Genomic DNA, 102,119 nt, shown 5'->3' on the forward strand with positions numbered 1-102,119 from the left:
AGTCCTTCGGCTCCCCCCACCCCATGGCGTCGGCGATGCGGTCGCCGAAGGTGTTGGCGACCCAGACTCCGCCGGCGGCGATGCCGCCGAGGATCACCAGGACGATGATCAGGGCGACGAGGCAGCCCTTGCGGCGCTTCTTCTTGGTCGGCGCACCGTGATCGCGGCCGTCGTCCTGGGCGGCGAAGATCTCGTCGAGCCCGCCGCCCAGCGCGGGTGCGAAGTCTTCGGTGCCGGTCGACCGGCGCGGCCCCGGAGCGGGGGTCTCATCCGCGCTCGTCGCGGCGAGGGGCATCGCGCGTGTCGCGACCGGTTCGGCATCCGCGCCGGGCACCGCCGACCGGTGGTCGTTCCCCGGTGTCTCCGCAGTGGTCGCCGCCGACGCCGAGACCGGGCGGGCGGGCACATCGGCAGCGGGTGCGACACCGGCGTCCGGAGCGGGCGGGGCCTCCTGCTCGCGCGCCGCGGCCTCCCTGGCCGCACGGCGGGATCCGGGCGCCGGCGTGTCGTCTCCGGCGGTCGGGACCTGCGGGGACGGAGCGGGGAGGTTCTCGAACAGATCCCCCAACCGGGTGCTCTGCTCGTGCTCGGGCGCACGGCTCTCGCGTTCGGACATGTTCAGGCGGGCTCCTCGTCAACGGGGACCGGGGCACCGGCCGGGTTTCCGGTGCTCTTCTCCGTGTCGATCGCCTGCTGCAGCAGCACCACGGCGGCGACCTGATCCACAATGCTACGAGAGTTCTTCTGTGATCGCCCAGAACTCCGCAACGCCGCATGCGCGGAGACGGTGCTCAGACGCTCGTCGACGAGGCGTACCGGCACACCGCTCCGCGCCTGGAGAGCCGCCGCGAACTCGCGCGCATCCACCGTCGACGGCGTGTCCGCACCCTGCATGTTCACGGGCAGGCCGACGACGATCTCCAGCGGCTCGTACTCCGCAGCCAGCTCCGCGATGCGCGCGAGCGAGCGCTCGTCGCGGGGCACGGTCTCGACGGGGACGGCCAGCATGCCGTCCGGATCGGACCGGGCCACGCCCACGCGGGCCCGGCCGACGTCGATGCCGAGCCGGACCCCGCGGCGATAACCGCTCACGCGCGGCGCAGCTCCTGGGAGACGGCCTCGAGCGCGGCGGGCAGCGCCGCCGCGTCGGTGCCGCCGCCCTGGGCGACGTCGTCACGCCCACCGCCGCCTCCGCCGAGCACACCGGCGGCGCGCTTCGCGAGCGCACCCGCCTTCGCACCGGCACTGCGCGCAGCCTCGTTCGTGGCGACGACGACGACGGGGCGACCGTTGACGACCGCACCGAGCGCGACGACCGCGGGATCGGAACCCAGCCGGTCGCGCACGCCGTTGACGAGCTCGCGGACATCGTCCGCGGAGGCCACATCGCCCAGCGTCTGCGCCGCCACGCGGAAGTCTCCGACGCGCGTCGCGGCCTCGGCGATGGCGGGAATGCGCCCCGCCCGCTCCTTCGCCTCGAACTGCGCGATGCGCTTCTCCGCGGCCTTGAGGCTCGCGGCGAGATCGGCGATCCGCTCGGGGAGCTGCTCGCGCGGGGTCTTCAGGGAGGCGGTGAGCTGCGACACGAGAGCCCGCTCCGCCGCGAGCTCACGGAACGCATCCGCGCCGACGAGAGCCTCGATCCGGCGGTTGGAGGCGCCGACCGACGACTCCCCCACCACGCTGACCAGGCCGATCTCCGCACTGGTCGACACGTGCGTGCCGGCGCAGAGCTCGCGCGACCACGGGCCGCCGATGTCGACCATCCGCACGACGTCGCCGTACTTCTCGCCGAAGAGCGCCATGGCGCCGGCTTCCTTGGCCTCGTCGAGCGTCACGATGCGGGTGGTCACCTCGAGGGCGTCCTGCACGGCGCGGTTCGTGATCTCTTCGATCTCCGCGCGGGTGTCCGTCGACAGCGCCTGCGACCAGGCGAAGTCGAATCGCATGTACCCGGCGCGGTTGAGCGACCCGGACTGCGTGGCCGTCGGACCGAGCGTGTCGCGGAGGGCGGCGTGCACGAGGTGGGTGGCGGAATGCGCCTGGCGGGCGGCGCGGCGGTTGGCGGCGTCGACGATCGTCGTCGCGATGTCGTCGACCGCGACCGTGCCGCGGGAGACCTCGACCGTGTGGCTGATCAGCCCGGGGACCGGACGCTGCACGTCGAGCACCTCGAGCTCGTAGCCCGGGCCCACGATGGTGCCCTTGTCGGCGACCTGGCCGCCGGACTCGGCGTACAGCGTCGTCTCGGCGAGCACCACCTCGGCGATCTGGCCCTCGGCGGCGCTGCGCACCGGCGCGCCGTCGACGAGCAGGCCGAGCACACGGGACTCCACCTCGAGGGCCGTGTAGCCGTCGAAGCCCGTCTCGCCCAGCGCGCGCAGGTCGCGGTACACCGAGACATCCGCGAGCTGGCGCTTGCGGTTGCGGGCGTCGTCCTTCGCGCGCTGACGCTGCTCCTGCATGAGGGAGTCGAACGCGGCGCGGTCCACGTCCAGTCCGGCCTCTTCGGCGACCTCCAGAGTGAGGTCGATCGGGAAGCCGTAGGTGTCGTGCAGCAGGAACGCCTCGGAACCGCTGAGGGTCTTCCCGCCGCCCTTCTTCGTCTCGTCGAGCGCGAGGTCGAGGATGGTCGATCCCTGCGCCAGGGTGCGCCGGAAGGTCTCCTCCTCGGCGAAGGCCGCCGAGGAGAGCACGGACCAGTCGCGCTCCAGCTCCGGGTAGGCCGACTTCATCGCGTCGCGGGAGGCGGCGAACAGCTCGGGGAACGCGGGGTCGTCGACACCGAGGAGGCGCATGGCCCGCACGGTGCGGCGCATGAGGCGCCGCAGGATGTAGCCGCGGCCCTCGTTCGACGGACGGACACCGTCCGAGAGGAGCATGAGCGAGGAGCGCACGTGGTCCGCGATCACGCGGAAACGGACGTCGTCCTCGTGCACGGCGCCGTAGCGACGGCCCGAGAGCTCGACGGCGCGGTCGAGCACCGGACGCACCTGGTCGGTCTCGTACATGTTCTCGACGCCCTGCTTGAGGAACGCGACGCGCTCCAGGCCCATGCCGGTGTCGATGTTCTTCATCGGCAGTTCGCCCACGATGTCGAACTCGGTCTTGCCGCGGATGTTCTCGATGAAGTCCTGCATGAACACGAGGTTCCAGATCTCGAGGAACCGCGAGTCGTCGACAGCGGGGCCGCCGTCTTTGCCGTAGGCCGGGCCGCGGTCGAAGAAGATCTCGGAGTCAGGGCCACCGGGACCGGGCTGCCCGGTGTTCCAGTAGTTGTCCGCGCGGCCGAGGCGCTGGATGCGCTCCGGCTTGAGTCCGATGATGTCGCGCCAGATCGCCTCGGCCTCGTCGTCGGTCTCGTAGACGGTGACCCAGAGATCCTTCTCGTCGAAGCCGAGGCCGCCGTCGGCCTCCGAGCTCGTGAGCAGCTCCCAGGCGTAGCGGATCGCGCCTTCCTTGAAGTAGTCGCCGAACGACCAGTTGCCGAGCATCTGGAAGAACGTGCCGTGACGCGCGGTGCGCCCGACCTCCTCGATGTCGTTGGTCCGGATGCACTTCTGCAGGTCGGCGATGCGCGGATGCGGCGCCGGGACCACGCCCGTGAGGTACGGGATCATCGGGACCATGCCGGCGACCGTGAACAGCAGCGAGGGGTCGTCGCTGACCAGGGATGCCGAGGGGACGATGAGGTGGTCGTTCTTCTCGAAGTAGGAGAGGTAGCGCTGCGCGATTTCCGCAGTTTTCATAGGAGTGCCGGATGTCCTTGCGTGAGGGGGCGCGCCGAGGCGCAGATGCGGGGGGTCAGTTCTCGCCCGGCTCGGTCAGCCGAGCCTGCTGCGCGCGATACGCGTCGCTGAGGATCGCGGCGAGGCCGTTGAGGCGGGCGTCGACGTCGGCCAGGATGTCGTGGCCCCGCGGGTCCTTGTTCATGAAGTGAGCCGCGACGAAGCCGCCGATCACGCCGATCAGGAACCACAGCACATTCTTCATGTCGTCATCCTTGCCCTAGAGCCGCGAAGGCGCGGTCTCTCCATCGTAGGCGGAAACGACAGGAGGCGTCGGGAACCCCGACGCCTCCTGCCTGATGCTCTTCCGCTGGATCAGCGGGCCGCGTAGTACTCGACGACGAGCTGCACTTCACAGGTCACGGGGACCTCGGCGCGCTTCGGACGACGAACCAGACGGGCCTGGAGCTTGTCGAGCTCGACCTCGAGGTAACCCGGAACGGCCGGCAGGACCTCGGCGTGACCGCCGGCGGCCGCCACCTGGAAGGGCTCGAGGCCCTCGCTCTTGGGCTTGACGTGGATGAGCTGACCCGGCTTCACGCGGAACGACGGGCGGTCGACGAGCTGGCCGTCGACGAGGATGTGACGGTGCACGACGAGCTGGCGCGCCTGTGCCGTGGTGCGGGCGAAGCCCGAACGCAGGACGAGGGCGTCGAGACGCATCTCGAGGAGCTCGACGAGGTTCTCACCGGTCAGGCCGTCCTGACGACGGGCCTCGTTGAACGCGATGCGCAGCTGCTTCTCGCGGATGCCGTACTGCTCGCGCAGACGCTGCTTCTCACGCAGACGGACGGCGTAGTCGCTGTCGGCCTTGCGCTTGGTGCGGCCGTGCTCACCCGGAGCGTAGGGACGCTTCTCGAGGTAGCGGGCGGCCTTGGGGGTGAGGGCCACGCCGAGGGCGCGGCTGAGACGCACCTTGCGGCGGTCCTGGGACTTCGTGACCACGAAGTTATCCTTCCGATGACGTGGACGTGGATTTCACGTCCGACGGACGTATCACCGCGTTCTGCCTCGGGGCGCACGCCGGGGTGCCGTCGAGGTGGGGTGTGAACGAGGAGATGCCCGAAAACTCGGTTTCGAGCCGCTCAAGTCTAACAGACGGCGGCAGACGCCCGAGGTCGTCGGCTCACCGGTCGCCGAGGATGCGCCGGATGCGCTCCAGCCGTGCGCTGATGTCGCGCTCCGCGCCGAGGTTCTTCGGCTCGTAGTAGTGCCGCCCGTCGAGCTCGTCCGGCAGGTACTGCTGCGGCACGATCCCGAACTCGCTGTCGTGCGCGTAGCGGTAGCCGCGGCCGTGCCCGAGGCGCTTCGCCCCGGGGTAGTGCGCGTCGCGGAGGTGAAGGGGCACGCGCCCGAATCCCCCCGCGCGGATGTCGGCGATGGCGGCGTCGATGCCGACGTAGGCCGCGTTCGACTTCGCGGTCGTCGCCAGATACACGGTGGCCTCGGCGAGCGGGATGCGCCCCTCCGGCATCCCGATGAAGGCCACCGCGTCGGCCGCGGCCACGGCGATGCCGAGGGCCTGGGGGTCGGCGAGCCCCACGTCTTCGGAGGCGGAGATGACGAGCCGACGGGCGATGAACCGCGGGTCCTCCCCTGCCTCGATCATGCGGGCGAGGTAGTGCAGCGCGGCGTCCGGGTCGGAACCGCGGATCGACTTGATGAAGGCGCTGATGACGTCGTAGTGCTCGTCGCCCTGGCGGTCGTAACGGAGCAGGGCCTTGTCGACGGCCTGTGCCACGTCGTCGGCGGTGACCTCCGGGACGGCCGTCTCCCGGTCTTCGCCGTCGTCATCGGCCTCGGAGGCGGCGGCGTGCGAGAGCGCCACGGCAGCGGCGGCCTCCAGTCCGGTGAGGGCACGACGGGCGTCCCCCGACGCGAGGCGGATGAGCGCCGACCGCGCCTCATCGCTGAGCGCGACCGTACCGGAGAGTCCGCGGGCATCCGACACCGCGCGGTCCACGAGCACCCCGATGTCGTCATCGGTGAGCGGCTGCAGCGTGAGCAGCAGCGACCGGGACAGCAGCGGCGAGATCACCGAGAACGAGGGGTTCTCCGTAGTCGCGGCGATGAGGATGACCCACCCGTTCTCCACGCCGGGCAGCAGCGCGTCCTGCTGGGCCTTGGTGAAGCGGTGGATCTCATCGAGGAAGAGGATCGTCGTCTGCCCGTAGAGATCGCGCTGGGTGATCGCCTCCTGCATGACCTCCCGCACATCCTTGACGCCGGCGGTGATGGCCGAGAGCTCGACGAACCGGCGGCCGGACGAGCGGGCGATGGCCTGCGCGAGCGTGGTCTTCCCGGTGCCCGGCGGACCCCAGAGGATGATCGACACCGCGCCGGGCGAGCTGGCCTCCGGGTCGGCGAGAGCCACGATGGGCGACCCGGCCCGCAGCAGGTGGCGCTGCCCCGCGACCTCGTCCAGCGACACCGGGCGCATGCGCACGGCGAGCGGTGTCTGCCCGGAGAGCAGGGCGGAGGGAGAGGACATTCCTCCAGGCTAACGGCGGCCGGGGACACGAGGCGAGGCCGGGCCCCCGGTAGGCTCTCAGGCGACGTCGTGGACCGGCGTCGGACGGGAGAGACAGGGCATGGCCGCACGCGGTTCCAAGAAGGCGCAGGCACGCACCGAGGCGGAGCGCGCTCGGCTGCACACCGCCCGCACCCGCTGGCACCAGGATCAGATCCGCCGTCGCACCCGCGACAACGCCATCGCGATCACGGTCGGCGCCCTCATCGTCGTGGGCGCGATCGTCAGCCAGGTCGTGCATGCGCAGGTGACCGCTCCGGAACCGACGCCCACGCCGTCGCCGACCTCGTCGATCGCTCCCTCCCCGACCCCGAGCGATGCGCCCAGCCCGGTGCCGACGGCTTCCGAGACACCGACGGAGTGAGGCCCTCCGGCGTGGTCAGTCCTCGTCGAGGACGGCGAGCCGGTACCCGCGCTTGACCACGGTCTGCACGAGGTCCCCGTCGCCGAGGGCGTCCCGCAGCCGCGCCACCGCCACCTCGACCGCACGGGCGCTGCGTCGACCGCCGGGCAGCACCTGGCCGATCTCCGCCCTGGTGAGCACGCGCCCGTCGGCGATGAACAGGGCCTCGAGGATGCTGACCGCGCCGCGGGAGAGCGGGACGAAACCTCCGTCGATCAGCGCGCCTCCGCTGCGCACCGCCAGGCGCCCCACCGCCGTCCGTCGCTCGAGGACCCCATACGTGAGCGGGGCGAGAGCGCTCCGGGCGAGGTCGTCCGCGGTGGGCCCGCACGACGTCGATGCGGGCAGGCCGCTCTCCGCCAATCGCGCGGTCGCGGCGGCGTCGGTCGTGGCGAGCAGCAGGCGGGACGTGCGCGACCGTTCGCGGATGGCGTCGAGCATGCCCAGTCGTTCCACGGTGGCGAGCCACCCGGGCAGGGCCTCCGCCACGGGGAACAGCACCGCGTCCACCTGACCGGACGCGATCCGGTACAGCGTCCGCTTGGTGCCGGCCGGGATCGCGTGGTCCGCCCGGGGCGGGGTGATCCGGACGACATCCGAGCCGGTCGCAGCGAGGATCCGCAGAAGAGTGTCGACGTCGACCGGCTCCGGGCGCACCGGCCGCGGCACCTCGACCACCACGACGCGGCAGCCGACGAGCGCCGGAGCAGGACGCGGGGGCGCACTCATGCGGAGCCCTCCGCCGACCTCGCAGTACCGACGCGTCGCCGTGTCCGTGGCGGGTGCCGGACGACGCCGATCGGGCCTCCGGGCCGCGCGAGGTCCGCCCCGCCGATCAGGGTCTCCGGAACGACGGCGCCGGCGCTCCGCAGGTCCGCGAGTGCGTCCGGTATGTCCTCCGCCGGGAGCCCGCTGACGGCGAGGAGCCCTCGATCGATCCGTACCGTCGCCTCGCGTCGTGCCGCGAGATGGCCCACGACGAGGAGCAGCGTCCCGTCGGACTCGTCGCCGACGCGCACCTCCAGGACGGGAGCGGCCGTCGTCCCGCGGAGACGCACCTCGGAGCGAAGGCTTCCGCGGTCGCCGGGCCGTACGCCGACGTTCACCTCGGCGCGCCCCTGCAGCGCGAGCGCGAGACGGCGGAGGCAGGGGCCGCAGCCGCGGCTCTCGACCGCACCGTCCAGAGCCTCCGCGACGGTTCGGATCCCGCGGTCCGCGAGCTCCGCTGTCAGCACCTCCAGCGGCGAGGACCGCAGCCCATGTGCGCAGGCCTCCTCACCGTCCGCGGCCACGGCGGCGGCCAGGAGCGCCCGCGCCGCCCTCTGACCGTCGAGCGCCCCGGGCGCGAGACCGGCGAGCGAGTCATCCGCCGACGCGCCGATGACCGTCACGCGATGCACCACGCGGGCATCCTCGGAGAGCACGACCTCCCCGAACACGCGGTCTCCCCCGCTCGGAAGAGGGATGTCGACCGTCGGCCCGTCACCGTCCGGGAGACGCAGGGTCACGACCTCGATACCGCCGGGACTCCCGCGCCATCCGTGTCCCGCGGGGCTCGCGATCCGAGCGCCGAGCAGGGCGGCCGCCGCTCGATCCGCGGACGCCAGGGCCACCTCCGTGCCGCCGGATGCCGGGTCCGCGGCGACGTCGCCGATCGCGAGGACGCGCGGGTCGGACGTCCGCCCGTCCGCGTCCACGAGGACACCGCCGCCCGGCCGCGTGGGGAGCCCGGCGTTCCGTGCCAGCTCATCCCGTGCCCGCGCACCCGTCGTCAGGATGAGGTCGGTCCGCGCGAACGTGCCGTCCTGGAACTCCACGGCCGTCACCGCGCCCGTCGCGTCGGGGTCGACGCGGGTCACCCGCGTCCGCGTCCGGACCGCGATACCGCGCGCCTCGACGATCCCGCGGAGTGCGCTCGCCCCGGGAACCGTGAGCTGTGCGGGCAGCAGGCGATCCGCGGTGTCCACGATCGTCGTCTGCACCCCGGCGTCGTGCAGCGCGCATGCGGCGTCCACTCCGCCCTCGTCGCCGCCGACGACGACCGCGCGCAGCGCCCGCGGCATCTCCGTCGCACGGACGGCGAGGAACGCACGCAGCTTGTGCGCGTCCTCCATCGTGCGGAGGACGAACGACCCCCGGGCACGGATCCCCGGCACGTCGAGCCGCTGGGCGTGGGTGCCGGTCGCGAGGACGAGCGCGTCGTAGTCGTACCACCGGTGCGACCGCGTCCGCACGCGGTGCCCTCCCCTGTCGATCCGCAGGACCCGGTCGTCGTCGATGAGGCGGACGCGGTCGTCGCGGAACGGCGCGCGATCGAGCTCGCCCGCCGACGCCGGAGTGCCGCCGACGATGCGCGCCACGACGGAGCGGTCGTAGGGCAGGCGCCCCTCGTCTCCGAACACGGTGATCCGCACGGCACGGTCCGGGTCCTCCAGCATCCGTGCGACGAACCGGTGCGCCGCCGCCCCCGCCCCCACGACGACGATCTCCGCTGTGCGCGCTGCGTTGTCGTCCATGGAACTCCTGTCGACCTGGGGACTGTCGTGGTCGCGACGATAGGAGCGCCGTGTTACCCGCAGATGACGCGCAGTGTGTCCTGCATCGAACGTTCTGCTCACGAAACGGTAACGTCCCTCCCCGCGAGACCCCGCCTCGTCGCCGAGACCCCGCCTCGTTCGCGCACGAATCGCGGGGTCTCGGCGGGAAGACGGGGTCTCGCGGATCAGAGAGGGCGTACTAGGCTGAGCCTCGTCCTTTCCGCCTCCCGCGGCGTGACCGCGCAAGGAGAATCACCGTGTCTGCCAACGAGCCCGCGAAGCCGACCCCGCCCGTTCCCACCCCGCCCGCCGTGCCGATGCCGCGGAAGACGCCGACTCCGGCCGCCGTCGCCCCGGCCGCCGCGAAGCCGACTCCGGTCTCGTCCGCCGGCGAATGGGGCCGTGTCTCCGAAGACGGCACCGTCGAGGTGCGCGAGGGTGAGTCCTGGCGCGTCGTCGGTCAGTACCCGGACGGCACCCCCGACGAGGCCCTGGCCTACTTCGTCCGCAAGTACGACGACATCGCCTTCAAGGTCGCCGCCCTGGAGCAGCGCCACCAGGCCGGCGGCGCCTCCGCGAGCGACCTGTCGAAGCAGGCCGCGCACCTCATCGACGAGGCCACGGACGCCGCGGCCGTCGGCGACCTCGCCGGTCTCCGTGATCGTCTCACCGCGCTGACCGCGTCGCTGTCCGAGGCCACGGCCCAGGAGGCACAGCAGGCGAAGGAGCTCGTCGAGCAGGCCGTCGCCGAGCGCACCGCCCTCGTCGAGCGTGCCGAGGCCATCGCCGCCCGCGACCTGAGCAAGGTGCAGTGGAAGCAGGTCACCGCCGAGCTCAACGAGCTGTTCGAGGCCTGGCAGGCGCAGCAGCAGAACGGTCCGCGCCTGTCCAAGGGCGTCTCGCAGCAGCTCTGGAAGCGGTTCCGCGACGCCAGGGCCGTCGTCGACAAGCACCGCCGGGCGTTCTACTCCGAGCTCGACGATGCGCACAAGGCCGCGCGCGACGCGAAGTCCCGACTGGTCGAACGGGCCGAGGCCCTGGCGCCGCGCGGCGTCGACGGCATCCCCGCCTACCGCTCCCTCCTCGACGAGTGGAAGACGGCCGGACGCGCCGGACGCAAGGCCGACGACGCCCTCTGGGCACGGTTCAAGGCCGCCGGCGACGCGCTCTACGCCGCCCGCGCCGAGCAGGCCGCCGCCGAGGAGGCCGACTCCGCTCCCAAGATCGAGGCCCGGCAGGCGCTGCTCGAGCAGGCGAAGGCGGTCGCCGACGAGCCGAACATCAAGCGCGCCCGCGCCCTGCTCACGCGCATCCAGCGGGAGTGGGACGAGGTCGGCCGCATCTTCCCGCGCGACAAGGAGCGTGCGCTCGACGACAAGCTCCGCGTCATCGAGCAGGCGCTCAAGGCCCGCGAGGACGTCGACTGGAAGAAGAACAACCCGGAGACCAAGGCGCGAGCGAACGACATGAGCTCGCAGCTGCACGAAGCCATTGAGAAGCTGGAGGCCGAACTGGCCGCCGCCGAGAAGGCCGGTGACAGCAAGGCCGCCAAGGAGGCCGCGGACGCCCTCGAGGCCCGTCGCGCCTGGCTCAACGCCCTCGGCGGCTGAGCTCTCCACAGGTCCGGCCATCTCCGTCTGAGCGGGGTGCGCGACGCCACACTGGCGTCATGCACCCCGCTCTGCTCTATCTCCCCGGTTCGCGCCTCAGCAGGCCGGAACTCTGCGCCGCCCGCCTGGACGGTCATGTCGTCGAGATCGGCGACGCCTACATCCCCGCGGACCTGCCGGAGTCCGCCGACGTGCGGGCGAGCAGCATCGCCACGCTCATCCAGGAGGGCGCCGCCGCCTGCGGGCCCAGTGCCGCCTGGATCCACGGCGCCCGCGACGAGCCGCCGGCCGTCCATCACGCGCGGCGCTGCGTCGAGCGGCGGGTGCGTCCGCGCGTGCACGCCAGAGTCGTCTTCCACGACACCAGGCTTCCTCGGACGGACGTGCAGCTGCTCGGGGGGATCGCCGTGTCCACGCCCGTCCGGACGATGTGCGACCTGGCCACGAGTCTGCACCGGGACCCGCGCGTCCTCCCCTGGATGCAGGCGCTCGCTCAGACCCACCCGGAAGCGCTCGACGACGCCATCGGCAGCCTGCGGACCCGGTCGCGCGTTCCGGGCAGCGTCGGCGGCCTCGCGGCACTGGAGCGGCTGGTCAGGAGGAGGTGACACGGTACACGTCGTAGACCGCGTCGATCCGGCGCACCGCGTTCAGGACGCGGTCCAGGTGCACGGCGTCACCCATCTCGAACACGAAGCGGCTCAGCGCCAGGCGCTCGTCGGTGGTCGACACGGTCGCCGAGAGGATGTTCACGTGATGCTCGCTGAGCACCCGCGTGACGTCGGAGAGGAGGCCCGAGCGGTCCAGCGCCTCCACCTGGATCTGCACCCGGAACACGCTCTTCTTCGTCGGCGCCCAGGAGACCTCGACGAAGCGGTCCTGCTCGCCGCTGAGGGCCTTCACGTTCACGCAGTCCGCCCGGTGCACGGAGACGCCGCTCCCCCGGGTGACGAACCCGACGATGGGGTCGCCGGGGACGGGCGTGCAGCACTTCGCCAGCTTCACCAGGATGTCGTTCGCGCCGCGCACGAGCACGCCGGAATCGCCACCGCGGGTCTCGCGAGTCTGGACGCTTCCCGGCAGGTCGATCGCCCCGGTCGTGGGCTCGTCGGTGGCGACGAGCGCGGTGACCTTCTCGAGCACCGACTGGGTCGAGACGTGCCCCTCGCCGACGGCGGCGTAGAGACCCGAGACGTCCTCGTAGTGCATCTGGTGGGCGACCTCGGTGAACGAGTCCTGGCTCATCAGCCGCTGCAGCGGCAGGTTCTGCCGGCGCATCGCGCGCGCGATGGCCTCCTTGCCCTGCTCGATGGCCTCCTCGCGGCGCTCCTTCGTGAACCAGCCGCGGATCTTGTTCCTGGCTCGCGTGCTCTTGACGAAGCCGAGCCAGTCCTGGCTGGGCCCCGCGTCCGGGTTCTTCGAGGTGAAGACCTCGACGACGTCGCCGCTCTTCAGCTCCGACTCCAGCGGCACCAGGCGTCCGTTGACCTTGGCGCCCATGGTGCGGTGCCCGATCTCGGTGTGGACGGCATAGGCGAAGTCGACCGGGGTGGCGCCGGCCGGGAGACCGATCACACGCCCCTTCGGCGTGAAGACGTAGACCTCCTTGGCGCCGATCTCGAACCGCAGGGAGTCGAGGAACTCCCCGGGGTCCGCGGTCTCGGCCTGCCAGTCGGAGATGTGCGCCAGCCACGCCATGTCGGTGTCGGAGGCGCGGACCTCGGCCTTGCCGCCGCCGTTCATCCGCTCCTTGTACATCCAGTGCGCGGCGACGCCGTACTCCGCCTGGTGATGCATCTCGTGCGTGCGGATCTGGATCTCGACCGTCCGTCCGGCCGGGCCGATCACGGTCGTGTGCAGCGACTGGTAGAGGTTGAACTTCGGGGTGGCGATGTAATCCTTGAACCGGCCGGGCAGCGGCGTCCAGCGGGCGTGGATGGCGCCGAGCACGGCGTAGCAGTCACGCACGGAGGAGACGAGGACCCGGATGCCGATCAGGTCGTAGATGTCGTCGAACTCGCGGCCGCGGATGACCATCTTCTGGTACACCGAGTAGAGCTGCTTGGGCCGGCCGACGACCTTGCCGCGGATGCGCAGGTCACGGAGGTCCTCGTCGATCTCCTCGATGACCTGGCTCAGGTACTTCTCCCGCTGCGGGGTGCGCTGGGCGATGAGGCTGTGGATCTCGTTGTAGATCTTCGGGTGGAGGACGGCGAAGGAGAGGTCTTCGAGCTCCGACTTGATCGCCTGGATACCGAGGCGATTGGCCAGCGGCGCGTAGATCTCGAGCGTCTCCTTGGCCTTCTTCGCCGCCTTCTCCGGCGGGACGAAGCCCCAGGTGCGGGCGTTGTGCAGCCGGTCGGCGAGCTTGATGAGCAGCACGCGGATGTCCTTCGACATCGCGACGATCATCTTGCGCACGGTCTCGGCCTGTGCGCTCTCGCCGTACTTGACCTTGTCGAGCTTGGTCACGCCGTCCACGAGCATCGCGACCTCGTCGCCGAACTCGGCGGTGAGATCGGTGAGCGCGTAGCCCGTGTCCTCGACGGTGTCGTGCAGCAGGGCGGCCGCGATCGCCCGCGGGCCGAGCCCGAGCTCCGCGAGGATCTGGGCGACGGCGAGCGGATGCGTGATGTACGGCTCGCCGCTCTGACGCTTCTGTCCCTCGTGCTTCTCCTTCGCCACGGCATAGGCGCGGGAGATGACCGCGAAGTCGCCCTTGGGGTGGTTCGCCCTGACGGTGCGGATCAGGTTGTCGAGATCGTTGATCCGGGACGCACGCGAGAAGATGCGGGGCACCAGCCGTCGCAGACTCGAACCCTGCGATGCCGTCTGCGGCTCCGCCATCCACTCACCTCCGAATCAGACAATCCTACGCGCGCTGAGCGGGGGTCGGCCCCGCGGCGGGGGCGTCAGGCGTCGACAGCCGCTTTGCTCCGTGCCGCGCGGATACGCGCGTCGCGCTCCTTGATCTGCGGCTCGTTCTCGCGGAAGAGCGAGTACAGCGGCGCGGCCACGAAGAGCGTCGAGTACGTCGCCACGAGGATGCCCACGAAGATCGACAGCGAGATGTCGGTCAGCGTCTCCGCCCCGAGCCAGAAGGCGCCGATGAAGAGGATCGCACCGACCGGCAGCGCGGCCACCACGGACGTGTTGATCGAGCGGATGAGGGTCTGGTTCACCGCGAGGTTGACCGATTCCCCGAACAGCCGCGACGTCTTCTCCCCGTCCTCCGTCGTGTTCTCCCTGATCTTGTCGAACACCACGGTGGTGTCGTACAGGGAGTACGCGAGGATCGTAAGGAAGCCGATGACGGCCGCCGGCGAGATCTCGAATCCGGCGAGGGCGTACACGCCGACGGTGATCACGAGCACGTCGAGCAGACCGATGATCGCGGCCGCCGACATCTTCCACGTGCGGAAGTAGATCGCGAGGATCAGGAAGGTCAGTGCGAGGAAGATCGCCAGGCCCCACAGCGACTGCCGGGTCACGCTCTCGCCCCAGGCCGGGCCGATGAACGAGGAGGCGACGGCGTCCGGCTCGACACCGTAGGCGTCGGCGAGGGCGCGCGCCACCTGCTGCGTCTCACCCTCGGTCATCTGGTCGGTCTGCACGCGGACGTCCTGGTCGTTGACGATGACCACCTTGGTCGCCGCGCCGGGGACGACCGACTGCACCGCTTCTGTCGCGGTGTCCTGATCCGTGGTGTCCGGTGCGGTCACCGTGAACTGCGAGCCGCCGGTGAACTCGATCGAGAACTGGATCGGACGGAACAGCGGAACGAGCGCGGAGCCGACGACCAGGGCGATCGCGATGATGAACCAGAGGCGGCGGCGCCCCACGAACGGGAAGGAGGTCTTGCCCGTGTAGAGATTGTTGCCGAACTCATTCATGGAAGGCATCAGTTGTCTCCCTCCCTTCCGGCCGTGGTCTGTCTCTCGGCGGCGAGGGCCTCCGCCCGCTTGCGCTCGGCGATGGTCTGCCGGCGATCCGCCTCTCCGCGCGAACGCGCGTTCTTCGCCCCGCGCCCCGCGGACGCCGTGGCGACCTCGCGGTATTGCGAGCGGCTCCGGTACACGGCGCCCAGGGCCTCCGGATCCAGACCGGAGAGCTTGTGCCCGCCGCCGAAGAACCGCGTACGAGCGAGCAGCTGCATCACCGGGTGGGTGAAGATCACGAAGATCAGCACGTCGATCACGGTGGTGAGGCCGAGCGTGAACGCGAAGCCCTTCACCGTCGAGTCGGCGAGGATGTACAGCACCACCGCGGCCAGGACGTTGATCGACTTGGAGATGTAGATCGTCCGCTTCGCCCGACCCCAGCCGTCCTCGACGGCACCCGTGATCGACTTGCCGTCGCGCAGCTCATCGCGGATGCGCTCGAAGTAGACGATGAAGGAGTCGGCGGTGAAGCCGATGGACACGATCAGGCCCGCGACGCCGGCGAGCGACAGGCGGAAGCCGATCCGCCACGCCAGGATGCAGATGACGATGTAGGTCAGCACCGCCATCACCGCGATGGACGCGATGATCACCGTCCCGAGCGCCCGGTACGACAGCAGCGAGTACACCGCCACGAGCGCGAGGCCGATGAGGCCCGCGATGAGACCGATCTGGAGCTGCTGGGTGCCGAGTGTCGCGGAGATCGTGTCCGAGCTCTGCACCTCGAAGCTGAGCGGGAGTGCTCCGAACTTGAGCTGATCGGCCAGGGTCGTCGCGCTCTCCTGCGTGAAGCTGCCGGAGATGCTGGGGCGGCCGTCGAGGATGACGCCGTTCATGCGCGGCGCGCTGATGACCTCGCCGTCAAGCACGAAGGCGAACTGGTCGCGCGGCGACAGCCCGTCGATGCGGTTCTGGTTGAGCCGGGTGCTCACCTGGCCGAAGGCGTCCGCGCCGTCGCCGTTCATGGTGAGCTGCACGATCCAGGCGCCCGAGCGCGGGTCGCGTCCCGCCGTCGCGTCGGTGATCGCACGGCCGTCGAGCTCCGCCGGGCCGAGGATGAACTTCGCGGTGTCGTCGGGCGAGCAGGCGATCACCGGCTCGTCCTTCGGCGCCTTCGACGGGTCGTTGGACGGGTTGGCGCAGTCGTACGCCTGGAACTCCGCCGCGAGCTTGTCCGTGACCCACGACAGGTCGCTGGCGTCGGTGGGCTCGGCCGTGGGCTCGGCGTTCAGCGAGGGGTCAGGGCTCGGGTACGGCGTGGAGTTGCCGTCCTCTCCGACGAACTCCGTGCTCGCGGCCGTGGTGTAGAGCACCGGACGGAACTCGAGCTGGGCGCTGGACTGGATCCGCTGCCGCGTCTGCTCGTCCGCCTCACCGGGGATCTGGACGACGATGTTGCGTCCGCCCTCCGTGGTGATGTCGGCCTCGGCCACACCGGAGGCGTCGACGCGCTGGCGGATGATCGCCGCGGCCTGGTCGAGCTGCTCCTGCGTCGGCGCTGCTCCGTCCTCCGTCTCGGCACTCAGGATGATCTGCGTGCCGCCCTGCAGGTCGAGCGCGAGCTCGGGTGTCCACGAGCTCTGCTTGAAGACGTACACACCCAGCGCGTTGATGCCGAAGAGCACGCCCGTCACGAGGAGCAGGCCGAGGAGGACCCGCCAGGCGTGACGGACAGGAGAGGATGAAGCCACGTGTGTTCAGCTTTCTGGAAGGACGGTGATCCGGGAGGCCGCGACGGCCTTCGTCTTACTTGTCGTCGGGGTCCCGCTCGAGGCGGGCGCGGGTCTCCTCGGGCGTCTCGACCGCGGGGGCGGCGGTCTCGTCGACGCTGTGATCGTCCACGCCGTCGACGGGCGCGTCGACGATGGCGTCCTTGGGCTCCACGATGCGGAGGATCGCCTGGCTGTGCACCTCGATCACGGTGCCGGGCGCGATCTCCACCAGGGCCGGGGAGTCGAGGTCTTCGGCGTCGTACGCGACGATGGTGCCGTAGATGCCGCCCTGCAGCAGGACCTTGGCGCCGGGAACCGTCTTGGTCGCCTTCTCCTCCTGCTCGGCCTTCATCTGCCGGGTGCGCTTGCGCGTGTTGAAGATCATGAAGATCAGCAGGACGGCGAGGAGTCCGAAGAGGACAAATTCCATGGGCATGGGGATGGCGCCTTTCTCAGGTGCACGCACCAGCCTTTGGGCGCACAGCGGTATCGGGGAAGTCTTCAGCGATTATAGGTCATCCAACTTCAGCATCCCGTCCGGGTGCGCCACGCCGAGGTGGGCATACGCCTCCGGCGTCGCGACCCGCCCGCGGGGGGTGCGACCGAGGAAGCCGATCCGCACGAGATAGGGCTCGACCACGCTCTCCACCGTCTCCGGCTCCTCTCCCACCGCCACCGCGAGGGTGCTGAGGCCGACCGGTCCGCCGCGGAAGCGTCGCACCAGGGCGTCCAGCACCGCGCGGTCCAGTCGGTCCAGGCCGATCGCGTCGACGTCGTAGAGGTCCAGCGCGGCCTGGACGCCGCGCAGGGTCGCCGCACCCCCGCCGTGGACGAGCGCGTAGTCGCGGACGCGACGCAGCAGGCGGTTGGCGATGCGCGGGGTCCCGCGGGAGCGTCGCGCGATCTCGGAGAGCGAGTCCGTCGGGAGGTCGACGCCGAGCACGGAGGCGGAGCGTCCGATGACCTGCTCGAGCTCGCCCTCGTCGTAGAACTCGAGGTGACCGGTGAAGCCGAAGCGGTCGCGGAGCGGATTGGGCAGCAGCCCGGAACGCGTGGTGGCGCCGACGAGCGTGAACGGGGAGAGCTCCAGCGGGATGCTGGTCGCCCCCGCGCCCTTGCCGACCATGATGTCGATCCGGTAGTCCTCCATCGCGAGGTACAGCATCTCCTCCGCCGACCGGGCCATGCGGTGGATCTCGTCGATGAAGAGCACCTCGCCGGGCACGAGGCTCGACAGCAGCGCCGCGAGGTCGCCGGCGTGCTGGATGGCGGGACCGCTGGACATACGCAGCGGGCGGTCGCTCTCGTGCGCGACGATCATCGCCAGCGTGGTCTTGCCGAGTCCCGGGGGCCCCGCGAGCAGGATGTGGTCCGCAGGACGGGACTGGATGCGGGCCGCCTCCAGGAGCAGCTGCAGCTGTCCGCGCACCTTCTGCTGTCCCACGAACTCGCCGAGGCTCGACGGCCGGAGAGCGCCCTCGATGGCGAGCTCGGACTCATCGGTCGGCTCGGTCGGATCGAGGGCGTCAGCCACGGCTCTGGCCTGCCTGCGCCGGACCGAGCAGCGCGAGCGTGCGCCGCAGCAGCAGGGCCACGGAGGCTCGCTCGGCATCCGTGGCGTCCGTCGCCGTCTGGGTCGCCGCCTCCGCCGCGACCTTCTCGGACCAGCCGAGGCCGACCAGAGCCACCGTCACCTGGGCGACGACATCGTCCCCTCCCGAGGCGGCGGGCGCCGACGGGGCGGCCACGGCCTGGACCTTGCCGGCGAGCTGCACGACGATGAGCTTCGCGGTCTTCGGTCCGATGCCGGAGACCCGCCGGAACGGTGCATCGTCCTCTGCGGTCACGGCCTCCGCGATCTGGTCGGCGGTGAGGTGCGACAGCACCCCGAGCGCCGACTTCGGGCCGACGCCGGTGACGCTGAGCAGCAGGGTGAAGATCTCCAGCTCGCCGCGGTCGCCGAAGCCGAACAGCGAGAGCGAGTCCTCCCGCACGATGAGGCTCGTGTGCAGGAGGAGCTTCTCCCCCACCGTCGCGGTGTGGGCGACATCGGCGGGGACGGCGACCGCGAAGCCCACGCCCCCGACGTCGATGATGACCTGGTCCGGCGTCGTGTGCAGCACGGTGCCGTGCAGAGAGGAGATCATTCCGTCAGTCTAGGAGCCGGCTCGTAGATATGTTCGAGCGACACGCTCCGCGTCGGCCCAGGCACGCTGCGCGGGAGTGAGGCCGCCACCCGTGCGGCTCGTCAACGGAGCGCCGCGTCGCCAGGCGTGACACAGCGCGATCGCCAGGGCGTCCGCCGCGTCCGCGGGCTGCGGAGGCGCGTCCAGCCGCAGGATCCGGGCGATCATCGCCTGGACCTGACGCTTGTCGGCGGACCCGTACCCGGTCACCGCGGCCTTCACCTCGCTGGGAGTGTGGGTCGCCGCCGGCAGGCCGGCCTCTGCGGCGATCAGCAGCGCGACCCCGCTCGCCTGCGCGGTGCCCATGACCGTGTGCGTGTTCTGCTGGGCGAACACCCGCTCGACCGCGACGGCATCGGGCCGGTGCTCGGCGATCGCCGCGCGGATCCCCGCAGCGACGATCGCGAGCCGGTCGCCGATCTCCGCATCCGGGGCGGAGCGGATGACTCCGACATGGACGAGCGTGCCACGACGAGCGCGATCGACGTCGACGATGCCCACACCGCACCGGGTGAGTCCGGGGTCGATGCCGAGCACGCGCAACGAAGTGGTCACCTGACCAGGCTAGGCCGCGCGCCGCGTCGCCGGCTCGCGCCGCGCCTACGCGTCGTCGTTCTCGAGCTCTGCCTGGACCTCGGGCGACAGATCGAAGTTGCTGAAGACGTTCTGCACGTCCTCGCTGTCCTCGAGCGCATCGATGAGGCGGAACACCTTGCGGGCGGTCTCGGCGTCGATCTCGACCTTGAGGTTCGGCACGAACTCGACGTCGGCCGACTCGTACTCGATCCCCGCGTCCTGCAGCGCGGAACGGACGGCCACGAGGTCGCTCGCCTCGGTGATGACCTCGAAGCCCTCGGCGTGCGGCTCGATCTCCTCGGCCCCGGCCTCCAGCGCCGCCATCATGACGTCGTCCTCGGTCGTGCCCTCGGAACCGACGACGATGACGCCCTTGCGGCTGAAGTTGTACGCCACGCTGCCCGGGTCGGCGAGGGTGCCGCCGTTGCGGCTGAGGGCGGTGCGCACCTCGGCCGCGGCGCGGTTCTTGTTGTCGGTCAGACACTCGATCATGAGGGCGACACCGTTGGGCCCGTAGCCCTCGTACATGATCGAGGTGTACTCGACGGCCTCACCGCCGATGCCGGCGCCGCGCTTGATGGCGCGGTCGATGTTGTCCTTGGGGACCGAGGTCTTCTTCGCCTTGAGCACCGCGTCGAAGAGCGTCGGGTTGCCCTGCAGGTCGGCGCCGCCCAGCTTGGCCGCGACCTCGATGTTCTTGATGAGCTTGGCCCAGGACTTCGCACGGCGCGCGTCGATGACGGCCTTCTTGTGCTTGGTCGTGGCCCACTTGGAATGCCCGGACATAAGTCTCCGCTCGTCGTCTGCGCCCCGGAACGCCGCCCAGGGCGTCGTCCAGTCTATCGAACCGTGCCGCGCCGCCGCTGTTGTCCCGCTCGCGCAGGCGTTCGCGCGAGTTCAGGCACCTGCGCGCGGACGCGCCTGAACTCGCGCGCAGGCCTGAACCCACGACACCGTCAGCGGCGGGAGACCCGGTCGAGGAAGCGTCGGTGGAACCGCGTCTCGTTCGTGATCTCGGGGTGAAAGCTCAGCCCCAGCAGTCCGTCCTGCTCCACGGCGACCACACGGCCGTCCGGCAATGTCGCGAGCACCGAGGCCCGCGGCCCGACCGCTTCCACGACGGGTCCGCGGATGAAGGCCGCTGTCACCGGCTCGTCGAACGCGGGCACCGTCAGCTCCGCTTCGAAAGACTCGGCCTGCCGCCCGAACGCATTGCGCCGCACGACGGCATCGAGTCCACCGAAGCTCTCCTGCCCGTCGATCGCGTCGACGACCTCGTCGGCCAGCAGGATCAGCCCCGCGCAGGTGCCGAGAACCGGCATCCCGTCAGCGATCGCCTCGCGGATCGGCTGCTGCAACCCGAACAGTCGGGCGAGCTTGTCGATCACGGTTGATTCGCCACCGGGGATCACGAGACCGTCGACGCGCGCGAGCTCCTCGGGCCGACGGACCAGGGTGACGTCGGCGCCGAGCACTTCCAGGAGCGCGGCGTGCTCCCGCACATCCCCCTGCAGGGCGAGGACGCCGACGCGCGGGCTACCAGCCACGCTCGGCGAGGCGATGCGGCGCAGGCAGGTCGCTCACGTTGATGCCGACCATCGCCTCGCCCAGCCCGCGGGAGACCTCGGCGATCACCTTCGGGTCGTCGAAGAACGTGGTGGCCTTGACGATGGCCTTCGCCCGCTCCGCGGGGTTGCCGGACTTGAAGATGCCGGAGCCGACGAAGACGCCGTCGGCGCCGAGCTGCATCATCATCGCCGCGTCGGCCGGGGTCGCGACGCCACCGGCGACGAAGAGCACCACGGGGAGCTTCCCGGTCTCGGCGATCTCCGCGACGAGCTCGTACGGTGCCTGCAGCTCCTTCGCGGCGACGAACAGCTCATCCTTCGGCAGCGCGGTCAGCGCCGCGATCTCTCCCCGGATCTTCCGGATGTGCTTCATCGCCTCGGAGACGTCACCCGTGCCGGCCTCACCCTTGGAGCGGATCATCGCGGCGCCCTCGTTGATGCGGCGCAGCGCCTCCCCCAGGTTCGTGGCGCCGCAGACGAACGGCACGGTGAAGCCGAACTTGTCGATGTGGTTCACGTAGTCGGCGGGCGAGAGCACCTCGGACTCGTCGATGTAGTCGACGCCGAGCTCCTGCAGCACCTGCGCCTCGACGAAGTGCCCGATCCGCGCCTTCGCCATGACGGGGATGGACACCGCGTCGATGATGCTGTCGATCATGTCCGGGTCACTCATCCGCGAGACCCCGCCCTGCGCACGGATATCCGCGGGGACGCGCTCCAGCGCCATCACGGCGACGGCACCGGCGTCTTCGGCGATCTTCGCCTGCTCGGCGGTGACGACGTCCATGATGACGCCGCCCTTGAGCATCTCGGCGAGACCGCGCTTCACGCGTGCGGATCCGGTGGTGGGCTGCTCGGTCATGGGGGTCTCCTGTCGGATGATCCGAAATCGGTTTTGATCTAGATCAAAGGTAGCACTGTCCGATCCACCTAGAATCTCGGAGGAGGATCATGAGCGAGCAGATCAGGGGAACCACCGCGGCGGAGATCGCGGACAGCGTGCGCGCCCTCCGGGATCGCGGCACGCTCCGTCCCGGCGAGGTCCTCCCTCCCGTGCGCGAGCTCGCGGCGACGCTCGGCGTCAACCGCAACACCGCCGTCGCCGCCTATCGCCAGCTCGCCCAAGCGGGACTCGTGCACTCGCGCGGGCGCGCGGGCACGGTCGTCGCCGGCGTCGACGTCGTGCCGCAGGAGGGCTACGCGCCGGACACCGTGCTCCGCGACATCGGCACCGGCAACCCTGACCCGGCGCGCATCCCCGACCCGTCGCAGGCGCTCGGCACGATCGGTCGTCGTCCCGTGCTCTACGGGGAGCCGGTGATCGACCGCGGTCTCGAAGCGTGGGCGCGGGAGTGGATGGGCGCCGACCTCCCCGGTCACGACTTCCGGGTCACCGTGACCAGCGGTGCGGTGGATGCCGTGGAACGTCTGCTCGCGCAGGCGCTCATGCGTGACGACGCCGTGGCGCTCGAGGACCCCTGCTTCCTCGCGAGCATCCACACCGTGCGGCTGGGCGGATACCGGGCCATCACGGTGCCGGTGGACGAGGAGGGGATGACCGTCGACGGTCTCCGCGCCGCTCTGGACGCGGGCGTCCGCGCCGTCATCTGCACCCCGCGCGCGCAGAATCCGACGGGGGTGAGCCTCTCCCCCGCCCGCGCCGAGGCGCTGCGGGGCGTGCTCGCCGACCACCCCTATGTGCTCGTCATCGAGGACGACCACTTCTCTCTGCTCTCCCAGCGTCCCTACGAATCGCTGATCGGACCCGAGCACCGGCGATTCGCCCTGGTCCGCTCGGTGTCGAAGTTCCTCGGCCCTGACATGTGCCTCGCGCTCGCGGCGACCGACCCGGAGACGGCGGAGCGCCTCGCGATGCGGCTCAGCCCCGGTACCACGTGGGTCAGTCACCTGCTGCAGCGCCTCACACTCGCCCAGCTCACCGACCCCGACGTCCTCGAGGAGATCGCGGAGGCGGGCCGGCATTACGCCGCGCGGAACGCCGCGTTCGCGGGACGCCTGCGCGCGGAGGGGATCGACGCGCCCGACCCGGACGGCCTGAGCCTGTGGGTCGGATTCGAGAAGCCCGCGCGCACCGTCGCCGACCACCTCATGCGGCGCGGCTGGCTCGCGCGCACCGGTGACGACTTCGCGCTCGACGAGCGCGCCGAGCCCTCGCATCACCTCCGACTCACCGTGCACGACCTCTCCGAGGACGACACGGAGACCCTCATCGCCGACCTCGTCGCCGCCGGACGATGACCACCCGACGCGGGCACCGCCCCGCCCAGAATGAAAGGGACCGGGTATGAAGATCCTGTCCATCCAGTCCGCCGTCGCGTACGGTCACGTCGGCAACTCCGCCGCCGTCTTCCCGCTGCAGCGCATCGGCGTCGAGGTGCTGCCGGTCTACACCGTGACGTTCTCGAACCACACCGGCTACGGCGCCTGGCGCGGCCCGCTGATCGACCCGGCCGACGTCGGCGAGGTCATCACCGGCATCGAGGAACGCGGCGTGTTCGGTTCCATCGACGCCGTGCTCAGCGGCTACCAGGGCAGCGAGGGCATCGGCGACGTCATCATCGACGCGGTCTCCCGGGTGAAGGCGGCCAACCCGGAGGCGTTGTACGCATGCGACCCGGTCATGGGCAACGCCAAGTCCGGCTGCTTCGTGGCTCCGGCCATCCCGATCCTGCTCCGCGAACGCGTGGTTCCCGTGGCCGACATCATCACGCCGAACCAGTTCGAGCTCGGCTTCCTCACCGAGACCGAGCCGGACACGCTCGAGTCCACCCTCGCCTCGGTCGACCTCGCGCGGGCGATGGGGCCGCGCACGGTGCTCGTCACGAGCGTCGAGCGGCCCGACCGCGAAGAGGGCACGATCGAGATGCTCGCCGTCGACGACGCGGGCGCCTGGCTCGTGCAGACCCCGCACCTGCCGATGAAGGCCAACGGCTCCGGAGACGTGACGGCCGCGCTGTTCACCGCGCACTACGTCGCCACCGGCAGCGCGCAGACCGCTCTGGAGCGCACCGCCTCGAGCGTCTACGACCTGCTCCAGGCCACGCTCGACTCGGGCGAGCGCGAGCTGCAGCTCGTCGAGGCGCAGGAGTTCTACGCGAACCCGCGGATGCAGTTCACCGCCCGCCAGGTGCGCTGACTCCTCCCCGACGCTGGGTCCCTGAGCGGGCCCGCCCTGGGTCCCTGAGCCTGTCGAAGGGCCTGAGCCTGTCGAAGGTGGGTCCCTGAGCCTGTCGAAGGTGGGTCCCTGAGCCTGTCGAAGGTGGGTCCCTGAGCCGGTCGAAGGGCCGGGTCACGACGCTTCGACAGGCTCAGCGACCCAGAGGCGGCTCAGCGGCCCAGAGGCGGCTCAACGATCGGCGGCGGGCCAGGCCTCCGCGACGGCCTCCCGCACCTCACCGAGGAGCTGCGGGAGCGCCTTCGTCTTGGCGATGATCGGGAAGAAGTTCGCATCCGAGCGCCACCGCGGCACGATGTGCTGATGCAGATGCGCGTCCACGCCCGCTCCGGCCACCGCTCCCTGATTCATCCCGAGGTTGAAGCCGTCGCAGCCGGAGACCTCGCGGAGCACGCGCATCGCCGTCTGCGTGAGCGCTCCGATCTCCGCGACCTCCTCGGGCGTCGCCTGGTCGTAGGTGGCGATGTGCCGGTACGGGCACACGAGCAGGTGTCCCGAGTTGTACGGGAACAGGTTCAGCAGCACGTAGGCGGTCTCCCCACGCGCCACGATGAGCCGCTCCGCATCCGGGTACTTCGGCGCCTCGCAGAACGGGCATTCCTCGCGCAGTGGTTCCGGCCCGGCCTGGATGTACGCCATCCGATGCGGGGTCCACAGCCGCTGGAACTCGTCGGGCACCCCGACGAGACGGGAGGCGTCCTCGAGGTCCGCCTCACCGCCCGTCATGCGAGGTCACCCGCCTTCAACACCAGCGCGTGCGAGGCGATGGCGGCGCTGATACGGCGCACCGCGTCGGCCACCGGCACGCCGTTCTCCTGCGTGCCGTCGCGGAAGCGGAACGACACCGTGCCGGCGGCGCGGTCCTGCTCCCCCACGATGAGGATGACCGGGACCTTCGCCGTGGTGTGATTCCGGATCTTCTTCTGCATGCGGTCGTCGGAGTGGTCGACGTCGGCCCGCACGCCCGCCGCGCGCAGCTGCGCGATGACGTCGTCCAGGTAGTCGCCGTACTGCTCGGCCACCGGCACACCCACCACCTGGCTCGGCGCGAGCCAGAGCGGGAAGTCGCCGGCGTAGTGCTCGAGGAGGATCGCGAAGAAGCGCTCGACGGAGCCGAGGAGCGCCCGGTGGATCATCACAGGCCGGTGCTTCTGCCCGTCGGGACCGGTGTACTCCAGCTCGAAGCGGTCGGGCTGGTTGAAGTCGAGCTGGATCGTCGACATCTGCCACGTGCGGCCGATGGCGTCGCGGGCCTGCACCGAGATCTTCGGGCCGTAGAAGGCGGCGCCGCCCGGGTCGGCCACGAGCTCGAGACCGGACTCGATCGCGACCTCGCGCAGCGTGTCGATCGCCGTCGACCACTGCTCGGGCTCGCCGAGGAACTTCGGGTTGCCCTCCTCGTTCGTCGAGAGCTCGAGGTAGAAGTCGTTGAGGCCGTAGTCGCGGAGCAGGTCGAGGACGAGGTTCAGGTTGGTGGTGAGCTCCTCCTTGACCTGGCCCTGGGCGACGTAGATGTGCGCGTCGTCCTGGGTCAGACCGCGCACGCGGGTCAGCCCTGACAGCGTTCCGCTCTTCTCATAGCGGTAGACCGTGCCGAACTCGGCCAGACGCAGCGGCAGCTCCCGGTAGGAGCGCCCGCGCGAACGGAAGATGAGGTTGTGGAACGGGCAGTTCATCGGCTTGAGGTAGTAGTCCTGGCCCTGGCGGGTGACGTTGCCCTCGTCGTCGACGACCTCGTCGAGGTGCATCGGGGGGAACATGCCGTCCGCGTAGGTCTGCAGGTGCCCCGACGTCATGAAGAGATCCTTCTTCGTGATGTGCGGGCTGTTGACGAGGTCGTAGCCGTTGCGCAGCAGGTGCTTGCGCAGGTTCTCCTCGATCTCGTAGCGGATGATGCCGCCCTTGGGATGGAAGACCGCCAGCCCCGAGCCGATCTCGTCCGGGAAGGAGAAGAGGTCCATCTCGGCGCCGAGCTTGCGGTGGTCGCGACGCTCGGCCTCGGCGATGCGCTCCTGGTAGGCGCGCAGCTCGTCCTTCGTCGGCCATGCGGTGCCGTAGATGCGCTGGAGCTGCGGGTTCTTCTCGCTCCCCCGCCAGTACGCGGCGGCGATGCGGGTGAGGTCCCAGCCGTTGCCGATCATGCGCGTGTTGGGCAGGTGCGGACCGCGGCAGAGGTCCTTCCAGACGACCTCGCCGTCACGGGTGGTGTTGTCGTAGATCGTGAGCTCGCCCTCGCCCACCTCGACGGAGGCCCCCTCGGCGATCTCGGCAGCACCCTGGGTCCCTGAGCCTGTCGAAGGACCCTTGAGTCCGATGAGCTCGAGCTTGAACGGCTCGTCCGCGAGCTCCGCACGAGCCTCCTCGTCCGTCACGACACGACGGACGAAGCGCTGGCCCTCGCGGACGATGCGCTGCATCTCCTTGGAGATCGCCTTGATGTCCTCCGGCGTGAACGGGGTGTCGACGCCGAAGTCGTAGTAGAAGCCGTCCGTGATGGGCGGACCGATGCCGAGGTTCGCCTGCGGGTTGATCCGCTGCACCGCCTGGGCCAGCACGTGCGCGGTCGAGTGACGCAGGATGTTCAGGCCGTCGGGGCTGTCGATCGTGACGGGCTCGACGTCGTCGGTCTCGGTGACCGTCGCGGCGAGGTCCTTGAGGACGCCGCCGACGCGCATGGCGACGACGTTTCGGTCAGAGAACAGGGCGAAGCCGTCGGTCGGCTGGGCGTTTTCAGGCACTGATCACTCCATCTGGGTCTGGATCTAGGCTACTCGTCCGCTCGCGGGTCGCCGACCGTCACGCGGCGGTCTCGGACAGCGGATCCGCGACCGTCGGCGCGAAGATGATGATCGCCGCCCCGGCCAGCGCCACCACGGAGCCGATCACGTCCCACGACGTGGGGCGGAATCCGTCGACGATGACGCCCCAGGCGAGGGAGCCGGCGATGAAGATCCCGCCGTACGCGGCCAGGACGCGGCCGAAGTTCGCATCCGGCTGGAGAGCCGCGATGAATCCGTAGGCGCCGAGCGCCATGACCCCGAGGACCGCGAACAACCAGCCCCTCTCCTCCTTCACCGCCTGCCAGATGAGCCAGGCGCCGCCGATCTCGGCGATGGCGGCGAGGAGGAAGAGGACGGTGATGCGCAGCACGGTCATCGCCTCAGTGTGGCAGGCACGGCGTCCGACGGGGACGGTAGCGTGGGCGCATGACACGGACGATCGCCCGCTGGCTCCTCGCTCTCGCCCTCGGCGCGATGGGCGTGCTGCACTTCACGCAGACACGCGGGTTCCGGGTCGTCGTGCCCGACTGGGCGACCCGCCTCACCCGGATGGACAAGGACGCGATCGTCCTGGCGTCCGGTGCGGCCGAGGTCGCGCTCGCGGCGGGGCTGGTGGCGCTGCCCCGCGAGCGCCGTCGGATGGGAGTGGCGACGGCCGGTTTCTTCGCCGCGGTCTTCCCCGGCAACTGGCATCAGTGGCGCACCGGGCGATCGACGCCGGGGCTCGACACGGACCGGCGGCGGTTCGGCCGCCTGTTCCTGCAGCCGCTGCTGGTCGCCTGGGCGCTGTGGGCGACCCGATGACGTCGCCCTCGATCGTCTGGTTCCGCGACGATCTCCGCCTGGCGGACAACCCCGCGCTGCGTGCCGCCGTCGAGCGCGACGAACCGATCATCGCGCTCTTCGTCCTCGACGAGGAGTCCCCCGGCATCCGTCCGCTGGGCGGCGCGGCGCGCTGGTGGCTGCACCATTCGCTGGCCTCGCTCGCCGAGCGGCTGCAGGAGAAGGGGGCGACGCTGGTGCTGCGGCACGGGCCCGCCGACCGGATCGTGCGGGAGCTGGTCGCCGAGTCGGGCGCCGGAGCGGTCTTCTGGAACCGCCGCTACGGGGCGGCCGGGCGCGAGATCGACGCGGGGCTGAAGGCGACGCTGCGCGACGACGGCCTCCAGGTCGCGTCTTTCGCGGGGTCGCTCCTGCACGAGCCGTGGACGGTCACCACCGGGAGCGGCACGCACTATTCCGTCTTCACGCCGTTCTGGCGGGCCTGTCTGGCCCTTCCGGCCCCGCGCGCTCCGCTCCCCGAGCCCCGCGAGCTTCGCGGCGCCGGCCGGCGGCTCCGCTCCGATCCGCTCGACGACTGGGGCCTGCTGCCGACCGCCCCGGACTGGGCGGGCGGACTCCGCGAGACGTGGGAGCCCGGCGAGCCCGCCGCACGCCGCCGGCTGCGGCACTTTCTCGGCGAGGACCTCCGCACGTACGATCGCGCTCGCGACGCCCCGGCCGCCGGTGCCACCTCCCGGCTGTCTCCGCGACTGCGCTGGGGCGAGCTCAGCCCCTTCACCGTGTGGCACGAGGCGATCGACGTCGACGGGGCCGGCGGATTCCTCTCGGAGATCGGCTGGCGCGAGTTCGCCTGGCACACGCTGTTCCACTTCCCGGATCTCGCGACGAAGAACCTGCGGCGCGAGTTCGACGCGTTCCCGTGGCCTCCTCTGGACCCCGCACGCCTGGAGCGGTGGCAGCACGGCGAAACCGGAGTCCCCCTCGTCGACGCGGGCATGCGCGAGCTCTGGCACACCGGGCACATGCACAACCGGGTGCGGATGGTCACGGCATCGTTCCTCGTCAAGAACCTCCTCATCGACTGGCGCCTCGGCGAGGAGTGGTTCTGGGACACGCTGGTGGACGCCGACGACGCGAGCAACCCGTTCAACTGGCAGTGGGTCGCGGGTTCCGGCGCCGACGCCGCCCCGTACTTCCGCGTGTTCAACCCGGAGTTGCAGGCCAAGAAGTTCGACGGCGAGGGGCAGTACGTGGGGCGCTGGGCCGCAGACGCCCCCACCGAGCCGATCGTCGACCTCGGCGAGACCCGCAAGGCAGCGCTCGCGGCCTACGACGTCGTGAAGCGCTCCGGAGCACCGCGGAGCTGACGCCCGGCTCACGCCCGGCTCATGCCCGCGGCGACCGCCGCCGCATGGCAGACTGGTGCCCGTGAGCCCGTCCCGCAAGCCCGCCGTCGTGCGGGGCTTCGCGACCTCGTCGCTCGCGATCTTCGTCGCTCTCGCCGGTCACGTGAGCGGCGGCGGAGAGATGCCGGGCCCTCTGGGCATCCTCGTGCCCTGGCTGTTCGCCTTCATGGTCAGCGTGCTCCTCGCCGGACGGACGCTCTCCCTCACCCGTCTCACCCTCTCGGTGGCTGTGAGCCAGTTCCTCTTCCACGTGCTCTTCGTGCTCGGCACGGTCAGCGCGTCCGGCGTGGCTCTCCGTCACGTGCACGGCGCTCCGCTCGTGCTCCCCGCGGCCGAGGGCACGGCCGTCGTCGCGACCGCCGACGCCTCGATGTGGCTCGGGCACGCCCTCGCCGCCCTCCTCACCGTGACGGCGCTCCACCGCGGGGAGCGGCTGCTCCTCACCCTGCGCGCTCTCGCCGTCCGACTGGTCCGCTGGGTGCGTCGGCGTGCGGACGCGACGCTCGCCCCGCGCGCCGCTGCTTCTCCGTTCCGCCTCGCCGGGCTCTTCCTCGTGCCGGCGGGCCGCGGTCTGCGCCTCCTCACTCCGCTTCACGGGCGCGCCCCGCCCTCTCTCCCCGCGCTCTGATCCGCGCCCGCGGCCTCCCGCCGTGCGGTGCGTCCTCGCGCCGTCCCCGGTGACGCGCGCGTCCGAACGCAGGTACCCGCGTCGCTCGGCGACGTCTGAAGAGAGGCTCTTCCATGTCCCCTGTCCGCAGATTCGCGGCCGGGGCGGTGCTGGCGGCTGTCGCGATCCTCGCGACGGCAGCGCCGGCGACCGCCCATGACCAACTCATCGAGAGCAGCCCCGCCGACGGGGAACGGCTCGACACCGCGCCCGTCAGCATCACGATGACGTTCTCGGGCGAGCTCCTCGTCCTCGACGAGTCGACCGCCGGGGCCGTCATCCTCGTCGTCGACGCGGAGGGCGAGGACTGGGCGACGGGCGAGGTGGAGGTGCGCGGACGGAACGTCACCGCCGCCCTCCTGCCCGACATGCCCGACGGCGGGTACCAGGTGCGCTGGCAGGTCGTCTCCGAGGACGGGCACCCGATCGCGGGGGTCATCCCCTTCGCCGTCGGAGACGCCGTTCCGCTGGAGTCGACAGGGAACCCGGAGCCGACCGCGTCCGCCACGGGCGGGTCGTCGACCGCATCGGATCAGAACGCAGACGAGACGGGCGGCCCGGTCCGGGTCCTGCTCGTCGGCGGGGCGGGAGCGGCACTCGCCGTCGCCGCCTTCGCCGTCCTCCTCATCCTCCGTCGCCGTCGCGCGGCCGCTGTGGCGCCGGAATCCGGCGAAGACACGGCAGAGAACTCCTGAAAGGCATCATCATGAACACTCGCACCTCCCTCCCCCGCCTCGGCGCGGCGATCGTCCTCTCGCTCGTCGCGCTCACCGGGTGCACCGCGCCCATAGCCGAGACACCGACCAGCGCCCCCGCCGGTGACGATCTCCGGATCGACGACGCCTGGGTCAAGGCCGCCGACGACGGCATGTCCGCGGCTTTCGGCGTGCTCGTCAACGAGGGCGAGGAGGACGTGACGGTGACATCGGTCACCTCCGCCGCCTCGCCGATGATCGAGCTGCACGAGACCGTGGAGAACGAGGCCGGGGAGATGGTCATGCGGGAGATCGCCGGGGGCTTCGTCGTCCCCGCCGGCGGCAGCCTCGCCCTCGAGCCCGGGGGGAATCACATCATGATGATGGACCTCTCCGAGCCTCTGGAAGCCGGTGACGAGGTCGCTTTCACCGTCACCCTGTCGGACGACTCCACGTTCGAGTTCGCCGCGCCGGTGAAGGACTACTCCGGCGCGAACGAGAACTACGACGGCGCCGACGACCACGAGGGCATGGACCACTGATGGCCGCGCGCGTCTCGGGCGCGCGCGTCTCGGGCGCGCGCACCGGCCGCACCGGCTCGACCCGGCGGCAGTTCCTCCTCGGAGGGGCTGTCGCCGGTGTCGGCGCCGCCGTCGCGGTCGGGGCCGACCTCGCCCTCACGCGAGCGGACCCGGAGGCTCCCGCGGCCCACGCACCGCTCAACGGCTCCCTCACCGTTCCGTTCCACGGTGTCCATCAGGCCGGGATCGACACCCCTGCCCAGGCGCACGGCTCGTTCGTGGCGCTCGACCTCCGGCCGGAGGTCGACCGCGACGGACTCCGCCGGCTCCTGCGTATCCTCACGGACGACGCGGCGCGGCTCACCCAGGGACGATCGGCGCTCGCGGACTCGGAGCCGGAGCTCGCACTCGCCCCGGCCCGGTTGACCGTCACGTTCGGCTTCGGCCCGACTCTCGTGGCACGGGCCGGCAACAGCAGTCCGTCCTGGCTCGCTCCGCTGCCCGCCTTCCGCGTGGACCGCCTGCAGCCGGAGTTCTCGGATGGGGACCTGCTCCTCCAGCTCGCCGCCGACGACCCTCTGACCATCGCGCACGCGCAGCGCATGCTCCTGAAGGACGCGCGCGGCTTCGCGACCGTGCGATGGATCCAGCAGGGCTTCCGCCGGGCACACGGCACAGAGCGACCGGGCACGACCATGCGCAATCTCTTCGGCCAGGTCGACGGCACGAGCAATCCGCAGCCGGGGACGGACGACTTCGACCGGGTGGTCTGGAGTGAGGACGGCTGGCTGGCCGGCGGCACGGGCATGGTCCTCCGCCGCATCCGCATGGACCTCGACGCCTGGGACCGCCTGGATCGCGGAGGCCGCGAGGCCTCGGTGGGGCGGACGCTCCGCGACGGTGCGCCGCTCACGGGGACGTCGGAGTTCGACGAGCCGGACTTCGACGCGACCACGGCCATCGGGTTCCCCGTCATCCCGGCGTTCGCGCACATCCGGCGCGCTCGCGGGGACGGGACGGAGCGCATCTTCCGACGGGCGTACAACTACGACGAGCGCCCGGCCGGAGGCGGCGTCTCCGAATCCGGGCTGCTCTTCGCCGCGTTCCAGGCCGACGTCGCGCGGCAGTTCGTCCCGATGCAGCAACGGCTCGACGAGCTCGACCTGCTCAACGAGTGGACGGTCCCGATCGGATCCGCCGTGTTCGCGGTGCCCCCGGGGTGCGCGGAGGGCGGCTACATCGGGGAGACGCTGCTCGACTGAGGTGCGGGGTCAGTGGGGTCCGCGTCGCCGGGCGGCGGCGACCGCGGGCCCCACACCGTCCAGGAGGGGCTCTCCGTGGCCCGTCAGGACGACCCGCGCGCTCGTGCGCGCCAGGGTGTCCAGCGACTCCATCGCCTCCGTGGTGTCGGCCGTGGCCGCCCTGGCGACGATCTGAGGCCCCGTTTCGCCGGTGTACGGGTCGAGCGTCACGAGGGCGTCGCCGGCGATGAGCACCCCGGACTCCTCGAACAGGTATGCGCAGTGCCCTTCCGTGTGCCCGGGAGTCCACAGCGCGATCGGGGTCCCAGGGGCGTCGATCGGATGCTCGTGCCTCACGCGCGGCTGCGCCTCGACGCCGCGGACGTTCAGGGCTCCGGCGAGTGCCATCCGGGTGATCGTCGGGATCCCCCGCGGATGGGTGAGCACGTAGGGGACGCGCGGTGAGGCCGGACGGTAGCTGTACGGGTGACGGGCCAGCTGTGCGTCGCGAGGGTGGACGAACACGGAGACCCCCTCCTCGTGCAGCCGGCACGCGACACCGACGTGGTCGAAGTGCCCGTGCGTCAGGACGACCGCATCGATGTCGGACTCCGTCGCCCCGAGGTGGCCGAGCAGGTCGCGCAGCACGCCCCGGCTGCGCGGCAGTCCCGCATCGAACAGCGTCAGCCCGTCCGCGGTCTGCACGAGGTAGCAGTTGACGTCCGCCACGCTGATGCCGAAGAAGCCGGGAACGACCTCCGTCCACCGCCGCCCTCTGCTCATCCCCGGTCCTCCTCGTCGTCGGCGGGCCCGCGCCCCGCATCGAAGTTGCGCTCGTACCGCTCCCTGGCCTCGAGCAGCACGTGTGCGCCGATCACGGCGATCGGCTCCACGTCCGTCAGCAGCGGCTCGCAGTCCGGGCCGCGGCCGCAGTGCTCGCCCCGGAGGACCCAGGCGATGCGCTGCGGATCCTGCTCGGCGAGGTGCCGGTACTGGCAGAGTTGGCGCGCCAGCCAGTCCTCCAGGGGACGCGTCCACCACCGCTCGGCGTCGAGAGGATTGACGGAGAGCCCGGGGAGCTCCAGTCCGCTCTCGGTGTCGACGCTGGAGCGGCGGGCATCCGCGTCCGGTCCCTCGGAGTAGCGGACATGCAGACCGGGGCATGCGCGGACGACCGCGGCCAGCTGCGCCAGGTGGTCGATGCGTCGCAGCCCGGTCGCAGCGTCGCGATCGGTCGAGGTGCCGCAGGTGCGGTCGAGAGCGGCGTCGGTCATGGGCTGAGCGTAAGAAGCGGCCGTGACGACGCCGAGGGGGATTGACAATCCGGGCTTCGAGCGCATCATCGCCGGAGCGCTCGCGGACGCGCGAGAAATTAGCGCGCCGCTTCCGCCGCGTCAATGCCCTCTCAGCCCGCACCCAGGGGTTCTACCTTCGGGCAACCGCACCCACCTTGGAGGGGATCATGAGCGACACCACCCGCACCACCCGCTACGCCGAGACACCGATCCAGAAGACGGCGCTGATCGTCGGCATCGTCTTCCTCATCGTCGGCATCGCCGGCTTCATCCCGGGCCTGACCCACTCGGCCGAACACCTGCACGGTGCCGGAGCAGCATCGGAGGCCTTGCTCCTCGGCCTCTTCCAGGTCTCGGTCCTGCACAACGTCGTGCACCTCCTGTTCGCCGTCGCGGGCATCGCGCTCGCCGCCTCGCCGCGCGCCTCCCGCCTCTACCTCATCATCGGCGGGCTCGCATACCTCGTCGTCTGGCTGTACGGCCTGATCGCGGTCGGCAACGAGCAGCTGAACTTCCTGCCGGTGAACAACGCCGACAACTGGCTCCACCTCGGTCTCGCGATCGGCATGGTGCTGCTGGGCATCTTCGTCAGTCGAGAGCCGCGCGTCCCGCGGAACGGCGCAGGCGCCGCGCGCGTCTGACGCTCGGTGCACCACGTCGGGACGCCTCCTCCTCGCCTCGCGGAGGGGGCGTCCCGGCTGTCATCGTCCCGTGCCCTACGACAGGTCCAGGTTGCCTGTGACGGCGCTCCCGGCGGGCTCCGGCACGAGATACAGACCACCGGGCGAGTTCGCCGTGTACGCCAGCGCGTCGACCCAGGCGCGGTTGATCTCCGGCTGGCGGCTGCCGACGTACTTGAACACCATAGAACTCCCGGCGTGGAGCCAGACGGTGATCCGTCCGCCCCCGACGCTGGCGTCCTCCTTCCAGGTGTACGGGAAGGGCTCGCCCCGCCGCAGCTTCGCGGTCATCACCAGCTGCAGATGCCGCAGCGCGCGGTCCTCGACCTCGACCTTGGTGCTTCCGTCGTAGATGAATCTGCCCATGTCCGCCCTTCCTGAGATGATCGCCACGAGGTCTCGTCCCACGGAGGTGCGATCGTCGATCGCCGGTGGTGATGTCCGTCCACCCTGTCACCGGCACCGCACCCGGGAAGACGAAGACACCGTTGTGCGGACAGGAAACGAACAGTTCGTGCGAGCGGTGTCCATTCCCCGGTCACCCCTCCGCCGGCTGCACGGCATTCCCCCAGACCCAGCAGCGGTAGGTGCGCTCGCCGGCACGGAACTCTATGCCCGCCGCGAGCGGAGTGGAGCGGACGACCTTGGCCTCCACGCGGATCGCCTCCGGGCCGAACCGCACCCACGCCCGCACCCGCCGCTGGAGCGCGTGCGGATAGACGGTGACGGCGGACTCGCGCAAGGCGAGCTCGCGATCGGACAGGGACTGCAGGGGGCCGCGGCGTGCGGCGGCCTCGATGGCCTGATGCTGCGACCGCATGTCGTTGTACGCGGAGAGCGCGCGACCCGAGTTCCCCACACCGGCTCCTTCCTCCGGCCTCTTCCAGGATACCGATATTCGAACACATCTTCGAACTTGATCCCGAGGGCGCAGACACGCAGATTCGCACCGAGGTCGCAGGGCTCCGCCGTGAGGCTGCGACCTCGCGCGGATCTGCGACGCCGCGAGAGGGGAGGATGCCCCGCGGGCAAGAAAAAACCCCCGGCAGAACCGGGGGTTTCAGGTGGTGCGCGATACTGGGATCGAAACAGTATCCGCGATACTGGGCACAACCGCATGATGACGTGAGTATCGCCCGATCTGATGCGGATTTCCGCGAACGGTGTTAAGGTCACTGGAAGACAGTAAGGGACACGACGGGACACAAGATATTGCCCGTTGTTGCCCGGAAAGGCAGCCATGGTTCCCAAGAAGCGCAAGCGTCGCGAGTCGTTCGGCGCGATCAGGCAGCGCCCCTCCGGTCGGTATCAGGCCTCGTACGTGGGACCCGACGGCCAGCGTCACAACGCTCCGCAGACGTTCGATGGCATCACGGACGCCCGGGGGTGGCTAGCCGTTCAGCAGGCTCGGATACTCGACGGAACATGGTCTGAGTTTGAGACGGTGCGCGCAGAGCAGGCGGGCAAGGGCCGCGGCACCACATTTGCTGAGTACGCCGAGGATTGGGTTGCGACCCGCACCAACAGGAACGGTGAACACCTGCGCCCGCGGACTGCAGCCGAATACCGGCGGCTCCTAACCGGTGCCCTCTCCCCCTTCGCAGGTTCCCGCCTGTCCGCGATCACGCCCGACCAGGTGCGCGCCTGGTACTCCTCGCTCATCGCGTCGGGAACGAAAACACAAGCCGCGCGAGCGTACGAGCTCCTCAAGGCGATCCTCACCACCGCTGTCGCCGATGGCCGGATCAAGACGAATCCGTGTCAGATTCGCGGCGCTGCGTCTGCCTCGACAGGGAAGAAAGTCGAGCCGCCTAGTGCCTCCGAACTACAAACCATCGTGGACGCGATCACCCCAAAATTCCGTGCAGCTGTCATCCTGGCGGCGTGGGCTGGCCTGCGCTACGGCGAACTCACGGAGCTTAGGCGGCGTGACATCGATCTACTCGATGGAGACGAGGGTGCCAGATCAATCGTCGTCAACGTGTCGCGTGCAGTTGCCCACGTACCCGGCCAAGGATTCGTGGTTGGGCGCACCAAATCGGAAGCCGGCGTGCGGACCATCGTCCTTCCACCACACGTCAACGAGATCGTCGAAACCCATCTGGAAGAACACGTTGGACGGTCCGCCGACAGCCTGCTGTTCCCATCCGCGGACGGCAGCGGGCACCTCGCCCAGTCAGCCTTCTATAAGCACTGGGACCCGGCGCGCAAAGCAGCCGGCCGAGGCGACATGCCCTGGCATGCACTGCGGCACTACGGGGCGACCAGAGCCGCCCTCGCAGGCGCCACCCTCAAGGAGCTGCAAGCGCGTCTGGGGCACTCGACCGTGGCGGCCGCGATGCGCTACCAGCACACCGCAGGCAGGGACGAAGAACTCGCGAGGCGCATGAGCGAACTCGCATAATTCGTGGCGGCACCCGTCGCCATACGAAAAGCCCCCGTCGAGCTGCAACTCGACGAGGGCAAGGTCAAACAACAGGAGTCGCAATGACCAATGCAACTGTATCCGCAATTACCGACACCTCCCAGTGCCCCGTATACCGCTGGTGCGAACTCGACCACACCGACCCGGACATCATCGAGCACGCAGCCAACACCCACGAGAAGCACATGACCATCGCCGCCGGCGACGTGAGCGAGACCTTCCTGCTGGAAGTCGTGGACGGACGACCACGGATCGAGTGCGTATTCGACGGCGGAGAGATCTGGATCGAACCCGGCGAAGCCACCAACACGTTCGAGAACATCGCCAAGGTATTCACCCAGGCAGCCGCCGAGTATGAGCGGTTCACCAAGGCCCTGTCGACACGCCTCACGCGACCCCACAGCGTCACCGCAGAACTCGCAGATCGGGACGTTTGATGGCCGTTCACGAGCGGTTCCACGCTCTCGAACGAGAAGGACTATCAGCTCGAGCAATCGCAGACATCTGCGGCGTATCCAGCCGAACAGTCGTCCGGTGGCGCCACTCAACAGGCCAGACTCACTGCCCACCAGCCTCTCCCCTGCCCCAACACAAGTTGGCGGCGGCGCTACGGCTCCTTGAAGACGGAGCCTCTATCAGCGAGGCTGCACGATCCATAGGCTGCTCCAACAAGACGCTCTCGAGGCGTTGGCCGCAGTACGCATGGAACCAGAGGCAGGCTGGACAGTTCGCGGCCATGATTCGACGCGTCGAGCGTGGATGGCGAGAGGAATCGACTGATGCCAACTAAAAGGCCGCGTTCCCGGGTCGATGACCATATCGTCACCATCATCCGGGACTCAATGCGAGAGAAGCGCATGTCTCAGAAAGACCTTGCGGCCGAAGCCGGGATGTCTCAAGCACAAGTCAGCGCTCGTTTGAGCACAACAGGGCCGTCCATCCCGGTCGGGCAGGTGGTTCGTATGTGTGCCGCACTTGGAATCGACGTCGGGAGAGTTTTCGATGGGGCGGAGCAGCACACCAAAGATCCCGTCCTCATCCCGGTTTACAAGGCGTCGACCTCCTACGATCCGTGGGAGCACGCAGACCGACTGGGGATTCCGGTAACGATCCGCCGCCTCCGACGCGTTCATGGACTATGGCTTCCCGACTACGGGGAGATCATCCTCGGAGAGCACTTGAAGCCATGGGCACAACGATGCGTGCTCGCCCACGAGATCGGGCACGCCGTTCTCGGCCACGTCGACGACCCTCCCGAGAACGAGTGGGCAGCGGACCGGTTCGCAGGACTCCATCTCATCTCCCCCGCCATGCTGATCGCCGCGGTCGCCAAGCACGGACCGAACACTGCTGCGATCGGGAGGGAACTTGACGTCACCTCAAGGATCCTGACCGCCACGTTCACTCCTATCGCGCCGTATGGCATCTCCGCCCAAGCTTCCGTGTAGAATGAGAGGGCAGGGAACAAGTGTGTCCCGAGAAAGCCACCGCTCTTCGTGACGGTGGCTTTCTTAGTTCCCACTCGGTGCGAGCATGCGGTAGACTGTTGATTACCGGAGATTAGTGTCTCCAAATCCAAGCCGTCCAACCATTCTGGTGGGCGGCTTTAGTACTCCGCTCCCGCAATTTCTGCTAGAGTGGAAAACGCCTAGGTGACGTGTCTCTACAGACAGGTCACCTTTTTGTTTCCCCACGCGGTGCCGATTCGATGATAGACTGATCTCGCTTCGGTGACGTGTGCCTACACGCAGTCCCTCGAATCTCAAGCCCCAGCCAACCGGCCGGGGCTTTTCTATTTGGCCGATCATGTCCGCTATGGCTGACCGAGCCCCCCACAACTGAACACAACCCAGCCCCTGACGGGGCGTTCCTAGAAAGAGGAGCTTCCCCGTCGCTGGGGAGGACTCTGCCATCACAAGGCGCGACTTCGGTCGCGCCTTTCGTCGTTAAGGAGCGACCGATGCACGAATCCAACTGGGGCACCATGGAAGAAGCTGCCCGCTACCTCGGCGTAAGCGCCAAAACCATCCGCCGAATGATCACCCGGGGAGAAATCCGAGCGAAGAAGTTCGGACCACGCACCATCCGCGTCGACATGGACAGCCTCGAACAGTCCGGCCGGCCCCTCGCCTGGAACGCCGCATGAGCATCCTCCCTGTAGGGAATGCTGACCGGTTTACACCGCGACGGATAAGCGAGAAAGCCTCACAGACAATCGACGCGTGGGTGACGGCGCTCGCGTTGGACGAGATCTCACTCGCCGCGCTCCCCGCTCCCCTGTTCTCGCTGTACAACCTCGGAGTTCTCGACGGGCGAGCTCAACTGCAGGACGACCTCAGAGCCGCGCGTCTCGAGGCCGACCGGCTCTGGCTACGTGCGTTCGGAGACCAAGAGCGCCAGGAGTACCTCCTCGCGCGTCTAGACGATGCCGCCAGCCTCGCCAACCGTCCCGACGTCGACGACGTTCTAGACGAAGCCTGGCGCATCTACCTCTCAAATCTCGACACCATCCGCGAGCCCGTACGACTCGCAACAACTGAAGACCTGGGGGCCGCCCGTGACCACGCTGCTTGACAACTCCTTCACCGCCGACTGGCTCATGGACCAGTACTTCCCACCAGTCCGCTACGTCGTGGACGGCGTGATCCCCGAGGGGTTCTGCCTCCTCGTTGCGCCGCCGAAGTTCGGCAAGTCCTGGCTGGTCCTCGGCCTCGGCCTGGCGGTTTCCTCTGGCACACCGGCACTCGGATGCATCCCGACTGGGAAGGCACGGCCCGTGCTCTACGCGGCACTCGAGGATGGCCCCAGACGGTTGCAGTCTCGGATCAGGGCGCTCGTACCGGAACAGATCGCCGACACGCTCACCTTCATTACGAAGATCGGCCGCAACGACATCTTCGAAACACTGCAGGCGTTCGTGGACCAGTGGAGCGGCCACGAACCGGTCGTGATCCTCGACACGCTCGGCAAGGCGATGCCCCCCGCGGTAAGTGGAGAGTCCTCGTACGAGCGCGACTACCGAGTCGGCGGCATGCTCAAAGCCATCGCCGACTCGGCACCAGGCGCCGCGATCGTCGTCGTTCACCACACGCGCAAGGCCGACAGCGTTGACTTCCTCGACGCTGTCTCCGGAACACAGGGGCTTGCCGGCTCGGCTGACACCATCGTCGTCCTCTCCCGTGAACGCCTTTCAAAGGACGCCACACTGCGGGTCACATCACGCGACGCCGCGGAGGGCGAGTACCGGATCTCCCTCGAGGGTGTCGGAACCTGGGTGCTCAGCGGCGGAAGCCTCAAGGACGCGGCTGAAGCCGCACAGACCGCACGAGCAACCACAGGTGTAGGTGACCGCATGGGCGAGATCATCGAAGCCCTAGCGCGCTTCCCAGACGGAGTGAAACCCAAGGACATCGCAACCATCACTCACGTCGATCCTGACGACGTGGGGAGGTATCTGAGGCGGGCTGTGGAAGCGGGAAGAGCCGAGCGATTGTCCCGCGGCCTCTACGGACCTGTCCGAAGTGTCCGTGTGTCCGAATCAAACGAACTCCCAATCGGACACACGGACACTTCGGACACAGATCGGGAGCTGTGATGAAACGACTCTGCCCCGACTGCCTAGCGACCTCACGCGTAATCGAGGTCTCCCCCGGCGTCACCATCCTGCAGATCCAACACGACGCCACATGTCCGTGGCTCAACGAGAGGAGCGACTGATGGGCGCAGCAGCCCCGAAGCCACTCAACTTTCGAGCACTGAGCGAGGCGTGGGACGACCCCATTGCTTTCGCTCGTGAACTCTCTCAGTACTACCGCCAGCTCGAGGCTTCCGGGCATCGACAGCCAGCGCGCGACTGGACCACCGCGCTTCGAAAGGAGAAACCAATGAACACCAATGAGGACACCCCCACAACCGGGCTCAGAGATCCAGCCGGCCTCAACAAGACCGAACCGGGACTGTACACACCCGAGGACATGCGGAAGGTCGCACCAGGCCTCTACGCCCCAAAAGAGACGCAGTGACCATCCGGGCAGCAGTCCTCTGCGACGAAACCGGATGCGACGCCGTATTTGCCAGCACCGAACGGCTCGCACACTACGAACTCATCAGCGAAGCCCACCAAGACGGATGGGCCTCGACCCTCTCAAGCGGACGGTGGCGCAACCACTGCCCCGACCACGACAACAACTAACCAAAAGGAGAATCATGAACATCACACTGCGCGACGGCGAAGGCGTCACCATCCGTGAGACCGACAGCGAGCACCTCGTCGAAGTTGCCACCCGCATCAAGGAACTCCGCGACTCCAGCAAGGCCTCAAGCAAGGAGCACAGCCGAGCCATCCAGAGCATCAACAACGACCCCGGCCTCAGCGACCAGGGCAAGAAGGAACGCATCGACTCCCTCGAGAGCGACCGTGCAGCACAGCGCAAGACCGCTATCGCGACCGAGAAGGAGATCATCAAGAACAAGATCTCTGAGATCGAACGGCGACTGGACGGATACGTCGGCTACACGAGCGACAACATCATGGCTTTCCGTGACGCGCAGGACCGAGCCGAGAACATCACGAGCCCCGAGAAGGCAGCAACCGTCATGGCACGCGCGCTCCGCACCAACGACAAGACACTCGCGCACGCAGTCTTCCGTCGAGCGGTCGAGGAGCGGTGGGAGGACGCACGCCGCGCCTTCGCCAACGAGAATCCAACCGTCGCGCAGCTCGTCGGCGACATCCAGAAGCTCACTGCGCTGCACGAGAACAGCTTCAACTGCGCCGTCGCATACATGTAAGCACGCGAACGAAGAGGGCTCTACGCACACGCGTGGAGCCCTCTCGCGTACCCAGGGGAAGGCCACCCCTTGCGCCACCCCTGGCGGGTCTCCGGGGCTTGCCGTCTTCCCTCCCCGACTTTTTTTCCACGAATCCTCTTTGAAGGAGATTGATGTGACTAATGAACTGGATCAGAACGAGGCGGCCATGGCGCCGACTCCAGCGGATGTGGCGTCGCGGATTGCGCCTCGGAAGCTGAATCAGGAGCAGGTCGACCGGGAGGTGACGCGCGCTTTGCGTGACGCGGGACCCCGCCTTAAGCCGGCGGATTACGACGAGGTGAAGGCGTCGGCTGAACGGGCTGATCTCCTCAGTCGGAGGATCGCCGAGATGGAGAAGGAGGTTGCGGATACCCGGCTTGAGTCGTTGCGCGTGTCCGTTGCCGCTCGTTTCGGGCTTTCGGATGAGGACCGCGAGGTCCTATTGACGGCTACTGATGAGGCGACGTTGGTGTTGCAGGCCGAACGGTTGGCGCGTTCGGTGAAGCCGGCAGGGCCACGTGCGCCGCGGGAGGGCAGAACGGTTGAGAAGTACAACAATCGGGCGGATCGCGAGATGCGCGAGTTCGTCAATGACTTGTTCGGCAATGACCCGTACGGGGCTTGAAGGAGGGCACAGATCGTGACTGCAACTACGTACAACGAGCGGATCGCCCGCGACTTTGGAGGTGCTTCGTGTCCGAACGCGTTGTGAAGGTGCGCCTGGCCGCGCAGGTGTCTGACTACGAGAAGGGAATGCTGGAAGCTGCACGCGCTACCCGCACTGTCGGCACTGAGGCGGAGAAGCTGGCGCAGAAGAAGGAAGCGTTTGAGCGCGTCGGTCAGGGCCTCGTTCTCACCGGTACGGCGCTGACTGCAATCGCCGCGCTCTCTGTGAAGGCTGCTATCGACTGGGAGACGGCCTGGGCTGGTGTCACCAAGACGGTCGATGGCAACGAGCAGCAGATGGCGGAGCTCGAGGACGGGCTTCGCTCTCTGGCGCAGACGCTTCCGGCGACGCACCAGGAGATCGCGGCCGTGGCTGAGGCGGCCGGTCAGCTCGGTGTGGCTCGTGAGGATGTTGTCGACTTCACGAAGACGATGATCGACCTGTCGGAGACGACGAACCTGACGGCCGATGAGGCTGCCACGTCGATCGCGCAGCTCATGAACGTGATGCAGACCACCCCTGAAGATGTCGACAACCTCGGTGCGGCGCTCGTCGCGCTCGGCAATGACGGCGCTTCGACGGAGCGCGACATCATCCAGATGGCTCAGCGTATTGCTGGCGCGGGAAGGGTTGTTGGGCTGACCGAGGCTCAGGTTCTCGGGTTCGCGAATGCTCTCGCGTCTGTGGGTATCGAGGCTGAGGCCGGTGGTTCGGCGATCTCGCGGATCATGACCGACATCGCCCTGTCGGTGTCGAACGGTGGGGAGAAGCTGGACGAGTTCGCGAAGGTCGCGGGCATGTCCTCTTCGGAATTCCAGGCGGCGTTCAAGGAAGCCCCAGCCGAGGCTATCGCGACGTTCGTCGAGGGACTGGGCCGGATCAACGCCGAGGGTGGCGACGTCTTTCAGACGCTCTCCAACCTTGGCCAGACCGACATCCGCGTATCTCAGGCTCTGCTTGGTATGGCCAACTCCGGTGACCTTCTCCGCAACTCACTCCAATTGGGGTCGGCGGCGTGGGAGGAGAACACCGCTCTCGCCGACGAGGCGGCAAAGAGGTATGAGACCACTGAGGCGAAGATCACCGTCGCTGGTAACGCTGTGCGGGATGTGGCTATCGAGTTCGGCGAGGTCTTCCTTCCCGCCATCTCGGATGCTGCGGATGCTGTGGCGGGCTTCTCGGGGTTCTTGTCCGATCTTCCTGATCCTGTGCAGGGCGTCATTGCTGCTCTGACTGGGACGGTGGGTGTGGTGGCTCTTCTCGGGGGTGGCGCGCTACTCGCCGTTCCGAAGATCGCAGAAATGAAGGTTGCTCTGGAGACGCTCAAGATCACTGGGGCATCGTCGAAGGCTGCCCTGCTGTCGATGTGGCAGTTCCTGACTGGCCCCTATGGCATCGCGATGGTCGCAGCTACGGCGGCGGTCGTGGGGTTGTCGGTCGCTCAGGAGAAGCTTCGTACTTCCACGGAGGTGTTCCAGAACGTTCTCAAGAACGCGAAGTCGTCGGCGGAGTTGTTCGAGGCGGGGGACTCGGCGGTGCCGTTTCTGTCTCGGCTCGATGAGGCCGTGTCTTCGGCTGAGAAATTCCGCGAGAACCTGGACATCATCGCCCACAACGACTTCCTCCGGGGTCTGCGTGGGGAGACGAGTCAGCTCTCCGCAGTGCTCACCACGATGGGTGAGGAGATGGCGAAGCTTGCGGAAACCGATGCGCCCGCTGCGGCCCGCTCATTCCGGATGCTCTCGGAGGAGATGGGCCTGTCGAAGTCGGAGCAGGTCGATCTCCTCAACGCGATGAAGCCGTACCGCGATGAGCTCGTGAAGCTCGCTGATGCTCAGGGTAGGGATGTCACCACCAAAGACGGCCAGATCGACATGACTGAACTCCTCGCTTTCGCGACGGAGGAGGGCGTGAAGGTCACGCAGACCGCCGCGGAAGCCTACTTGGCCGAGTCGGACGCGGTTGGCGCTCTGAATGACGAGTTCTCTGCGCTCATCTCGTCCATCGATGAGGCCAACGGCAAGAACCGTGACGCGGTGACCGCGAACATCGACTATCAGAACACGTTGCGTGATGTGGACGAGCAGATCCGCAACATCAACGATGGGGTGGAAGGATTCGGTCGCGGGCTGGACATCACGACCGCCGCGGGCGCTGCCAACAAAGAGATGCTCGTGAGCTTGTCGCAGGATGCGTCGGACGCGGCTGCCGCACAACTCGAGCTTGATGGTGACACGGCAGCCTTCACGGAGACTCTGGAAGCGCAGAGACAGAAGCTGTACGAGGCGGCGATCCAGATGGGGGCAAGCGAGGAGGAGGCCGCGCATCTGCGGGACACGTTTCTCGGAATGCCACCAGACCGGACGATCCGGGTGCTCCTTCAGACCGCCGATGCGAACGCGCGGCTGGATTCGCTGCTGGGCCGTCTCAACGAGGCTGTCAGGACACACTTCAACATCCCTGTTTCGACCGTCGGGGTGGGCACCGTTCTCAAGCCTCCGGGTCAGGCGACGGGTGGTCCCGTGGTCGGCCGCGGGCCGAAGGGAGTCGATTCGGAGCTGCGCATGCTCGCCCCCGGTGAGCATGTCATCACAGCAGCCGAGGTAGATGCTGCTGGTGGTCACGCAGGGATCGAGGCTTACCGCGCCTCGCTGCGCACCGGCTCGTGGCAGGCCCCTGGCGACCGGATTGGTTACCAGCAGCCGCAAGCGCAGGTAGCACCGGCTCCGTTCAACAACACCCAGAACATCTACGCACTGCCAGGGATGAATGAGTCGCATCTGGCTCGCAAGTCGGCGGCGGCGATCAATGAAGCGCTGAAGGGCTGACCCCCGACTTACGAATGTGCGGTACGCGCGAAAGGAACACACACTATGGCTAATGACCTCTCGGACGTCTATGCGGAGATCCGTGCCCTGAAAGAAATGGTGAGGATTCTGGCTTCCGCGAACCCTCTTGAGGCGTCGTCGGTTACGAACGGTCGCGTCCGTTTCATCGGCGGACTACTACTGATCGACTCCGACGGGACGCTGCAAATCGTGGGCCAGTTGATCGGCAATGGGCAGTATCGATGGACGGGTCCGTGGCGGCTTGAAGGGCCAGGGACGATCACCGGGAATGTGAATCAGACCGGCAACACGACGCAACAGGGAAACGTGAATCTCACCGGTGGCGGGAAGGTCACCGCAGGCAACGTCACGGTCGAGCCCAACCGGGTGACGGTGGGATCTGCGTGGTTGGAGGATGGCGAACTGGTCTTGTCGAACGGCGCGAAGGTCGCGGTCGGTCTGACGGGTGGCACCTCGAGTATCGGCCTGCTGCCCGGTGGGTCCGCCGACATCTCTGTGAACACCCTCACCGCATGGCTGCGGGCGACGGGAGCGGCAGTGTCAGTCACGACAGCTCAGGCGCGCATCTCGGCACCAACGATCATCCTGGACACGTTGCCGACCGGCGCACCATCTGGGGCGAAAGCGGTTCTCGTCGATCCGGCAAACGGGAAGCTGTACCGAGCGGCGTGACCGGCCGGAACGAACCATCCGAAAGAAAGAGAAACCAATGCAACGAGTGAAGATCTTCTACTGGCGTACAGGGCTCCAGGTGCCCGATTCCCCTCAGAGTTTCACCTACAGCGAACTCGCGTGGATCCACGACGAGAACTTCATCAGAAACGAGGGCGACGGCTGGACCGTAGTCGGCAACTCCGTGGTTACGGTCCTCGGTGAGAACGAGATCCTGATGGCTACCACGATGGTGCGTGAAGTGGACGATTCGGTTCCTGACACGCTCTGAAAAACCTGACCCACACACCCCCCCTTGGCCCCGTATTGCTTCACGCAGTACGGGGCCAACTGCGTTAACACCGCTCCCCTACTCGAAGGAATGACCCCTATGACCAATCGTCTTGTTTCTGTTGATACTGCGGACTACCGTCTTCCGCACCCTGTGTTGGATGCGGCGGTCCTCTCTGATGAGAACGACCAGGCGGTCGCCGGGTTCCTGTCCTCCACCACCCCATCTGCCTCGCAGGCGGCGGCGGATGACCGGTACGCGACAACGCTTCATGCCTCGGCGCACGGCATTGTCGGAGACGGTGCAGCAGATGACGCCCCGACGCTCCAAGCACTACTCAACAAGGCCGCCACGTTCGGGGCTTCCGTGACGCTCGAGGCAGGAACCACGCTTCTGCTTGGCGCCGCAATCACGGTGCCGACTGGCACCCGCGTGTACGGCAACCGTGCGACGGTACGGAAGTCGGCCGCGCTGGCTTCGAGCGCCTTCGTGCTCGCCGGTGTCGCAGATGTGACGATCGATGGGCTGCGCGTCGACGGGCAACGCGCATTGTTTGCTTCGTCGGAACACCAGCATGGCTTCTACATCGCACCGAACGCTCAGCGCATCACCCTGCGCGACGTCGAGGTGTTCAACTGCAACGGCGACGGCATCTACATCGGCCACCAAGGCGGGGCGTCGAAGAACATCACGCTCATCAACGTGCACTCCTACGGCAACAACAGGCAGGGCATGTCGGTGAGCCACGTTTCGGGGCTGACCGCGATCGGATGCACGTTCCGCACGACGTCGGGAACCAACCCGCGAGCTGGCGTCGACATCGAACCTAACACCGGCAGCGTGGTGTGCGAGAACATCAAGTTCGTCTCGTGCACCTTCTCCGGCAACGGGCACTTCGGTTTCCTCGTCGCGTTCGCATACACGCCCACGGTGAATCAGGGCGGGATCGATCTGATGGGCTGCACCATCGAGGGGAACGGGGTGGACAGCGTCAACTTCGGCGGCGGGCTCAACCTCCGCGCGGCGCGAGACTTCACCATGACCGGCGGAGTCATCCGAAACAACATAGGCCCCGGCGTCTTCATTGACTGGACCGCGATCTCACGAGGCATCAAGTTCCAGGGCGTGACGATCGAGGGCAACAGTCAGCACGGTTTCCATGTGCGCTCTGGCGTCGATGACCTCGCCATCATCGGCTGCACGATCCGCGACAACGGGACGGGCAACGCGGGAAGCTACGCCGGCTGCATCATCAACCCGCAGCTAGCTTCAACGAACATCCGTTATCTCGGGAACACGTCGGAGGGCGTGAGCCAGAGGTACGGTTTCCAGACGACTAGTTCGGCTGCCATCACCCGAGTCATGCTCGTCGGGAACACCTACCGAGAAAACTCTCTGGGCGCCCGCAGCTTGGCCGATACGGCCTCCTCCCGCCTCGACCTAGATACGGTCGCAACGCCGACCGTCGCCGGATCGCGCGGTGGAAACGCAGCCCTGGCGTCGCTAATTACTGCGCTCACCGCGCGCGGCATCATCGTCGACGGCACTACCGCCTGAGGTGACGTCTCTCCGTGTGGCTCTATCAATTGGATAGCCGCACGGAGAGACGTCCTGCCATTAGAGAACTACTAACGAGCGGCCTAGACCACACCCGGCAAGTGCTCGACCGCTCCTGTGTTTGCGGGCTCCGGTACGAGGTACAAGCCGGTGGGAGCGTTGGCGGTGAAGGCAAGAGCGTCAACCCATGCGCGGTTGATTGCAGGCTGACGGCTGCCCGCGTACTTGAAAACAAGAGACGAACCAGCGTGAACCCACACGGTCGTGCGGCCGCCCCCGATGCTCGAATCGTCCTTCCAGGTGAACGCAAACGGCTCACCACGTCGGAGTTTCGCGGTGATGACGAGCTGGAGGTGTGTGAGCGCACGGTCCTCGATCTCAGTCTTCGGTCCGCCGTCGTAGATGAACTTGCCCATCACGGGTTCCTATCGCTCGTGGTCATACCCACAATCCCACCTAACAGCACGGACGGTCACCCCACTTTCGTCTACCTCCCCCCGCAGAATGGCAAGAGATAACGGCGAGATCAGACCCAGTTGTCTCCCGGATAGTCGTCGTACCAGTCCTGAGCGGCACCGGTCTCAGAACCAGGCGCCTCCCCAACAGAGTGCTCGACACTGACCACGACTCTCGTATAACGGGTGACGAGCACGCTCAGCGTCTCGAACCGTGAAGCGAAAGTCACGAACCCGGACTCCCCGTGCGAGGCCGACTCGATGCGGCCCATCAGATCACCGACGTCGCAGTCTTCCGCCAAGATGAACGTCTCTCCGTCGATGCTGATTCGTGTGGTGGGGGTCATGACAATCTTGTGCATCGTTTGTAGCCGGCTCATCGGGACACGCACGCGTGTGCTCCGCTCAGACTACGCACGACTCGCCCCGCGTTATGCGGCATTGCGCATCTGCCTCATGTGTGAGACCAACATGCGTAGACCGTTGCCCCGTAGGGTGAACCCATGGGAACGATCCAGTACGGCGACAGCAGCGAGATCCACATCGAAGACCGAGCTCTTGCGCACCTCAAGGTTGCGATCGCGACCAAGCTGCGCCGCAACGAGAGCTTCACCCTTTCCTGGAAGCACCCAGAGGGCGATGCTCCCGGTCGCTCCACGATCTGGCTTCACCCGTCCATCCCCCTGCGTTTCACGTTCGATACGCCGGAGAACCCGCAGCTCAACGCGAAGTGGGTTCAGGCGCTCATGATGGAAGCTAGCTCCTCCGGCGGTATCACCCTCGTGGACGAGGTCGTTGACGCCCCCGTGGAGATCGATGCTTCCGCCCTGGCCGACCTCGGGGCAGAATAGGCGGCACCGGGGAGGGGAGCGCGCGCCCATCTTGCGGCGCAGCTCGCTCGGTTGATCCCCTTCCCGCCCGCCGCGGGGGGGGGGATCATCTCTTCTCACTCGACGCTGATGTATAGCGGTAGCGCAGCAGCCTGACCGTTCCCCAACAATTCGGGCGTGGACGGGTCTGGGAGTGACCGACGATGCTTCCCCAACGCGATCCACGGGTCGAGCCCTGGGAGTGTTCTCAGGGCCGTGCAGAGCGTGACTGTATACCTTCCCTCGAAGTATCCAACCCATGTGCCCACAGCCTCAGCGAGCACATCCGTACGGTCACCCGCGGTCGCCCTGAGCTCATCCAACACGGGTGCCGGGTCAGTCGTGTACCTGTTGCGTGAACAGATCGCATCCAACTCGATACTGAGCTTGGTTGTGGGGGACAGACCTCGTGATTGCATGCCGGATCATCCTTCCTCCGGCCGAGATGAATCAGGCTAGCAACACTCGAACAAGTGTTCTACAGTCTTAACCCATGAGCACGCCAACGATCGAACATGTAGTCACCCTATGGATGGTCAACGACATCCCCGCTCGGATGATCTACGCAGGCCGTCGATGGCGCGTCACCGACAACCCCACACGCCTACGACACTCGAGCTGGACCGTTCCCCTAGACGAACCACATCACGGCCTCTACGGATGGCGGTTCCAAGGAACAGACGAAGATGGCAGGTCGTTCGTGTTCGACGTCTACAAGGGCGAGGACGGATGGCACGTCCACCGCTGCTACGAGTGAATGCTCTTCACGGGACCGTTTACCGGCTATGATCAGCGCCATGCCGAGTCGAGACAATCGGATCGAGAACGATCGCATGGCTCGACGTGCCGCAAAGGAGGCTCTCGAGAAACGAGAGTTGTTCGAGCCGCCCCCTGATGACCTCTGTGACATAGACGTGTCCGAGATCTACCTCGGCGAGGAGCATCAGATCATCGTAAAGCTCGGATTTCATGAGGGCCGCTTGGTGCTCTTCTTCATCGCATGGATGGCTCGAGACCGCGATGGGGAATGGTCCGAGAGGTACTCGGTCTGCACGAAGCACGGTCACCTACATGAGCATCCAACGGGACACCATCGGCCGAACGACCGCGTGGATCTTCAGCCGTTGAGGTCCCAGGTAGATGTTCAAGAGAGCTACGACAAAGCCTATGAGCGTGTGCATAGCAGGTATATCTACGCTACCGGGGGAGGATGACAGGGTGAACGAACTTGAAGCGCGGGATCTGGCCATCATGCGTGTGATGAAGACGCTCGCACGACAGCGTGCACAGGGCGACATCCTGCCAGTGCGAGACAGCCGAGGGGTTGCTCCGATCGTCGTGACGCTTCCGGAGGATCTGGTTGGCGGTGTTGAAGCAAAAGTCCGCGCAGTGGGGGGCGCTGCCAACGTCGTCTTGGCGATGCCGGATAGTTTTGCGATTTGGACTTGGAATCAAGGTGCGACCGCAAGTGCGGCCTCGGTGGACGTGCATGAGTCGTCGACAATGGCCATGTTGCTCTTGTGGCTCGAAAGGTGCGAGGGGTCAGCGAGCATAAATGTTGTCAGCAGCGAGCTATCCGGCGTGCGTGAAATGAACTACCAGTTCTAGGAGTTCCCTTGTGGTGAGCTCGGGTGCTTGCCTGGCCGCGCAGCGTTCCACGCGTCGATCGTCTCGGCTGTCCACCCGCGCGTGCTCCCGATCATGGCGTCTGGTTTGGGGAGCTTGTAGCGGGAGAGGGTGCCGGTGAGCACCCCGATGCGTTCGGCGAACTCGGCGCGTGACAGGTACCGCTCCATCAGTCTTCCCGTTCGCGAATGATCGAGATGACAACGAGTCCGGCCGCGATGACCGCGAGCAGTCCGGGCCAGAAGTTGCCGCTGGCGAATGACCAGGTGGCGGAGGCGAGGGCGAAGACGCCGGCCCCGTATTTGAGTGTGCTGTTGTTCATGGTGATCCATGGATACTGGAAGGTGGGGATCGGAGCTACTTGGTCTAGTTCCGATCCCCGTTCCCTGGAAGCAGGGTGACCTCGAGGTCGAACGAGTCAGCGGGAATAGCCAGCGTTACGGCGATGTAGTCCCGTGCCATCAACGAGATCTCTGCGTCGGTGCGGGCCTGTGTCACCCCGTCCAGCTCGGGGATGCGGACGAACCAAAACTTTCCCTCGCGCTCCGCAGTGACTTCGTACGTCTTCACGATCACTCTCTTCTGTAGTCGATGCTGAGCGAGCAAGCGTGCCGCCATGAACGTTCCCAGTTCACTTTGGCACCGGGATCGGCGTGAAGCCAGCTTGGGGCGAACCTATCTGTAGCTTCACGAGCGATTCCCCCTCCCGGAAGGCGTTCCAAGTGCGGAAGAGGTAGAAGAGCGCTTGACCCGGGACGATACGACGCGACGCACCAGCTTGCAGATCGTTGGAAACCCGCCGCGAGAGTGTCAGGAACGGGTCTCCAGGGCCGTTCTGGATACCGTCTCGGATGCGGTTAAAGAACTCAGCCGTGTCGTCGACGTCGAGCTTGGAGAACTCGAGGAACGCGACTCCGAGGGCGCTGACGGGCAAGCGGAGGTAGCGGTACATGCCGCGTGCGTGACGGGCGGCGAACTCGATATCCGGGATCGCGAGCACGGCTTCCGCGAGCTCCGACTTGGTGATGCCCGTACTGCCTCCCAGATTGGATGCTGCGTGCTTCACGTCGCCGGCCTGATAGGCCGAGTAGAGACGAGCAATCGCCCCCACATCCTTCGCATCCGCTCGATCTGCAAGGCCCGTGATGACGAGCATATCCCCCGCGTTCCGCGACGAACCAGAGTCCAGCACGACGAGGGCATCCTCGCTGATACCCCGCACCACGAGCACCCATGCCCCCTTACCCGCTGCGACGATCGCCTGACACCGGTTCTGGCCGTCCACCAGCCGCCCTGAGGCGTCAAACTTGATCGCTTCCCCGGTGATAACCCATCGGTCACTCTGGATGTCCCGTACGTAGCCGTTGATGCGGCTCTTGCGAACGTTGCGGTTGTTGTCGATGTTCAACGCGAGCCAGCTCACCGCAAGCTCCGGTGTCACGAACACGTACTCGGCTGTCTCACCGCTCGGACCGTGAGCAACGGTCGGTGCTTCGTTCTTCATGGTCTGCCCCTGTCTCGGCGGAGCATCGTCTGTCTCCGCCGTCGAGACACAGTTGTAACCAAGAAGTTTTCGGGCCGCACTATTGCCGGATCATGTTGCCCAGATGTTGCCCGCGGGTGCCAGGGCAACAAAAAACCCCCGGAAAACCGGGGGTTTCGTGGTGCGCGATACTGGGATCGAACCAGTGACCTCTTCCGTGTCAGGGAAGCGCGCTACCGCTGCGCCAATCGCGCCCGTTGGGGCTATTCAGTTTTCCCGTGAGGTGGCGACGGGATTCGAACCCGTGTAAACGGCTTTGCAGGCCGGTGCCTAGCCGCTCGGCCACGCCACCGTGTGGATTGACCCCACGTGCCGCCGATCTTCGAGAAGATCTACTGCACTCGAGCGGATGACGAGACTCGAACTCGCGACCCCAACCTTGGCAAGGTTGTGCGCTACCAACTGCGCTACATCCGCATTTCGTTCCCGGTTGTCCCGGGCACTTATGAAACATTAGCCGATGATCCGCGCTCCGCCAAACCCGTGGCGAATCTCGCGCGTGTCTCCCCGACTGGTCATCGGGGCACTCGCGGGTCGGGTAGTATCGGTTGACGTACCCCGCGGGTATGGGCGATTGGCGCAGTTGGTAGCGCGCTTCCTTCACACGGAAGAGGTCATCGGTTCGAGTCCGGTATCGCCCACAGAATCCCTCCGAAGGCCCCGATCATCCGGGGCCTTCGGTGTTTCCACCGGTCACAGGACCCTGCCGTCCCCCGGTCGCGAGACCCGCAGCCACCGATAGCCGTACGCGGGAAGCTCCAGCTCCACCCCGCCGTCGTCGTCGAGGGGCACGCGCCGCGCGTCGAGGAGGTCGACCAGGGTCGTGCCCGCGGGCTCCTCCCCCAGTCGGAACCGCGTCGTCGCCGGCCGTTCCGCGAAGTTGTGGACGGCGATCGTGCGCCCGACATCCGCCTCCAGGGAGTGCACCAGCAGGGCGTCCTGCGGCTGGTCGATGACGCGGAACATCCCCCACCCGAGCTCGGGCGACACCCGGTAGCGCGCGGTCAGGTCGCGGATGAAGTGCAGCAACGATCCCCGGTCCTCGAGCTGCGCGGCGGCGTTCACGTGCGTGGGCGCGTACCCGTCCGTCGGCACCGGCGCGACCAGCCGGGAGGGGCGCGCGTCGGAGAAGCCGCCGTTGCGATCCGCCGACCACTGCATCGGGGTGCGCACGGCCTGCCGCCCCTCGATGGCGATGTTCTCGCCCATCCCGATCTCCTCGCCGTAGAACAGCACCGGGGTTCCGGGGAGGGTGAAGAGCAGGCTGTAGGCCATCCGGATCCTCCGGGGATCGCCTTCCAGCATCGGCGGGAGGCGCCGGGTGACCCCGCGCCCGAACACCCGCTGCCGCTCGTCCGGAGCGAAGGCCTCGAAGACCTCCTCGCGCTCGGCGTCGCTCAGCTTGTCGAGGGTGAGCTCGTCGTGGTTCCGGAGGAAGTTCGCCCATTGCACCTCGGGCCCGAGGACCGGGCGGGCCGTGAGCGCCTCAACGAGTGGCGCGGGATCGCGGCGGGCGAGCGACAGATAGAGCGCCTGCATCGCCACGAAGTCGAACTGCATGGTCAGCTCATCGCCGTGCGCACCCCCGAAGTACGCCCGCTGCTCCTCGTACGGCAGGTTGACCTCGCCCAGCAGGATCGCCTCACTGGACCGCCGCTGCAGGAAGCGCCGCATGTCGCGCAGCAGCTCGTGCGGGTCGGGGAGGTCGGACGTCTTCGGGACCTCGAGGAGGAACGGCACCGCATCGACCCGGAACCCCGAGATGCCGAGCTGCAGCCAGAACCCGATCACCTTCGCGATCTCATCTCGGACCACGGGGTTGGCGATGTTGAGGTCGGGCTGGTGCTCGTAGAAGCTGTGCTGGTACCACTGCCCCGACTTGTCGTCCTTCGTCCAGATCCCGTCGGCCTGCCCGGGGAACACCGTGTTCTTCTCGCCCTTCGGCGGTGCATCGTCCCGCCACACGTAGTAGTCGCGATAGGGCGAGTCGACGCTGCGGAGCGCCGCGCGGAACCACGGGTGACGGTCGGAGGTGTGGTTGACGACGAGGTCGACGATCACGCGGATGCCGCGGTCGCGGGCGGTGCGGATCACCTCCACGAGGTCGCCGTGGGTGCCCAGACGAGGGTCCACGCCGTAGAAGTCGCTGACGTCGTAGCCGTCGTCGAGGTCGGGCGAGGGATAGAACGGCATGAGCCACAGGCACGTCACACCGAGCTGCGACAGGTAGTCGATCCGCTGCGCGAGGCCGCGGAGGTCGCCGACGCCGTCGCCGTCCGCGTCCAGGAAGGTCTCCACGTCGAGGCAGTAGACGACGGCCGTCTTCCACCAGAGGTCGCTCGTGTCGGTGATCTTCATGTGCGCTCCCTCAGGGCGGGCAGGATCTCGGAGGCGGCCGCCTTCAGGAACCCGGTCTGCTCGCGGCCCACGTGGTGCAGGTAGATCCGGTCGAAGCCGATGCCGACGAGCTCCGCCAGTCGTCCCGCGAGGGAACGGGCGTCATGATCGACGAGGACCGCCTTGCGCAGCCCCGCTTCGTCGACCTCGCCCACCGCGGCGTCGAAGTCCTCCGGCTGCTCGATGTTCCACGCGAGCGGCGGGGTGACGACTCCCTGCCGCCACTGCTCCTTCGCGGTCGCGTACGCCTCGGCATCGTCGGCACCCCAGCTCACGTGCGTTTGCAGGATGCACGGCCCCTGTCCCCCGGCGGAGCGGTAGGCCTCGACCACCCTCCGGAGCGCGGACGGCTCCTGGGCGACGGTCGCGAGCCCGTCCGCCCACCCGGCCGCCCACTCCGCGGTCTCCGGGCTGACGGCGGTGGCGAAGAGGGGTGGCGGCTGCGCCGGTCGGGTCCAGATCCGCGCGCGGTGCACGCGCACGAGACCGTCATGGTCGACCTCCTCTCCGGCCAGCAGCCGGCGGATCACGTCCACGCTCTCGCGCAACCGCGCGTTCCGGACGTCCTTGGCGGGCCAGACGTCGCCGGTCACGTGCTCGTTCATGGCTTCCCCGCTGCCGAGCGCGGCCCAGAACCGTCCGGGGAACATCTCCTCCAGCGTCCCGAAGGCCTGTGCGACGACCGCCGGGTGGTATCGCTGTCCCGGCGCGTTGACCATGCCGATCGGGAAGCGGGTGCGGGCCAGCGCCGCGGCGATCCAGCTGAACGCGAATCCCGACTCCCCCTGCTCGGGCAGCCACGGGGCCAGGTGATCGGAGCACATCGCCCCGTCGAAGCCGGCCCACTCCGCGCTGACGACCGCGTCGAGCAAGGCGCTGGGCGGGATCTGCTCATGGGAGGCGTGGAATCCGATGAAGACCATAGGCCGAGTCTGGCAAGCGACGACGCCCCACGGCAGTGGTTGACAGAAGCGCCGGGTACTGGCAGGTACGGCCGATGTCCGAGGGCGGACGTAAGCTGCACCGGTGCCGAAACCCCGCCTTCTCCCCGGACCCTGCCCGCTCTGCGGCGGTCTCACCGGGCTGCGGACGGACGATGCCTGGCATTGCGCGCTCTGCGGCTGGCGCTATGGGGACTCCCCCGACCCCGACCTGCCGTTCCCGCGGATCGACGTCGTGTACTACCTCCGGTACGACCGCAGGGTGAAGATTGGCACGAGCAGGCAGCCACGGCGCAGACTCGCGAGCATCCGTCATGACGAGCTCCTCGCCTTCGAACGGGGCGACCGGGTGCGCGAACAGCAGCGTCACCGCGAGTTCGCCTCCGCGCGCGAAGGCGGCGAGTGGTTCACCCTGACGCCCGAGATCCGCGCTCACATCGCCCGCTTGCAGCAGGACGGCGACCCCTGGCACCAGTACGCCCGCTGGCTCAGCGCCGCTCTCCGGGGCTGAGCCGCCTATCACCACGCGCCGGATCGCACCAGGGGATCCCGTCCTTCGCGGACGGCAGGCAGACTCGCCGATGAACGGGCGCACCCGGCGCCCCGCGTGAGAGGACCGGACATGAACGGACGAGAGAACATCCCCGCCGACGACGTCAGCGCGCAGGATCCGCTCGCCGGCGACGGGAGCGGCGACCCGAACAGCGACCGCCAGTTCCTGCAGGATCTGCCTCCCGCCCAGGTCGACACCGAGCAGCAGCAGGAGCATCAGGCCGAGGCCGACGACGAGGAGTAGTCCTCGCGACGACGAGGGGCGACCGGATCGGCATCCGGTCGCCCCTCGTCGTGTCCGGCGTCAGGCAGTCGCGGTGCGTCCGCGGGTGCTCTGCGGCTGCGGCTGGGAGAACAGCACGACGACGATGACGGCGGCACCGACGACGACGTGCGGGAGCCAGACGTTCAGCGCCTCGCCCGCGAAGCCGAACAGCCACGGCGACAGGGCGAGGAAGAGGCTCGCGACGATGTCGAAGACGAGGTGCACGGGCATGGGGATCAGACCGAACGGACCCCACTCGTACTTCGTGAAGAGGCTGTAGACGATGAGGCCGACGCCGAGGACGATCGGGATGACGACGGGGGCTCCGCCCATGCCGGCGAAGCCGAAGAGCCAGGGCGCGGCGATCAGAGCGATTCCGACGACGTAGTCGAGAACTCCATGGACCTTGGTGGGGATGAAACGCATGATTCCTCCTTGGGTGCCGCCGGCGGCGACTCACAGGAAGGTTCGGAGCCCTGCCCCCATCGGATGGGAACGCGGCATCCGCCTCAGCTCTGTGCCCACCCGTATCGCCGCTGGAGCGCCGCAGCGACCCGGGCGTACCGGGTACGGTCCAGGGCCGCTGCCTCCCGGCGGAGACCACGCTCGTGGACGCTGTAGAGCTGTTCGATGTCGACCCAGGACTCGCGGCCCTGCCCGTCCCACTCCCCGCTCCCGATCGAGAGGTAGTCGCGGTCGCCGTCGTGCGGCCGGCTGGTCATCCGCACCGCGTACACCCGCTCGGAGGACTGCCGCCCGATCACCAGCACCGGTCGGTCCTTGCCTCGGCCGTCGTTCTCCTCGTACGGCACCCAGGTCCAGACGACCTCGCCCGCATCCGGGGCCCCGTCCCGCTGCGGCGCGTAGGACACACGGACGGCCGGCATGCGCCCGGCGTCGAGCCGCACGGTCTCGGTGCCGCGGGCGCGTCCCGGCTCGACGCCGGCATCCGATGCCGACCGCCGCTCGCGCTCCTCGGCCGTCCGCAGACGCGCGTCCGGGCGCCGCGGACCGGGAGAGGTCCGCGACGCCCGGGGGGAGCCCACTGCTCGGCGCAGGAGATCCGCGAGTGTCTTCAGGATGCCGTTGCTGGTCGTGCCCACACGGTCACCCTAACCGTCGTCACGCGTTCGCGAGAGCGTAGCCCTCCTCGCCGTGGACGACCTGGTCGACACCGGCGATCTCGTCCTCGTTCGTGATGCGGAACCCGATCGTCTTCTGGATCACGAAGCCGATCACCCAGGCGACCACGAAGGAGTAGATCAGCACGCCGGCGGCGGCGATCACCTGGACGGCGAGCTGGCGGGCGTCGCCGCCGACGAACAGGCCGGTGCCGGTCGCGAAGAAGCCGAGGTACACGGTGCCGATGAGACCGCCGACGAGGTGGATACCGACCACGTCGAGCGAGTCGTCGAAGCCGAGGCGGAACTTCAGCTCCACTGCGAGGGCGCAGACGATGCCGGCGACCGCGCCGAGCAGGAGGGACCACCCGGGGGTGAGGTTGGCGCAGGCCGGGGTGATCGCCACGAGACCCGCCACCGCACCGGAGGCGGCTCCGACCGAGGTGGGCTTGCCGTCCTTGATGCGCTCGATGAGGATCCAGCCGAGGATCGCGGCCGCCGTCGCGCCGAGCGTGTTCAGGCCGATGAGGCCGACGCCGCCCATGTCCTCGGCGAGCCACTCCGCACCGGCGTTGAAGCCGAACCAGCCGAACCACAGCAGGGCGGCGCCCAGCAGCGTCAGCGGCACGTTGTGCGGCTTGAGGATGCCCTTCTGGAAGCCGATGCGCTTGCCGAGCACCAGGGCCAGGGCCAGCGCCGCGGCGCCCGCGTTGATGTGCACCGCGGTGCCGCCGGCGTAGTCGATCACGCCGATGCCGCTGTCCTCGCCGAACAGGGTGGTGCCGAGGTTCATGATCCAGCCACCGCCCCAGACCCAGGCAGCGACCGGGAAGTAGCCGACCGTGGCGAAGACGCCCGCGAAGATCAGCCAGCTGCCGAACTTCGCCCGATCGGCGATCGCCCCGGAGATGAGGGCGACGGTGATGATCGCGAAGGTGGCGCCGTACGCGACGCTGAGGAGGGCGACGTTCGACCCCTCACCCGAGGCGAGGCTGGACAGGCCGATGTCCGCGAACGGGTTGCCCGCGAAGGCCGTCGGGCTGTCCACGGCGCTCATCGAGAAGCCGAAGAGAATCCACAGCACGGCGACGAGTCCGATCGAGCCGAAGCTCATCATCATCATGCTGACGACGCTCTTCGCTTTGACGAGACCGCCGTAGAAGAACGCGACGCCGGGCGTCATGAGCAGCACCAGTGCCGTCGCGGTGATCGCCCACGAGATGTTGCCGGGAGCATCCATAGGAAAACCTCACATCCGAAGTAGTTGAGAGCTTCAGTGTGACCACGGGCGATTTCGCCCATGCGTGAGGTTTGTTTCCCCGCGGTTACAGCCCGCCTCCGCGTGTGAACATCGCGTTACGCGGGCCTGCGGGCTTACGCAGAATGCGTGAGCGCGTTGAGCCGGGAGATGGCGCGCAGGTACTTCTTGCGGTAGCCGCCGGCGAGCATCTCGTCGGAGAACACGGCGTCGAGCCCGAGCCCCGTCGCGAGGATCGGGATCTGGGCGTCGTAGACGCGGTCGACGAAGGCGACGAACCGCAGGGCCTCGGACTGGTCGGTGAGCTGGCGCACGCCCCGCAGCCCCACCCGGTGCAGGCCGTCGATGAGCCGGATGTAGCGCGAGGGGTGCACCTGCGCCAGGTGCCGGATGAGGTCGTCGAACGCGTCGTCCGAAACGGCGCCGTCCGCCGCGGCGGCGTCTACGGCGGCGCTGTAGGCGGCATCGTCCAGCGCCACGGCGTGACCGTCGATCGCGCGCTGCCGGAAGTCGACGCCGTCGATGCGCAGGGTCTGGAAGCTGTCCGACATCGCGTGGATCTCGCGGAGGAAGTCCTGCGCGGCGAAGCGCCCCTCGCCGAGGGCGTTCGGCGGCGTGTTGGACGTGGCCGCGAGCCGGGTGCCGGTGGGCACGAGCTCCCCGAGCAGACGCGTCATGACCATGGTGTCGCCCGGGTCGTCGAGCTCGAACTCGTCGATGCAGAGCAGATCGGCGCCCTTGAGGAGGTCGACGGTGTTCTTGTAGCCGAGGGCACCCACCAGGGCGGTGTACTCGATGAACGAGCCGAAGTACTTCCGTCGGGCAGGCATCGCGTGGTAGATCGAGGCGAGCAGATGGGTCTTGCCCACGCCGAAGCCGCCGTCGAGGTAGACGCCGGGCTTGAGCTCCGGCTCCTTCTTGGCCCGGCTGAACAGACCGCCGCGCTTGACGGGGGCGCCGCGTCCGGCGAAGCGGAGCAGCGTCTGCTTCGCCTCCTCCTGGGACGGGTAGGCGGGGTCCGCCCGGTAGCTGTCGAACGTGGCGTCGTCGAACTGCGGCGGCGGCACGAGGCTCGCGAGCATCTCGGGTCCGCTGACCGTCGGCGTACGCTCGGTGAGGTGGACGGTTCCGGTGCGGGTGGTCGGGTCGGTCATCACGGTCCTGAATCAGGCAACGGCCTGTGTCGAAGTCTTACGGATCGGGTCCCGGGGGCGCGCGGAGGATCTATCGTCGAAGGGACGGATCCACACTACGCCGTCCGCACCGCCCGCTCGCCCGCTCACCGCTACGGAGACCCCATGGCCATCGAGTTCGACTCCTCCTCCCCCAAGTTCGCCGAGTACGCCGAGCCCGGCCGCCTGGTGACGACCGAGTGGCTCGCCGCCCACCTGGGAGAGCCCGGCCTCGTGGTCGTCGAGTCGGACGAGGACGTCCTCCTCTACGAGACGGGCCACATCCCCGGAGCGGTGAAGGTGGACTGGCACACCGAGCTGAACGACCCGGTGGTGCGGGACTACGTCGACGGCGAGGGCTTCGCCGAGCTGCTCAGCCGCAAGGGCATCGCCCGCGACGACACGGTCGTGATCTACGGCGACAAGAACAACTGGTGGGCCGCCTACGCGCTCTGGGTGTTCTCCCTCTTCGGCCACGAGGACGTGCGCCTCCTCGACGGCGGTCGTGACCGCTGGATCGCGGAGGGCCGCGAGCTCACCCGCGAGGCGACGAACCGCCCCGCCACGGAGTACCCGGTGGTGGAGCGGGACGACACGGCCATCCGCGCATACAAGGAGGACGTGCTCGCCCACCTCGGCAACCCGCTCATCGACGTGCGCTCGCCGGAGGAGTACAGCGGCGAGCGGACCACGGCTCCCGCCTACCCGGAGGAGGGGACGCTGCGGGCCGGCCACATCCCCACCGCGCAGAGCGTGCCGTGGGCGAAGGCGGTCGCCGAGGACGGCGGCTTCAAGAGCCGTGCGGAACTCGACGCCATCTACCGGGACGGCGCCGGGCTGCAGGACGGCGACGACGTCGTGGCCTACTGCCGCATCGGGGAGCGCTCGAGCCACACGTGGTTCGTGCTGAAGCACCTCCTCGGCTTCGAGAACGTCCGCAACTACGACGGCTCGTGGACCGAGTGGGGCAGCGCGGTGCGCGTCCCGATCGTCACGGGCACGGAGCCCGGCACCGTCTGAGGTGGGAGAATGGCGGGGATGAACGCCTCCGCCCTGCCCGAGACCCTCGCCGAGATCCGCGACGGATTCCTGGAGACCCCGGAATCGGACCGCCTGCTGCTGCTCCTGGAGTACGCGGACGAGCTGCCCGCCGTCTCCGACGAGGTGGCGGCGCATCCGGAGATGTGCGAGCGCGTCGCGGAGTGCCAGTCGCCGGTCTACATCTACGTCGAAGTCCACGACGACGTCGTGACCATGCACGCCACGGCTCCGGAAGAGGCGCCGACGACCCGGGGCTTCGCGAGCATCCTCGTGCAGGGCCTCACTGGGCTGACGGCGGACGAGGTCCTGGCGATCCCCGAGGACTACCCGCAGTCGATCGGGCTCACGAAGGCGGTGTCACCGCTGCGGATCGGCGGCATGACCGGCATGCTGATGCGCGCCAAGAACCAGGTCAGGCAGAAGCGCTGAGCCCCTGCGCCGCGAGCCACTCCGTGATCGCGGTCGTCCAGCCCTTCTCGTCGTAGTTCCAGAGCTTGGTGTGCCTCGCGACCGTGAAGCGCGGCATGGTGACGAGGTCCGGCCGCGCCTCCTGCAGGGCGTGCGAGGCGTCCGCGGGAACGAAGCCGTCGTCGTCGCTGTGCAGGATGAGGATCGGCGCGTGCAGTTCGTCGGCACGGGCGACCATGTCCAGGCGGTCGAACAGGATGGGTTCGTCCGCACCGCTGAGCTTCGCCGTGAGCGGCAGCTGCAGCGCCCCCATGGCGAGGGCGGGCAGGGGCTCGCGCACTCGGGCGACCCGCGCCTGGAAGCGCAGCACGGTGCGCCAGTCCACGACCGGCGACTCGAGGATGATGCCCGCGATGCGATCGCGATGGCCGGAGTTGACCGCAGCCTGCAGGGACACCGCCCCGCCCATGGACCAGCCCATCAGCACGACCCGCTCGGCGCCGTGACGCAGCGCGTAGGCGATCCCGGCGTCCACGTCGCGCCACTCCGACGCCCCGAGGGCATAGGCGCCCGCTCTGGTGCGCGGGGCCTCGCCGTCGTTGCGGTAGGACACGACGAGAGTGGGCAGCCCCGCCGCGTGCATCACCGGCACGGCACGGAGGCATTCGGCCCTGGTCGTGCCCCGACCGTGCACCTGGATGACCCAGGTCGAGGAGTCCCCGGGGAAGAACCATGCGGGGCACGGCCCGGCCGGAGAGCCGATGAGCACGTTCTCCCAGCGCAGGTGCAGCTCGCTCGGCGACGTGTAGTAGCTGCCGCTGAAGGACGCACCTCGGTCCACCCTGGCGCCGGGTTCGATCTTCGTGAGGAGCTTGCGCCGCACCGTCGTGCCGTCGGCGCTGAGGACGGCACCGAGCTTGACGTAGCCGTAGGTGCCCGTCGTGAACAGGCCGTATCGCCCCGGGAGCTCGGTGTCGAGCGTGCGGCGGAGCTCGATCGTCTGAGCGCCGGTGTCGATCGCGAGGATCTCGGTGTCCTGGATGCGGCTTCGCAACGGGGTGACGACCCGGCGCGCCACCGCGATCACGAGGACCCCGACGGCGGCGCCCACAGCGAGGAGCGCGGGGACAACGATCGCAACGGCGTGCCTGAGACTCTTCATCGCCTTCCGACTCTAGCCTGTTGCCGTGACCGCACACCCCGAGGCCGGGACGCCCTTCGACGCCGCCGTCGCCGAACTGCGCGCGACCGCGTTCCGCGACGACATCGCGGTCCGTGAGATCCCCACGCCCCAGAATCTGGCCCCCTTCGCGATCGCCCTGTCCGCCGACGTCCGCCCGGGCGAGGACGGCGACTCCGTGTACGGGACCGGACGGTTCATCCTGCTGCACGATCCGGACGAGCCGGATGCCTGGGGCGGCGCCTGGCGCATCGTGATCTTCGCCCAGGCGCCACTCGAGACCGAGATCGGCACCGACCCCCTGCTCGCCGACGTCACCTGGTCGTGGCTCGTGGACGCGCTGGATTCCCGGGACGCGATCTACCACTCCCCGTCCGGCACGTCGACGAAGACGCTGTCGAAGGGATTCGGGGGCCTCGCCGACGAGGGCGACGGCGCACAGATAGAATTGCGGGCGTCCTGGACTCCGGAGGGCCCGTTCCGACCGCACGTCGAAGCATGGGCCGAGCTGGTCGGAATGCTGGCGGGGCTTCCGCCGGGTTCCGAGGGCATCGCCGTGATCGGCGCGCGAAAGGCTGTACGTGACTGAATACTCCGTGATCTCCGAAACCGAGGAGTTCCGTGCCGCCTGCGCTGCGCTCGCCGCAGGCACCGGGCCGGTCGCCGTCGATGTCGAGCGGGCGTCCGGCTTCCGCTACTCGCAGCGGGCCTATCTGGTTCAGGTGTTCCGGCGCGAGGCCGGGGTGTTCCTGTTCGACCCGCCCGCGATCGGCGACTTCGCGCCTCTGCAGGAGGCCATCGGCGACGTCGAGTGGGTGCTCCACGCGGCCAGCCAGGACCTCCCGTCGCTGCGCGAGCTGCACCTGGAGCCGAAGGAGATCTTCGACACCGAGCTGGCGTCCCGCCTGCTCGGTCACGACCGGGTGGGTCTGGCCGCCGTCGTCGAGGACACGCTCAGCATCACCCTGAAGAAGGAGCACTCGGCGGCCGACTGGTCCACCCGTCCGCTGCCCGACTCCTGGCTGGACTATGCCGCGCTCGACGTGCTGCACCTCGTCGACGTCCGCGACGCCCTCGTCGCCGAGCTCGAAGAACAGGGCAAGACCGCGTTCGCCGCGCAGGAGTTCGCCGCCACCCTGGCGCGCGCCCCGAAGGCCCCGCGCGAAGACCCCTGGCGGCGGCTGAGCGGGCTCCACCAGGTGCGCGGCGCCCGCAACCTCGCCGTCGCCCGCGCCCTGTGGGAGGCGCGCGAGATGTACGCGCAGCAGCAGGACATCTCGCCCGGGCGCCTCGTTCCCGACCGCTCCCTCGTCGCTGCGGTCCTCGCCAACCCCGCCTCCAAGCAGGCTCTCGCGGGAGTCAAGGAGTTCCAGGGTCGCGCGAGCCGCACCCAGCTCGACCGGTGGTGGCAGGCGATCGTCGACGGCCGTGCCGCCGAGACGCTGCCGCGCGAGCGTGTGCCCAGCGACGCACTCCCGCCGCCCCGCGCCTGGGGCGACCGCAACCCGGAGGCGGACGCCCGCCTGAAGGCCGCCCGTCCCGCCGTCGAGGCCGTCGCGGAGGAGCTGGGCATGCCCACCGAGAACCTCCTCACGCCCGAGTACCTGCGCCGGGTCGCGTGGGACGGCCCTGGGACGACGGCGGAGGAGATCGGCGCCGCGCTCTCCGCGCTCGGAGCCCGCCCCTGGCAGGTTGAACAGACTGCACAGAAGATCGCCGACGCCTTTGTAGAGGCGGCGCAATCGCCGGACACCACGTCCGCGACCGCTTCGTAGGTTCGATCCAACCGATTCCTCCCGGTTTCCGGCCGTTCATAGACTGAGGCCACCGCACTAACTTGGAGGCAGAGTGGCCGAGATCTCGGACGTCTTCTTCGTCGATGGAGTGCGCACCCCCTTCGGGCGCGCCGGCGAAAAGGGCATGTACTGGAACACCCGCGCGGATGACCTCGCCGTGAAGGCGACCATCGGCCTGATGGAGCGCAACGCGGCCGTACCGGCGGACCGCATCGACGATGTCGCCATCGCCGCGACGAGCCAGACCGGCGACCAGGGGCTCACCCTCGGGCGGTCGGTGGCGATCCTCGCCGGACTCCCCCAGACCGTCCCCGGACTCGCGGTGGAGCGCATGTGCGCCGGCGCGATGACGAGCGTGACGACCATGGGCGCCTCGATCGGCGTGGGCATGTACGACCTCGCCCTGGCGGGCGGTGTCGAGCACATGGGGCACCACCCGATCGGCGCGAACGCCGACCCCAACCCGCGTTTCGTGGCGGAGAAGATGGTCGACCCCGGAGCCCTCAACATGGGCGTCACCGCGGAGCGCATCTTCGACCGCTTCCCGCACCTCACCAAGGAGCGCTCCGACCGCTACGGCATGCGCAGCCAGCAGAAGGTGCAGGCCGCCTATGACGCCGGCAAGATCCAGCCGGATCTCGTGCCGGTCGCGATCAAGGGCGCCGACGGGGCCTGGGGCCTGGCCACCGAGGACGAGGGCCGCCGTCCGCAGACCACGATGGAGGACCTCGCCGGCCTCAAGACGCCGTTCCGTCCGCACGGCCGCGTCACCGCCGGAACGTCTTCGCCGCTCACCGACGGCGCGACGATGTCGCTGCTCGCCGGCGGAAGCGCCGTCAAGGAGCACGGCCTCGCGCCGAAGATGCGGATGGTCTCGTTCGCCTTCGCCGGCGTGCAGCCGGAGATCATGGGCATCGGCCCGATCCCGTCGACCGAGAAGGCGCTCAAGAAGGCCGGCCTCGACATCTCCGACATCGGTCTGTTCGAGCTCAACGAGGCGTTCGCCATCCAGGTCATCTCCCTCCTCGATCACTTCGGCATCGATGACGACGACCCCCGGGTGAATCCGTGGGGCGGCGCGATCGCGGTCGGCCACCCGCTGGCCGCTTCCGGCGTCCGGCTCATGATCCAGCTCGCGGCGCAGTTCGCGGAGCGCCCCGACGTGCGCTACGGCCTGACGGCGATGTGCGTCGGTCTCGGCCAGGGTGGCTCGGTCATCTGGGAGAACCCGCACTACGACGGAAAGAAGAAGAAGTGAGCTACGACGACGTCGACTTCTCGCCCATCCAGGCGCTCACCGAGGGAGAGGTCGTCACGCACTCCCCCGTGCGCGACATCCGCCTCGCATCGGGCAAGGTCCTCGCCCTGATCACGCTGGACAACGGTCGTGACCACACCCGTCCGAACACCCTGGGTCCGGCCACCCTCACCGAGCTCGGCGCGACGCTGGACGGCCTCAAGGCCCGCGCGGCGGCCGGCGAGATCCAGGCGGTCGGCATCACCGGCAAGCAGTACATCATGGCCGCCGGCGCCGACCTCTCGGACATCAGCAAGGTCGGTTCGCGTGACAACGCGCGGCTGATCGCCCAGCTCGGCCACAAGGTGCTCGGGAAGCTGAGCGAGCTCGGCGTGCCGTCGTTCGCGTTCGTGAACGGCCTGGCGCTCGGCGGCGGGCTGGAGATCGCCCTGAACTCCACGTACCGCACGGTCGACGCCTCGGCCGCGGCCGTGGCACTGCCCGAGGTCTTCCTCGGCATCATCCCCGGGTGGGGCGGCGCCTACCTCCTGCCGAACCTCATCGGCATCGAGAACGCCCTCGAGGTGGTCATCTCCAACCCGCTCAAGCAGAACCGCATGCTGAAGCCGCAGCAGGCCTTCGACCTGGGCATCTTCGACGCCATCTTCCCCGCGGCGAACTACCTCGAGAACTCGCTCGCCTGGGCGGACGCGGTCCTCGGCGGCACGAAGGTCGTGCGCAAGAACGAGCCGGGCAAGATCGAGCGCCTCACCAAGTGGCCGATCGCCATCAAGATGGCGCGGGGCATGCTGGAGTCCAAGATCGGCACCGTGCCGAAGTCGCCGTACGCGGCTCTCGAGCTGCTCGACAAGGCGAAGAGCGGCACCAAGGCGGAGGGCTTCGCCCGCGAAGACGAGGCCCTGGCGGAACTGGTGACCGGCGATCAGTTCGCCGCGTCGATGTACGCCTTCGACCTCGTGCAGAAGCGCGCGAAGCGCCCGGTCGGCGCCCCTGACAAGGAGCTCGCGAAGAAGGTCACCAAGGTCGGCATCATCGGTGCGGGTCTCATGGCCAGCCAGTTCGCGCTGCTGTTCGTGCGCAAGCTCCAGGTGCCCGTGCTGATCACCGACCTCGACCAGGCGCGCGTCGACAAGGGCGTCGCCTACATCCACGAGGAGATCGGCAAGCTGGAGGCCAAGGGCCGCGTGGACGCGGACACCGCGAACAAGCTGCGCGGTCTCGTCACGGGCACGACCGACAAGACCCTCTACGCGGACTGCGACTTCGTCATCGAGGCGGTCTTCGAAGAGGTCGGCGTCAAGCAGCAGGTCTTCGGCGAGATCGAGAAGATCCTCGCGGAGGACGCGGTGCTCGCCACGAACACCTCGTCGCTGTCGGTCGAGGAGATCGGCGCGAAGCTGGCCCACCCGGAGCGGCTCGTCGGCTTCCACTTCTTCAACCCGGTCGCGGTCATGCCGCTGATCGAGATCGTGAAGACGCCGGCGACGGCGGACACCGCGCTGTCGACCGCGTTCGTCGTCGCCAGGAACCTCGGCAAGAACGCGGTGCTCACCGCCGACGCCCCGGGCTTCGTGGTGAACCGTCTGCTCGCAAAGGTCATGGGCGAGGCGGCGCGCGCCGTCTACGAGGGCACCCCGATCGCCGACGTCGAGAAGGCGTTCGCGCCGCTCGGCCTGCCGATGGGCCCCTTCCAGCTCATCGACCTCGTCGGCTGGAAGGTCGCCGCGCACGTGCAGGACACGATGGTGCGCGCGTTCCCGGACCGCTTCTACGCGAACGAGAACTTCCACGCCCTGGCCGAGCTCGACCAGGTCGTCGAGAAGGACAAGGGCGGCCGTGTGGTCGGCTGGACGAAGCAGGCCGAGAAGGTCCTGGCGCCCGCCGTCGGCAAGAGCCCGGCGTCGGCGGCCACGATCCTGCAGCGCGTGCAGGACGGTCTCGCGACCGAGATCAAGCTGATGCTCGACGAGGGCGTGGTGCCGGAGGTCGAGGACATCGACCTGTGCCTCATCCTCGGCGCCGGCTGGCCGTTCATCGATGGTGGGGCGTCGCCGTACCTCGACCGCGAGGGGGCCTCCGAGCGCGCATTCGGCGGCTCGTTCCACACCCCGCAGATCCGCGGCATCCAGAACCGCTGATCAGCTCTCCGCAGGGGGTCGCGCCGTGGGCGTGGCCCCCTGTGTCGTCCGCGGCGTCGGACGGGTATCCGGCTCGCCGTTGCGCGGCCAGTGCGACAGCGCGTGCTCCGCGAGGGCGGTGATGGTCAGGGACGGGTTCACCCCCGGATTCGCGGGCACAGCGGCGCCGTCGACGACGTGCAGCCCGGGGTGCCCCCAGACGCGCTGATACTCGTCCACGACACCCTCCTCCGGTGCACCGGAGATCACCGCTCCCCCGAGGAAGTGCGCGGTGAGCGGGATCCCGAAGACCTCGGGCCAGGAGCCGCGCGCCGCCGTGGGCACCCCGCCCTCACGCTGCAGACGCGCGGCGATGGCTCGGGCGGCGCGATGCGCCTCGGGCAGGTGGCTGGGGTTCGGCGCGCCATGCCCCTGGGCACTCGTGAGCCGCGTCCGCCCGAGGCGACGCCGCAGGGACAGGGTGAGCGAGTTGTCGGCGGTCTGCATGACGAGCGCGATGATCCCCCGTTCGCTCCAGCGCCGGAGGGAGGCGAGGCGGAGGGCCTGCACGGGTCGGCGCAGCACCTGCCCCGCGAGTGCGGCGAGGCGGCCCGGCAGGGCGCGGTCGCCGGGGACCAGCACGGTGGCGAGAGCGCCCATGAGGTTGGATCCCGGACCGTAGCGGACGTTCTCGACATGGGTGCGGTCGTCCACGTGGAAAGAGGTGGTGATCGCCACGCCCCGCGCCAGCTCCACCCGCTCCGGCACCCGGACGGCGACGGCGCCGTCCAAGGCCTCCGAGTTCGTCCGGGTGAGCCGGCCCACCGCGTCGGAGATCCGCGGAAGCGCGCCCGACGCCTTCATCCGATGGAGGAGCTGCTGGGTGCCCCAGGTCCCCGCCGCCAGCACGACCTCTCGCGCGATGACGGTCTGCTCACGCCGCCGGAACCAGGCACCACTGCGTCGTGTCGTGACCGAGAAGCCGCCGTCCGGCAGCTCGCGCACCTCGGTGACGGTGCGCAGCGGCTCGATGACCGCCCCGCGGCGCTCGGCCAGGGCGAGGTAGTTCTTCACGAGGGTGTTCTTCGCGCCGACGCGGCAGCCGACCATGCAGTTCCCACAGAGCGTGCAGCCTGTGCGCTCGGGGCCCTCCCCGCCGAAGAACGGATCAGCGACCCGCTTCCCCGGTTCCCCGAACCACACGCCCACGGGTGCGCGGCGGAACGTCGCGCCCACCCCGAGGTCCTCGGCGGCTCCGGCCATGATCCGCTCGACCGGTCCGTCGTGCGGATAGCGGTCCACCACGCCGAGCATGCGCCGGGCTGTGGCATAGTGCGGGGCGAGCGCGGTGCGCCAGTCCCGGATCGATGCCCACTGCGGGTCGGCGAAGAACGCCGCGCCCGGTTCGTACAGCGTGTTGGCGTAGTTGAGCGACCCCCCGCCCACGCCCGCACCGGCGAGGATCATGACGTGCGGAAGCCGATGGATGCGCTGCACCCCGAAGCACCCGAGCGCCGGGGCCCAGAGGTAGCGACGCACGTCCCAGCTGGTCTTCGCGAAGTCCTCGTCGGCGAATCGCCGCCCGGCCTCGAACACGCGGACGCGGTAGCCCTTCTCCGTGAGCCGGAGGGCCGCGACGGAGCCGCCGAAGCCCGAACCGACGATGACGACGTCCTCATCGAACATGCGCGTCCCTCCGCTCCGCCCGGGTCATGACGATCAGTGCCCCCGCGCGGATCGAGATCGTGCAGGTCTCCTCACCGACACGCTCACCGTCCGCGTAGGCCACGAGCCCCGGGGCGGCGACGGTGACCGTGCGGGCCCGGACGTGCCGCACCTCCCGGCGCGCCAGGTGCGTCCCGCGCAGGAGGAGCGGGAACAGTCGCACCAGGCGGAGGCGGCCGAGCGGACCCACGGCGACGATGTCGAGGACGCCGTCGTCGGGGGCGGCGCCGATGCACACCGGCATCCCCCCGCCGTAGCTCGCGGTGTTCCCGACCGCGACGAGCGTGCCGGGTGCCGCCGTCTCCGGGCCGTCATCGACGCGGATCGTGAAGTCGAACGGACGCAGCCGGACGAGCTCGACCAGCAGCGCGAGGTAGTACCGCAACGCGCCGGAGGGCCAGCGGAGGCGGTTGGTGCGATCGCTCACCCGGGCGTCGAACCCCAGCGCCGCCACGGTGAGGAACAGCGAGGTGCCCGTCGCGGTCCGCACCTCGCCGATGTCGATGGCACGGGGCACGCCGGTCAGCGCGAGCTCCACGGCCTCCGACACGTCCGCGCGCGGCAGCCCGAGGGCGCGCGCCAGGTCGTTCCCGGTCCCGGCGGGAACCACCGTCACCGGGACACCCGCCGCACACACGACCTCGAGGATGCCCGAGAGGGTGCCGTCGCCGCCCACGACGACGAGTCCGTCCGGTCCCGCGTCCAGGGCCACTGCGGCCAGCCGCCTCGTGTCGGCAGCCGAACGCCCGGCGTACACGCGCACGTCCGCCCCGCGCCGTCGGAGGTGAGCGAGCGCGTCGTCCGCGACCCGCTGCCCGCGGCCCTTGCCGGACAGCGGGTTCGACAGCACCGCGATGTGCCCCATCTCAGACGGTCGTCCCGGTCGGGACATCGGCGAGGACGGCGCCCGGGTTCATGATGCCGCGGGGATCGAGCTCCCGCTTCACGGCGGTGAGGATCCGCATGCCGGTGTCCCCGATCTCCTCCGCGAGCCACGGGGCGTGATCGCGACCCACGGCGTGATGGTGGCTGATGGTCCCGCCGTTCGCGAGGATCGCGTCGTTCACTTTCCCCTTCACGAGCGCCCACGCGCCGAGGGGGTCCCGTCGCAGCCCGGCGAGGACCGTGAAGTAGAGGGAGGCGCCCGTCGGATACACGTGGGAGACATGACACATGATGTATGAGCGGGCATCCGCGGCGTCGAAGCCGTCCCGCAGGGCCGCCTCGACCGCTTCCTTCAGAGTGCGCAGGTTCGACCAGGTCGTCGCGGTCTCCAGCGTCTCGCAGAACACCCCGGCGTCGAGCAGAGCGTCGCGCAGGTACGGACCGTCGAATCGTCCCGCCGCCCACTCCTCCGCGTCGCCGGTGCCGGCACTGCGGCCGCCTGCCGCAGCGAGGATCGCGGCGGTCCGGTCCCGGCGGCCGGAGGCGTCCTCGCCCTCGAACACCGTCACGACGCCGGCTCCCTTCGCGAGAGCCTTCCCGATCCGGCCGACCTGGGCGAGGCTCACCGCGGTCTCGGCTTCGTCGGAGAGGCGGATGACCGTGGGACCCGCACCGTGCTGCACCACCCGCCGGAGCGCATCGGCGCCGCGGTCGAAGTCCGGGAAGGTCCACGACTCGAAGATCCGGTCCGTCGGCACCGGATGCACCCGGACCCGGACCTCGGTGATCACGCCGAAGATCCCCTCAGAGCCCAGGAAGAGGCGGACGAGGTCGGGGCCGGCAGCCGATCCCGGTGCGCGGCCGAGGTCGAGGTCCCCCGTGGGCGTCGCGACCCGGATCCCCGTCACCATCGCATCGAAACGCCCGTTGCCCGCGGAGTTCTGTCCGGAGGATCGGGCAGCGGCGAAACCGCCGATCGTGGCGTACCGGAAGCTCTGCGGGAAGTGCCCGAGCTCGAACCCCTGGGCGCCGAGCAGCGCTTCGGCCTCCGGTCCCGTCGTGCCCGCCGCGAGAGTCGCCTGACCACTGAGCGGGTCGAGGTGGAGCAGCCCGGAGAGTCGACGCAGGTCCAGGCTGACGACGGCACGATGCCGGCCGGTCTCCGGATCCAGCGCACCGACCACGCTCGTTCCTCCGCCGAACGGGATGACGGCGATCCCGCGCTCCCCCGCCAGAGCGAGGCAGGCGCGCACGGCGTCGTGGTCCGCAGGGAACGCCACGGCGTCGGGCGCATCCTGCTCGGGATGCCGTCGTCGCAGAAGGTCGGGGGTGGAGCGTCCTCCGGCGTGCCGGAGGCGCACCGACGTCGTGACGTCCACCGCATCGGGGCCGACCACCGCCGCCAGCGCGTCGCGATCATCCGCGGTCAGTCGCGAGGGCCGCACCCGCACGTCATCCAGCGCCGGCGCACGGGGCGGACGGGGAACACGACCCAGCAGCAGGGGCAGCAGGCCGCGCACCGCGAGCGGAAGGTCTTTCGCCCGGTCCGGATCGCCCCAGCCGTTCCAGCGCATCTCGGGCCTGTCGGCCCCTCTGCCGTTCGCCTGCTCCATGGGTTACAGTGTGACACATCATGGAAGAACGTCAACCGCCCGCCGTGCGCGCCGAGATCCTCGCGCCGACCTGGGACGCCACGCAACGCCGGGTGCTCGACGCCGCCGACGAGCTGCTCGTCCGCGCCGGCGTCCACGGGGTGACGATCGCCGCCCTCGCGCGTCGTTCCGGTCTCAGCCGGCCCACCATCTACCGGACGTGGCGGGATGCCGACGACGTCGTCCGATCCGCGCTCCTCCGGCGGGTCGCCGACCTCCTCAGCCGGTTCCCCGCGACGACCGGTTCCCGGGACGCGCTCGTCGCGGACGTGCTGCGATTCACCTCCCTGTTCCGGGCCGACCCTGTGTACGGCCACCTCCTCGACGAGGAACCCGAGGCGTTCACGCGCTACACCCTGCACCGGGTGGGGTCCAGCCAGCGACTCATCCTCCAGTGGCTCGCCGACGCGATCGCGGCGGCGCAGGCCCAGGGCTCGGTACGCGCGGGTGATCCCGGCGAGATCGCCGTCATGCTGCTCCTGATCGCCCAGTCCGCCGTGCTGTCGCACGGCACGGTGGCCGACCTCATCGACGAGAAGGCCTGGGAACGCGAGCTCCGCGCCGCGCTGGACGGCCACCTCCGGCCATGACCTCCGCCCCGACCGCCCTCCACGCGGCCCGCCGCCGAAACGATCTCGCCGCCGCGGCGGACGGCACCTGCGACGTCCTCGTGGTCGGCGGCGGGATCACCGGGGCGGGCGTGGCCCTGGACGCCGCGTCGCGCGGTCTCCGGGTGACCCTGATCGAGGCGGCGGACCTCGCCTTCGGGACGAGCCGGTTCAGCTCGAAGCTCGTCCACGGCGGCCTGCGGTACCTCGCGACGGGCGACGTGGCGACGGCGCGCGAGAGTGCGCGGGAGCGGCATCTCCTGATGTCGGTGATCGCGCCCCACCTCATTCGTCCGCTCGGACAGCTGCTCCCGTTCGCCCCCGGCGTGAGCGGCCGCCAGCGGGGGGCCGGGGCGGCGGGGATGGCCATGGGCGACCTCCTCCGGCTGCAGGCGCGCACGAGCGCGAAGACCCTCCCCGGGCCGCATCCCGTCGGGGCCGCGAGGGCACTGCGCCTGTTCCCCGCCCTGAACCCCCGCGGACTGCGCGGCGGCATGGTCACGTACGACGGCCAACTGTCCGATGACGCCGCCCTCGTCGTCGCGGTCGCACGTACGGCGGCCGGCCTCGGCGCGCGGATCCTCACCAGGGTCCGCGCCGAGCGGCTGCACGCGGACGGCGCTGCAGCGACGGACACGCTCACCGGGGAACGCATCGATATCCGGGCGCGGACGGTCATCAACGCCACCGGGGTGTGGGCGGGGACCCTCGACGACGGCCTCACCCTGCGCCCGAGCCGCGGCACCCACATCGTCCTGGACGCCGCGGATCTCGGCGATCCGGCCGCGGCGCTGACCATCCCGCTGGAAGGTTCCATCAGCCGCTACGTGTTCGCCCTGCCACAGCGAGGCGGGCGTGTCATCGTCGGTCTCACCGATGTCGACGCGCCGGGTCCCATCCCCTCCGTCGCCGAGCCCACCGAGGCCGAGATCGGCTTCCTCCTGGAGACACTGAACCGCCTGCTCGCGGAGCCGGTGGCGCGGGACCGCGTCCGCGGAGCCTTCGCCGGCCTCCGCCCGCTCGTCGACACCGGAGCGGCCGAGACCGCGGACGTCTCCCGTCGGCATCTCGTGCGCGCCTCCGCCTCGGGGGTGATCTCCGTGCTCGGCGGCAAGCTGACGACCTACCGGCGGATGGCCGAGGACGCCGTGGACCTGGCGGTGCGGCAGTACGGCCTCCGCGCCGGCCCCAGTGGAACCGCGACCCTGCGCCTGATCGACGATCCCGCACCGGGCGATGTCGTCGAGGGCGGCGCACTCTCCCGCGCCGCCGTCGAGCACGCTGTGCGTTCGCAAGGCGCGATGACCGCAGCCGATGTGCTCGACCGCCGCACGCGGATCGGGCTCGTCTCCGACGACCGCGCCCGAGCCCTTCCGGCGGTGGAGCGGATCGTCGCCGAGACACTCGCCGACCTGCCCTGACGAGCAGCGGACGCCGGGGGACCCTCCGTCAGTGACGCTCGTGGAGCGGGAGCTCGATCGCGCCGGTCTCACCGGCGTGGCGGGCCTTCGGGATACGGGTGCCCAGCACCTGCGCCACGACGTCCTGGGCGATCTTCGAGGCGGTGAGACCGGCGTCGGCGAGGATCTGATCGCGCGACGCGTGGTCGATGAACTCGTCGGGAAGGCCCAGCTCGTCCACCGCCGTGTCGATCCCCGCCTCGCGGAGCACCTGCCGCACGCGGGTGCCGATGCCACCCACGCGGATGCCATCCTCGAGCGTGATCACCAGGCGATGCCGCGCCGCCAGCTCGACCACCGAGGGCTGCACCGGGATCGCCCACCGCGGGTCGATCACGGTGGCGCCGATGCCCTGGGCGCGCAGCCGCTCCGCCACGTCGACGGCCAGGGAGGCGAAGGGGCCGATGGCGACGATGAGGACGTCTTCGCCCTCGCCGCGCGCCAGCACGTCCACGCCGTCCGAGAGGCGCTCGAGCGCCGGCAGATCGGCCGAGACATCGCCCTTCGGGAAGCGGATGACGGTCGGAGCGTCCTCGACGGCGACCGCTTCGTCCAGCGCCTCGGTCAGACGCGCACCGTCACGGGGCGCCGCGATGCGGATGTGCGGGACGATCTGCAGCATGGCCAGATCCCACATGCCGTGGTGGCTCGGGCCGTCGGGACCCGTGACGCCGGCCCGATCGAGCACGAAGGTCACGCCCGCGCGGTGCAGCGCGACGTCCATGAGCACCTGGTCGAACGCCCGTCCCATGAACGTGGCGTACACGGCGACGACCGGGTGCAGGCCGCCGTACGCGAGTCCGGCGGCCGAGGCCACCGCGTGCTGCTCGGCGATGCCGACGTCGTAGACACGGTCGGGGAAGCGCTCCGCGAAGGGGGCGAGGCCGGTGGGCCGGAGCATCGCCGCGGTGATGGCGATCACGTCCGAGCGGCGCTCGCCGACCTTCACGAGGGCGTCGGAGAAGACGTCGGTCCACCCGCGGCCGCCCGAGGACAGCGTCTCCCCCGTCGTCGGGTCGATCTTGCCGACCGCGTGGAACTGGTCGGCCTCATCGTCGCGGGCCGGCTGATACCCGCGGCCCTTCTCGGTGATCGCGTGCACGATGACGGGTGCGCCGTAGGACTTCGCCAGCTCCAGGGTCTCCAGCAGCGCCGGAAGATCGTGGCCGTCGACGGGACCGAGGTACTTGATGTCGAGGTTGGAGTACAGGGCCTCGTTGTTGGTGAACCGCGAGAGGAATCCGTGGGTGCCGCCGCGCACTCCGCGGAACACCGCTCGACCCACCGGCCCGAACGCGCGGAAGAGGCGATCGGACTTGTGGTGGAGGTCCTTGTACGCCGCCGCAGTGCGGACCCGGTTCAGGAAGCGGGACATGCCGCCGATGGTCGGCGCGTAGGAGCGGCCGTTGTCGTTGACGACGATCACGAGGTTGCGGTCGTTGTCGTCGGAGATGTTGTTCAGCGCCTCCCACGTCATGCCGCCGGTCAGCGCGCCGTCGCCGACGACCGCGACGACGTGTCGGTCCGCGCGGCCGGTCGCGGTGAGTGCTCGGGATACGCCGTCGGCCCAGCTCAGCGAGCTGGAGGCGTGAGAGGACTCGACGACGTCGTGCGGGCTCTCCGCACGCTGCGGGTAGCCCGCGAGCCCCTCCCGGACGCGCAGCTTCGAGAAGTCCTGGCGGCCGGTGAGTATCTTGTGGACATAGGACTGGTGGCCGGTGTCGAAGATGAAGGGGTCGTCCGGCGAGGAGAACACACGGTGCAGGGCGATCGTGAGCTCCACGACACCGAGGTTGGGACCGAGGTGCCCACCCGTCTGCGAGACGTTCTCGACGAGGAAAGCCCGGATCTCCGCAGCGAGTTCTTCCAGTTGCTCCGGCGAGAGCCGATCAAGATCGCGCGGTCCAGAGATGCTCGGAAGAATGGGCATCTGCGCCTCCTCACAGGCCTCGGCAGAGCGTCCGAACGGGTGCGGACGTCTTCCCGATCCTACCGCTCGGAGCCGGGAATCCCCCGAGGGCGGGAGACCCTTGACACGCCGAAGGGGCCCGTGTCCGTGGACACGAGCCCCTTCGTCGTCGCGGCTCAGACGAGCGAGCGCAGCACGTACTGCAGGATGCCGCCGTTGCGGTAGTAGTCCGCCTCACCGGGGGTGTCGATGCGGACGACCGCGTCGAACTCGACGGTCTGCTTGCCCTCGGGCGAGTGCTCGCTCGGGGTGGCGGTGACCTTGACCGTCTTCGGGGTGACGCCGTTGTTGAGCTCCTCGAGTCCCGTGATCGAGACGATCTCGGTGCCGTCGAGACCCAGCGACTCCCAGCTCTCGCCGGCGGGGAACTGCAGCGGGACGACGCCCATGCCGATGAGGTTGGAGCGGTGGATGCGCTCGAAGCTCTCCGTGATCACGGCCTTGACGCCCAGGAGGCTCGTGCCCTTGGCCGCCCAGTCGCGGGACGAGCCGGAGCCGTACTCCTTGCCGCCGAAGACGACGAGCGGGGTGCCCTGCTCGGCGTAGTTCATGCACGCGTCGTAGATGTACGACTGCGGGCCGCCCGGCTGCGTGAAGTCGCGGGTGTAGCCGCCCTCGACGACCTGTCCGTCGTTCACGGCCGAGACCATGAGGTTCTTCAGGCGGATGTTCGCGAAGGTACCGCGGATCATGACCTCGTGGTTCCCGCGGCGCGAGCCGAAGGAGTTGAAGTCCTTGCGGTCGACGCCGTGCTCCGTGAGGTACTGGGCCGCGGGGGTACCCGGCTTGATGTTGCCGGCCGGCGAGATGTGGTCGGTGGTGACCGAGTCGCCGAGCGTCGCCATGACGCGCGCACCTTCGATGTCCTTCACCGGGGTGAGCTCCATCGTCATGCCGTCGAAGTACGGGGCCTTGCGCACGTACGTCGAGTTCTCGTCCCACTGGAACGTGTCGTCGTCCGGCGTGGGCAGGTTGCGCCAGCGCTCGTCACCGTCGAACACGGTGGCGTACTGCTTGATGAACTGGTCGCGCGAGATCGACGAGTCGACGATCTCCTGGACCTCGTCCGGCGAGGGCCAGATGTCCTTGAGGAACACGTCGTTGCCGTCCGCGTCCTTGCCGAGCGCGTCGGTCTCGAAGTCGAAGTGCATCGAGCCCGCGAGGGCGTACGCGATGACCAGCGGCGGGCTCGCCAGGTAGTTCATCTTCACGTCCGGGCTGATGCGGCCCTCGAAATTGCGGTTGCCCGAGAGGACGGCCGTGACCGCGAGGTCGTGCGAGTTGATCGCCTCGGAGACCTCTTCGATGAGCGGCCCGGAGTTTCCGATGCAGATGGTGCAGCCGTAGCCGACCGTGTAGAAGCCGAGGCCCTCGAGGTCCTTGTCCAGACCCGACTTCTCGTAGTAGTCGGTGACGACCTTCGAGCCGGGGCCGAGCGTGGTCTTCACCCACGGCTTCTGCTTGAGGCCCTTCTCCCGCGCCTTGCGGGCGAGGAGGCCGGCGGCGATCATCACCGACGGGTTGGACGTGTTGGTGCACGACGTGATGGCCGCCAGGGTGACGGCGCCGTTGTCGAGGATGTACTTCTCGCCCTCGGGAGTCGTGACCGGGACCGGGTTCGACACGTTGGCCGGCGCACCGCTGCTGATGTGCACGGGACGCGTGGTCGGCTCCTCCTCGCCGGGGACCTGACCGGGGTCGGACGCCGGGAAGGAGTGCTTGGACTCGAGGTCGACGATGTCGTCGCTGGTCGACGCCGTGGCGTAGTTCAGGATGTCCTGCTCGAACTGCGTCTTCGCCTCGGAGAGGAGGATGCGGTCCTGCGGGCGCTTCGGGCCGGCGATGGACGGGACGACCGTGCCGAGGTCGAGCTCCATGTACTCGCTGAAGACCGGCTCGTGGGAGGCGTCGTGCCAGAGCTTCTGCTCCTTGGCGTAGGCCTCGACGAGCGCGACGGCCTCCTCGCTGCGGCCGGTGAGGCGCAGGTAGTCGAGGGTGACGTCGTCGATCGGGAAGATCGCGGCGGTCGAGCCGAACTCGGGCGACATGTTGCCGATCGTCGCGCGATTGGCCAGCGGCACCGAGGCGACGCCCTCGCCGTAGAACTCGACGAACTTGCCGACGACGCCGTGCTTGCGCAGCATGTCGGTGATGGTCAGCACCACGTCGGTCGCGGTCACGCCGGCGGGGATCTCACCCGAGAGCTTGAAGCCGACGACGCGCGGGATGAGCATCGACACGGGCTGGCCGAGCATCGCGGCCTCGGCCTCGATGCCGCCGACGCCCCAGCCGAGCACGCCCAGTCCGTTGACCATCGTCGTGTGCGAGTCGGTGCCGACACAGGTGTCGGGGTAGGCCTGGAGGACGCCGCCGTTGGTGCGGTCGTAGATGACCTTCGCCAGGTGCTCGATGTTCACCTGGTGGACGATGCCGGTGCCGGGGGGCACGACCTTGAAGTCCTGGAACGCGGTCTGGCCCCAGCGGAGGAACTGGTACCGCTCGCCGTTGCGCTCGTACTCGATCTCGACGTTGCGCTCGAGGGCGTTCTCGGTGCCGAAGAGGTCGGCGATGACGGAGTGGTCTATGACCATCTCGGCCGGCGAGAGCGGGTTGATCTTGTTCGGGTCGCCGCCGAGCGCCGTGACGGCCTCACGCATCGTGGCGAGGTCGACGATGCAGGGCACGCCGGTGAAGTCCTGCATGACCACGCGCGCCGGCGTGAACTGGATCTCCGTGTTGGGCTCCGCGTTGGCGTCCCACGACCCGAGCGCCTCGATCTGCGCCTTCGTGACGTTCGCGCCGTCCTCGGTGCGAAGCAGGTTCTCCAGGAGGACCTTGAGGCTGAAGGGGAGCTTGTCGAAACCGGGCACCGTGTCGATGCGGAAGATCTCGTAGTCGGTGCTGCCGACCGTCAGGGTGCTCTTGGCACCGAAGCTGTTCACCGTGGACACGAATCCGTCTCCTTCTATTCGGATGGGAGCGACAGGCGCCTCCATCTTGCTCGCCGGTGCGGCCGCGCGGCTAGCAAGGGGGACCTAACCAGTCTGCTCCGCGCTGGTCACCGGCGAAAGCCCGTGATTTATCTTGATGTCGAGATAAATCTATCACGCCGCCGCGGGGTCGTCGTGCGACGACGCGCGGGGATAGAGCGCACGGACGACCAGCCAGGTCACCGCGATCAGGGGCGCGAACAACGGCAGTCCCATCACGAGCTTGAGGGTCCCGAGAGCGGTGACGTCGCCGGCCAGGTACAGCGGGAACTGCACGATCAGTCGGGCGAAGAACAGCGCGGCCCAGGCGATGCCCAACCAGAAGAAGGCCCGCCGCTTGCGACGGTCCGCACGCCAGGCGGTTCCCTCCCCCATGAGGAAGCCGACCGCGAGACCGATGACGGACCAGCCGATGAGCGCCGAGACGAGGATCGCCGACCCGTAGACCGCGTTCGTGATGAGGCCGGGGACGAAGTTGTCCTCGCCGCGGCCCGTCCACAGGGCCAGACCGGCGGCGGCCACGGCCGCGATCAGTCCGCCGAGGGCGGCCGACGGCGGAGTCTTCTGCACCAGCCGGACGACGGTGAACACGGCGGCCAGACCGACGGACACTCCGAGGGGCAGCAGCAAGGGCTCAGGCCGAAGGGTGAACAGGATCACGAACGCGAGGCTCGGGAGCACCGACTCGAGGATCCCGCGCCAGCCGCCCATGGCCGACCAGACGACCTTGTGCGTGCTCGCGCTCTCGGACGGGTCGAGCCCGGCCTTGCGCGCGGCGCCGCCGAGTGCTGCTCCGAGGATCTCCGACGCGCTCTGCGTGCGCGGCTCCTCGGCGTCCGGCGTGGTCACGCGGAGCCCGGCGTCGCCGGCATCTTCAGCGGGATGAGGTCGCGCGGCGGCATGGGCGCTCCCCCGCGGACGACGACGATCGAGCGGAAGAGGTCCTCGACCTTCGCCGCCGCCTCCGGGTCGGACGCCGCCGCGCCGCCGATCACACCACGCAGGAACCAGCGGGGCCCGTCGATGCCGATGAAGCGCGCGAGGCGCAGGCCGGAGCCTTCACTGGCGGTCGCGGGCACCTCCGCGAGCAGCTCCTTGCCGAGCGGCCCCTCCCGCTCCTCGACGCGACCGCCCTGCGCCTTGACCTGGTCGCGCAGCTGGACGCGCGTCTCGTCCCACAGACCGCCGCTGCGCGGAGCCGCGAACGGCTGCACCTGGAGCGACGACTCGGCGTAGTCGAGCCCGACCGCCACGATGCGCTTGCTCTGCTCCTCCACCTCGAGCCGCAGGTTCAGCCCCTCGCGCGGCAGAATCTTGATCCCGCCGAGGTCGATGTACGGGCGGACGGGGTTCGCCTCGGAGTCGTCGAACGGGCCCTCGGTGGCGCGGTTCTCCGGCGCCGACTTGGAAGGAGTCTCGTTGCTGTCGGTCATTTCGCCTGTCCTGCTTCGTTCTCGGGGGTCTGTGCCTGGTAGCCGGTCGAGCCGAATCCGCCGGCGCCGCGAACGCTGTCCGGCAGCTCGTCGACCGGGAGGAACCGGGCACGGGCGACGGGCATCACGATGAGCTGTGCGATGCGATCGCCGACGGCGACATCGTACGCGCTGTGGATGTCCGTGTTGATCAGACTGACCTTGATCTCGCCCCGGTAGCCGGCGTCGACGGTGCCGGGAGAGTTCACGATCGAGATGCCGTGCTTCGCCGCGAGACCGCTGCGGGGCACCACGAAGGCCGCATAGCCGTCCGGCAGCGCGATGCGCACGCCCGTGGGGACGAGAGCGCGCTCCCCCGGCTCCAGCCGCACGGCCTCGGCGGCGACGAGATCGGCTCCGGCGTCACCCGGATGCGCATAGCCGGGGACCGCTGCGGCGATAATGGGGACATCAACGGAATCGGTCACCCCATGAGGCTAATGCAGAACCCCGCAACGGACGCACGTCCCCGCTACCACGAACGCCTGGCCCCCAGCCTGTGGCTGCTGGTCACGATCGCCCTGGCGGGACCGATGGTGTCCCTGATCTTCGTGCCGGTCGGCTCGACCTTCGCGCTGCTGCTCGGCGGAGCGGTGTCCGCGCTGCTCGTGGTGGCGGCCATCGCCCTGGCTCCGGTCGTCTCGGTGCAGGACGGCGTGCTCCGCGCCGGACCCGCCCACATCGACGCGCGCCACCTCGGCGAGCCGGTGGCGCTGACCGGCGACGAGGCACGGGCCGCACGAGGACCGGAGCTCCCGGCTCGCGGGTGGCACCTCATCCGCGGCGGCATCGACGGTGTCGTCGTGGTGCCGAACATCGACGAGGCAGACCCCGTCATCGCGTGGACGATCTCGACCAGGACGCCCGATCGGCTCGCCGCGGCCATCCGCGCGGCGCGGGGCTGACCGCCCCCGGAGAAACGACAGCGCGCCCCTGACCGGATGGTCGGGGGCGCGTGAGGCGTCGCGCAGAGGGCTGCTCAGGCAGCGCACTCCTTGCAGATGGGGCCATCGGGTCCCTCGTGGTCGAGCTGCGAGCGGTGCTTCACGAGGAAGCAGCTCATGCAGGTGAACTCGTCCTGCTGCGCGGGCAGCACGACGACATCCAGCTCGAGATCGGAGAGGTCCGCGCCCGGGAGATCGAAGTTCGACGGGTTGTCGGAGTCCTCGTCTCCGGTCGTGCCGGACAGCTTGTCCGGCACACGCTCCTTGAGGGCTTCGATCGACTCGGAGTCGTCTTCACTCTTTCGGGGAGCGTCGTAATCGGTTGCCATGCGGTGAATCTCCACTTTCATGGTGCGAGTGGGCGGGTGCGCCGTCGGGTAATCGGCGGCCATAGTTTGCATGACCGGCGGGCGTTTCGCAAATGCCCTCCCATGCGACAGGGCAAACTCACGGCACGCCCGCCGTATTCCCTCTCCCGACGCGTCTCCCGTGACACCATGAACGCACACCCATCAGAGGGGCATTCGCATGGAAAACGTCACTATCGTCGGCACAGAAGCAGGAGTGCTCGTCCTCGCGACCGAGGCGGGCGAGCGGTTCGCGCTGCCCATCGACGCCGTGCTGCAGCGGGAGATCCGCCGCGCGACCCGCCAGGCCGAGCCGGCGGCGCAGAAGCTCGCCGCGAGTCCGCGGGACATCCAGGCCCAGATCCGCGCCGGTCTCACCGCCGCAGAGGTCGCGGAGCTCCTCGGGATCAGCGTCGACGACGTCGCACGCTTCGAGGGTCCTGTCCTCGCCGAGCGGGAGCACATCATCGGCCAGGCGCTCGCCGTCCCCGTCCTCATCGGCAGCGAGGTCGAGCCCGACGCGCAGCCGACGTTCGGCGCCGCGGTGCGCGCCAAGCTGGCCGAGGTGGGCGCGTCGTCCGAGCGCTGGGCGAGTTGGAAGGAGGAGTCCGGCTGGATCATCAAGCTGGAGTTCTCCACCAACGACGTCGAGCACGACGCGCGTTGGAGCTTCGACCCTCGGCGGAGCGCCCTCTCGCCGCTGAACGCCGACGCCACGCAGCTCTCGCGACAGGGGTCCCTGCCGGAGGGCCTGATCCCGCGTCTGCGAGCCGTGGAGGCCGACCGCGCCGCCTCGCCCTACAAAGACGACAGCCGCTTCGACTCCGGCGCCTTCGGACCGCGCCTCGTCCCGGCTCCCGCGGCCGAGGCAGAGGAGCCGGCGCAGCCCGAGCGCTCGGCGCCGGCGGTCCAGGACGCCGCGATCAACCGCGCCCCCGACGCCGCCTCGACGAGCCCCGAGACCGCCGATCTCCTCGAGGCCCTGCGCCGTCGCCGCGGCCAGCGCGAGGCGGCGCCGATCGAGCACGAGATCGAGGACGTTCAGGACGACACCGATCCGATCGCCCTCTTCGCCGCATTGGAGGAGCCGGACGACGAGCCCGCGGCCCCGGAGCCCACGCCTCGTCAGCCGTCCTCGAACGACGCCGGCGACAGCGGCGGCCGTCGGCGGCGCCGCAACGCCATGCCGTCGTGGGACGAGATCGTCTTCGGAGCACGCACCGACGAATGACCGCGGTCGCTCGCGTCAGGAGGCGAAGGCGCCAAGCCGCAGGAACGGCACCCTGGTCTCCTCCGGGGTGAGTGCGCCGTGCTGCCCGATCATGCCGCGGTTGCGCTGGTCCTCGGCCGTGCCGTCGTAGAGAGCGCGCACACCCGTGGCGGCGATCAGCACGTCACCGATCCGGGACCGGGCGTCGTCGCTGACGACGGGGCCGAAGAGACCGGCCCGCAGCGCCTCCTCCCGGGTGGCGACCTCGGCCACCCCCTCCAGATCGCGGCGCAGACGCGTGGCCAGCACCGCGGTGTCGGAGTCCGGCTCCCGATACAGGTGCAGCATGCGAGGCTCGCCCCCGACGTGCCGGATGCCGACGAGATGCTCCTCCTCGAGCACGACCTGCCGATGGGACGGTACGTCGACCATGCCGTGATCCGAGGTCACCACCACGCCCACGCGCGGCGGGACGCGGACCGAGAGCGCGCCGTCGATCCGCTCCAGCGCGGTGACCCATTCCGCGGAGTCCACCCCGTGCTTGTGCCCCGCCTTGTCGACCTCGGGCAGGTAGCAGTAGACGAGGGAGCCCGGATTCTCCGCGGCCAGGGCGTAGGAGGCCTCGACCCGTTCCTCCGGCGTCGCCGCGGGGACGAATGTCGCGCCGCGGAGGGCCGCACGTGTGAAGCCGCTGTGCGCGTACGCCGCCAGCCCCACGGCGAAGACCGGCCGGCCCGTCGCCGCCATGCGCTCGAACACCGTGGGGGCGGCCTGCCAGGTGAGCGGGTCCAGACCGTCCGTCTCCCACCCGCTGAGCTGATTCACGAGGACATCCCGCTCCGGGTCTCGGACGCGATAGCCGACGAGACCGTGCTCCCCCGGCCAGACCCCGGTGGTGAGACTCGTGAGGGCGGCCGCCGTCGTCGTCGGGAAGACCGTCTGCGCGACGTCCTTCTTCGTCATCGTCGCGGTGAGCGAGCGGGCGTGACCGGCGTGCCCGCGGAGGCTGATCGCCCCGAGGCCGTCGATCACCACGAGCACGGCCGAATCGACGCGCGGCAGCGTGGCGGATTCGCCGCGGAGAGCGGCGCACAGGTCGTCCGCCACCCCGACGACGCTCCGGGCGCCCGGCGGCGCGGACGGTAGCATGAAGGACATCCGAGCCAGTCTGACACAGGCTCCCGTACGCCTTCAGGAAGTCCATGCCGAAAACCCCGTCGCCCGAGCCTGTCGAGGAACGCATCCAGGACATCGATCTCTCTCACGAGATGCAGGGCTCCTTCCTGGAGTACGCGTACTCCGTCATCTATTCGCGGGCACTCCCGGACGCCAGAGACGGCCTCAAGCCCGTGCAGCGCCGCATCCTGTTCCAGATGGCCGAGATGGGTCTGCGCCCGGACCGCGGCCATGTGAAGAGCGCCCGCGTCGTCGGCGAGGTCATGGGAAAGCTGCACCCCCATGGCGACTCGGCGATCTATGACGCGCTCGTCCGCCTCGCGCAGGAGTGGGCCCTCCGGGTGCCGCTCGTCGACGGTCACGGCAACTTCGGATCCCTGGACGACGGCCCCGCCGCCGCGCGGTACACCGAGGCGCGTCTCGCCGCCCCCGCGCTCTCGCTCACCGAGAACCTCGACGAGGACGTCGTCGACTTCATCCCGAACTACGACGGCCAGTTCCAGCAGCCGGCCGTGCTGCCCGCGGCGTTCCCCAACCTGCTCGTCAACGGTGCCAGCGGCATCGCGGTGGGCATGGCGACCAACATGGCGCCGCACAACCTCATCGAGGTCGTCGCCGCGGCGACCCACCTGCTCGAGAACCCGGACGCCACCACCGAGGATCTCATGGAGTACGTCCCCGGCCCCGACTTCCCGTCGGGCGGGATCCTCATGGGGCTCGACGGCGTCAAGGACGCCTACACGACCGGGCGCGGTGCCCTCAAGGTCCGCGGGCGGACGTCGATCGAGCCGCTGGGCCCCCGGCGCACGGGCATCATCGTGTCGGAGCTGCCCTACATGGTCGGTCCGGAGCGTCTCATCGAGAAGATCCGCGACGCGGTGCAGGCGAAGAAGCTGCAGGGCATCAGCGACGTCACCGATCTCACCGACCGCAACCACGGCCTCCGCGTCGCCATCGGGATCAAGACCGGTTTCGATCCGAACGCCGTGCTGGAGCAGCTCTTCCGGCTCACCCCGCTGGAGGACTCCTTCAGCATCAACAACGTCGCCCTCGTCGACGGCCAGCCCCGCACCCTCGGGCTCAAGGAGATGCTCAGCGTCTACGTCGGCCACCGCATCGAGGTCATCACCCGCCGCAGCCGGTACCGTCTCGCCCGCCGGGAGGAGCGCCTGCACCTGGTGGAGGGTCTGCTCATCGCGATCCTCGACATCGACGAGGTCATCCAGGTCATCCGGTCGTCGGACGACACCGAGCAGGCCCGCACCCGGCTCCGGTCCGTGTTCGACCTCAGCGAGCCGCAGGCCGAGTACATCCTCGAGCTGCGGCTGCGACGTCTGACCAAGTTCTCGCGCATCGAGCTCGAGGCGGAACGCGACGCCCTCCTCGCGGAGATCGCGTCGCTGCGCGAGCTGCTCGCCAGCCCGGCCCTGCTGCGCGCGGCCGTCGCCCGGGAGCTGGACGCCGTGGCCGAGGCGTACGGGACGCCGCGGCGCACCCTGCTGATGAACGCGGCCCCGCCGAAGCCCCGTGCGACGAAGGGCGCCGTCGACCTGCAGATCGCCGACGCGCCGACCACCGTCGTCCTCTCGACGACGGGCCGCGCCGTGCGCGTGGACCTCGGCGAAGGACAGGAGTTGACGGCTCCGGCCCGGCGGAGCAAGCACGATGCCATCCTCGCGACGGTCGAGACGACGGTCCGCGGCGAGGTCGGGGCGCTCACCAGCACGGGACGCGTCGTCCGCTTCTCCCCCGTGGACCTGCCCTCGGTGCCGGGCACCTCGGTGCAGCTCGCCGCGGGGACTCCGCTGCGCGACTACCTGGGGATCACGACCAAGAGTGAGCGCATCCTCGGGTTCGTCCGTTTCGACAGCGAGACCCCCGTCGCGCTCGGCACCGCCCAGGGCATCGTGAAGCGCATCGTGCCGTCGACCCTGCCCGTGCGGCCCGACCTGGAGGTCATCGGCCTCAAGACCGGAGACTCCGTGGTCGGGGTGGCCGACGCGGCGGATGACGCCGACCTCGTGTTCCTGACGACGGATGCGCAGCTGCTGCGGTTCTCGGCCTCGACGGTCCGCCCCCAGGGCGCGCCGGCCGGCGGCATGGCGGGCATCAAGCTCGGCTCGGGCGCCTCCGTCCTCTTCTTCGGCGCCGTCCGCCCGGACACCGATGCCGTCGTCGCCACGGTGTCGGGCGCGGAGAGCATCCTGCCCGGCACTGATCCCGGCCGCGCGAAGGTCTCGGCCTTCACGGAGTACCCGTCGAAGGGCCGCGCGACCGGCGGCGTCCGCGCCCACGCCTTCCTGAAGGGCGAGGACCGCCTCACCGTCGCCTGGGTCGGCCCGAACCCGGCTCTGGCCGTCGACCCCACCGGCGCGGTGCGCAAGCTGCCGGACGTGGGGGCACGACGCGACGCCTCCGGTCAGCCGATCGACGGCGTCATCGGCAGCATCGGCCGCACGCTCGTCTGATCCGTTCCACGAAGAAGGGGCCCCGGCCGCGCCGGGTCCCCTTCTTCGTGACGTCTGCTCTCAGGCGTCGATGGACTCGCGGGAGAGCTGGTCGGCGGAATCGATGATGAACTCCCGCCGCGGGGCGACCTCGTTGCCCATGAGCAGTTCGAAGACGCGGCCCGCCGCCTCGGCGTCCTCCATCCGGACGCGGCGGAGCAGCCGACCGGAGCGGTCCATCGTCGTGTTCGCCAGCTGCTCGGCGTCCATCTCGCCGAGACCCTTGTAGCGCTGGATCGGCTCGTGCCAGCGCTTGCCGGCCTTGCGGAGCTTCGCGAGCAGCGCGTGCAGCTCCTGCTCGCTGTAGGTGTAGATCGTCTCGTTCGGCTTGGATCCCGGGTTGATGACGATGATCCGATGCAGCGGCGGCACGGCGGCGAACACCCGTCCGTGCTCGATGAGGGGCCGCATGTAGCGGAAGAACAACGTGAGCAGGAGGGTGCGGATGTGCGCGCCGTCGACGTCGGCGTCGCTCATGAGGATGATCTTCCCGTAGCGCGCGGCGTCGATGTCGAAGGTCCTCCCGGAGCCGGCCCCGATCACCTGGATGATCGACGCGCACTCGGCGTTGGACAGCATGTCGCCGACCGACGCCTTCTGCACGTTGAGGATCTTCCCGCGGATCGGCAGCAGCGCCTGGAACTCGCTGTTGCGCGCGTTCTTCGCCGTGCCGAGGGCCGAGTCTCCCTCGACGATGAAGAGCTCGCTGCGCTCCACGTCGTTCGTCCGGCAGTCGACGAGCTTGGTCGGCAGGGTGGACGACTCGAGCGCGTTCTTCCGGCGCTGCGTCTCCTTGTGGGCGCGTGCCGACACGCGGGCCTTCATCTCGGAGACGATCTTGTCGAGTAGCTGCGTGGCCTGGCTCTTGTCGTCGCGCTTGGTGGAGGTGAAACGCTGCTGGAGGTCCTTCCGCATCACCTGGGCCACGATCTGGCGCACGGCGGGCGTGCCGAGCACCTCCTTCGTCTGACCCTCGAACTGCGGCTCCGGCACGTTGACCGTGAGGACCGCAGTGAGGCCTGCGAGGACGTCGTCCTTCTCGAGCTTGTCGTTGCCGACCTTGAGCCGGCGGGCGTTCTGCTCGACCTGGCTGCGGAGCACCTTCAACAGCTCCTGCTCGAAGCCCTGCTGATGCGTGCCGCCCTTCGGCGTGGAGATGATGTTCACGAAGGAGCGGATGCGGGTGTCGTAGCCGGTGCCCCAGCGCAGGGCGATGTCGACGGCGCAGACGCGCTCGACCTCGGTCGCCACCATGTGCCCGTCCGGCTGCAGGACCGGGACGGTCTCGGTGAACGTCCCCTCCCCCTGGATGCGCCAGGTGTCGGTCACCGGCGGGTCGACCGCGAGGTAGTCCACGAACTCGGAGATGCCGCCCTCGTAGAGGTACGACGTCTCCACGGGGCCGGTCGGCGCACCGTCCTCCCCCACCCCGGCGCTCGCGGCGCGCTCGTCGCGCACCACGATCTCGAGCCCGGGGACCAGGAAGGCCGTCTGACGCGCCCGCGTCTCGAGCTCGGCGAGCTGGAACGCGGCGTCCTTGGTGAAGATCTGGCGGTCGGCCCAGTACCGCACCCGGGTGCCGGTGACGCCGCGCGGCGCCTTGCCGACGACGCGCAGCTCGCTGTTCTCCTCGAACGGGGTGAACGGCGCATCGGGCCGCTTCTCCCCCGAGTCCTGGAAGATGCCGGGCTCACCGCGGTGGAAGGACATCGCGTAGGTCTTGCCGCCGCGGTCGACCTCGACGTCGAGGCGCTCGGAGAGGGCGTTCACGACCGAGGCCCCGACGCCGTGCAGACCGCCCGATGCCGCATAGGAGCCACCGCCGAACTTCCCTCCGGCGTGCAGCTTCGTGTAGACGACCTCGACGCCGGTCAGACCGGTTCGCGGCTCGACGTCGACGGGGATGCCGCGACCGCGGTCATGCACCTCGACGCTGCCGTCGTCGTGGAGGATGACGTCGATGCGCGAGCCGTTGCCGGCCACCGCCTCGTCGACGGAGTTGTCGATGATCTCCCAGAGGCAGTGCATGAGCCCGGGCGAACCGTTCGAGCCGATGTACATGCCGGGGCGCTTGCGGACCGCCTCGAGTCCTTCGAGCACCTGGAGATGATGGGCGGAGTACTCGGCATTCACAATCTCCGAGTCTATTCGCGGGAGGGAGCCGCCCCTCGCAGACACTCCCCGGGTCGCCGCGTTCGCGGGTGCGCGCGTACGCGCTGAGCGAAACACGCCGTCGACCGGGCATGCCCCCAGGTGCAGCGTGGTTGTATTGAGCACGACCAACAAGGACGCCGACACCCGAGGAGGCCCCGAGATGAATGCAACGACCGAACGTGAGACCTCCGCTGTCGAGTACCGCCTGACCGCGATGGACCGCTGCGACTCGTGTGGAGCGCAGGCCTACATCGCCGCCGAGGTCAACGGTTCCGAGCTGCTCTTCTGCGCCCACCACGGCCGCAAGTACGAAGAGAAGCTGCGCAGCGTGGCCACGAGCTGGCACGACGAGACCGCTCGTCTCATCGAGACGGTCTGATCAGCGCCTGAGCCGGCCGAACCGGTTCAGTCCACGACCCTCCGCCGAATCCGCGGACCGAGGCGGGTGAGGATCTCCTCGCCCACCGTATCGATCCGCTCGGCGAGGGTCGTTGCCGTCTCCTCCCCCTGTGCGCCGGGGCCGAAGATCGTCACCTCGTCGCCGACCGCCATCTCCGGCCAGCCTTCGACCGTCATCGTGGCGACATCTATGGTCGAGACCGCACGCGAGCCGACGGGGGTGCCCACCGTCATCCCGGCCAGCGTGGAGGGGACGCCGTCCAGACTCCCAACGGCGACGATCGCGCTCTCGCCCTCCACCCGCACGACCGGCGCGACGAGACGCGCCGCGGGACGGACCCCGTCGAGGTCCGGACCGTCCGCCGAGCGGATGCCGTAGCAGAACGCGCCGATCCGCGACACGGTCCCGCGCAGCTCGGGTCGCCACCAGGACGCGGCCGAGGCCGTGAGGTGCACGGACGCCGGCTGCGGCCCGGTCAGGCCGACCTGCCGGACGGCGTCGAGGAACACGGCCTGCGCCTCGTCGTCCTCGGCATCGCTCGCCTCGGCGATGTGGCTCCAGACGCCGACGAGGGCGAGTGCGCCGGAGCGCTCGGCCTCTCGGGCTTCGGCGACCGCGGCCGCCCAGTCCTCCGGGCGCACGCCGTTGCGGTGCAGTCCGGTGTCGATCTTGAGGTGGATCCGTGCGCGCACGCCGAGGACGTCCGCCCGCGCGGCGATGCGCCGGAGATACTCGACCGTGCCGACGCCGAGCTCGATGTCCTGCAGGAGCGCCTCGTCGATCTCCTCATCGGTCGAGGTCGCCCAGGCGAACACCGTCACCTGCCCGCCCGCGATGCGCCGGACCTCGACGCCTCCGCGCACGTCATAGCTGCCGAACGAGGTCACCCCGGCCTCGAGGGCCGTCTCGACCGCCCAGCGGAGCCCGTGTCCGTAGGCGTCGTCCTTGAGGACCAGCATCAGCGTGGAGTCGCCGAGGCGGTCACGGACCGCCGCGATGTTCGTGCGGAAGACGGCGCTGTCCAGACGCAGTTCGGGGCGCATCGGGCCTCTCATCATGCCTCCCACCCGCGCACGGCGTGCGCTCCCGGGACCGCGACGAGCTCGGCCGGGGTCATCCGAGTGAGCTCCGCCCAGCGCGCGATGGCGCCGGAGGCGGGTCCGGTCCCTCCGAAGTAGGTCACCGCGTCGCCCACCTCCGCGGGGGCGCCCTGGAGGTCGATGACGCAGACGTCCATCGCGACACGCCCGACGATGGGGTGCAGCGCGCCGTCGATCTCCACGTCCGCGTGGTTGCCCAGGGCCCGGACGACGCCCTGAGCGTAGCCGCCCGTCACGAGCGCGACCGTGGTGTCCGCCGCCGCCCGGAAGGTGTAGCCGTACGAGACGGCCTCTCCCGCCCGCAGGCGCTTGGTGGACATGACGCGGCCGACCAGGCGCATGACCGGAGGCGTCGTCGGGAGGCCCTCCGCGGACGGCAGCCCGTAGAGGAGAACGGGATCGAGGTCCGGCTCTCCGGTGGTCGTGGCGGTGATGCCTTCGAGACGGAGCGCCTCGACCTCTCCGGGAGAGTCCACGAGGACCTCCTCCGCTCCCGCCGCGGTCACCGCCTGGGCGACGGCGAGCAGACCATGACCCCACGCATCGCGCCGGAGGTCGGCCCGGCAACCCCCCGCCCGGATCGCCGCGGACGCGCCGGCAGCGAGGGCCGAACGCGAGATCATCGCCTGCGGAAGCGCACTCGAACTCGTGTCACACACGTGCTCCAGCCTAGCTTCCGCGCTCCCAGGAGCCTGGGGGCTCCCCGCGTAGACTGGGACGTCGATCCCTAGACCCGGAGCTTCATGTCTCGTCTTTCTCTCGCGCCCCGCATCCGCTACCTCCTCGGCCGTGCCCGCCGCATCGACGTCGGTTCCGTGTTCGAACGTGCCAAGGAGGCCTCGGCCCAGCATCACCGGCCCGTGCCCACGATCGTCGCCGACATGCTCTGGTCGGCGGCCCGTCACAACGTCGGCTTCCAGGACTACATCGACTACGACTTCGCGATGCTGAACCGCGCCGAGCGCGAGACGTACATGACGCATCCCGTGTCCAACCAGCTCTCGCAGAAGTACGACCACCCCGACTTCCGCTGGATCTTCCAGGACAAGATCGAGTTCAACCGCAAGTTCTCCGCGCACCTGCACCGCGAGTGGATGGTGGTCGAGGAGGGGAACGCCGACGAGGTCCGCGCCCTCACGGAGCGCCTCGGCACGATCGTCACGAAGGAGCCGGTCGGTCAGGCCGGCACCGGTGTGCACCGGTATCACGCGGCCGACATCACGGACTGGACCGAGTTCCACCGCGGCCTCCTCGATCGCGGCGAGCTGCTGATCGAAGAGGTCATCCGCCAGCACGACGACCTGGCGGCGGTGTGCCCCGGGACCGTGAACACCACGCGCATCACCGCGTTCTTCGACGGCGAGAAGGCGCACATCCTCGCGATGGCGCAGAAGTTCGGCCGCGGCGCCGTGAGTGACCAGATGACCTTCGGCGGCTTCTACACGATGCTCGACGAGAACGGGCACGCGGTGGGCGCCGGCTACGACTCGCACGGGCACGTCCACGAGACGCACCCGGACTCCGGGTTCCGCATCGCCGACTTCCAGCTGCCGTACATCGACGAGGTGCGCGCGTTCATCGATCAGGTCGCCCGCGTCGTGCCGCAGGTGCAGTACGTCGGCTGGGACGTCGTCGTGACCCCGGACGGCCCCGTGCTCGTCGAGGGCAACTGGGGCGCGGGCGTGTACGAGAACAAGCCCAGCGTCACCGGGATCCGGACCGGGCACAAGCCGCGCTACCGCGAGGTCATCGGCTTCTGACCCTGTCGAAGCGTCGACCCGGCCCCTTACGCGCAAACCGGCCCCTTGCGTTCGCACGCAAGGGGCCGGTTCGTTCGTAAAGGGGTGGGTCGACCTGCTCAGACCGCGCGGACGATGCCGAGCGGGGTGGACTCGAGGCCCTGGCCGAGCGGGTTGTCACCCAGGATCTTCACCAGCCGCAGCTCCCCCGCCTTGTCCAGCGTGGAGCCGAGGATGTTGCCGCCGAGATCGTTGATGTCGACCACGGCCACCTCGGCCTGGCCGCCGATCAGCGTCTTCAGGTGCGCCGCTACCCGGTCCGGGTCCTTCGGCCCGAGCACCACAGCCTCGTTGTACGGAGGGATGGTGTGCTTCGTCGGGCCGTCGATCGCGCGCGCCTTGTCCCCCGCGATGCGGTAGAAGTCTCCCTTGCGCCCGAAGGCCTTGGTGACCGCCGAGACGGCCGCCGCGAAGAGGATGCGCGGCGTACCGCACTCGCGCAGCGCCATCTCCATCGTCTCCGGCATGCCGAGACCGATGCCGTACGGCGTGCGGGTGACGTACTTCGACAGGAACAGCGCGAGCTTGCGCGGCTCGATCTCGTCGAGGCGGTAGGACCGCCCCTGCGTGATCGCGACGATCTTCTCGGTCACGAAGAGGAGGTCGCCCGGCTGGACGGCATCCTTGGCGTACTCCGTGATGATGGCGTCGAGATCGTCGTCCGGCATCACGACACGGGTGCGCAGCGGAATCCGCGCGTAGCTCTTTCCGTCGACGCTCGTCTCGAGCGCCTTGCCCTCGTTCGCCTGCATCACTCGAGGTAGTCCCGCAGCGACTGCGAGCGGCTCGGGTGGCGCAGCTTGGCCATCGTCTTGGACTCGATCTGGCGGATGCGCTCACGCGTCACCCCGAACGTGTCACCGATCTGGTCGAGCGTCTTCGGCTGACCGTCGCCCAGGCCGAAGCGCATCCGGATCACGCCGGCCTCGCGCTCCGAGAGCGAGTCGAGGAGCTGCTCGAGCTGACGCTGCAGCATCGTGAAGCCCACGGCATCGGCGGGGACCACGGCCTCGGTGTCCTCGATGAGGTCACCGAACTCGCTGTCGCCGTCTTCGCCGAGCGGCGTGTGCAGGGAGATCGGCTCGCGACCGTACTTCTGCACCTCCACGACCTTCTCCGGAGTCATGTCGAGCTCGCGGCTCAGCTCTTCCGGAGTGGGTTCGCGACCGAGGTCCTGCAGCATCTGGCGCTGCACGCGGGCGAGCTTGTTGATGACCTCGACCATGTGCACCGGGATGCGGATCGTGCGGGCCTGGTCGGCCATGGCGCGGGTGATGGCCTGACGGATCCACCAGGTCGCGTAGGTCGAGAACTTGAAGCCCTTGGTGTAGTCGAACTTCTCGACCGCGCGGATGAGACCGAGGTTGCCCTCCTGGATCAGATCCAGGAACTGCATGCCGCGACCGGTGTAGCGCTTGGCGAGGGAGACGACGAGACGGAGGTTCGCGCCGAGGAGGTGGCTCTTCGCGCGCTGACCGTCACGGGCGACCCACTGCAGGTCGAGTCCGAGCTGGCTCGTCTTCTCGGCGGGAGACATCGCGGAGAGCTTCTCCTCCGCGAACAGACCCGCCTCGATGCGCATCGCGAGCTCGACCTCTTCGGCCGCGTTCAGCAGTGCGACCTTTCCGATCTGCTTCAGGTAGTCCTTGACCGGGTCGGCGGTCGCGCCGGTGATCTGGGTCGAGTAGACCGGGACCTCTTCGTCGTCCTTGGAGGAGATGACGATCGCACCGGTCGGCAGCGGCTCGGTGAAGGCCGGCTTCGCGTCATCCTCCTCCTCGTCGCCCGCGGCGTCTTCGGAGCCCTCGGCCGTAGCGGCGTCGTCTTCCTCGACGACGTCGTCCGACTTCTTCTTCTTCGCGGGGGCGCGCTTGGCCGCGGCGCGCTTGGGCGCGGGAGCCGCTTCGGTCGCTTCGACGTCCTCGACCTCGGGATCCGCGGTGATCTGATCGGCCTTCTTCGTCCGCGTGTTCTTCGTCGTGGCAGGAGTCACGTTTCGCCTTTCACGGGGCCGCTGGGAGACCCCGGGACATTTCGGACACTAGTAAGACCCTTGTCAAGTCCAGCGCTCGAAAACACTGATTGACAACGGGTCGGACTCCTAGTATCGCACACGTATGGCGATGAGGACGCATTCGCGCCCGATCCGCACGGACGGATTCAGCCGCGGCCCGGCTTGTCGTCGTCGCCCGACGGACGGGTGGCGAGGTAGCGCTCGAGCTCGGCCGCGAGCTCATCGGCGCTGGGCAGGTCGCGTTCGCTGAATCCGCCTTCGTCGTACGAGTCGTCCTCGGGGTCACGGCCGGCCATGTAGGCGTCGTAGCGACGTTCCAGGTTGTGCACCATCTGCTGCAGCTCGTCGTTCGCCGCGACCTGCTCGTCGACCCGGGCGATGTAGTCCGCACGCCGCTCCTGTACGGCGTCCAGCATGAGCACGAGGCCGGTCGACGCCATGAGCTTCTCCGCCGCCGCGCTGACCGCCTCCGGGTTCTCGGTCTCGGCGAGGTAGTGCGGCACGAGGAGGACGAAGCCGACGACGCGTTCCCCGCGCTCCGCGAACCGGTACTCGAGCAGGTGACCGGCAGTGGCGGGCACCTGCGTGCGCGGACGCCACACGGAGTGCGACACGACGAGGTCGCGCCGGTTCCCGCTCACCGTCGTCCCGATGGGACGCGTGTGCGGCACGGGCATGGCGATGGAGTGCACCCAGTGCAGTCCCGACGCCTCGAACTCCGCTGCGAGGTCCAGCACCGTCTCCGCGAAGGCGTTCCAGGCGAAGTCGGGCTCGTAGCCCGTGAGGAGGAGGAACGGGCGACCGAGCGCGTCCGTGGCGAGGGAGAGCTCGAGTCGGGGCGGGCGGAACTCGGCGAGGTGGTCCTGGTCGAACGAGATCACGGGGCGACGCGCGCGGTAGTCGAGGAGCACGTCGTTGTCGAAGATCGCGAGCGGCTGCGGCGACGTCGTCTCCCTCAGGTGATCGATGAGCCCCGACACAGCACTGCCCGCGTCGGTGAATCCGGTGAGCAGCATCACGAGAGGCAGGCCGTGGGGCACCGTGGGAGCGTTCGCGACGCGTTCGTGGATCTCTCCGGAGAAGGGCATGTCTCCATGCTACGAGCCGCACCCCGACCCGGGCTCTGACCTGTCTCGCTGAGAGCGAACACACCCCACCAGGCGGGCCGACGACCCCGGGGCGGAGATCCTAGGATGGAGACCATGACGCTTCCCGTGCTCTCGCACACCACCGATCAGTTCCCCGGAAGCGCTGCCGATGCCGCAGTGCTCGTCGTCCCCGATCTCTCCGAGTCGGCCGAGTCCCTGGCGGCTCACCCCGGTCTCGCCGACGTCCTCGCGGGCATCGGCTTCACCGGCGCCGCCGGAACGTTCGCGCGGGTCTACGCCCCCGAGGTGACGACGCTCCCCTTCGCGGTCGTCGGCGTCGGCTCCACCATCGACGACGCGTCCGTGCGCAGCGCCGCCGGCACGGCTCTCCGCTCCCTCACCGGCTTCGACACCGTCTCGCTCGGCCTCGCCTCCGGACTCGAGGCGTACGCGGCCGCGGCGACGGAGGGCGCCGTCCTCGGCGGCTACCGCTTCGACGACTATCGCGCCGAGAACGGCAGGAAGAAGCGGGCGACGGCGGTCGTCGTCCACGCCCCGCTCGACGACGCGACGATCGCCCGTGCCCACGCGACGGGCGAGGCCGTCGCCCTCATCAAGGACCTCGTGAACGTGCCCGCCGAGTGGCAGAGCCCTGCGCAGCTCGCGCAGAACGCCGCCGACAGCGTCGCCGACCTCGACGTCACCGTGCAGATCCTCGACGAGACCGCTCTCGCAGAACAGGGCTTCGGCGGCATCCTCGGCGTCGGCCAGGGCTCCGACCGGCCGCCGCGTCTCGTCCGCCTCGACTACGCGCCGGCGGACGCGCAGCGCCACATCGCCCTCGTCGGCAAGGGCATCACCTTCGACACCGGCGGCCTGTCGCTGAAGCCCGCGGCCTCGATGGTCGGCATGAAGTTCGACATGGCCGGTGCCGCGACCTCCCTCGCCGCCCTCCGCGCCATCGCCGCCCTCCGCCTCCCCGTGCATGTGACGGCGTGGCTCTGCATCACCGACAACATGCCGTCCGGCCGCGCCCTCCGCCCCGGCGACGTCATCCGCATCCTCGACGGCACCACCGTCGAGGTGCTGAACACCGACGCGGAAGGGCGCCTCGTCCTCGCCGACGGTCTGGTCGCCGCGAGCCGCGAGAACCCCGACGTCATCATCGACGTCGCGACCCTGACCGGCGCGATCGTCGCGGCCCTCGGCCACCGTCACACCGGCGTCTTCGGCGACGACGAGACGGTCGCGGAGTTCCTCGCCGCCGCCGCGCGCACGGGGGAGCCGGCGTGGCACATGCCTCTGCCCGCCTACATGGAGGAGACGCTCGACTCCCCCATCGCCGACATGATCAACGCCAACATGGGAGATCGGATGGGCGGCGCGTCCTTCGCCGGCCTCTTCCTGCGGCGCTTCGTCGGCCGTACCTCGGACGCGGACGACGCGCCGCGCATCCCCTGGGTGCACCTCGACATCGCGGGCTCCGGTGAACACGCCGGCGCCCCCTACGGCTTCACCGAGAAGGGCCCCACGGGGGCGATGGTCCGATCGATCATCGCCTTCGCCGAAGCAGCATCCCACCCGGAGGCATGACACCCATGACAACCCACACCTTCGACATCGTCGTCCTGGGCGGCGGCAGCGGCGGGTACGCCGCGGCACTGCGAGCGAGCGAGCTCGGCAAGTCCGTCGCACTGATCGAGAAGGACAAGGTGGGAGGCACATGCCTCCACCGCGGGTGCATCCCCACGAAGGCGCTGCTGCACGCCGCCGAGGTGGCGGACCACGTACGTGACGCCTCCTCCGTGGGAGTCACGGCCTCGTTCGGCGGGATCGACGTCGCCGGGGTGCGCACCTACCGCGAGGGCATCGTCGCCAAGAAGTACAAGGGTCTCGAGGGGCTCGTCAAGGCGCGCGGGATCACGACGGTCACCGGGCTCGGTCGCCTGAACGCGGACCGGAGCGTGAGCGTCGGCGACGACGTCTACGTCGGCACGGACGTGATCCTCGCCACGGGCTCCTACAGCCGCTCGCTGCCGGGGCTCGAGATCGGCGGCCGGATCCTGACCAGCGAGCAGGCCCTCGCCCTGGACGTCATCCCCGAGCGCGTGCTCATCCTGGGCGGCGGCGTGATCGGCGTCGAGTTCGCGAGCGTGTGGCGCTCCTTCGGCGCCGAGGTGACGATCGTCGAGGCCCTGCCCCACCTCGTCCCGAACGAAGACATCGCGATGAGCAAGGGGCTCGAGCGCGCGTTCCGCCGCCGCGGTATCCAGTACTCCCTCGGGGTGCGCCTCCAGAGCGCCACGCAGGACGACTCGTCCGTGACCGTCACGCTGGAGGACGGCACGGAGTTCACCGCCGACTACCTCCTCGTCGCCGTCGGCCGCGGCCCCGCCACCGCCGACCTGGGCTTCGAGGAAGCCGGCGTGCGTCTGGACCGCGGGTTCGTGACGGTGGACGGCGACCTCCGCACCGATGTCCCCGGTGTGTGGGCGGTCGGCGACATCGTCCCAGGTCTCCAGCTCGCTCACCGCGGGTTCCAGCAGGGCATCGCGGTCGCCGAGCGCATCGCCGGTCTCTCCCCCGTGAACGTGCCCGACGTGCAGATCCCGAAGGTCACCTACTCCAGCCCCGAGGTCGCCTCGGTCGGTCTGACGGAGGAGGCGGCGGTCGCCGCGCACGGTGCCGACGCCGTCTACTCCTACGAGTACAACCTCGCGGGGAACGGGAAGAGCGAGATCATCGGCACGGGCGGCCTCGTCAAGGTCGTCCGTCTCAAGGACGGACCCGTCCTCGGTGTGCACCTCCTCGGCGACCGCGTCGGAGAGCTCATCACCGAAGGGCAGCTCGCGGTCGCGTGGGAAGCCCACCCGGAGGACATCGCGCCGCTCATCCACGCCCACCCGACCCAGAGCGAGGCCCTCGGCGAAGCCTTCCTCGCACTGGCCGGAAAGCCCCTGCACGCCCTCTGAGCACCAACCGGTGCCCGAGTCACTAAGCTAGACAAGCGTCATACAACTTCTGAAGGAGACTCAGTCATGAGCACATCCGTGGTCCTCCCCGCTCTCGGTGAGAGCGTCACAGAGGGTACGGTCACCCGCTGGCTCAAGCAGGTGGGAGACACCGTCCAGGCGGACGAGGGCCTGCTCGAGATCTCGACCGACAAGGTCGACACCGAGATCCCCTCCCCCGTCACCGGCGTGATCGAGGAGATCCTCGTGGCCGAGGACGAGACCGTCGAGGTCGGTGCTCTGCTGGCCCGCATCGGTGACGGCAGCGGCGCGGCCCCTGCCGGCGATGCCCCTGCCGCCGCCGAAGCCGCTCCGGCCGAAGCCGCCGCCCCCGCCGCTCCGGAGCCCGCCGCGGCTCCCGCAGCGGAGCCGCAGGCTCCCGCCGAGTCCGCGCCCGCCGAGTCCGCCCCTGCGGCTCCGTCCGGCGACGCGACCGACATCGTGCTCCCCGAGCTCGGCGAGAGCGTCACCGAGGGCACCGTCACCCGGTGGCTCAAGCAGGTCGGCGACTCGGTCGAGGTCGACGAGGCGCTCCTCGAGATCTCCACCGACAAGGTCGACACCGAGATCCCGTCGCCGGTCGCCGGCGTGCTGCAGGAGATCGTCGCCGGCGAGGACGAGACCGTCGAGGTCGGCGCCGTGCTGGCACGTGTCGGTTCCGGTGCTGCTCCCGCCGCTCAGCCCGAGGCACCTGCCGCTCCGCAGGCCGAGGCTCCCGCCGCGCCGGCCCCGCGGGCCGAGACTCCGGCTGCACAGCCCGAGGCTCCGGCTGCTCCCGCTCCGCAGGCGGAGGCCCCCGCCGCGCCGGCCCAGCCCGCTGCTCCCGCACAGCCCGCTGCTCCAGCCCAGCCCGCGCAGACCGAGGCTCCCAAGCTGTCGCTGCCGACCGAGAGCGACAACCTCTACGTGACCCCGCTCGTCCGCCGTCTGGCTGCGCAGCAGGGCGTGGATCTGGCCACGGTCAAGGGCACGGGCGTGGGAGGCCGCATCCGCAAGGAGGACGTCCTCAAGGCGGCCGAGTCCGCCACCGCAGCACCCGCTGCCGCCGCGGCCCCCGCTCCGGCTCCGCTCGAGGTGTCGCCGCTGCGCGGGACCACTCAGCCGATGTCGCGCCTGCGCAAGGTCCTCGCCAAGCGCGCGGTCGAGTCGATGCAGCAGACCGCTCAGCTCACCACCGTGGTCGAGGTGGACGTCACCGCTCTCGCCGAGTACCGCGACACCGTCAAGGCGTCGTTCCTCGAGAAGACGGGTGACAAGCTCTCCTTCCTCCCGTTCTTCGCGCTGGCGGCGGCGGAGGCCCTGCAGGCCTTCCCGATCATCAACGCGACGGTCGACGGCGAGCAGATCGTCTACCCGGCCTCCGAGAACGTCTCGATCGCGGTCGACACCGAGCGCGGTCTGCTCACGCCGGTGCTCCGCGACGCGGCCTCGAAGAACATCGCCGAGATCGCCCATGAGATCGCCGACCTCGCGGCGCGCACGCGCGACAACAAGCTGAAGCCGGACGAGCTCGCCGGCGGCACGTTCACGCTGACCAACACCGGTTCGCGCGGCGCGCTGTTCGACACCCCCGTGGTGTTCCTGCCGCAGTCGGCGATCCTCGGCACCGGCACGGTCGTCAAGCGCCCGGGTCTGGTCAAGGTCGGCGGCACCGACGCGATCGCGGTCCGCTCCTACGTGTACCTGGCTCTGTCGTACGACCACCGCATCATCGACGGTGCCGACGCGGCCCGCTTCCTCGGTGCGGTGAAGGCCCGCCTCGAGGCTGCGCAGTTCAGCGGTCAGCTCGGAGCCTGATCCGGCGGCTTCGCCCTCACCTTGGCTGGTCCGCGACGCGATACGCGTCGCGGACCAGCCATTTCTCGTCCACCCACACCAGTACGACGATCATCGCCCCCGCGCCTGAGCCCTCTCGACCCGCGGACGACGACGACAGCTCCAGCACGGCGATGTCTCCGTAGCGATCCACCAGCACAGGGTCCTCACCGCCGATGAGCTCTGCCGCGACCGCCCTGATCGCCGGCGCTCCCCCCGCGATCGCCGTCGCGCACACCGGATCCTCTCGCGACTCGCACTCCGCGATCCGCGTGATCACGTCCGGCAGGGCGGCCAGCGGATCATCGACCGCCGGTGGCGTGGCGCCCGCGGTGGGCGACGGCATCGGCGACCGCGCGGGTTCCCGCGAGGTCTCGTGCGCGGGATCCGACGTCGACGGACGCGCGGTCGTCACCGTACCCGCATCGGGGCTTCCGACCGCAGAACCCTCTCCTCCGCTGGGCCACAACGACCCGGCGACGAGCACAGCCGCCGCGCAGACTCCGGCGACGACGAAGATCCGCGCCCGGCGGGGCCGTGTGCTCCGCCGCTCCGTCTCTCGGGGCGCTGCGACCTCGCGCGGGCGGACGAGTGCACGCGCTCGGCCGGAGAGGTGGTCGAGGAAGGCGCGAAGGGCGGCGACGACCGTCGCTCGCTCGCGCACGCGAGGACGGTCCCGCCGCACGCCGGTCTCCCGCACCCGACTGCGCGTGGCGGAGTCGGCTCGGAGGCGCCGGAGCGCCGTGGCGGCGCCGACGGAGGCACGCGCCTGATCCTCGGTCGCGGACTCCAGCGGCCGCGGCGCCGCGATCTCCAGCAGCTCCCGCTCCCCTTCTTCGAGCAGCCGTCGCGGTACACGGCGTTGCGCGACAGCCGTGCGGAGATGCTCCCGGAGGCGATCGAGGACGCGGATCAGCGCCTTGTCCGCGCAGTCCGCGTGCAGGCGATCCAGGACTGCCAGGACCGCCGACGCCGCGTCCTGGCCCGCTCCCAGCACGAAGACAGGACGGCCGCGTTCGGTGAGCCACCAGGCCCCCGGCACCTCGGCGGCCGGCATCGGCCCCAGCTCGCTCAGCCCGCGCAGCATGCTCACGACGACCGTGCTGATCTCCCCCGAGGACAGCCCTCCCCGCGCTCGACCGGCCCGCTCCAGGAAGACGTGCAGAGTCTCCGTACACCATGGAAGCAGCACGTCGTGTCCGCGCGCGCGACGGACGACGTCGAGAGGGGCGGCGACGTGCTGCGACCCCGCGTACCGCCACCCCGCCCATCCGGCGAGGCCCTCCGCATCGCGGCGCACGACCGGACCATCCGGCGAGGCGACGAGAGCGCCCTCCAGGGGTCCCTCCCCAGGATCCAGGAGCCGGATCGTGCGATGAGCCTGCGGCAGTACGGCCTGGTCGAAGGGCGGATTCTCACGCTCATCTGTCATGCGACCCATCCCAACCGATCGCCACGGTCCCGTCCGCGCATTCATCCGCTCCGGGACGGGATCCGGAACCGGGCCGGACTGTGCAGGAGAGATCAGGCGCCGTCCTCTCCGCTGCACGCGAACGGCGGCATCGCAAGGCTCTCGGACTCGGTAGGCTGGTCTCCATGGCAAAGCGTGCTCCCGAACCCGAGAAGCGTCCTGGGTTCTTCTCCCAGATCAAGTCCCTCTTCCGGTTCACGCGCGAGGCCTACCCCTGGCTCCCCTGGGCGCAGGCCGCGATCCTCATCGGCGGCGTGCTCCTCGGTCTCCTGGCCGGCTACCTGATCCCGCCGTTCCAGGTGTGGACCCTCGTCCTGTGGGCCATCACCGGCCTCATGCTCGGCGTCCTCGGCGCCCTCTTCCTCATGACCCGACTTTCGACCTCGGCCATGTACACGAAGATCGACGGCATGCCCGGTGCGACGGGTCACGTGCTCAGCACCAGCCTGGGTCGTCAGTGGCAGGCCTCCGAGACACCGGTGGGCATCAACCCGAAGACGCAGGAGGCCGTGTACCGGACGGTCGGCCGCGGCGGCATCGTCGTCGTCGGCGAGGGCGCCCGCGGACGCCTCACTCGACTGGTGAACGAGGAGCGCAGCCGGGCGCAGCGCGTCGCCCACGGGGTGCCGATCACGGTGCTCTACGTCGGACACGGCGAGGACGAGGTGCCGATCGCCGACCTCGCGAAGACCATCAAGAAGCTTCCGAAGGCCATCGACAAGGCCACCATGGCGGCCGTCATCCGCCGCATCGACTCGGTGTCGCAGTCGCTGTCGTCGCTTCCCATCCCGAAGGGCATCGACCCGACGAAGGTACGGGCGCAGCGTCCGCGCTGACCCGCTCCCCGGAACCGCGAAGCGGGGGGGGGTCCCTCTAAAGGGGGGGCGCTTTTTTTTCTTCTCGAGAAGGCGGGTTTGGGGGGGGGGAAACACCTTCCCCCCTCTAAACCAACCTC

At 69.2% G+C, this 102,119-nt stretch carries 102 protein-coding genes and 4 tRNA genes (1 of these 106 only partly in view); 49 read left to right on the forward strand and 57 right to left on the reverse strand.

Translation table 11 applies throughout. The features are described 5' to 3' along the window. From mltG to ACFU8V_RS10875, 6 genes are all read right to left on the reverse strand, one after another. A protein-coding gene (gene mltG, locus ACFU8V_RS10850; RefSeq protein WP_378870995.1) for an endolytic transglycosylase MltG crosses the window boundary here: on the reverse strand, positions 1 to 616 show its beginning. The gene continues 926 nt to the left of window position 1, outside the view; only the first 616 of its 1,542 coding nucleotides appear in the window; it begins with the start codon at positions 614 to 616; the stop codon falls past the left edge of the window. Positions 617 to 618: 2 nt separating this feature from the next. Beyond that, positions 619 to 1,092 carry a Holliday junction resolvase RuvX gene (gene ruvX / locus ACFU8V_RS10855; RefSeq protein ID WP_085607566.1) on the reverse strand — a complete coding sequence of 158 codons (474 nt, stop codon included), beginning with the start codon at positions 1,090 to 1,092 and terminating at the stop codon, positions 619 to 621. Continuing rightward, positions 1,089 to 3,749: an alanine--tRNA ligase gene (gene alaS, locus ACFU8V_RS10860; RefSeq protein WP_249521864.1), complete on the reverse strand. Its 2,661-nt coding sequence runs from the start codon at positions 3,747 to 3,749 to the stop codon at positions 1,089 to 1,091. Before alaS ends, ruvX begins: the two co-directional genes overlap by 4 nt. Before the next feature lie 55 nt (positions 3,750 to 3,804). Beyond that, complete coding sequence (locus ACFU8V_RS10865) at positions 3,805 to 3,993, reverse strand: hypothetical protein (protein ID WP_378870998.1); 189 nt, start codon at positions 3,991 to 3,993, stop codon at positions 3,805 to 3,807. 110 nt (positions 3,994 to 4,103) lie between these two features. Further along, positions 4,104 to 4,733 carry a 30S ribosomal protein S4 gene (gene rpsD / locus ACFU8V_RS10870; protein ID WP_025103514.1) on the reverse strand — a complete coding sequence of 210 codons (630 nt, stop codon included), beginning with the start codon at positions 4,731 to 4,733 and terminating at the stop codon, positions 4,104 to 4,106. Between the two features lie 181 nt (positions 4,734 to 4,914). Then, a complete protein-coding gene (locus ACFU8V_RS10875) occupies positions 4,915 to 6,279 on the reverse strand; it encodes a replication-associated recombination protein A (RefSeq protein ID WP_085607570.1) in 1,365 nt (454 codons plus the stop codon). 100 nt (positions 6,280 to 6,379) lie between these two features. Between ACFU8V_RS10875 and ACFU8V_RS10880 the strand changes: the two genes are divergently transcribed. After that, entirely contained in the window at positions 6,380 to 6,682 is a 303-nt protein-coding gene (locus tag ACFU8V_RS10880; protein WP_085607572.1) for a hypothetical protein, read from the forward strand. Between the two features lie 15 nt (positions 6,683 to 6,697). Here the strand turns inward: ACFU8V_RS10880 and ACFU8V_RS10885 are convergent, their stop codons facing one another. Continuing rightward, positions 6,698 to 7,450, reverse strand: a complete 753-nt coding sequence (locus tag ACFU8V_RS10885; protein WP_085607574.1) for a winged helix-turn-helix domain-containing protein — start codon at positions 7,448 to 7,450, stop codon at positions 6,698 to 6,700. After that, positions 7,447 to 9,237: an FAD-dependent oxidoreductase gene (locus tag ACFU8V_RS10890; RefSeq protein WP_378871003.1), complete on the reverse strand. Its 1,791-nt coding sequence runs from the start codon at positions 9,235 to 9,237 to the stop codon at positions 7,447 to 7,449. The genes ACFU8V_RS10885 and ACFU8V_RS10890 overlap by 4 nt, the downstream gene beginning before the upstream one ends. A gap of 278 nt (positions 9,238 to 9,515) precedes the next feature. On the opposite strand from ACFU8V_RS10890, the gene ACFU8V_RS10895 reads away from it, so the two are divergent. Together ACFU8V_RS10895 and ACFU8V_RS10900 are read left to right on the forward strand one after the other, a co-directional pair. Then, on the forward strand, positions 9,516 to 10,868 hold the full coding sequence (locus ACFU8V_RS10895; protein WP_253247454.1) for a DUF349 domain-containing protein: 1,353 nt from the start codon (positions 9,516 to 9,518) through the stop codon (positions 10,866 to 10,868). Positions 10,869 to 10,927: 59 nt separating this feature from the next. Further along, positions 10,928 to 11,476, forward strand: coding sequence for a hypothetical protein (locus ACFU8V_RS10900; protein WP_366215581.1), 549 nt, complete (start codon positions 10,928 to 10,930; stop codon positions 11,474 to 11,476). Here ACFU8V_RS10900 and ACFU8V_RS10905 read toward each other — a convergent pair. The 10 genes from ACFU8V_RS10905 to pdxS form a co-directional block, all read right to left on the reverse strand. Continuing rightward, a complete protein-coding gene (locus tag ACFU8V_RS10905) occupies positions 11,463 to 13,715 on the reverse strand; it encodes a bifunctional (p)ppGpp synthetase/guanosine-3',5'-bis(diphosphate) 3'-pyrophosphohydrolase (RefSeq protein WP_025103521.1) in 2,253 nt (750 codons plus the stop codon). The two genes, ACFU8V_RS10900 and ACFU8V_RS10905, sit on opposite strands and share 14 nt — an antisense overlap. Before the next feature lie 65 nt (positions 13,716 to 13,780). Next, a complete protein-coding gene (gene secF / locus ACFU8V_RS10910) occupies positions 13,781 to 14,770 on the reverse strand; it encodes a protein translocase subunit SecF (RefSeq protein ID WP_025103522.1) in 990 nt (329 codons plus the stop codon). Beyond that, entirely contained in the window at positions 14,770 to 16,500 is a 1,731-nt protein-coding gene (gene secD, locus ACFU8V_RS10915) for a protein translocase subunit SecD (RefSeq protein WP_062634464.1), read from the reverse strand. The genes secF and secD overlap by 1 nt, the downstream gene beginning before the upstream one ends. Before the next feature lie 55 nt (positions 16,501 to 16,555). Then, entirely contained in the window at positions 16,556 to 16,957 is a 402-nt protein-coding gene (yajC, locus tag ACFU8V_RS10920; protein ID WP_378871009.1) for a preprotein translocase subunit YajC, read from the reverse strand. A 72-nt stretch (positions 16,958 to 17,029) separates the two neighbouring features. Then, positions 17,030 to 18,055 carry a Holliday junction branch migration DNA helicase RuvB gene (gene ruvB, locus ACFU8V_RS10925; protein ID WP_025103525.1) on the reverse strand — a complete coding sequence of 342 codons (1,026 nt, stop codon included), beginning with the start codon at positions 18,053 to 18,055 and terminating at the stop codon, positions 17,030 to 17,032. Further along, positions 18,048 to 18,668 (reverse strand): Holliday junction branch migration protein RuvA, encoded by a 621-nt coding sequence (gene ruvA, locus ACFU8V_RS10930; protein WP_378871012.1) that lies wholly within the window; start codon positions 18,666 to 18,668, stop codon positions 18,048 to 18,050. The genes ruvB and ruvA overlap by 8 nt, the downstream gene beginning before the upstream one ends. Before the next feature lie 9 nt (positions 18,669 to 18,677). Next, the gene (gene ruvC / locus ACFU8V_RS10935; RefSeq protein ID WP_136051898.1) at positions 18,678 to 19,262 is read right to left on the reverse strand and encodes a crossover junction endodeoxyribonuclease RuvC; all 585 of its coding nucleotides are present in this window, start codon (positions 19,260 to 19,262) and stop codon (positions 18,678 to 18,680) included. 45 nt (positions 19,263 to 19,307) lie between these two features. After that, the gene (locus ACFU8V_RS10940) at positions 19,308 to 20,069 is read right to left on the reverse strand and encodes a YebC/PmpR family DNA-binding transcriptional regulator (protein ID WP_025103528.1); all 762 of its coding nucleotides are present in this window, start codon (positions 20,067 to 20,069) and stop codon (positions 19,308 to 19,310) included. Positions 20,070 to 20,239: 170 nt separating this feature from the next. Then, complete coding sequence (gene pdxT / locus ACFU8V_RS10945; RefSeq protein WP_378871017.1) at positions 20,240 to 20,830, reverse strand: pyridoxal 5'-phosphate synthase glutaminase subunit PdxT; 591 nt, start codon at positions 20,828 to 20,830, stop codon at positions 20,240 to 20,242. Next, positions 20,820 to 21,713, reverse strand: a complete 894-nt coding sequence (gene pdxS, locus ACFU8V_RS10950; RefSeq protein WP_025103530.1) for a pyridoxal 5'-phosphate synthase lyase subunit PdxS — start codon at positions 21,711 to 21,713, stop codon at positions 20,820 to 20,822. Before pdxS ends, pdxT begins: the two co-directional genes overlap by 11 nt. Before the next feature lie 89 nt (positions 21,714 to 21,802). On the opposite strand from pdxS, the gene ACFU8V_RS10955 reads away from it, so the two are divergent. Further along, a complete protein-coding gene (locus ACFU8V_RS10955; RefSeq protein ID WP_378871020.1) occupies positions 21,803 to 23,110 on the forward strand; it encodes an aminotransferase class I/II-fold pyridoxal phosphate-dependent enzyme in 1,308 nt (435 codons plus the stop codon). A gap of 46 nt (positions 23,111 to 23,156) precedes the next feature. After that, on the forward strand, positions 23,157 to 24,008 hold the full coding sequence (gene pdxY / locus ACFU8V_RS10960; RefSeq protein WP_312672433.1) for a pyridoxal kinase PdxY: 852 nt from the start codon (positions 23,157 to 23,159) through the stop codon (positions 24,006 to 24,008). 210 nt (positions 24,009 to 24,218) lie between these two features. Here pdxY and ACFU8V_RS10965 read toward each other — a convergent pair whose 3' ends face one another. The 3 genes from ACFU8V_RS10965 to ACFU8V_RS10975 all read right to left on the reverse strand — a co-directional run bounded on the left by ACFU8V_RS10965 (position 24,219) and on the right by ACFU8V_RS10975 (position 27,203). Further along, complete coding sequence (locus tag ACFU8V_RS10965) at positions 24,219 to 24,773, reverse strand: HIT family protein (protein WP_378871023.1); 555 nt, start codon at positions 24,771 to 24,773, stop codon at positions 24,219 to 24,221. Continuing rightward, positions 24,770 to 26,722: a threonine--tRNA ligase gene (gene thrS, locus ACFU8V_RS10970; RefSeq protein WP_231729614.1), complete on the reverse strand. Its 1,953-nt coding sequence runs from the start codon at positions 26,720 to 26,722 to the stop codon at positions 24,770 to 24,772. The genes ACFU8V_RS10965 and thrS overlap by 4 nt, the downstream gene beginning before the upstream one ends. Positions 26,723 to 26,843: 121 nt before the next feature. Next, positions 26,844 to 27,203 carry a YnfA family protein gene (locus tag ACFU8V_RS10975; RefSeq protein WP_025103535.1) on the reverse strand — a complete coding sequence of 120 codons (360 nt, stop codon included), beginning with the start codon at positions 27,201 to 27,203 and terminating at the stop codon, positions 26,844 to 26,846. Between the two features lie 50 nt (positions 27,204 to 27,253). On the opposite strand from ACFU8V_RS10975, the gene ACFU8V_RS10980 reads away from it, so the two are divergent. The 6 genes from ACFU8V_RS10980 (at position 27,254) to ACFU8V_RS11005 (ending at position 32,161) form a co-directional block, all read left to right on the forward strand. Continuing rightward, on the forward strand, positions 27,254 to 27,631 hold the full coding sequence (locus tag ACFU8V_RS10980; protein WP_025103536.1) for a membrane protein: 378 nt from the start codon (positions 27,254 to 27,256) through the stop codon (positions 27,629 to 27,631). After that, positions 27,628 to 28,977, forward strand: a complete 1,350-nt coding sequence (locus tag ACFU8V_RS10985) for a cryptochrome/photolyase family protein (RefSeq protein ID WP_378871028.1) — start codon at positions 27,628 to 27,630, stop codon at positions 28,975 to 28,977. Before ACFU8V_RS10980 ends, ACFU8V_RS10985 begins: the two co-directional genes overlap by 4 nt. Positions 28,978 to 29,038: 61 nt before the next feature. Then, on the forward strand, positions 29,039 to 29,644 hold the full coding sequence (locus ACFU8V_RS10990) for a hypothetical protein (RefSeq protein ID WP_378871031.1): 606 nt from the start codon (positions 29,039 to 29,041) through the stop codon (positions 29,642 to 29,644). A 113-nt stretch (positions 29,645 to 29,757) separates the two neighbouring features. Continuing rightward, on the forward strand, positions 29,758 to 30,378 hold the full coding sequence (locus ACFU8V_RS10995; protein ID WP_378871034.1) for a copper resistance protein CopC: 621 nt from the start codon (positions 29,758 to 29,760) through the stop codon (positions 30,376 to 30,378). A gap of 11 nt (positions 30,379 to 30,389) precedes the next feature. Next, positions 30,390 to 30,920: a copper chaperone PCu(A)C gene (locus ACFU8V_RS11000; protein WP_378871037.1), complete on the forward strand. Its 531-nt coding sequence runs from the start codon at positions 30,390 to 30,392 to the stop codon at positions 30,918 to 30,920. After that, positions 30,920 to 32,161 (forward strand): Dyp-type peroxidase, encoded by a 1,242-nt coding sequence (locus ACFU8V_RS11005; RefSeq protein WP_378871040.1) that lies wholly within the window; start codon positions 30,920 to 30,922, stop codon positions 32,159 to 32,161. The genes ACFU8V_RS11000 and ACFU8V_RS11005 overlap by 1 nt, the downstream gene beginning before the upstream one ends. Before the next feature lie 9 nt (positions 32,162 to 32,170). Here ACFU8V_RS11005 and ACFU8V_RS11010 read toward each other — a convergent pair whose 3' ends face one another. Then, entirely contained in the window at positions 32,171 to 32,923 is a 753-nt protein-coding gene (locus tag ACFU8V_RS11010; RefSeq protein ID WP_378871043.1) for an MBL fold metallo-hydrolase, read from the reverse strand. Next, a complete protein-coding gene (locus ACFU8V_RS11015; protein WP_231729437.1) occupies positions 32,920 to 33,414 on the reverse strand; it encodes a DUF6098 family protein in 495 nt (164 codons plus the stop codon). Before ACFU8V_RS11015 ends, ACFU8V_RS11010 begins: the two co-directional genes overlap by 4 nt. A 188-nt stretch (positions 33,415 to 33,602) precedes the next feature. On the opposite strand from ACFU8V_RS11015, the gene ACFU8V_RS11020 reads away from it, so the two are divergent. Next, positions 33,603 to 34,076, forward strand: a complete 474-nt coding sequence (locus tag ACFU8V_RS11020) for a DUF4383 domain-containing protein (RefSeq protein ID WP_085607600.1) — start codon at positions 33,603 to 33,605, stop codon at positions 34,074 to 34,076. Positions 34,077 to 34,151: 75 nt separating this feature from the next. On the opposite strand, the gene ACFU8V_RS11025 is transcribed toward ACFU8V_RS11020, so the two are convergent. Both ACFU8V_RS11025 and ACFU8V_RS11030 read right to left on the reverse strand, forming a co-directional pair. Continuing rightward, the gene (locus tag ACFU8V_RS11025; protein ID WP_062634442.1) at positions 34,152 to 34,481 is read right to left on the reverse strand and encodes a hypothetical protein; all 330 of its coding nucleotides are present in this window, start codon (positions 34,479 to 34,481) and stop codon (positions 34,152 to 34,154) included. A 172-nt stretch (positions 34,482 to 34,653) separates the two neighbouring features. Beyond that, complete coding sequence (locus ACFU8V_RS11030; RefSeq protein WP_025103546.1) at positions 34,654 to 34,974, reverse strand: hypothetical protein; 321 nt, start codon at positions 34,972 to 34,974, stop codon at positions 34,654 to 34,656. 381 nt (positions 34,975 to 35,355) lie between these two features. Between ACFU8V_RS11030 and ACFU8V_RS11035 the strand changes: the two genes are divergently transcribed. The 14 genes from ACFU8V_RS11035 to ACFU8V_RS11100 all read left to right on the forward strand — a co-directional run bounded on the left by ACFU8V_RS11035 (position 35,356) and on the right by ACFU8V_RS11100 (position 47,368). Beyond that, positions 35,356 to 36,519: a tyrosine-type recombinase/integrase gene (locus ACFU8V_RS11035; RefSeq protein WP_378871048.1), complete on the forward strand. Its 1,164-nt coding sequence runs from the start codon at positions 35,356 to 35,358 to the stop codon at positions 36,517 to 36,519. An 83-nt stretch (positions 36,520 to 36,602) separates the two neighbouring features. Beyond that, positions 36,603 to 36,977, forward strand: a complete 375-nt coding sequence (locus ACFU8V_RS11040; protein WP_378871051.1) for a hypothetical protein — start codon at positions 36,603 to 36,605, stop codon at positions 36,975 to 36,977. Then, the gene (locus ACFU8V_RS11045) at positions 36,977 to 37,330 is read left to right on the forward strand and encodes a helix-turn-helix domain-containing protein (RefSeq protein WP_378871053.1); all 354 of its coding nucleotides are present in this window, start codon (positions 36,977 to 36,979) and stop codon (positions 37,328 to 37,330) included. Before ACFU8V_RS11040 ends, ACFU8V_RS11045 begins: the two co-directional genes overlap by 1 nt. A 52-nt stretch (positions 37,331 to 37,382) precedes the next feature. Next, positions 37,383 to 37,988, forward strand: a complete 606-nt coding sequence (locus ACFU8V_RS11050) for an ImmA/IrrE family metallo-endopeptidase (protein ID WP_378871874.1) — start codon at positions 37,383 to 37,385, stop codon at positions 37,986 to 37,988. A gap of 512 nt (positions 37,989 to 38,500) precedes the next feature. Further along, positions 38,501 to 38,686: a helix-turn-helix domain-containing protein gene (locus ACFU8V_RS11055; RefSeq protein ID WP_378871056.1), complete on the forward strand. Its 186-nt coding sequence runs from the start codon at positions 38,501 to 38,503 to the stop codon at positions 38,684 to 38,686. Beyond that, entirely contained in the window at positions 38,683 to 39,114 is a 432-nt protein-coding gene (locus tag ACFU8V_RS11060) for a hypothetical protein (RefSeq protein ID WP_378871059.1), read from the forward strand. Before ACFU8V_RS11055 ends, ACFU8V_RS11060 begins: the two co-directional genes overlap by 4 nt. Continuing rightward, complete coding sequence (locus ACFU8V_RS11065) at positions 39,098 to 40,135, forward strand: AAA family ATPase (protein ID WP_378871062.1); 1,038 nt, start codon at positions 39,098 to 39,100, stop codon at positions 40,133 to 40,135. Before ACFU8V_RS11060 ends, ACFU8V_RS11065 begins: the two co-directional genes overlap by 17 nt. Before the next feature lie 121 nt (positions 40,136 to 40,256). Beyond that, positions 40,257 to 40,562, forward strand: a complete 306-nt coding sequence (locus tag ACFU8V_RS11070) for a hypothetical protein (RefSeq protein ID WP_378871065.1) — start codon at positions 40,257 to 40,259, stop codon at positions 40,560 to 40,562. A 184-nt stretch (positions 40,563 to 40,746) separates the two neighbouring features. Next, positions 40,747 to 41,331, forward strand: coding sequence for a hypothetical protein (locus ACFU8V_RS11075; RefSeq protein WP_378871068.1), 585 nt, complete (start codon positions 40,747 to 40,749; stop codon positions 41,329 to 41,331). Positions 41,332 to 41,485: 154 nt separating this feature from the next. Beyond that, positions 41,486 to 41,977, forward strand: coding sequence for a hypothetical protein (locus ACFU8V_RS11080; protein WP_378871071.1), 492 nt, complete (start codon positions 41,486 to 41,488; stop codon positions 41,975 to 41,977). Between the two features lie 68 nt (positions 41,978 to 42,045). After that, positions 42,046 to 44,847 carry a phage tail tape measure protein gene (locus ACFU8V_RS11085; protein WP_378871074.1) on the forward strand — a complete coding sequence of 934 codons (2,802 nt, stop codon included), beginning with the start codon at positions 42,046 to 42,048 and terminating at the stop codon, positions 44,845 to 44,847. A 45-nt stretch (positions 44,848 to 44,892) separates the two neighbouring features. Further along, positions 44,893 to 45,540 carry a hypothetical protein gene (locus tag ACFU8V_RS11090; protein WP_378871077.1) on the forward strand — a complete coding sequence of 216 codons (648 nt, stop codon included), beginning with the start codon at positions 44,893 to 44,895 and terminating at the stop codon, positions 45,538 to 45,540. A gap of 37 nt (positions 45,541 to 45,577) precedes the next feature. Further along, the gene (locus ACFU8V_RS11095) at positions 45,578 to 45,811 is read left to right on the forward strand and encodes a hypothetical protein (protein WP_378871080.1); all 234 of its coding nucleotides are present in this window, start codon (positions 45,578 to 45,580) and stop codon (positions 45,809 to 45,811) included. A 99-nt stretch (positions 45,812 to 45,910) separates the two neighbouring features. Then, complete coding sequence (locus ACFU8V_RS11100; protein WP_378871083.1) at positions 45,911 to 47,368, forward strand: right-handed parallel beta-helix repeat-containing protein; 1,458 nt, start codon at positions 45,911 to 45,913, stop codon at positions 47,366 to 47,368. 83 nt (positions 47,369 to 47,451) lie between these two features. Here the strand turns inward: ACFU8V_RS11100 and ACFU8V_RS11105 are convergent, their stop codons facing one another. Then, complete coding sequence (locus ACFU8V_RS11105) at positions 47,452 to 47,784, reverse strand: ATP-dependent DNA ligase (protein ID WP_378871086.1); 333 nt, start codon at positions 47,782 to 47,784, stop codon at positions 47,452 to 47,454. 110 nt (positions 47,785 to 47,894) lie between these two features. After that, positions 47,895 to 48,170 (reverse strand): hypothetical protein, encoded by a 276-nt coding sequence (locus tag ACFU8V_RS11110; protein WP_144881138.1) that lies wholly within the window; start codon positions 48,168 to 48,170, stop codon positions 47,895 to 47,897. 156 nt (positions 48,171 to 48,326) lie between these two features. On the opposite strand from ACFU8V_RS11110, the gene ACFU8V_RS11115 reads away from it, so the two are divergent. From ACFU8V_RS11115 to ACFU8V_RS11125, 3 genes are all read left to right on the forward strand, one after another. Then, positions 48,327 to 48,674, forward strand: coding sequence for a hypothetical protein (locus ACFU8V_RS11115; RefSeq protein ID WP_144881139.1), 348 nt, complete (start codon positions 48,327 to 48,329; stop codon positions 48,672 to 48,674). A gap of 851 nt (positions 48,675 to 49,525) precedes the next feature. After that, positions 49,526 to 49,906, forward strand: a complete 381-nt coding sequence (locus tag ACFU8V_RS11120; protein ID WP_378871090.1) for a hypothetical protein — start codon at positions 49,526 to 49,528, stop codon at positions 49,904 to 49,906. A 4-nt stretch (positions 49,907 to 49,910) separates the two neighbouring features. Beyond that, on the forward strand, positions 49,911 to 50,300 hold the full coding sequence (locus ACFU8V_RS11125; protein ID WP_378871093.1) for a hypothetical protein: 390 nt from the start codon (positions 49,911 to 49,913) through the stop codon (positions 50,298 to 50,300). A gap of 187 nt (positions 50,301 to 50,487) precedes the next feature. Here ACFU8V_RS11125 and ACFU8V_RS11130 read toward each other — a convergent pair whose 3' ends face one another. The 6 genes from ACFU8V_RS11130 to ACFU8V_RS11155 all read right to left on the reverse strand — a co-directional run bounded on the left by ACFU8V_RS11130 (position 50,488) and on the right by ACFU8V_RS11155 (position 52,278). Continuing rightward, the gene (locus ACFU8V_RS11130; protein ID WP_378871096.1) at positions 50,488 to 50,640 is read right to left on the reverse strand and encodes a hypothetical protein; all 153 of its coding nucleotides are present in this window, start codon (positions 50,638 to 50,640) and stop codon (positions 50,488 to 50,490) included. A gap of 44 nt (positions 50,641 to 50,684) precedes the next feature. Further along, the gene (locus ACFU8V_RS11135; protein WP_378871099.1) at positions 50,685 to 50,888 is read right to left on the reverse strand and encodes a hypothetical protein; all 204 of its coding nucleotides are present in this window, start codon (positions 50,886 to 50,888) and stop codon (positions 50,685 to 50,687) included. A gap of 61 nt (positions 50,889 to 50,949) precedes the next feature. After that, positions 50,950 to 51,822, reverse strand: a complete 873-nt coding sequence (locus tag ACFU8V_RS11140; protein ID WP_378871101.1) for a hypothetical protein — start codon at positions 51,820 to 51,822, stop codon at positions 50,950 to 50,952. A 158-nt stretch (positions 51,823 to 51,980) separates the two neighbouring features. Further along, positions 51,981 to 52,055 (reverse strand) — tRNA-Val (locus ACFU8V_RS11145). Between the two features lie 27 nt (positions 52,056 to 52,082). Continuing rightward, positions 52,083 to 52,153 (reverse strand) — tRNA-Cys (locus ACFU8V_RS11150). Positions 52,154 to 52,205: 52 nt separating this feature from the next. After that, positions 52,206 to 52,278, reverse strand: a tRNA-Gly gene (locus ACFU8V_RS11155). A gap of 151 nt (positions 52,279 to 52,429) precedes the next feature. Here ACFU8V_RS11155 and ACFU8V_RS11160 point away from each other — a divergent pair. Continuing rightward, positions 52,430 to 52,502, forward strand: a tRNA-Val gene (locus tag ACFU8V_RS11160). A 52-nt stretch (positions 52,503 to 52,554) separates the two neighbouring features. Here ACFU8V_RS11160 and ACFU8V_RS11165 read toward each other — a convergent pair. Both ACFU8V_RS11165 and ACFU8V_RS11170 read right to left on the reverse strand, forming a co-directional pair. Beyond that, positions 52,555 to 54,219, reverse strand: a complete 1,665-nt coding sequence (locus tag ACFU8V_RS11165) for an alpha-amylase family protein (protein WP_126893136.1) — start codon at positions 54,217 to 54,219, stop codon at positions 52,555 to 52,557. Next, positions 54,216 to 55,181 carry a TIGR03885 family FMN-dependent LLM class oxidoreductase gene (locus tag ACFU8V_RS11170; protein ID WP_378871104.1) on the reverse strand — a complete coding sequence of 322 codons (966 nt, stop codon included), beginning with the start codon at positions 55,179 to 55,181 and terminating at the stop codon, positions 54,216 to 54,218. The genes ACFU8V_RS11165 and ACFU8V_RS11170 overlap by 4 nt, the downstream gene beginning before the upstream one ends. A 103-nt stretch (positions 55,182 to 55,284) precedes the next feature. On the opposite strand from ACFU8V_RS11170, the gene ACFU8V_RS11175 reads away from it, so the two are divergent. Together ACFU8V_RS11175 and ACFU8V_RS11180 are read left to right on the forward strand one after the other, a co-directional pair. After that, positions 55,285 to 55,710, forward strand: a complete 426-nt coding sequence (locus ACFU8V_RS11175) for a GIY-YIG nuclease family protein (protein WP_126893134.1) — start codon at positions 55,285 to 55,287, stop codon at positions 55,708 to 55,710. A 111-nt stretch (positions 55,711 to 55,821) separates the two neighbouring features. Next, positions 55,822 to 55,995, forward strand: a complete 174-nt coding sequence (locus tag ACFU8V_RS11180; protein ID WP_153244978.1) for a hypothetical protein — start codon at positions 55,822 to 55,824, stop codon at positions 55,993 to 55,995. A gap of 60 nt (positions 55,996 to 56,055) precedes the next feature. On the opposite strand, the gene ACFU8V_RS11185 is transcribed toward ACFU8V_RS11180, so the two are convergent. The 4 genes from ACFU8V_RS11185 to zapE all read right to left on the reverse strand — a co-directional run bounded on the left by ACFU8V_RS11185 (position 56,056) and on the right by zapE (position 59,549). Then, positions 56,056 to 56,442 carry an SPW repeat protein gene (locus ACFU8V_RS11185; protein ID WP_303709152.1) on the reverse strand — a complete coding sequence of 129 codons (387 nt, stop codon included), beginning with the start codon at positions 56,440 to 56,442 and terminating at the stop codon, positions 56,056 to 56,058. An 83-nt stretch (positions 56,443 to 56,525) separates the two neighbouring features. Beyond that, positions 56,526 to 57,119, reverse strand: coding sequence for a type II toxin-antitoxin system PemK/MazF family toxin (locus ACFU8V_RS11190; protein WP_025103551.1), 594 nt, complete (start codon positions 57,117 to 57,119; stop codon positions 56,526 to 56,528). A 19-nt stretch (positions 57,120 to 57,138) separates the two neighbouring features. After that, positions 57,139 to 58,377 carry an ammonium transporter gene (locus ACFU8V_RS11195; RefSeq protein ID WP_025103552.1) on the reverse strand — a complete coding sequence of 413 codons (1,239 nt, stop codon included), beginning with the start codon at positions 58,375 to 58,377 and terminating at the stop codon, positions 57,139 to 57,141. Positions 58,378 to 58,511: 134 nt separating this feature from the next. Further along, entirely contained in the window at positions 58,512 to 59,549 is a 1,038-nt protein-coding gene (gene zapE, locus ACFU8V_RS11200) for a cell division protein ZapE (protein WP_025103553.1), read from the reverse strand. 144 nt (positions 59,550 to 59,693) lie between these two features. Between zapE and ACFU8V_RS11205 the strand changes: the two genes are divergently transcribed. Then, positions 59,694 to 60,587: a sulfurtransferase gene (locus tag ACFU8V_RS11205; RefSeq protein WP_025103554.1), complete on the forward strand. Its 894-nt coding sequence runs from the start codon at positions 59,694 to 59,696 to the stop codon at positions 60,585 to 60,587. Between the two features lie 18 nt (positions 60,588 to 60,605). Beyond that, the gene (locus tag ACFU8V_RS11210; RefSeq protein ID WP_025103555.1) at positions 60,606 to 61,037 is read left to right on the forward strand and encodes a SufE family protein; all 432 of its coding nucleotides are present in this window, start codon (positions 60,606 to 60,608) and stop codon (positions 61,035 to 61,037) included. Here the strand turns inward: ACFU8V_RS11210 and ACFU8V_RS11215 are convergent. After that, complete coding sequence (locus ACFU8V_RS11215; RefSeq protein WP_025103556.1) at positions 61,021 to 62,178, reverse strand: S9 family peptidase; 1,158 nt, start codon at positions 62,176 to 62,178, stop codon at positions 61,021 to 61,023. The genes ACFU8V_RS11210 and ACFU8V_RS11215 overlap by 17 nt on opposite strands. A 25-nt stretch (positions 62,179 to 62,203) precedes the next feature. Between ACFU8V_RS11215 and ACFU8V_RS11220 the strand changes: the two genes are divergently transcribed. The 4 genes from ACFU8V_RS11220 to ACFU8V_RS11235 all read left to right on the forward strand — a co-directional run bounded on the left by ACFU8V_RS11220 (position 62,204) and on the right by ACFU8V_RS11235 (position 67,388). After that, positions 62,204 to 62,785 carry a DUF3000 domain-containing protein gene (locus ACFU8V_RS11220; RefSeq protein ID WP_025103557.1) on the forward strand — a complete coding sequence of 194 codons (582 nt, stop codon included), beginning with the start codon at positions 62,204 to 62,206 and terminating at the stop codon, positions 62,783 to 62,785. Continuing rightward, positions 62,778 to 63,971 (forward strand): HRDC domain-containing protein, encoded by a 1,194-nt coding sequence (locus ACFU8V_RS11225; protein WP_338566136.1) that lies wholly within the window; start codon positions 62,778 to 62,780, stop codon positions 63,969 to 63,971. Before ACFU8V_RS11220 ends, ACFU8V_RS11225 begins: the two co-directional genes overlap by 8 nt. 73 nt (positions 63,972 to 64,044) lie before the next feature. Next, the gene (locus ACFU8V_RS11230; RefSeq protein WP_378871116.1) at positions 64,045 to 65,250 is read left to right on the forward strand and encodes a thiolase family protein; all 1,206 of its coding nucleotides are present in this window, start codon (positions 64,045 to 64,047) and stop codon (positions 65,248 to 65,250) included. Beyond that, complete coding sequence (locus tag ACFU8V_RS11235) at positions 65,247 to 67,388, forward strand: 3-hydroxyacyl-CoA dehydrogenase NAD-binding domain-containing protein (RefSeq protein ID WP_378871119.1); 2,142 nt, start codon at positions 65,247 to 65,249, stop codon at positions 67,386 to 67,388. Before ACFU8V_RS11230 ends, ACFU8V_RS11235 begins: the two co-directional genes overlap by 4 nt. Here ACFU8V_RS11235 and ACFU8V_RS11240 read toward each other — a convergent pair whose 3' ends face one another. Genes ACFU8V_RS11240 through ACFU8V_RS11250 form a run of 3 tightly spaced genes read right to left on the reverse strand, consistent with a single transcriptional unit; the run spans position 67,389 to position 71,590 of the window. Next, positions 67,389 to 69,053 (reverse strand): GMC oxidoreductase, encoded by a 1,665-nt coding sequence (locus tag ACFU8V_RS11240; protein WP_249521846.1) that lies wholly within the window; start codon positions 69,051 to 69,053, stop codon positions 67,389 to 67,391. Further along, positions 69,043 to 69,957 carry a YegS/Rv2252/BmrU family lipid kinase gene (locus ACFU8V_RS11245; protein ID WP_249521845.1) on the reverse strand — a complete coding sequence of 305 codons (915 nt, stop codon included), beginning with the start codon at positions 69,955 to 69,957 and terminating at the stop codon, positions 69,043 to 69,045. Before ACFU8V_RS11245 ends, ACFU8V_RS11240 begins: the two co-directional genes overlap by 11 nt. A gap of 1 nt (position 69,958) precedes the next feature. Continuing rightward, complete coding sequence (locus ACFU8V_RS11250; RefSeq protein WP_238695584.1) at positions 69,959 to 71,590, reverse strand: FAD-binding oxidoreductase; 1,632 nt, start codon at positions 71,588 to 71,590, stop codon at positions 69,959 to 69,961. A 20-nt stretch (positions 71,591 to 71,610) separates the two neighbouring features. Here ACFU8V_RS11250 and ACFU8V_RS11255 point away from each other — a divergent pair, with 20 nt between their 5' ends. Together ACFU8V_RS11255 and ACFU8V_RS11260 are read left to right on the forward strand one after the other, a co-directional pair. Continuing rightward, entirely contained in the window at positions 71,611 to 72,219 is a 609-nt protein-coding gene (locus tag ACFU8V_RS11255; protein WP_378871124.1) for a TetR/AcrR family transcriptional regulator, read from the forward strand. After that, the gene (locus tag ACFU8V_RS11260; protein WP_378871127.1) at positions 72,216 to 73,658 is read left to right on the forward strand and encodes an FAD-dependent oxidoreductase; all 1,443 of its coding nucleotides are present in this window, start codon (positions 72,216 to 72,218) and stop codon (positions 73,656 to 73,658) included. Before ACFU8V_RS11255 ends, ACFU8V_RS11260 begins: the two co-directional genes overlap by 4 nt. A 28-nt stretch (positions 73,659 to 73,686) precedes the next feature. Here ACFU8V_RS11260 and dxs read toward each other — a convergent pair whose 3' ends face one another. From dxs to dut, 5 genes are all read right to left on the reverse strand, one after another. Beyond that, entirely contained in the window at positions 73,687 to 75,627 is a 1,941-nt protein-coding gene (dxs, locus tag ACFU8V_RS11265; protein WP_060921816.1) for a 1-deoxy-D-xylulose-5-phosphate synthase, read from the reverse strand. Between the two features lie 155 nt (positions 75,628 to 75,782). After that, the gene (locus ACFU8V_RS11270) at positions 75,783 to 78,662 is read right to left on the reverse strand and encodes an aconitate hydratase (RefSeq protein WP_197426452.1); all 2,880 of its coding nucleotides are present in this window, start codon (positions 78,660 to 78,662) and stop codon (positions 75,783 to 75,785) included. A 108-nt stretch (positions 78,663 to 78,770) separates the two neighbouring features. After that, complete coding sequence (locus ACFU8V_RS11275; RefSeq protein ID WP_378871131.1) at positions 78,771 to 79,505, reverse strand: DUF3159 domain-containing protein; 735 nt, start codon at positions 79,503 to 79,505, stop codon at positions 78,771 to 78,773. Next, complete coding sequence (locus tag ACFU8V_RS11280) at positions 79,502 to 80,089, reverse strand: DUF3710 domain-containing protein (protein WP_025103569.1); 588 nt, start codon at positions 80,087 to 80,089, stop codon at positions 79,502 to 79,504. Before ACFU8V_RS11280 ends, ACFU8V_RS11275 begins: the two co-directional genes overlap by 4 nt. Beyond that, positions 80,086 to 80,556 carry a dUTP diphosphatase gene (gene dut / locus ACFU8V_RS11285; protein ID WP_126893121.1) on the reverse strand — a complete coding sequence of 157 codons (471 nt, stop codon included), beginning with the start codon at positions 80,554 to 80,556 and terminating at the stop codon, positions 80,086 to 80,088. Before dut ends, ACFU8V_RS11280 begins: the two co-directional genes overlap by 4 nt. 12 nt (positions 80,557 to 80,568) lie before the next feature. On the opposite strand from dut, the gene ACFU8V_RS11290 reads away from it, so the two are divergent. Next, complete coding sequence (locus tag ACFU8V_RS11290) at positions 80,569 to 81,033, forward strand: DUF3093 domain-containing protein (RefSeq protein ID WP_085607625.1); 465 nt, start codon at positions 80,569 to 80,571, stop codon at positions 81,031 to 81,033. Positions 81,034 to 81,107: 74 nt separating this feature from the next. Here the strand turns inward: ACFU8V_RS11290 and ACFU8V_RS11295 are convergent, their stop codons facing one another. Then, on the reverse strand, positions 81,108 to 81,401 hold the full coding sequence (locus tag ACFU8V_RS11295; protein WP_025103572.1) for a DUF4193 domain-containing protein: 294 nt from the start codon (positions 81,399 to 81,401) through the stop codon (positions 81,108 to 81,110). Positions 81,402 to 81,600: 199 nt separating this feature from the next. Between ACFU8V_RS11295 and sepH the strand changes: the two genes are divergently transcribed. Continuing rightward, complete coding sequence (sepH, locus tag ACFU8V_RS11300) at positions 81,601 to 82,650, forward strand: septation protein SepH (protein ID WP_378871136.1); 1,050 nt, start codon at positions 81,601 to 81,603, stop codon at positions 82,648 to 82,650. A 15-nt stretch (positions 82,651 to 82,665) separates the two neighbouring features. On the opposite strand, the gene ACFU8V_RS11305 is transcribed toward sepH, so the two are convergent. Continuing rightward, positions 82,666 to 83,787 (reverse strand): alkaline phosphatase family protein, encoded by a 1,122-nt coding sequence (locus ACFU8V_RS11305; RefSeq protein WP_378871139.1) that lies wholly within the window; start codon positions 83,785 to 83,787, stop codon positions 82,666 to 82,668. A gap of 44 nt (positions 83,788 to 83,831) precedes the next feature. Between ACFU8V_RS11305 and ACFU8V_RS11310 the strand changes: the two genes are divergently transcribed. Then, the gene (locus tag ACFU8V_RS11310; RefSeq protein ID WP_378871142.1) at positions 83,832 to 86,273 is read left to right on the forward strand and encodes a DNA topoisomerase (ATP-hydrolyzing) subunit A; all 2,442 of its coding nucleotides are present in this window, start codon (positions 83,832 to 83,834) and stop codon (positions 86,271 to 86,273) included. A gap of 60 nt (positions 86,274 to 86,333) precedes the next feature. Here ACFU8V_RS11310 and ACFU8V_RS11315 read toward each other — a convergent pair whose 3' ends face one another. Beyond that, on the reverse strand, positions 86,334 to 88,445 hold the full coding sequence (locus tag ACFU8V_RS11315; RefSeq protein WP_025103576.1) for a DNA topoisomerase IV subunit B: 2,112 nt from the start codon (positions 88,443 to 88,445) through the stop codon (positions 86,334 to 86,336). 181 nt (positions 88,446 to 88,626) lie between these two features. Here ACFU8V_RS11315 and ACFU8V_RS11320 point away from each other — a divergent pair, with 181 nt between their 5' ends. Further along, positions 88,627 to 88,845, forward strand: a complete 219-nt coding sequence (locus tag ACFU8V_RS11320; RefSeq protein WP_025103577.1) for a hypothetical protein — start codon at positions 88,627 to 88,629, stop codon at positions 88,843 to 88,845. Between the two features lie 26 nt (positions 88,846 to 88,871). On the opposite strand, the gene ACFU8V_RS11325 is transcribed toward ACFU8V_RS11320, so the two are convergent. Both ACFU8V_RS11325 and ACFU8V_RS11330 read right to left on the reverse strand, forming a co-directional pair. Next, positions 88,872 to 89,909, reverse strand: coding sequence for an alanine racemase (locus ACFU8V_RS11325; RefSeq protein WP_378871145.1), 1,038 nt, complete (start codon positions 89,907 to 89,909; stop codon positions 88,872 to 88,874). 11 nt (positions 89,910 to 89,920) lie between these two features. Next, positions 89,921 to 90,625: an alanine racemase gene (locus ACFU8V_RS11330; RefSeq protein WP_378871148.1), complete on the reverse strand. Its 705-nt coding sequence runs from the start codon at positions 90,623 to 90,625 to the stop codon at positions 89,921 to 89,923. Between the two features lie 84 nt (positions 90,626 to 90,709). Here ACFU8V_RS11330 and ACFU8V_RS11335 point away from each other — a divergent pair, with 84 nt between their 5' ends. Beyond that, positions 90,710 to 91,726 carry a sugar-transfer associated ATP-grasp domain-containing protein gene (locus ACFU8V_RS11335; protein WP_126893116.1) on the forward strand — a complete coding sequence of 339 codons (1,017 nt, stop codon included), beginning with the start codon at positions 90,710 to 90,712 and terminating at the stop codon, positions 91,724 to 91,726. 98 nt (positions 91,727 to 91,824) lie between these two features. On the opposite strand, the gene ACFU8V_RS11340 is transcribed toward ACFU8V_RS11335, so the two are convergent. The 3 genes from ACFU8V_RS11340 to ACFU8V_RS11350 all read right to left on the reverse strand — a co-directional run bounded on the left by ACFU8V_RS11340 (position 91,825) and on the right by ACFU8V_RS11350 (position 94,867). Next, positions 91,825 to 92,517 carry a coenzyme F420-0:L-glutamate ligase gene (locus ACFU8V_RS11340; RefSeq protein WP_378871152.1) on the reverse strand — a complete coding sequence of 231 codons (693 nt, stop codon included), beginning with the start codon at positions 92,515 to 92,517 and terminating at the stop codon, positions 91,825 to 91,827. Next, positions 92,517 to 93,710: an RNA polymerase sigma factor gene (locus tag ACFU8V_RS11345; protein ID WP_378871878.1), complete on the reverse strand. Its 1,194-nt coding sequence runs from the start codon at positions 93,708 to 93,710 to the stop codon at positions 92,517 to 92,519. Before ACFU8V_RS11345 ends, ACFU8V_RS11340 begins: the two co-directional genes overlap by 1 nt. Before the next feature lie 215 nt (positions 93,711 to 93,925). Then, positions 93,926 to 94,867, reverse strand: coding sequence for a proteasome assembly chaperone family protein (locus ACFU8V_RS11350; protein WP_025103583.1), 942 nt, complete (start codon positions 94,865 to 94,867; stop codon positions 93,926 to 93,928). Positions 94,868 to 94,981: 114 nt separating this feature from the next. On the opposite strand from ACFU8V_RS11350, the gene ACFU8V_RS11355 reads away from it, so the two are divergent. The 3 genes from ACFU8V_RS11355 to sucB all read left to right on the forward strand — a co-directional run bounded on the left by ACFU8V_RS11355 (position 94,982) and on the right by sucB (position 99,675). Further along, entirely contained in the window at positions 94,982 to 96,460 is a 1,479-nt protein-coding gene (locus ACFU8V_RS11355) for a leucyl aminopeptidase (protein ID WP_378871156.1), read from the forward strand. 5 nt (positions 96,461 to 96,465) lie between these two features. Continuing rightward, on the forward strand, positions 96,466 to 97,839 hold the full coding sequence (gene lpdA, locus ACFU8V_RS11360) for a dihydrolipoyl dehydrogenase (RefSeq protein ID WP_378871159.1): 1,374 nt from the start codon (positions 96,466 to 96,468) through the stop codon (positions 97,837 to 97,839). 66 nt (positions 97,840 to 97,905) lie between these two features. After that, a complete protein-coding gene (gene sucB, locus ACFU8V_RS11365) occupies positions 97,906 to 99,675 on the forward strand; it encodes a 2-oxoglutarate dehydrogenase, E2 component, dihydrolipoamide succinyltransferase (RefSeq protein WP_378871161.1) in 1,770 nt (589 codons plus the stop codon). 16 nt (positions 99,676 to 99,691) lie between these two features. On the opposite strand, the gene ACFU8V_RS11370 is transcribed toward sucB, so the two are convergent. Beyond that, entirely contained in the window at positions 99,692 to 101,125 is a 1,434-nt protein-coding gene (locus ACFU8V_RS11370; protein ID WP_378871164.1) for a hypothetical protein, read from the reverse strand. Between the two features lie 164 nt (positions 101,126 to 101,289). On the opposite strand from ACFU8V_RS11370, the gene ACFU8V_RS11375 reads away from it, so the two are divergent. Continuing rightward, the gene (locus ACFU8V_RS11375) at positions 101,290 to 102,000 is read left to right on the forward strand and encodes a DUF4191 family protein (RefSeq protein WP_025103588.1); all 711 of its coding nucleotides are present in this window, start codon (positions 101,290 to 101,292) and stop codon (positions 101,998 to 102,000) included. The last annotated feature ends 119 nt before the right edge of the window (positions 102,001 to 102,119 follow it).

The sequence above is a fragment of the Microbacterium sp. NPDC057658 genome, assembly GCF_042799975.1.
Classification (GTDB): domain Bacteria; phylum Actinomycetota; class Actinomycetes; order Actinomycetales; family Microbacteriaceae; genus Microbacterium.

Coding starts and splice junctions, on each gene's coding strand:
- alaS (WP_249521864.1), bottom strand. CDS start 3,749: ATGAAAACTGCGGAAATCGCGCAGCGCTACCTCTCCTACTTCGAGAAG.
- ACFU8V_RS10865 (WP_378870998.1), bottom strand. CDS start 3,993: ATGAAGAATGTGCTGTGGTTCCTGATCGGCGTGATCGGCGGCTTCGTC.
- ACFU8V_RS10875 (WP_085607570.1), bottom strand. CDS start 6,279: ATGTCCTCTCCCTCCGCCCTGCTCTCCGGGCAGACACCGCTCGCCGTG.
- ACFU8V_RS10880 (WP_085607572.1), top strand. CDS start 6,380: ATGGCCGCACGCGGTTCCAAGAAGGCGCAGGCACGCACCGAGGCGGAG.
- ACFU8V_RS10885 (WP_085607574.1), bottom strand. CDS start 7,450: ATGAGTGCGCCCCCGCGTCCTGCTCCGGCGCTCGTCGGCTGCCGCGTC.
- ACFU8V_RS10890 (WP_378871003.1), bottom strand. CDS start 9,237: ATGGACGACAACGCAGCGCGCACAGCGGAGATCGTCGTCGTGGGGGCG.
- ACFU8V_RS10900 (WP_366215581.1), top strand. CDS start 10,928: ATGCACCCCGCTCTGCTCTATCTCCCCGGTTCGCGCCTCAGCAGGCCG.
- ACFU8V_RS10905 (WP_025103521.1), bottom strand. CDS start 13,715: ATGGCGGAGCCGCAGACGGCATCGCAGGGTTCGAGTCTGCGACGGCTG.
- secF (WP_025103522.1), bottom strand. CDS start 14,770: ATGCCTTCCATGAATGAGTTCGGCAACAATCTCTACACGGGCAAGACC.
- yajC (WP_378871009.1), bottom strand. CDS start 16,957: ATGCCCATGGAATTTGTCCTCTTCGGACTCCTCGCCGTCCTGCTGATC.
- ruvA (WP_378871012.1), bottom strand. CDS start 18,668: ATGATCTCCTCTCTGCACGGCACCGTGCTGCACACGACGCCGGACCAG.
- ACFU8V_RS10940 (WP_025103528.1), bottom strand. CDS start 20,069: ATGTCCGGGCATTCCAAGTGGGCCACGACCAAGCACAAGAAGGCCGTC.
- pdxS (WP_025103530.1), bottom strand. CDS start 21,713: ATGACCGAGCAGCCCACCACCGGATCCGCACGCGTGAAGCGCGGTCTC.
- ACFU8V_RS10955 (WP_378871020.1), top strand. CDS start 21,803: ATGAGCGAGCAGATCAGGGGAACCACCGCGGCGGAGATCGCGGACAGC.
- pdxY (WP_312672433.1), top strand. CDS start 23,157: ATGAAGATCCTGTCCATCCAGTCCGCCGTCGCGTACGGTCACGTCGGC.
- ACFU8V_RS10965 (WP_378871023.1), bottom strand. CDS start 24,773: ATGACGGGCGGTGAGGCGGACCTCGAGGACGCCTCCCGTCTCGTCGGG.
- thrS (WP_231729614.1), bottom strand. CDS start 26,722: ATGCGCGTCGGCGGCGTCCTCAAGGACCTCGCCGCGACGGTCACCGAG.
- ACFU8V_RS10975 (WP_025103535.1), bottom strand. CDS start 27,203: ATGACCGTGCTGCGCATCACCGTCCTCTTCCTCCTCGCCGCCATCGCC.
- ACFU8V_RS10980 (WP_025103536.1), top strand. CDS start 27,254: ATGACACGGACGATCGCCCGCTGGCTCCTCGCTCTCGCCCTCGGCGCG.
- ACFU8V_RS10985 (WP_378871028.1), top strand. CDS start 27,628: ATGACGTCGCCCTCGATCGTCTGGTTCCGCGACGATCTCCGCCTGGCG.
- ACFU8V_RS10995 (WP_378871034.1), top strand. CDS start 29,758: ATGTCCCCTGTCCGCAGATTCGCGGCCGGGGCGGTGCTGGCGGCTGTC.
- ACFU8V_RS11000 (WP_378871037.1), top strand. CDS start 30,390: ATGAACACTCGCACCTCCCTCCCCCGCCTCGGCGCGGCGATCGTCCTC.
- ACFU8V_RS11005 (WP_378871040.1), top strand. CDS start 30,920: ATGGCCGCGCGCGTCTCGGGCGCGCGCGTCTCGGGCGCGCGCACCGGC.
- ACFU8V_RS11010 (WP_378871043.1), bottom strand. CDS start 32,923: ATGAGCAGAGGGCGGCGGTGGACGGAGGTCGTTCCCGGCTTCTTCGGC.
- ACFU8V_RS11015 (WP_231729437.1), bottom strand. CDS start 33,414: ATGACCGACGCCGCTCTCGACCGCACCTGCGGCACCTCGACCGATCGC.
- ACFU8V_RS11020 (WP_085607600.1), top strand. CDS start 33,603: ATGAGCGACACCACCCGCACCACCCGCTACGCCGAGACACCGATCCAG.
- ACFU8V_RS11025 (WP_062634442.1), bottom strand. CDS start 34,481: ATGGGCAGATTCATCTACGACGGAAGCACCAAGGTCGAGGTCGAGGAC.
- ACFU8V_RS11035 (WP_378871048.1), top strand. CDS start 35,356: ATGGTTCCCAAGAAGCGCAAGCGTCGCGAGTCGTTCGGCGCGATCAGG.
- ACFU8V_RS11040 (WP_378871051.1), top strand. CDS start 36,603: ATGACCAATGCAACTGTATCCGCAATTACCGACACCTCCCAGTGCCCC.
- ACFU8V_RS11045 (WP_378871053.1), top strand. CDS start 36,977: ATGGCCGTTCACGAGCGGTTCCACGCTCTCGAACGAGAAGGACTATCA.
- ACFU8V_RS11050 (WP_378871874.1), top strand. CDS start 37,383: ATGCGAGAGAAGCGCATGTCTCAGAAAGACCTTGCGGCCGAAGCCGGG.
- ACFU8V_RS11055 (WP_378871056.1), top strand. CDS start 38,501: ATGCACGAATCCAACTGGGGCACCATGGAAGAAGCTGCCCGCTACCTC.
- ACFU8V_RS11060 (WP_378871059.1), top strand. CDS start 38,683: ATGAGCATCCTCCCTGTAGGGAATGCTGACCGGTTTACACCGCGACGG.
- ACFU8V_RS11070 (WP_378871065.1), top strand. CDS start 40,257: ATGGGCGCAGCAGCCCCGAAGCCACTCAACTTTCGAGCACTGAGCGAG.
- ACFU8V_RS11075 (WP_378871068.1), top strand. CDS start 40,747: ATGAACATCACACTGCGCGACGGCGAAGGCGTCACCATCCGTGAGACC.
- ACFU8V_RS11090 (WP_378871077.1), top strand. CDS start 44,893: ATGGCTAATGACCTCTCGGACGTCTATGCGGAGATCCGTGCCCTGAAA.
- ACFU8V_RS11095 (WP_378871080.1), top strand. CDS start 45,578: ATGCAACGAGTGAAGATCTTCTACTGGCGTACAGGGCTCCAGGTGCCC.
- ACFU8V_RS11100 (WP_378871083.1), top strand. CDS start 45,911: ATGACCAATCGTCTTGTTTCTGTTGATACTGCGGACTACCGTCTTCCG.
- ACFU8V_RS11105 (WP_378871086.1), bottom strand. CDS start 47,784: ATGGGCAAGTTCATCTACGACGGCGGACCGAAGACTGAGATCGAGGAC.
- ACFU8V_RS11110 (WP_144881138.1), bottom strand. CDS start 48,170: ATGACCCCCACCACACGAATCAGCATCGACGGAGAGACGTTCATCTTG.
- ACFU8V_RS11115 (WP_144881139.1), top strand. CDS start 48,327: ATGGGAACGATCCAGTACGGCGACAGCAGCGAGATCCACATCGAAGAC.
- ACFU8V_RS11120 (WP_378871090.1), top strand. CDS start 49,526: ATGGCTCGACGTGCCGCAAAGGAGGCTCTCGAGAAACGAGAGTTGTTC.
- ACFU8V_RS11130 (WP_378871096.1), bottom strand. CDS start 50,640: ATGAACAACAGCACACTCAAATACGGGGCCGGCGTCTTCGCCCTCGCC.
- ACFU8V_RS11140 (WP_378871101.1), bottom strand. CDS start 51,822: ATGAAGAACGAAGCACCGACCGTTGCTCACGGTCCGAGCGGTGAGACA.
- ACFU8V_RS11165 (WP_126893136.1), bottom strand. CDS start 54,219: ATGAAGATCACCGACACGAGCGACCTCTGGTGGAAGACGGCCGTCGTC.
- ACFU8V_RS11170 (WP_378871104.1), bottom strand. CDS start 55,181: ATGGTCTTCATCGGATTCCACGCCTCCCATGAGCAGATCCCGCCCAGC.
- ACFU8V_RS11180 (WP_153244978.1), top strand. CDS start 55,822: ATGAACGGACGAGAGAACATCCCCGCCGACGACGTCAGCGCGCAGGAT.
- ACFU8V_RS11185 (WP_303709152.1), bottom strand. CDS start 56,442: ATGCGTTTCATCCCCACCAAGGTCCATGGAGTTCTCGACTACGTCGTC.
- ACFU8V_RS11195 (WP_025103552.1), bottom strand. CDS start 58,377: ATGGATGCTCCCGGCAACATCTCGTGGGCGATCACCGCGACGGCACTG.
- zapE (WP_025103553.1), bottom strand. CDS start 59,549: ATGACCGACCCGACCACCCGCACCGGAACCGTCCACCTCACCGAGCGT.
- ACFU8V_RS11205 (WP_025103554.1), top strand. CDS start 59,694: ATGGCCATCGAGTTCGACTCCTCCTCCCCCAAGTTCGCCGAGTACGCC.
- ACFU8V_RS11210 (WP_025103555.1), top strand. CDS start 60,606: ATGAACGCCTCCGCCCTGCCCGAGACCCTCGCCGAGATCCGCGACGGA.
- ACFU8V_RS11215 (WP_025103556.1), bottom strand. CDS start 62,178: ATGAAGAGTCTCAGGCACGCCGTTGCGATCGTTGTCCCCGCGCTCCTC.
- ACFU8V_RS11240 (WP_249521846.1), bottom strand. CDS start 69,053: ATGTTCGATGAGGACGTCGTCATCGTCGGTTCGGGCTTCGGCGGCTCC.
- ACFU8V_RS11245 (WP_249521845.1), bottom strand. CDS start 69,957: ATGGGGCACATCGCGGTGCTGTCGAACCCGCTGTCCGGCAAGGGCCGC.
- ACFU8V_RS11250 (WP_238695584.1), bottom strand. CDS start 71,590: ATGGAGCAGGCGAACGGCAGAGGGGCCGACAGGCCCGAGATGCGCTGG.
- ACFU8V_RS11255 (WP_378871124.1), top strand. CDS start 71,611: ATGGAAGAACGTCAACCGCCCGCCGTGCGCGCCGAGATCCTCGCGCCG.
- ACFU8V_RS11260 (WP_378871127.1), top strand. CDS start 72,216: ATGACCTCCGCCCCGACCGCCCTCCACGCGGCCCGCCGCCGAAACGAT.
- dxs (WP_060921816.1), bottom strand. CDS start 75,627: ATGCCCATTCTTCCGAGCATCTCTGGACCGCGCGATCTTGATCGGCTC.
- ACFU8V_RS11270 (WP_197426452.1), bottom strand. CDS start 78,662: ATGGAGGCGCCTGTCGCTCCCATCCGAATAGAAGGAGACGGATTCGTG.
- ACFU8V_RS11280 (WP_025103569.1), bottom strand. CDS start 80,089: ATGACCGACAGCAACGAGACTCCTTCCAAGTCGGCGCCGGAGAACCGC.
- ACFU8V_RS11290 (WP_085607625.1), top strand. CDS start 80,569: ATGCAGAACCCCGCAACGGACGCACGTCCCCGCTACCACGAACGCCTG.
- ACFU8V_RS11295 (WP_025103572.1), bottom strand. CDS start 81,401: ATGGCAACCGATTACGACGCTCCCCGAAAGAGTGAAGACGACTCCGAG.
- sepH (WP_378871136.1), top strand. CDS start 81,601: ATGGAAAACGTCACTATCGTCGGCACAGAAGCAGGAGTGCTCGTCCTC.
- ACFU8V_RS11305 (WP_378871139.1), bottom strand. CDS start 83,787: ATGTCCTTCATGCTACCGTCCGCGCCGCCGGGCGCCCGGAGCGTCGTC.
- ACFU8V_RS11310 (WP_378871142.1), top strand. CDS start 83,832: ATGCCGAAAACCCCGTCGCCCGAGCCTGTCGAGGAACGCATCCAGGAC.
- ACFU8V_RS11320 (WP_025103577.1), top strand. CDS start 88,627: ATGAATGCAACGACCGAACGTGAGACCTCCGCTGTCGAGTACCGCCTG.
- ACFU8V_RS11325 (WP_378871145.1), bottom strand. CDS start 89,909: ATGCGCCCCGAACTGCGTCTGGACAGCGCCGTCTTCCGCACGAACATC.
- ACFU8V_RS11335 (WP_126893116.1), top strand. CDS start 90,710: ATGTCTCGTCTTTCTCTCGCGCCCCGCATCCGCTACCTCCTCGGCCGT.
- ACFU8V_RS11340 (WP_378871152.1), bottom strand. CDS start 92,517: ATGCAGGCGAACGAGGGCAAGGCGCTCGAGACGAGCGTCGACGGAAAG.
- ACFU8V_RS11350 (WP_025103583.1), bottom strand. CDS start 94,867: ATGCCCTTCTCCGGAGAGATCCACGAACGCGTCGCGAACGCTCCCACG.
- ACFU8V_RS11355 (WP_378871156.1), top strand. CDS start 94,982: ATGACGCTTCCCGTGCTCTCGCACACCACCGATCAGTTCCCCGGAAGC.
- lpdA (WP_378871159.1), top strand. CDS start 96,466: ATGACAACCCACACCTTCGACATCGTCGTCCTGGGCGGCGGCAGCGGC.
- sucB (WP_378871161.1), top strand. CDS start 97,906: ATGAGCACATCCGTGGTCCTCCCCGCTCTCGGTGAGAGCGTCACAGAG.
- ACFU8V_RS11370 (WP_378871164.1), bottom strand. CDS start 101,125: ATGACAGATGAGCGTGAGAATCCGCCCTTCGACCAGGCCGTACTGCCG.
- ACFU8V_RS11375 (WP_025103588.1), top strand. CDS start 101,290: ATGGCAAAGCGTGCTCCCGAACCCGAGAAGCGTCCTGGGTTCTTCTCC.